The following is a 113,628-nucleotide window of genomic DNA, read 5'->3' as shown; positions in this document are numbered from 1 at the left end:
CCGGTCAGGATAATGTGCTTTTGCACTTCGTAGAATTTTTTGGCGTCGATCGTCGTCAGCGGGTTTTCCTGCGCTTCCACCGTACCCTGCTGCAAGGCGAGATAGACCTCGGCGAAGGCGATCGGCGCGGTGTTGGCACCGCAGGCGCGCGGCATGGCGAGATAGGCCGGCACATCAGGCACGCGGATCTTCAGGCCCTGCATGTCGGCGCATTTCTCGATCGGCCGGTTGGAGGTCGTGTGACGCGTGCCGTAGTAGGTGGTCGCGGTGATGTGATGGCCGGAGGCCTCTTCGAAGCCGGCGGTCAACTCCTTGTATTTGGCGCTCTTGGTGTAAGCGAGCAGGTGATCCGCGTCGCGGAAAGTGAACGGGAAGTAGGTCACGCCGATCGGCGGGTATTCGCGGGCGGCGAAGCTCGATCCGGAGATGATGATGTCGACCGTGCCGAGGGTCAGCCCCTGGTTGATGTCGGCTTCCTTGCCGAGTTGCGAAGCCGGGAAGACGTCGATCGTATAGCGGCCGTCGGTGCGCTTCTTGATCTCCTCTGCCGCCCACACCGACTCGGTGTGGAAGGGTTCGGACGTTTCGTAGACATGGGCCCATTTCAGCGCGGTTTGTGCAGAGGCCGAAGCCATGGGCAGAGCGATTGCGGCGATCGTGCCGAGCAGAACGGCGTATTTCCTCAACATCATATTCCTCCCTGTGAATGGATTGACGGTGCCGACAGGACCCTCCCGGTCGGCTGACTCCTATCCCGCGACCTCCCTGGCCGCGGATTTCTCACCGAAATTGCGTGAGAATCTCAGTTGCGACTGACGCAGATGTTCTTGCATGGCGGCCTTGGCCCGTTCAGGGTCGCGCGCCGCGATCGCGTCGCGCACGGCGCGATGCTCCTCCGCGGCGGCCCGCCAGGACTCCCTGTTCTCGAAATAGCTCGACAGGCGTTCGAAATATGGGTTCATGCGCTGGTCGAAGAGCTCGCCAATGCAGCGCACCAGCACGGCGTTTCCGAGAATGCCCGCCACTATCGTATGGAACTCGCGGTCGAGCGCGATCGTCATCCTGGTCGGGCGAGGTATGTCCTCCATGCGGCGCAGCACGTCGTCCATATGTTCGATGTCGATCGGCCGGGCATGGAGGGCGGCTTCGGCGGCGATCGCGCCTTCGATGAACTCGCGCGCCCGCAACAGCTCGAACGGGCCTTCATCCATTTCTGCCGTCAAAATTTCGGCGCGCGGCGGTTCGGTGACGTAGATGCCCGAGCCGACGCGAATGCGTATGCGCCCCTCGACCTCGAGCGCGATCAGCGCTTCACGGACGGTTGGGCGGGAGATGCCAAGCTGATCGGCCAGCTCGCGCTCGGTCGGCAGCCGATCGCCGACTGCGAACTCACCCGCGTCGATCAGCTGCCTGAGCTGATCGGCGATCTGTCGGTAAAGTCGACGCGGTTCAACGGCCTGGATCGGCATTGTTACCCAGTTCTACTTCAACGGAATCATCTGGCAGATCCCGGATCGGTAAATTGGTCTGACCTATTGATCGAAACCTGCCGCGAAAAAGGCTGAGAGTCAAGTAGCAGAGAACGCCGATGGGAACCCATTCTCCGTGACTTTCTTGCAAACGACGGATCGGCCATGGCTGGACGGCAACTCTTGAACTTCCAGCAGCTGGAAGGATTATCGCGTGGTTTCCGCCGGCGGACAGCCGAATTATTTCACCATCAACGGCCGCGCCTATCCTTCGAGGGACACGATCAGGATGAAAGTCGGCGAAACTCTGAAAGTGCGCTTCATCGGCACCAATGTGCCACTTGTGGCAGCGGATCATGCAGAGGCGACTTCCGGCACCGTAGCATATCTCACCTGCGCAATGAGTATAGACTGAGAGGGGGCGCCAGGGCAGCTAGGGGAGCCGTGTCATCGAGCCAGTGGATAGGCCTGCGGCGACTTCCGATATGCCTCTTCACAACGCGGCGAACAAAACCATGGCCCTTCTGGGGCGGCCCGTCGATAGGATGCATACGGAGCATGCATCTTGCACACTGGATCGATCCAGGCCGGGTCAGGCGAGGGGGCAAGTTCGATCTCGTAAAGAGGGATTTCATCAGCTACCGACCGCAGCGCCACCTCTCCAAGATCCCGCACCAAGATGCCTTTGGCGGCAGCGGCGTCGGCAATGGGTTGAGTCGCAAGCAATTGACCGGGGGACGCAAGCGCAGCAATACGTGCCGCTATGTTGACGGTCGATCCAAACAGATCACCTGCCCTGCGGATGACCGGTCCATGGTTCAGCGCCGACCGGGTGAGCGGAAGGCGCGGTTCTTCCCGGCATGCCTGCAACAGCGTTCCAAGCGCCTGGATCGCTAACTCCGGCTCCGGAAACGAGAGCATCGCTTCATCCCCGATCCACTTGATCGGAGGCTCGTAGCCAGCAAGCGCCTCGCGGACCATGCTCTCGAAAATCTCGAGCACATCGATTGCCGCTGCATCTCCATAAACGTCCGCGATGGCGCTAAAGCCCGCAAGATCGATGAATGCCACCGTAGCCGAAGCGCCGACGGAACTCTGCGTCTGGCTCATATCCCTGTCCATGCGAAGTTATTTAGCGCCTGTAACACGGTTTCGCGAATCTCGGACGCGATCGTCAGAGCTCCAGGGCGTCGGTACGCCACACCGCAGACCTCCCTTCGAGTGAAATTGGAGAAGGCGTTAGCCGCCTGTTTCCTCGGGAACACTTTGGTCTCGCAACGTGTTTTGCCGCGTGGCAAAGGCGAAAGGGAGCGTGAACATGCGCGCAGTCATCATTGGTGCAGGCATCGCCGGACTTGCAGTTGCCAGGGGCCTGCGACTCCTCGGATGGGAGACCGAGATTTACGAGCAGGCGAGCGAACTGAAACCTCTGGGTGCGGGTCTCAGTCTCAGCGCCAATGCGCTTCGTGCCCTTCGTACGCTCGGCCTATATGAAGCGGTTGTGGCCGAGGCGCAGCCAATACACAGACTCGACCTTCTCGACGACAAGGGACAAGTTCTCCAATCCACGGATTTTCAGCGCTTCAGTCAGCTATATGGTCACCTCAGCATGGCCGTGCTGCACCGTGGCGATCTCCACAAGGCCCTTCTTTCGGAACTACCGCGTTCTGTCATCCGCACCGACATGGAATGCGTGGATGCACGGCAGGTTGGTGAGAATATTGCCCTGCGCTTCGCAAATGGGGAGATTGTGGAAAGCGAGCTGGTGCTCGCTTGCAATGGCATTCACTCCGCGGTTCGTAGGGCGCTGTTTCCGCAGTCGCGCGAGCATTTCGCCCGCTACACCTGCTGGCGCGCCATCGCGCCCGGTTTCCCGCAAGGAATGGACCCGACGCGTCTTACCGAAAGCTGGGGGGCCGGAAAACGCATCGGCCTGGCCGCGATCCCCGGCGAAAGGATCTACTGGTTTGCTTGCTGTGGCGCGAATCACCGGGACGACCCCAAGCTGGCTCAGGCCGATCTTGCAGAAGTGCAGGCGATGTTTTCCGGATTTCACCAGCCAGTCCCGGAGGTCCTTGATCGGACACCGGCGGACTCGCTGATCTGGACGGATATACTCGATCTCGATCCAATGCCCTCGTTTACGCACGGAAAGGCGGTTTTGCTTGGCGACGCCGCGCATGCGGTGACGCCCGATCTGGGACAAGGAGCCGGACTTGCGATCGAAGACGCGGCCGTTCTTGCAGCGTTGTTCGGGCGGCTTCCGACCGACCGGGCCATCCGCGAGTATGACAAGCGCCGTCTCAGCAGGGCACATAGGGTCGCGGCTGAATCGCGCCTCTATGCGAAAGTGGCGCAGTGGCAGAACCCGCTTGTCGTCCCGCTACGCAACTTGCTGGTAAAGAGCATACCGGAGCGTTTCATGGACCGGCAGCTCGAGGCGGTTCTCGATATAGATTTCGAGCCTGTCAGGGTCGCCGCCTAGCGCCGGCGATTCCAACGCTCAGCGGCGAGCGAAGAGGCGTCTATCTCGAAACCTCCGTGTAAGCGAAAGCTGCAGCCCCCTGCGGCAAACCTCGGAGACGCGGGCCGTGGCAGCAGAAGGCGGAATCATTTCGCAGAAAGCCACTTGACCTTCCAGTAACTGGAAACCGTAGTAGGTAGCGGAGTTGCCTGTTTAGGAGTGCTCCATGACCAACCATCACCATGATGCCGCCCACGCTGGCGCCTCCCATGGCTCGTGCTGTTCCTCACGCCCGCCGGCTGCTACGTCGGTCGCCGTCACCCGCGACCCTGTGTGCGGCATGACAGTCGATACGGCGGCGGGAAAGCCGTCGGCGACCTTCAACGGCCACAATTATCATTTCTGTTCGGAAGGCTGCCGGACGAAATTCTTGAAGGAGCCGGAAGCCTTTCTGACGGCGACCGATCCGGTTTGCGGCATGAAAGTCGAGCGGGCCACGGCAAAACACTTCGTGCGCCACGAAGGTAAGGGTTTCTACTTCTGCTCGCCTGGTTGCAAGGCCAAGTTCGACGCCGACCCCGGAAAATATCTGAGCGGCCAGCCGGCGCCGGAACCGATGCCGAAGGGCACGCAATATACCTGCCCGATGCATCCCGAGGTCGTCCGCGACAAGCCCGGCGCTTGCCCGATCTGCGGCATGGCGCTGGAGCCGATGGGTGTGCCGACCGGCGACGAAGGTCCCAATCCGGAACTCGTCGACTTCACCCGCCGCTTTTGGGTAAGTGCCGTCCTGTCGATCCCGCTGCTTCTGATCACCATGGGACCGATGCTGGGTCTGCCGTTCCGCGACTGGCTCGGCGAACATCCGGCAGCCTGGGTTGAGTTGGCGCTGGCGACCCCGGTGGTGCTCTGGGCGGCGATCCCCTTCTTCCATCGCGGCTGGGAGTCGATCGTCAACCGCAGTCCGAACATGTGGACGCTGATCTCGATCGGCGTCGGCACGGCCTATGTCTACAGCGTCGTGGCGACGTTGTTCCCGGATATCTTCCCGCACCAGTTCCGCGGCCATGGCGGCACGGTCCCGGTCTATTTCGAGGCAGCCGCGGTGATCGTTGCGCTGGTCTTTCTCGGCCAGGTGCTGGAGTTGAAGGCAAGGGAGCGCACCGGCTCGGCGATCCGCGCGCTTCTCGACTTGGCGCCGAAGACGGCCAGGCGAATTGCGGCGGACGGTTCGGAGGCAGACGTGCCGCTCGATGAAGTCAAGGCCGGCGAGCGGCTCCGCGTGCGCCCCGGCGACAGTGTGCCGGTCGACGGCACGGTGCTCGAAGGCCGCTCCTCGGTCGACGAATCGATGCTGAGCGGCGAACCTGTCCCCGTCGAGAAGACGCAAGGCGACTTTGTGACCGGCGGCACGCTCAACAAGAACGGAACGCTGGTCATGCGCGCCGAAAAGGTCGGCGCCGATACGATGCTGTCGCGCATCGTCGAAATGGTTGCCAAGGCGCAGCGCAGCAGAGCGCCCATCCAGGGACTTGCCGACCGCGTCTCCTATTACTTCGTGCCTACTGTCGTTCTGGTCGCCATCGTCGCCTTCATCGTCTGGGCCATCTATGGGCCTCAGCCGAGCATGGTCTTCGCCATCGTTTCGGCCGTCTCGGTGCTGATCATCGCCTGTCCCTGCGCGCTTGGGTTGGCGACGCCAATGTCGATTATGACCGCCACGGGACGCGGCGCGCAGGCTGGCGTGCTGATCAAGGAGGCCGAAGCGCTGGAGCGCTTCTCCAAGGTCGACACGCTGATCGTCGACAAGACCGGCACGCTGACCGAGGGCAAGCCCAAGTTGACCGACGTCGTCGGGTTCGATGGCTTTGACGAGGCCGAACTTCTCGGCCTTGCCGCCAGCCTCGAGAAGGGTTCGGAGCACCCGCTTGCCGAGGCGATCGTCGATGGCGCGCGGGAGCGCGGCGCGACCGTCGAAGACGCAGCGGATTTCGAGGCCGTCACGGGCAAGGGCGTCACGGGAACGGTCAAGGGCCGCGCCGTTTCGCTCGGCAATCAGGCGCTGATGGACGATCTGGGCATCGGCCTGGAGGTGGCGAAGGAGCGTGCCGACGCGCTGCGTTCCGACGGCAAGACGGTGATGTTCGTCGCGGCCGACGGCAGGCTTGCCGGTTTCGTCGCCGTGGCCGATCCGATCAAGGCGACGACGGTGGAAGCGATCCGCGCCCTGCATGACAGCGGACTCAGGATCATCATGGCGACAGGCGACAACGAGCGCACAGCGAAAGCGGTGGCGGCGAAGCTCGGCATCGACGAGGTGCGCGCCGACATGCTGCCGGAGAGCAAGAAGGCGCTGATCGACGAACTGCATGCGAAGGGCGCGGGCGTCGCGATGGCCGGCGACGGCGTCAACGACGCACCGGCGCTGGCGGCGGCCGATGTCGGCATCGCCATGGGAACCGGCGCCGATGTTGCGGTCGAGAGCGCCGGCATCACGCTGGTCAAGGGCGACCTCAACGGCATCGTCCGGGCGCGGCGGCTGTCGCAGGCGACGATCCGTAACATCAAGCAGAACCTGTTCTTCGCCTTCGTCTACAACGCACTCGGCGTGCCGGTAGCGGCGGGCATCCTCTACCCGATCTTCGGCACGCTGCTGTCACCGATGATCGCGGCAGCAGCAATGAGCCTTTCGTCGGTTTCCGTGATCGGAAACGCGCTGCGACTTCGTTCCTTGAAGCTTTGAGGTCAGACCATGAACATAGGAACTGCCGCAGAAAAGTCCGGCCTGCCGCCAAAGACCATCCGATACTACGAAGACATCGGTCTTCTTAGGCCTGATCGTGCCGACAACGGGTACAGGGATTATTCGACGGCCGACGTGCATCGACTGCGCTTCCTGCAGCGGTCCCGAAGCCTTGGCTTCTCTGTGGAGGAATGCCGACAACTCCTTTCGCTCTACCGCGACAAGGAGCGCGAGAGCGCGGATGTGAAGGCCATAGCGGAAGCCAAGCTCGCCGAAATCGACCGGAAACTTGCGGAACTCGCCGGGCTGCGGGACATGCTTCGGCATCTGGCCGACCATTGCAACGGCGATGACCGACCTGATTGCCCGATCATCGACGGGCTTGCTGGACACGGCACGGTTCAGTGAGGCGCGTCCCCATCATTGCAGCAGTCCTTGTCATCGCCGGGATCGCCGCCGGGACGGCGCTCCCGAAGACAGCCGTCGCCCCAGTCGTCGCCGAGCGCCAAGCGTCGATGAAGGCGATGGCGAGCGCCGCCAAGACCATCTCCGAAATTTTTGCCGGCAAGGTGGCCTACGATGCCGCAGCCTTCAAGGCGGCAACCGAAACCATTCGCCGCCGGTCCGGAAGTGCCATGGTGGACGCATTTCCAGCGGGCTCGCTTGGCGAACCCTCGGCCGCTAAGGCGGATATCGGTCAGTCCCAAGAAGAATTCGCCGCGCTCGCTCGCCATCTCGAAAGCCTGGCTGCGGCGCTGTCAGATGCGGCTGACGATGCGCCCGAAGGCATTACGGAAGCCATGAGGATGAAACCCGGAATGGCAATGGGCAGCAGCCTGCTCGGAAAACGGGCTGGCGCCGCGGCCGATTCCGATCCTTCGAAGATCCCAGCCGAACACGTATTCCATCTGATGCTGCAGAACTGCACGAACTGCCACGCCAAGTTCAGGGAGAAACGGCAGTAGGCAAGGCATCGACTTCACCCGATGCCGGAGGTGACATTGACGACAATCGACAGGAATCCTGCAATGTTCGTACAGCCCGTCGACTACTTCCTCGCAGTCTGGTTCGTTCTGGCGGGCCTGAGCACGGCCTATGTTGCGTGGGACCAGTTCCGCAACAACCCCGAACCCGTGGTGATGAAATGGGGTTTCATCCTGGTCACGCTTTATATGGGGCCGCTGGGGCTGCTGATCTACGTGCTGGCCGACAAGGAGCCTCGGCCAGGCGAACATGAGGCGTTCACCAAACCGCTCTGGAAGCAAGGCGTCGGCTCGACGATCCACTGCGTCGCCGGAGACGCCACCGGGATCATCCTTGCTGCGGCAATCACCGCCGCTCTCGGGCTGCCGATGTGGATCGATCTTGTTGTCGAGTACGTTGCCGGTTTCGCATTCGGCCTGTTCATCTTCCAGTCGCTGTTCATGAAATCGATGATGGGCGGCACCTACTGGGAGAATGTCCGCAAGAGCTTCATGCCGGAATTCATCAGCATGAATTTCATGATGGCGGGCATGGCGCCGATCATGAGCTTCCTGATGATGGGCAGCGACATGCGGGCCATGGAACCGACCGAGCTCCTGTTCTGGGGCGTGATGTCGTTCGGCGTGATCGTTGGATTCGTCACCGCATATCCCGCCAACATATGGATGGTGGCCCGTGGACTGAAGCACGGGCTGATGACCGAACGCGAACCGGAGCTCGACAAGGCAAGGGAAGGCAGGCGCGAGCACGCACATAGCGGCGCGAAAGCCGGGATGGTGGGGCAACACGCTTACGCGCGCCTCGATGAACATGCCAAGCCCAGACATGCCAACCCAGGCGGTAATCCCGGGCCTGGCCATCATGGATCCGGCCATGGCTCCTCCCACGGCGATGGGGGAGGAGGGTTGCGTGGTTCGCATGGCGGTCACAACGGTATGGAACCGGATGCAACTGTGCCGCAACTCGCGGCCTTCGGCGGCGTGTCCGTACTCGCGCTGGCGCTCGGCATGATCGCTCCGGCCAACTGGGTGAACCTCACCCTCAGCGCGCGAGACGTAGGCGGCGCCATCATGCCGCCCGGCATGATCATGGACCGCGACACGCCGGCTGCAGCGATGCTGGACATGGCCGCCGTGCATCCTCGCCTGATCACGGCCAGCCATGGCTTGGAGGTTCGCGGCGACCGGGAACTGGAAGCCAGGATGGAGAACGGGGTAAAGGTGTTCGACCTGGAAACCTCGGTCATCCGCTGGGCGATCCTGGCGGACGTGAAAGTCGACGCCTATGCGATCAACGGCCAGGTTCCCGGCCCACGGCTGCATATCCGGCAAGGCGACCGGGTGCGCATCAACGTCACGAATCGCCTGCCGGAGAGTACGACCATCCATTGGCACGGGTTGATCCTGCCGAACGAAATGGACGGCCCGGCCGAGATCACGCAGGAGCCGATCCCGCCCGGCGGCAGCTACCGATACGAATTTACGGCAGGCCAATCGGGAACCTACTTCTATCACTCGCATGACCATGTCGATCGCCAGCAGGCGCTCGGACTCTACGGTGCACTCATCATCGATCCCGCCAATCCCCAGGACGAGATTGCGGCAGACCACGACTATGTTATCCAGCTTCAGGAATGGCTGATGCGGGAGGGCCTGACTTTTCCGTCGATGCCGATGGACGGCGGGCAGCCGAATTATTTCACCATCAACGGCCGCGCCTATCCGTCGACGGACACGATCAGGATGAAGGTCGGCGAAACTCTGAAGGTGCGCTTCATCGGCACCAATAATGGGTTTATCCACCCTATGCACATCCACGGCGGTCCCTTCGAAGTTGTCGCCCGCGACGGCGAGACCATCCCGGCGTCGGCACGATTCCTTGCCGACACAGTCAACGTCGGACCAGGGCAACGCTACGATGTCGTCTGGCGGGCACGTCGGCCCGGAAAATGGCTGATCCATTGCCATATCGGGCATCATACGACCAACAACAATGTCGAAGATAAGGGCGGTGGCGGACTGATGGTCGTAATCGATGTGCAACCCTGAAGCCCGCTCCGCAAGGCGAAACGTAGATGGATATCCTTGCCATCTACGGCGGCCTGTTTGGTCTTGCCTTCGCTGCGGCGACCATCCTCCCGGCGCAGTCGGAGGCCGCCCTTGCAGGGCTCCTCGCCATGGATTCGTTCTCGCCCGCAATGCTGGTTCTTGTCGCCAGCCTGGGCAACGTCCTGGGTTCTGTGGTGAACTGGGGTCTTGGTCGAGGGATCGAACGCTTCCGGGACAGGCCCTGGTTTCCGCTGCGTCCCGCGACGCTCAACCGCGCCACGAACTGGTATCGCCGTTATGGAAGGTGGTCGCTCCTGTTAAGCTGGATGCCGATCGTCGGCGATCCACTGACCATGGTCGCTGGGGTTTTGCGCGAGCCGCTATGGAGCTTTGTCGTAATCGTCGCCCTCGCGAAGGTTTCGCGTTATCTGGTTGTCGCCGGAGCGGTGCTGGGCCTGATGTAAAACCGAAATTGCGGACATCGCAGCAGGCGTTGCGTTCACTTTTTGGTTGCAATGCAACAAAGCGGCCGCGGCGACCTTGACAAATCAGACGAACAATTGTCGGAAGGGTGCGATGAGGACTCTTGGTCGAACTACGATCCTAGGAAGCATACCGCTCCGAGCAATGCTGGCGGTCGTGTTCCTGGTCATGTCGGCTCTTCAGCCTGGTCTGTTCGCCGCAGCCAATGCCACGGGTTTTCATGCCGGGGCGGATATTCAGGCCGGGGTGGATCTCCAGGCCGAGACACCCGCACACGATATGGGCCATCAAGGCGCAACGGCGGACGACGCGGACACGTCGGAGCATCATCACGGCGACAAGCAATCCTCTGACAAAACCTGCGAAGTCCATTGTGCACCGGCACATGCGGTGCCGGTCGAATGCCCTGACTTGGAGCATGTTGTCTCCCGCTGCTTTGCGTCGGGCGTTGCCGTGACTTTGCCGCTTGGCGAATACGCAGCGCTGATAAGGCCCCCCAAACACATCTGAACTGACGCGCCCTCTTCGGGCGTTCGCGCGCAGCGTCGGGAATCCGTTCCCGCGCGGCCAAACGCATACGTCATGCTTCAGGTCTACAATGAAAATCGCAAGCTCCGCGATGCTCGCATCGCTGTTAGTTACCGGATGTGCGGCGACCACGCCGCCGGACATCCTTCCCACCTTCAATCCGGCCGATCCGGCAATGGGCGTCCGTGATGCGCACTACCATCCGGTCGTCGTCTATAGCCACCGGGAGCCAGTCGACCCGCAGAATTGGCGGCGTCTCAATGAAGAACGCTCCTCTGCGAACCCGGGAGCCGGATCATGAAGTGCCGGCCCCTGACCATAGCTGCGATGGTAACCATCCCGCTGATCGCTGCCGGATGCACGACAAGCGGGGCCCTTGATGGCATCTCAGCCCCCATGGCTGGTTTCACGACAGTCGCGGCACGTGCCGAATCCGTGACCGGCAAGAAAACCGTCTGGGTGCAATCCAGCGAGGAAGCGCGGACGGTTTCAGAGCGCGTGAAAAGCCTCGTCCAGAAGAAAACAATCGGTCCAGACACCGCGGTGCAGGTCGCCTTGCTCAACAACAAGGGCCTGCAGGCCGCCTACACCGAGATCGGCCTGTCGGCGGCCGACATGTGGCAGGAATCGATGCTCGTCAATCCGACGATCTCGATCGGCATGATCGGCGTCGATCCTGTGCGGACGATTGAAGGAGCGGTGGTCAGCAACATCCTTGCGCTGGCGACTCACAAGCGGCGCATCGCAGTCGCGGATGCACGTTTTCGTCAGGCCCAGCTCCGCGCCGCCGAAGAAACGTTACGACTGGCCGCGGACACGCGGCGGGCCTGGATCAACGCCGTCTCGGCCTGGGAGAGCGTTTCCTATCTGAGCAAGGCGCAAGCCGCCGCCGATGCTGCCTCCGAACTCGCTCAAAAACTTGGAGAGACGGGCGCCTTCACAAAGACCGGCCAAGCCCGCGAACACGTCTTCTATGCCGAGATCACCGGGCAGGCGGCGGAGGCGCGGCTCGCCGCCCGCACCGCCAAGGAAGAGCTCACCCGGCTGATGGGTCTATGGGGACCGGACGTCGATTACTCGGTTCCCAACATGCTTCCAGCCTTGCCCAAAGGCGCCAAGGCCAAACGCGCAATCGAGGCGGAGGCGCTAAGAAGTCGCGTCGACCTTGAGATCGCGAAACTAGAGCTGGAAGCGCTGGCGAAATCCTACGGTCTGACCGAGGCGACGCGCTACGTCAGCGATCTGGAGTTACTTTCCGGTGTGGAGGTGGAACGCGAGGAGTCGGAGGAGGGTGCGACGGAAACGAGTGTCTCACCCACTCTCGAGCTCGAGTTCGTCATTCCGATTTTTGACACCGGCGAGGCACGCATGCGCAAGGCCGAGCTTGGTTACATGCAAGCCGCAAATCGGATGGCCGAAAAGGCGGTCAACATCCGGTCGGAGGCCAGATCCGCCTATGACGCCTACCGTTCGACTTACGACATTGCCCGGCACTATCGGAACAATGTCGTGCCGCTGCGAACAAAGATCGAGGCGGAGTCGCTCCTCACCTACAACGGCATGATCACCAACACGTTCGAGCTGCTGGCGGACACACGCGCGAAAATCAGCTCGATCATGCTTTCCCTCAACGCCAAGCGCAATTTCTGGCTGGCCGACGTCGACCTCGGGACCGCCATCCACGGTGGCGGCGCAGGCTCGCCCGGCGGCGGCGACGCACCGGCAGCAGCCGAAGCGGGCGCCGAAGGCCACTGAACCTCAAGGAGAAGAAAATGCTTTCAAGACGTCAGTTGCTTGGCGCGGGAGCCCTGCTCGCCGGCGCCACTGCATGGACCAAAACGTCCGCGATGGGGCTGCCCGACGCTGCAATCATGGAGTCCCCCGACATGCAGCCTCCGATCTTCCCAACGAGCGGACCGGACTACCAGCCGGTCGTGACGCTCAACGGCTGGACCCTTCCGCAGCGCATGAACAACGGCGTGAAGGAGTTCCATCTGGTGGCCGAGCCGGTCGAGCGCGAGATGTCGCCCGGCATGACTGCCTATCTCTGGGGCTACAACGGTCAATCTCCCGGCCCGACCATAGAGGCGGTCGAGGGCGATCGAGTCCGCATCTTCGTAACAAACAAACTGCCGGAGCACACGACGATCCATTGGCACGGCATGATCCTGCCCAACGGCATGGACGGAGTGACCGGTCTAACCCAGCCCGGCATCCCGCCCGGCAAGACCTTCGTCTACGAGTTCGACCTCGTGAAGAGCGGCACATTCATGTACCACCCGCACGCCGACGAAATGGTCCAGATGGCCATGGGCATGATGGGCTTCTTCGTCATTCATCCCAAAGACCCGAAGTTCATGCGCGTGGACCGCGATTTCGTATTCCTGCTGAACGCCTTCGACATCGAACCGGGGTCGTACGTCCCGCGCATCATGGAGATGACGGATTTCAATCTCTGGGCATGGAACAGCCGCGTTTTTCCGGGGATCAGCCATCTTCCAGTGGCGAAAAACGACCGGGTCAGGGTCCGGGTGGGCAACCTGACCATGACCAATCATCCGATCCACATGCATGGCTACGATTTCGAGGTGACCTGCACCGATGGCGGCTGGGTCCGGCCGGAGGCGCGGTGGCCGGAGGTGTCGATCGACATCCCCGTCGGCGCCATGCGGGCATATGAGTTCGAAGCCAAATACGAGGGCGACTGGGCGATTCATTGCCATAAGTCGCACCACACAATGAACGCCATGGGCCACGACGTGCCCACGTTTATCGGCGTCGACAACTCGAAGGTCACCGACAAAATCCGCCGGGTCCAGCCCGAATACATGGCCATGGGTGACCGCGGCATGGCCGACATGGGCGAGATGGAGATGCCGCTTCCCGACAACACGATCCCGATGATGACCGGCTGGGGCCAATTCGGCGCCATCGAGATGGGCGGCATGTTCTCGGTGGTGAAGGTTCGCGAGGGTCTCGCCTCGAGCGATTACGCCGATCCGGGCTGGTACCAGCATCCGGAGGGAACCGTGGCTTACGAATGGAAGGGGGATGTCCCCGCTCCGACGAAATCAGGCGACGCAAAAACGATGGCCCCGGCAGCGCACGGCGGTCACGGCAAACAGGGATGAGAACCGAAACCCCTCAACCTCAACCATGAGAGAAAGTGCAGCATGAAATATATAATCGCAGCGACCGTTTTGATGGCGGTCAGTTCGGGAGCAGCTCTTGCCGGTGGAACCCACGCTGGAGGCCATGGCGACAAAGCCGCCACGATGCCGATCGGCAGCCCTGGCGAGGCTGGCAAGGCAAAGCGGACCATCAACATCTCAATGTCGGAGAAGGACGACGGAAAAATGTTGTTCCAGCCGGCCGTGCTCAAGGTGAAGAAGGGCGAGACCGTTCGCCTGGAGTTCGTCAACAAGGGCCAAGTCGACCACGAATTCGTCATGGACGTCCATGACGGGATCATGGAGCACAAGGCGCTGATGGAGAAATTCCCCGAGATGGAGCACGCCGATCCCAATTCGATCCGGCTGGCGCCCGGCGCCAGAGGCGAGATCATCTGGACGTTCGCCAACGCCGGCGAATTCGGCTTCGCCTGCCTGATCCCGGGTCACTACGATTCCGGCATGAAGGGCGATATCACCGTCGCCCACTAACCCCCAAATCGCAAAGGAAGCAGTCATGAAGATATTGATAAGAGCTTTCTCGACCCTCGCGCTCGCGCTCGCCATCGGCGGGAGCGCGCTTGCGCAGGAATACGTGAAGGGCGAAGTCGTCAAGGTCGACGCCAAACAGAAGAAGCTGACGATCAAGCATGAGCCGCTGACCAATCTCGACATGCCCGCGATGACGATGGTGTTCGTCGTCGCGGAGGACGGCATGATCGAGAAGGTCAAAGCGGGTCAAGCAATCGAGTTTGCAGCCGACCGCGTCAACGGGCGCATGACTGTGATAGCGATCAAGTAAATGCACGCCATCCGCCGCGGGCTGTGAGCAACGGCCCGCGGCTTGCTTGCCAGCATTCCACAGACTGCTCGAGAATGAACGTGCTGCCTTACATTCACACCGCCAACGTCAGGCAGCTGTTCATTAATTTGAACGAGATCGCCAGAAAGCTTCGCCGCGACCTGCGTATTCGCTTCATATCCCTTCGAATGGTGGCTGTATTTGCAGCAGTCGCAATCACCCTTATCGGTAGCGCTGGCCGCGACTCGATAATCTACGCAGCCATAGCGGCAATCTACTTAATCGTCGTCACGTTCTTGACGGGAATGTTTCTGGCTTTCCGCTTGACGCGGCCGCTCACCTGCTTCGCGGTGCTGGATGCGATCTTCGTAGCTTGTGTGTTGTACGAGCACATACTCGGTACCCCGATCACCAACGATCATGGCTTGACCACTGCAGGCCTGGTTATCCCGTTTATCCTTCTGAGCCATATCGGGATGAACCTGAGCGGTCGCCTAATCATCATCTTCTCGGCGATAGTCCTGACGGCCTGGGTGACAATGCTTGGCTTGATGGCTTTCCGCCACGAGATTGGCGAGCCTGGGACGTTCCTCGACGCGTTCTTCGACCTTGAGCTCGGTCTGGCATTGAGCTTCGGGTTTGCCGCGATCTCGACCTGCCTTCTGGCGGTGGATCACAGCCAAACCCGCAGAAGGGCACTGAAGATAGATCGGTGGCGGCATAATCTGGCGCGTTTTTTCTCTCCTCTCGTGGTCGCGCACCTGCAGGAGGCGGGTAACGCCCTTGATTTGAAGCGGCGTCCCGCCGCGATCATGTTTGTCGACCTGCGGGACTTTACCAGCTACGCCGAGACGACCCCCGCTTCGCAACTGGCTGGTGTGCTGGCGGAGTATCGGCGATTGGTCGCAGGTACAATATTTGCGTTTGGCGGATCGGTCGACAAGTTCATCGGCGATGGCGTCATGGCGGTGTTTGGCCAGCCGACCGCTGCAGAGGACGACGCCGAGCGAGCTCTGGCCTGCGCGGTGGAACTGATTGCGCTCTTGAACGAATGGAAGCCGCTTAGCGACCCCGATGGGTCGGTCTTTCAGGTAGGCATAGGCCTTCACTACGGGACCATCATCGGCGGGGTGCTCGAGAGCGGTTACCATGACGAATTCACTGTCATCGGCGACGCTGTCAACGTCGCGGAGCGACTGGAATCGCTGACCAAGGAGCTCGGCGCTTCGCTCGTCGTCTCTTCGGCGCTGTTGACCCAGACGCAAAAAGGCACCCTGACAGGGCCCTGGATATGGAAGAACGCGGTTGCGCTGAGCGGCCGCCGATTCCCGATAGACCTGGCCTATCTTCCTCGTGAAAAGTATCTTGCCTCGACCGATGCAGGCGCCGTCCGGATATCCGGAAATCGGCAATGGCGCGGCGAGAAACCTTCGGGCACGGCAGCATCCGTCCGGCAACCTGAGTCACCAAGTTGACGGCGGGCCTGAACGGAACCGCGCCCTGGCTGGCGCTGATTCATCGAAGGTTTCACGACGAAGGTACAGCGCAGAACGCTGTCCAGAGATCTTGCTTCCAATCCCTGCGTTGCGGGTCGCGCAGGGCAGCACCTACCGGGTACTTGCGCGTGCCAATGCTGACATAGGCCGGTGCCGCGCACCGTATCCGTGCATGGTGGCTTCCGCGATCCACATATTTGATCGCACCTTTCGCGTCGGTCTCGACCAGACCGATAGCCACCTCAAAGTCATACTCTTTCTCATGAAAGACAGTATCGTTCACGACGCTAAGCTGGACCGACGTCGCATCAGGAAAATGAGCAGTGTAGAAGATCAGTTGCTCCGCCGCCGTCAAGGGCGTAGCCGCCAACACGCCGGCAACAAATGCAATGGCGCGCATTTCGTCCTCCCGAGGACTGAGGAGAAGACTATCATCTCTTGCATCGATATTCGAATCGAATTTATGTTCCTGGTCGCGGGCCATGCGACGCCGATTGCTTGCGCGTCATATGCTGTCAGGCCGTGCAGGCGACGCGTGTGCATGGTTTCACAAGAAGGTCACAAATCCCGGAAACACTATCGCGCGGTGGCTTCCTGTGCCAAAATGTGATCGATGACGAATTCGTTCGGTTTCGGAAGGGTGCTCTTGCTGCTGGCCGTATTCGGGCTGGCCTTTGCACCTTTGGGAGCTTCGTCTTCGAACTCTGCTGTCGCCGGGCCGACATTGTCCATCATGCAGGACGACATGCCTTGCTGCCCGGACGGCAAGCCAATGGTGCCGGAGTGCGCCAAGGATTGCCCGTTGGCCGTTTTGTGCGTGTCGGGGTTGGTCAGCGCCTCCATTGCCGGAACGCTCTCCTTCCTTCTCCTTGCGCCGGTCGGAGACGACTTCCTGAACCGCCGAGACCTGATCCGACCCTCGCTTATCGGGGAACCGCCCCCGAGACCACCCAAAGCCTGACTGGCAAATAGGCGCGTTTAGCGCCGGGACCCGTGCGAACAATGCCGCACGGACCGTTCGCATGGCGTTTGTCATGCTCACGCCGTGCGCAGGCGCGGGACACTGTCAGTCGGAAACATCGATCATGAAGTCGAAACTCGTATTTCGCACCGCGATGCTTGCGCTTGCATCCGTCATTGTCGCTTCCCAAGCGGCCAAAGCAGCGCAAGAGGACTACGAATTCCAGCTCGTTGAGAACGAGATCAAGGAAGGGGGCGGCGCCGTCGTCGCCGTCAGGCTCCTCGACAAGAGGACAGGCTCTCCGGTGAACAACGCTGTCGTATTCGCCACCAGAATGGACATGGCTCCGGACGGAATGGAGACGATGACCGCGCCGGTCGAGGCGCTGCCGCCCGAAGAACTCGGCATCTATCGCTTCAAAACTAACCTCATCATGGCGGGAGGCTGGCGCTTCTCGATCGCTGCGAAGGTCCAGGGCGAGAGCGAAACGGTCGAGCGCCGCCTGGAATTCAAGGCCGTCCAATGAATAAGCTCGGCTCATTCCTGACCCTCGCCGTATCGGCGGCCGGGGCGGGCGCCGGCGGATACTCGGCCGGACAACAAGATCTGTCCGTCTCGGACGTCGTGCAAATGATTGAGACGACCATCCGGCGCCCGCTCGACGCGGGACCGAAGCCGACGACTGCCGATCCGACTCCCTCTGGTCCCGTCATCTACTACCGCCATCCCGACGGAGATCCCGCCTATTCGTCGACGCCAAAGAGCACCGAAGATGGCCGGGATTTCGTCGCGGTCCTGGCGAGCGAAGACGTTAGCTTCGAGGTTCGACCCGAGATGAAAGCAGGCGGCGAAGCGGTGGCGCCGAGCGACCGGAAGATCCTTTACTACCGAAACCCTATGGGACTGCCAGACACCTCGCAGACACCCAAGAAAGACTCCATGGGAATGGACTACATCCCCGTCTTAGACGGCGAGGCGGATGACGGGTCGATCGTCAAGGTATCGGCAGGGAAGCTGCAACGCACAGGCGTGAAGACAGCGCTTGCCACCAAAGGCGCGATTGTGCGCCCGGTCCGTGTTCCCGGCACAGTCATGCTGGACGAACGCCGCGTGAGCGTCGTGTCGATCCGCACCGAGGCGTTCCTCGAGGAGGTGGCGGCCATCACCACAGGAGATGTAGTCGAGCAGGGTCAGCCGCTCGTGCGCTTTTATGCCAAAGAAATCGCCGCAGCCGGGGCGCTCTACGCTGCTGACCTGAAAAGCGGTGGCGGACGCAAAGCCGCCACCGGAAGTTTCCAACGCCTCGAAAATCTCGCCGTCCCGGTCGAGGCGATCGAGGAAATCGAGAAGACGAAGAAAGTGCCGATATCGGTCACGCTGACGGCCCCCCGAAGCGGCGTCGTCCTCGAACGGATGGCCGTCGACGGGATGATGGCCAACCCAGGAGAAACGCTGTTCCGGATTGCCGATGTGTCCGTCGTTTGGGTAGTGGCGGACGTGCCGGAATACGAGTTGAGCTCGGTTCGGGTCGGGGACAAGGCAGCTGTGCGCATTCGCAGCCTGCCGGGCAAGGTGTTCGAGGGCACGGTTAGCCTGATCTATCCCGAAATCCAGGGCCAGACGCGCACCGCGCGGCTGCGCATCGAGCTGCCCAATCCCGATCGGCTGCTAATGGCGAACATGTATGCCGAGGTCGAGGTCGCCACCGGCGCGACCGAGCCGGTCGTGACGGTTCCTGACGGTGCCGTCATCGACACGGGCGCGCGCCAGATCGTGATCGTCGACAAGGGTGACGGCCGCTTTGAGCCGCGCGACGTGAAGATCGGCCTGCGCGGCGAACGCATGACCGAAATCATGGAGGGCATTGTCGAGGGCGAACGCATCGTCGTCTCGGCGAACTTCCTGATCGATGCCGAAAGCAATTTGAAAGCAGCCCTCAGCGCTCTGACGCCTGCGGAGGCGCAGCCGTGATCGCGAATCTCATCGCCTGGTCGGCCCGCAATCTTGTTCTTGTCTTCTTTGGCACGACGCTCGCAGCTGCCGCAGGGATTTATGCGGTCCGGACCTTGCCGCTCGACGCCATACCGGATCTCTCCGACGTCCAGGTCATCGTCTTCACCGATCATCCGGGCCAAGCTCCGCAGGTGGTCGAAGATCAAGTCACCTATCCGCTGACGACCTCAATGCTCACCGTTCCAAGATCCAAGGTGGTCAGGGGCTTCTCCTTCTTCGGTGTGTCCTTCGTCTACGTGATCTTCGAAGACGGCACCGATCCCTATTGGGCGCGAAGCCGAGTGCTCGAATATCTGAACGCGGCCGCCAGCCGTCTGCCCGATGGCGTCTCCCCGGCGCTCGGACCGGACGCGACGGGCGTCGGCTGGGTTTACCAATACGCCGTCGTTGCCAAGGAATTGTCGCTCGCGGAACTCCGCTCCCTGCAGGACTGGGTCGTGCGCTTCGCAGTCTCGAAGGCGGACGGCGTGTCCGAGGTCGCGAGCGTCGGCGGCTTCGTCAAGCAATACTCGATCGTGGTCGATCCGGCGCGAATGCGGGCCCAGGGTGTGACGCTTTCGGAGATCGGCGAAGCGGTCCGCACCAGCAATATGGACACGGGCGGGCGCACGGTTGAGATTTCCGAGTTCGAGTTCATGGTGCGTGGACGTGGCTACCTGAAGAGTGTGTCCGACATCGAAAGCATCGTGTTGAAGTCGGTCAGCGGCGTACCGCTGCGATTGGGTGACGTCGCCAAGATCGAGATCGTGCCTGACGAACGGCGCGGCATCGCCGAGCTCAACGGCGAGGGCGAGGTTGCGAGCGGCATCGTGCTGCAGCGGGTCGGCGCCAATGCGCTGACCGTCATCGAGAACGCCAAGGAGAGCCTGGCCGAGATCGAAAAGAGCCTTCCAGGCGGGGCCGAGATAATGCCGGTCTACGATCGGTCGGAACTCATCGACGCTGCGATCGAGACTTTGAAGTCGACGCTGGTGGAAGAGAGCATTGTGGTCGCCCTCGTCACCATCGTCTTTCTGCTTCATGTGAGAAGCGCATTGGTCGCCATCATCATGTTGCCCGTCTGCATCCTGATGGCCTTTGCCGCTATGAAGCTGCTTGGTCTCGGCTCCAACATCATGAGCCTGGGCGGCATCGCGATCGCCATCGGCGCGATGATCGACGCGGCGATCGTCATGATCGAGAACGCCCACAAGCACCTGGAACGCGCGCCTCCGGGCAAGCCCCGCATCGAGGTGTTGATCAAGGCTGCAGCCGAGGTAGGCCCAGCGCTGTTCTTCAGCCTTCTCATCATCACCGTCTCGTTTCTGCCGATCTTCACGCTAGAAAGCCAGGAAGGCCGTCTGTTCGGTCCGCTCGCCTTCACCAAGACCTTCGCCATGGCGGCGGCCGCGCTGCTCTCGGTGACGCTGGTGCCGGCCCTGATGGTGATGCTCGTGCGCGGCCGCATCGTGCCAGAGCACAGAAATCCGCTCAACAGGCTGCTTATCGGGCTCTACCGGCCGATCATCGCCGGCGTGCTGAGGGCAAAGACGTTCACGATCCTGCTCGCGATTGCCGCCCTTGCTGTGACCGTCTGGCCGGCGCGCCAGCTCGGCAGCGAGTTCATGCCGAGTCTCGACGAAGGAACGCTGATGTACATGCCGACGACGCTGCCGGGCCTGTCCGTCACGAAAGCCGCCGAACTGATGCAGATGCAGGATCGGATCATCAAGTCATTCCCTGAGGTAGAGTCTGTCTTCGGCAAGGCGGGCCGGGCACAGACCGCGACCGACCCCGCGCCGACCGAGATGTTCGAAACGATAATCAACCTGAAACCGAAGTCGGAATGGCGGCCCGGAGTCACATCGGAAGGTCTGAAAACCGAGATGGACGCCGCGCTGCAGTTTCCAGGTGTTTCAAATGCCTGGACCATGCCGATCCGCGCCCGCATCGACATGCTGTCGACGGGCATACGCACGCCCGTTGGGGTCAAGGTCTACGGCACCGATCTCGCTCAAATGGAAAATGTCGCGCGCCAGATCGAGGCGGTACTGAGGGCCGTGCCCGGCACGTCCAGCGCCTATGCCGAGCGGGTGATCGGAGGTTACTATCTCGATATCGTTCCCGACCGGACCGCCCTCGGCCGCTATGGGCTGTCGGTCGGTGACGTGCAGGATGTGATCTCCATGGCGCTCGGCGCAAAGGTCATCACGTCAACTGTCGAGGGCCGTGAACGTTATGGCGTTGCGATCCGCTATCCACGCGCCCTCAGAAGCGATCCCGGCGCGATCGCCCGCGATGTGCAGATCGCGCTGCCTGGCGGCGGCTTCGTGCCCCTCGGGGAAGTCGCCAAGGTCGAACTCACGCGCGGCGCGACCTCGATCCGCACCGAGAACGGACAACTTGCAGTCTACATCTTCGTCGACATCGCCGGCCGTGATCTCGGCGGCTATGTTGGCGAGGCGCAACAGGCAGTCGCCGCAGAAGTAAAACTGCCGCCAGGTTATTTGGTCGCCTGGAGCGGGCAGTTCGAATATCTCGAACGTGCCCAGGCGCGGCTGAAGATCGTCGTCCCGCTAACGCTCGCGCTCATCTTCCTGCTGCTCTACCTCAACTTCCGCGCGCTGACCGAGACGCTGATCGTCATGCTGTCGCTGCCATTCGCAATCGTCGGCGGCATTTGGATGATGTGGTGGCTGGGCTTCAACATGTCGGTCGCGGTCGCGGTGGGCTTCATTGCGCTCGCTGGTGTGGCCGCCGAAACTGGGGTCATCATGCTGATCTACCTCGACAACGCGTGGAGCGAAGCGAGGGCCAGATGTGCGGCCGAGAAGCGGAGTTTGACTAGGATCGATCTCAACGAGGCGATCATGGTCGGTGCAGTGGAACGGGTGCGCCCGAAGATGATGACCGTCGTCGCCATCATGGCGGGCCTCCTGCCGATCCTGTGGAGCACGGGAACCGGATCGGAGGTCATGCAGCGCATCGCCGTCCCCATGATCGGCGGCATGATTTCTTCGACGATCCTGACGCTCGTCGTGATTCCCGCCGTCTACGGCATAGTCAAGGGCTGGCGGTTGCAGATCCGGAGTGCGGTCGAGGAGCCAAGAGCAGACTTTCGGGTGAAGTTGGCCGCGGAATAAGGGCGAAAAATGATGGATCAGATGATGTCGGGCGGAATGTGGGGAATGGGCTTGGCAGGCTTCATCCTCCTCGTCCTTGTCGCGCTGGCAATCGCCGTCTTGGTCAAGTTCGTGTTCTTCAGATGACATTCGCAGTAGCGAGGGCGCGCGGTCTGAACCGGGCGCCCTCTGATGAGATCTACGCCGCCATTTTCCGGCAACTCTCTGCACAGCGACGGCAGGTCTCTACGCATTCCTGCATGTCACCGAGACGCTCGCAGTCATCCGCACATTTGTTGCAGATCTCCGCGCATTCGCCGCAGGTATGCTTGTGGTGCTCGGAACCGATGAGCATGAAATGCGCCGACGTCCGGCAGATCTCGGCGCACGCCATCATCAACGTGAAGTGTTGTTTTTCGGTGTGTTGACCGCCCAGTTCCAGGCAGTGGCCCATCGCGGTCGAAAGGCACACGGAATAGCAGCGCAGGCATTCGTCGATGCAGCTTTTCATTTCGGGGCTAAGGTGATGCATGGGGGTGTCCTTTTTTCGATTCGAGGAGCGCGCTACAGGCGCCTCCTAACGATCACTTTGCGTTGGTTCTCAAGCCACTGCTTGAACTCGGCGATTTGGGAAATTGATGGTCGTGGTCCAGCGCGTTGGCGCTCCAGACAGAAGCAAACCGACAGCGAAGCAGATGAAAAAAGCTGCCTTCGCCCGCCGAAGTATCCGCAAGAGTGCAATGCATGACATGCTGCGTAACGGAAGCGCGAAAACTTTGTTCCGATGCGGCGGGCGCGGGTGTCGACGGAGCGGCTGCTTCTAACGCTGCGGAGCCGTCGACCCCTCATGCTGCTTCCGCCACCCGTACGGGGTCAGGCCCCGCGGCTTGTATAGCGACAGCGCCGCAGGCACGAGCAACACGAGCAGCCCTCCCGCGGCGTGGATCACAGGTGATATCCTCAGTTCCCGAAGATCAACGCTGGAAAACGTCGTCTCTGCTGCGATGTCTGACAGATAGCCAATCAGATTCAGCTGAAGCAGCAGGACGACGGTGACAAGAATATTCAGCAGAAGCTTCGCCACGACCCAGTAGTGCCGGAACAGGCCCCAATTGGTGCCCAGCGACACGACAAGCCCGGTGACCAATGAGGCGAGAACCAACGGGACGATGACATACCAGGCGGTCAACTCCATCGCGAGATAGGCTGCGCGCACCATCTGCGAATCCTTGGCTGCCAGGCCGGCGACGGCGAGAGCCAGGAAGCCTGCGACTGCGCCGAGCGTGCCGACAGAGGACGTGACATGCGCAGTGAGGGCTAACTTGCGAACGCCGGGTGCCATAATCATCGTTGTTGCACGCCGGTTTCTGTAACGCCGGAGGACGGCATGTGCCGGCCGGGACCGTGGGGCCCGCCGATACCGGTGAAGACCACAGCGACAACCAGCAGGACCAGAATGATCGCGACGATCCCCGACACTTTCACCCAGCGCGGTGCGCCGGGGTAGGGGGGCAGGTCGGCCATGTCCGTTCCTCTATCGTCTGTATCGACATATAATGGCGCTCGATTTTATCGAGACGCAATGTCTATATCAAGCCACGATGTCTCTTATCTCGACAAAGCTGCCACGTCAGGTATGTTGGGGTGATGCCGAAGCTATGGAATGAAACCATCGATGCGCACCGTCGGGCGGTGCGCGATGCGACCCTCGATGCCACCGCGGCGCTGGTGGCCAAGCATGGACTGCTGTCGGTGACGATGTCACAGATCGCCGAGGAGACGGGAATCGGTCGTGCGACGCTGTACAAGTACTACCCCGACGTTGAAGCGATCCTCGTCGCCTGGCATGAACGTCAGGTCGCCGGCCACCTCGAACATCTGATTGCCATCCGGGATGAGGCTGGCACCGCTGGCGAGAAGCTCAAAGCTGTGCTCGAGGCCTACGCGTTCATTTCTCACGAGCACCACAGCACCGAACTCGCGGCGCGCCTGCATCGAGGCGAGCACGTCGCCCAGGCGCAGCAGCAGCTCAGCAATTTCATCCGGGACCTGCTCGCTGAGGGTGCAAAGACCGGCGGCTTCCGGGATGATGTCGCGCCCGGCGAGCTTGCAATCTTTTGCCTCCACGCTCTCGCAGCGGCCAGCAGCCTGCCATCCAAAGCAGCGGTCCGCCGGCTCGTTGCGGTCACTCTGGCCGGGTTGCGGCCTCTATGCGCCAGCCACAGGTGAACGTGGAGCCGTCATCACATTGCCTCACGCCACGCGCTCCATGCTGACCATACGCACGAGGAATTGCGTAGGAGTTAGCTAATGCAGGATCTGGGCCAGAAATAGCTTGCTGCGCTCGTGGTGCGGGCTCGAGAAGAACTCGGCCGGTGTGTTGATCTCGACGATTTCACCCTGGTCCATGAAGACGACACGGTCGGCCACCTGTCGGGCGAAGCCCATCTCGTGGCTAACACACAACATGGTCATGCCCTCTTCGGCCAGCGAAACCATGGTGTCGAGCACTTCCTTGACCATTTCAGGGTCGAGCGCCGAGGTGGGCTCGTCGAACAGCATGATCTTCGGGCTCATGCAAAGCGAGCGCGCCATGGCCACCCGCTGCTGCTGGCCGCCTGAAAGCTGCCCGGGATATTTGTGCGCCTGATCCGGGATTTTCACGCGATCGAGATAGTGCATGGCGACCTGCTCGGCTTCCTTGCGGCGCATATTGCGCACCCAGATCGGCGCCAGCGTCAGGTTTTCCAAAATGGTCAGGTGCGGGAACAGATTGAAGTGCTGGAACACCATGCCGACATCGCGGCGGATTTCATCGATCTTGTTCAGGTCGCCGGTCAGTTCAATACCGTCCACGACGATGCGGCCCTGCTGGTGCTCTTCCAGTCTGTTGATGCAGCGGATCATGGTGGATTTGCCTGAACCAGACGGTCCGCAGATCACCAGTTTTTCACCGCGCTGGATGGTGAGATTTATATTTTTCAAGACGTGGAGGCCCCGTACCACTTGTTCACGCCGACCATCTCGACGGCGGTGGGATCGTTTGTCATGGGCAGGGATGGAACGTGCCGGATGGCAGATACGGAAGTCGACATTGCAGCATTCCTAGTGAGCGGCCGGGCCCCGCCGCTCCAGGAAATCGGCGAAGCGGGCGAAGGAGAAGGACAGCGCAAAGAAGATCGCGCCAATGAAGAGAAAGGTCTCGGCGGCCGGCGACGGCCATTCGGGGTCGGCCAGTGCAGCCTTGCCTGAACTGATCAGGTCGAACAGCCCGATGACCAGGACAAGGCTCGTATTTTTGATCATAACGATGATGGTGTTGGCGAGCGCAGGGATCACCACCCGGATGGCTTGGGGCAGGATGACGAGACGTTGTGTGCGCCAAAAGGGCAGGCCGAGCGACGCTGCTGCCTCATACTGCCCGTTCGGGATGGCCTGCAGGCCGCCGCGGATCACTTCGGCGAGATAGGCAGCCGCGAAGATGGTGAGCGCGACAAGCGCGCGCACGAATTTGTCGGGCAGCAGCGCCTCGGGCAGGAACAGCGGCATCATGATCGACGCCACGAACAGGATGGACAGCAATGGCAGTCCACGCACGGATTCGATCAGCACCACCGCGCCGACCCGGACGGCCGGCAGCGTCGAGCGCCTAGCCAGCGCGAGCAGGATGCCGACCGGAAAGGCGATGCCGATGGCGACGACGGTCAAAATCAGCGTCACCGGCAGGCCGCCCCAGGATGAAGTCGGCACTTCGGCCAGTCCGAAGCCTCCCCCCATCAGCCAGAAGATCAAAGCGAACGCCGCCACCCAGAGCGCCAGCAGTCGTGACGTCCAGCTCGCCGGACGCACTGACCAGCCGAGCAGCGCCAGAATGAGCAGGCAAACAATGGCTGGGCGCCAGCGTTCGTCGAACGGATAGATGCCGAACAGAAGTTGACCGGATTTGGCATAAATGAAGCTCCAGCAGGCTCCAGTGGCCGCTCGGCAGGCATTCGGGTCGGGGTCGAAGAGCACCGCATCGATCACCAGCCAGCGCAGCATGGGCGGCACGGTGACGAACAGCAGCGCGGCGAACAGCAGCGTGAGCGCGGCGTTGAGCGGTGTGCCGAACAACAGCTTGGCTAGGCGCCGCAGGCCGGCGAACCGGAAATGGTCCGGCGTTGCCTCGGAGGACATGGGAAGAGACATGGCCATGGTCACCGCTCCACGATGGCGATGCGGCGGTTGTACCAGTTGGCCGCGCTCGACAGGGTAAGATTGAGGGCGAGATAGGCGCCGAGGATGATGAAGACGCCTTCGATCGAGTGGCTGGATTTGCTGATGATGGTATTCATCACCGCGAGGAAGTCCGGGTAGCCGACGGCGATCGCCAGCGTCGAATTCTTGACGACATTGATGTACTGGCTGTTGAGCGGCGGGACGATCACCCGCAGCATCTGCGGGATGACAACCAGCCGCAGGATCTTGCCACGTGACAGGCCGAGAGAATGGCCGGCGTCCCACTGGCCACGACCGACCGACAAAACACCGCCGCGTACGATCTCGGCCACGAAACCGGTGGTGTAGATCGTGAGGCCGATGAGGATGGTGCTGAGCTCGGGCGTCAGTTCACCGCCGCCCTGGAAGTTCGAACCCGTGAAGACCGGGAAATCGACGGCGAAGCGAATATCGGCGAGCCACAGTCCCACGACGCCGGCAGCCAGGATCGCCGGCACAACCAAGGGCGGCAAGCGACCACTCCGGGCGAGACCGTAGCTGAGCGCGGCGAGCGTCAGGGCGAACAGGATGATCAGCGCGCCTGTCAGGCCGATGTCGATGCTGATGGCCGGCACGACGAAGCCGCGCATGGATGCGTAGACACCGGGCAGCGGATTCAGTGCTTCGCCGACCGGCGGCAGCACCTTCCACCACAACGAATAGAGGAAAATCAAAAGGACGATCGGCGGTGAGTTGCGGGCTATTTCAACCCAGACCCGGCAGGTACCCGCTGCCAGGGGATTGCTGCTCAGCCGGGTGATGCCGACGACGAGGCCAAGGGCGGAGGAGAAGAAGATGACAAGAGCGGAAATGAAGACCGTGTTGGCCAGCCCGACAACGATCGCCCAATAGTAGGGATCGCGCGATTTATAGGTGAGGATGGCCTCGGAAATGATGATCCTGGACGGCATCGTCAGGAAATCGAAGCCAATCGGGATACCGCGCGCCCTTAGATTGGCGAAGGTGGTCGAGACCAGCAGCGCAGCGAAAGCGATGACGGTCGTCACCAACACACCTTGAATGATGATCGATCTGGTCTTGGCTTCGCTTAGCATACCGGCCTCGGTTCATCAGTTGAAGGGAGGGGCGCGCGCTCGGCACGCCCCGACCAAGGCTCAATCCCATGGGAAGGGATAGTTGAGACCGCCGTCTTTCCACAGCGCATTCATGCCGCGTTCGACCTTGAGCGTGCTGTCCTTGCCCAGGTTCCGGTCCCAGATTTCGGCATAATTGCCCATCTGCTTGATGACGTTGTAGGCCCATTTGTCGTCCAGCCCGAGCGGCGCGCCAAAGCCGGGCTCTTCGCCAAGCACCCGTTTGATCTCCGGATTGCCCGCAGCGAGCTTTTCATCGACGTTCTGCGCGGTGATGCCGTTCGCTTCGGCCCAGAACAGGGCGTTCATTGTCCAGCGCACCACGTCGAAGAGCTGGTCGTCGCCGCGCGCGACAGCCACGCCATTGGGTTCAGCGGCGTGGCCGACCTTGAGGATGTCGTAGTCGTCCGGATTCTTGGCCACCGAGGCACGCTGGCCTGCCGCGGCGGTGCCGTCGGTTACGTAGGAGTCGCAACGACCACCGAAGAAAGCGTCGCGCGCCTGAATGGTCGAGTCGTAGTAGACCATCTTCATGGAAATCCCAAATTCGTCCTCGGTTTCCTCAATGGCCTTTTCGGTCAGGGAGCCGCCGCCCTGCAGGCAGACGGTCTTGCCGTCGAGCAGTTTCGGCTCAGTGATGTTGTCGGCCTTGCGCACCAGCACACCGTCCGTGTCGTAGAGGTTGATCCAGACGAAACGGACAACCGTATCCCGGGTAAATGTGATGGTGGATGTGCGCGACAGGATGTCGATCTCACCCGTCTGCAGTGCCGGGAAACGTTGGCCGGCGTTGAGCGGAACGTAGCGGATTTTGTCCTTGTCGCCGAGGATGGCGACCGCGAAAGTGCGGCAGATGTCGGAATCGAAACCGCGATAATAACCTTTCTCATCCGGTCGGGAGAGGCCCGGAACGCCCTGGCTAGCGCCGCAGCTGACATAACCGCGTTCCTTGATCTTGTTGACAACGGCCTGTGCCGCCACGTCACTGATGCCGGAAACCACGCCGGCTAGCCCGATTGCCACACTGGCGAGCCACTTTAAACTTCTGCGTTTCATCTTCATTCCCCTTGTTGTTGAGGTTCTTGTTATTCGGCAGCCTTGGCACCGGCCAAGGCAGCTCCGTTCCGCCGGGCTTCGGCAAAAAGGTCGAATGCTTGGGAAAGATCGGCCAGCAGGTCGTCCAATGCCTCGAGGCCGATCGACAGGCGCCAGACGGGACCTGGCTTCAGCCAGTCGAGGCTTGCCCGGTTTTTTCGCGGATCGCTAACGGCGATCAAAGAATGCACGCCACCCCAGCTCGCGCCGAGCCTGAACAGGCGCATGCGACCGAGAACCTTTGATTGGAGCGAGGCCAGTTCCGGCCGCAGTACGAAGGAAAACATACCTGCCGAACCGGCAAAGTCGCGTTTCCAGGCGGCGTGGCCGGGATGGTCCGGTAGGCTCGGGTGAAGGAGCTGGGCGATTTCGGTCCGCACCGACAGCCACTCCAAGATGCTGCGGGCTGTGGCGTCGGCGTGTCGCATGCGCACCGGCATGGTCATCAAGCCGCGCTCGCATAGCGCGCAGTCCTCTGGCGAAACGCCATAGCCGAGAAATCGCGCCGTATCCTTGAGGCGCCGGAAAAGAGGCTCATCACGCACGGCGAGCGAACCCATCAGCAGATCGCCATGGCCGCCGGCATGTTTGGAAAGCGCCTGCATAGAGATGTCGACGTTGTGGTCGAGCGGCTTGAACAGCAGGTGCGAGGCCCAGGTATTGTCCGCCGCCACCAATGCGCCTGCCTTGTGAGCTACTGCCACGATGGCCGGCACGTCCTGCACCTCCAAGGTGGACGAGCCCGGCGATTCCACCCACACCAGCCGTGTCGTGTCGTCAAGCAGCGCAGCTATTCCAGCGTCGAGCCGGGAATCGTAGGAAACGGCGTGGATGCCGAGCGGCCCCAGAAAACGGGCCATCAGGTCGCGCGCCGGACCGTACAGTGTTTCAGGCATAAGCACCCGGTCGCCGCCACGGCAGGTGGCCATGGTCGCCAGCACGATGGCGGCCATGCCGGACGGGACGACAAGCGCGCGCGTCGCGTGCTCCAGCATGGCGATATGATCTTCCAACTGACGGCTGGTCGGCGTGCCGTAGAGCCCGTAGCTGAAGCCGTCATACAGACGCTCGACGCGACGTTCGAAGGATTCCAGATCGTCGAAGACGACGGTCGACGCACGCTCGACAGGCATCGCGAGCGACTGGAACGGCTCTTGCGAACGCTTGGGAGGATGGACATGGGAGGTGTCGTCGCGCTGGGTCATAGGCAACCATAGCCATCTCGCCCATTGCTATCTATGACCGCAACGATAAAGTTCATCCGTTTTTGATATGGCTTATCCATGAACCTGCACGACGTCGATGTCTTCAACGCAATCATGATCACGCGCGGCGCTGGCGCTGCCGCAACGCTGCTCGACACCTCGCAGCCAGCGATCAGCCGCTCGCTCGCGAAGTTGGAGGCCGAACTCGGCTTCAAGTTGTTCGACCGCATCCGCGGCAGGCTGGTACCCACGCGCGAAGGCGAACTTTTCCATGCCGAAGTGAAGGCTAATCTGGTCGGTCTCGACCGGCTGAAGCTGCGAGCGGCCCAGATCAAGGAAGTGGGCACGGGGACGATCCGTGTCGCCAGCCTGTCGGCACTGGGGCACGGGCTGGTGCCGCGCGCCATCGTGGCCTTTTCGCGCAAGCATCCGCAGGTGCGCATCAGCTATCAGGTGCGCACCTCCAATGTGGTGCGCGATCTGGTGGCATCAGGCAGTTTCGACATCGGGCTCGCCGCTGACGAGGTGGACACGAGCGGTGTGCTCCACAGCGTCTTCAACACGCCGCGCGCGGTTTGCGTGATGCCAAAGAACCATCGACTGGCGGTGAAAGCGGTGATCACGTCGACCGATCTGGCCGACGAGGCGTTCCTGGCATTGTCGCCGGAGGACACGGTGCGGGTTGCGATGGACAAGGTCTTCGCGGCGCATGGCGTGCGCCCGCGCATCCTGATCGAGACCCCCTACGGCCTAACGATCGCCATTCTTGCTGCAAAAGGGATGGGAATCGGCCTGGTCAATCCGTCCGTTATCGCCGACCGCATGATCGCTGGCATTGTCGCAAGACCCTTCGAGCCGGCGGTTCATTTCCGAGCGCTGATCCTGCGACCGCCAGACGGCATCAACTCGGTTCTGACTACCGATTTCACGGCGGAGCTCTATGCCGCGCGCAATATGCTGTCGCCCAAAGAGTAGGCAAGGAAGCACGGTCCATAGGCGAGGCGGGCAATACCTGTCCCGCGTAAAGTAGTGCCCTTCTATCCACGGCCCTTTGCAGCATTCCAGACAGGATCGACATCACCGCTCAGGGAACGGGACCGAGAGGAGACTTTGTCACCGCCTCCTGACCTGTGAGAGGCTGTTTCGGTCAATTCTTCCGGTTCTCGAACTGGAGGGTTGCGGGGACTCGGTCGTTGGCCAAATCTCTGAATGGCTCGTTTCGGCGCAATGGCGCCGGGTGCATGTCTTTTCACGATGTTGCCGCCGACTCTACGATGAGAGCTTTGCAGGCCTAGGCGAGGGGAGAGTGCTACGCTAGCTTACCACTGACTTCGATCGGAATCTCTGCTGTTTGTACTATTCCAGCAGAACGAATCGGATCGATGCGTGGGGAAAAATCGCACGTCGGCGCGCAATATCGCGCCCTGGCGTAAAAGGCGGTGGCTCCCCGGGCCGAACGAAACTGCGAACTATGTGCTGCCGATTCCCCTCGAAACTACGCCACAGCCCACGATCAGGATTCGGAAGCGTGATCGCGATCGCGCCGAGCGGATCCGGCTTGCCGGTGGTCCGAAGCCGAAATTGAGGGAACGCGCCGTCCGGCTCGCTCTTGAGAATCTGGACGGGCCAGGGCCGCGGACATCGTCGCAGGCCCGCTGGCGACAGCGAAGAATCTACTGGAAGTCCCCTTTGCGCCCCTAAGCGGGCATTGGACATCACCCTTGCGCACGGCGCAGATTGCCGGGACGCCACCCTAGGCATTCAATCCCCGGTCGAGCGCGCGCTCTGAACGCTCGGTTTGTTCGAGCGCCTCGTCCATCGCTGAGGTCACCCGACTGATGTGACCCTCATAGCTGATATCGAGCTCGAAGCGCGCGAAGCGAGCGCCGCACAACTGGGAAGCAGGTGATCCCGCAACAGCAGGGCGAGCATGCAGGTCTCCGGAGCGATGGAAGGCTGGCCTGCTCGGGCGGAAACGCTTCGCTTCCGGAAGGAACCGCAGCTGATGCGGCCCCGTGAACGGATGGGCGATGCAGCGCAATGATTTGCGCATTTTTACAATCGCTTCCCCGCCGCGCCCTCTAGCCTCATCTCATCACAACACGCCTGAGTTGAGAGATGAACCGCCGTCTCTACTCAGTGGCTTCACCAGCAACTCCACCTTCTCACAGGAGACCTCTGCCATGACCAAACCGACAGCTTTCGAAATTGCTATACCCGAGGCCCAGCTTGCCGACCTGAGATATCGGCTCTAACACACGCGCTGGCCGGATGAGCCGACCGATGCGGGCTGGGCCATGGGAACCAATCTCGACTATATGAAGCGGCTGACCGATTACTGGATCAATGACTACGATTGGCGGCGGGCAGAGGCGGGCTTGAACGCGCTTGCCAAATTTCAAGGTCAGCATCGACGGGATCGAGCTGCATTTCGTCCACCAGCCCTCGAAGAAACCGGATGCGACTCCGCTCCTGCTGCTGCTTGGCTGGCCGGACTCGTTCTATCGCTACCACCGGGTGATCGAGCCGCTGTCCGAGGACTTTCATGTCATTGTCCCCTCCATTCCCGGCAGCGGCTTTTCCGGCAAGACCGCCCTCCCGATGGACACGGTCGCCGATCTGTTCGCGCGTCTGATGACCGAGACGCTCGGTTATGGAAAATTCATCGCTGCGGGCGGCGACGGCGGATCCATCATCTCGATGTCACTGGCCCAGCGTCACATCCGGAGGTGCTGCTCGGCTATCACGTGACCGATGTCGGCTATCCGGACCAGAATACCGATTTCGCCGCCCTGACTCCGCCTGAACAAGCTTAGCCGGCGCCATCCGGCAATGGTTCTTTACCCACGGCGCGTTCAATCTGATGCACGCGACCAAGCCACAAAGCCTGGCGTTCGCGATGAACGACTCGCCGGTGGGCATCGCGGCCTAGATTATGAGTTTCATGGCCGGAATGGGCGTCGGTGACGAGGCGGATGCGCGGTTTGGCCGTGACGACCTGCTCCCCAATATCATGATCTATTGGCTAACCGAGACGGCGCCCTCATCTTTCCGGGTCTATAACCAGAATGCGATGCAGCCGCCGACCATCAAGGGCAAGAACACCAACGTTCCGGTTGCCGTGGCCAGCGAAGCGCCCATCCCCGGTGGCGTGCGCCTTCCGCGTGAATGGGCGGACCGCCAGACATCGGTTCCACGACATGGAGAACGCGGAGCATTTCGCGGCCTGGGAGGATTCTAGCTTCTTTGTCGGCGACATCCGCCAGTTCGCGGCGCTCCTGTAGGGCTGATCGCGGTAGCAGGCCTGAACTCCATGGGCGCGTCAACGGGCGCATCACGGTCACCGATATCAGGTGATCCACGACTAGCGCCGCGGGTTGCAAATCAACCCGCGGCCGCCGTCCGATCAGGCAAAAACGCGCTTCATGACGAGGGGGCCGCGCAGAATGTTATCCAGAGATTCTCTTTCCAATCGTCAGGTGCGGAACGGCTTAGAGGCATCTCTATAGGATATCTTCGCGCGCCCACGCTCACCATACGCCGGATAATTGCAGCGAACGCGTGCACGATGCTTGCCGGTATCTTCATACCTGATGGCGCCGTTCGCGTCTGTTTCGACTAAGCCAATAGCGACGTCGAAGTCATAGTCCCCATCTCGCGAGACGCTGTTGTTCAGGATGCTGAGCTGGACCGAGGTGGCATCTGGAAAACTGGCAGTGTAAAAGATCAGTTGCTCCGCCGCCGTCGAGGGCGTAGCCACCAACACGCCGGCAAATAATGCAATGGCGCGCATTTCCTCCTCCTGGGGAGGCGAGACCATTGCCTCTCGCGTCGACATTCGATTCACTGTTCCAGGCAGTCGGCCGAGGCACTCAGATGCGTTTTGCGTTGCATGTCTTCTTCCTTTCATTATCTTGAGTCAGGACCATCAATGGCAAATCCTCCGCGCCGACCGACAAATCCAATGGCTGCCGCCGAAGCCGCGTTCAAGCCTGCCAAGAAGCCGGCCGCACCGGCTCGCGAATCCGCAGCTGCTCCAAATGTCAGAGAGCTTGTTTCAATCAGGATTGATCGAGCTGTCCTGGATTATTTCCAGGGCGACGGACCGGGCTGGCAGGACCGTATTAACGACGCTTTGCGGGCCATGGTCGAGAAGCGGATCGTCGCCGAGGACGACCGTCCGGACGACATCACCTGAGCATCGCAGAGCCGCCGGGCGGAGCTGGCGGCGGCCCACGAAAGGCGCTCTGCCCGAAGCAAAATGAGCACCGGGCGATATCCCCCGGCATTTAGGACGGGATCAGTGAAACGCCGGTGGTTGCCACTATGGCGACTGCTCAGCGGCTTATTCGTTCCGGAGAGCCCTCTCTGGGAATTTGAGCTTCCACGTCTCGATCAGAAACAGGCTTACGGCCCTAGCGCTGTGGATCGCAAGCCGTGCGATCCTCGCGTCGACCCGCTTAAACCCGCGTTCGCGACCATGTGCGTCGCCGCCGTGGGTTCGCAGCGCACCGATCGACTGCACCGCGGTTATCAGACCAGACAGCGTATTGCGCACATCCTCGGCGATTGCATCAGGTAACCCTTCTTTGGTCGGTGATAGTCCCAGCGGTTCCCGCACGGCGCGATAGAGGCCAGAGATATCTTGCTTCGCCGGCAGATCAAGATTGCTCTCAATCAGTATCGATCGACACACGCTCTCGACGACCGAGCATGCCGCCGTAACCGCATCCTCGGGATCGCGCTCGGCGCTATCCAAGGCGCGTTGGAGATCGCGCTGGACCGTATCGAGGTCGAGGGCCTGAATAGCCGCTGAGAAAGCGCTCACGATTGGGGGCATGTCGCCCCAAATTGACGAGACGTACGTGCATGCCATCACGTTCAAGCCGCAGATCGTCGAAGGCAAGCCGCGCATTGAGATAGTCCATTGCTTCGGCATGCCAGTCGTCGTGACCAACATAATCTCGAGGATCGGCTCCCTTGATTAAGAGCTTCTCGTATAGGTCATCAGCATCGGGAAACATGCCAGCCGACATCAGTGCGCGGACGGTCTCCGAAACGCGCGACGTGCCTTCGAGCTCGTAGTGCAGCCCATAGTTCTTGAGGAGAGTCTTCAGCTTCCAGCCTTGGCGGACTACTACTACATGGCCGACATTGCCATGCTACGATCGAAAGCCGTCCGTCTGCTAGCAGCCGCAAGGCCGTCCTCGGAAAGGCGCCCCATTCCGCCAGCAGAGGCCAACATTCCCTTCATCCAAGAGCGGATGTTGGAGCATCCATCTTCCTGGCTCGTCGATCGGCCGCGAAATAGCGGCACCAGCCGCACCAGCCTACCCAGACATGACCGGCCACGAGGTGGTCGCCGGCGCCTTGACGAAGATTGCAAATAGTTCGCGCTGAGAGGATATGCGCATCTTGGCATAGATATTCTTGCGGTGGATGCGGACCGTCCCGGCTGAGATGCCCAGCAGGTTGGCGATCGACTCGGAGGAGTGACCTTCAAGAACGAGGCCGACGACCTGCAGTTCTCGTGGGGTCAGCGGCGGCATGCCGCGTGCCTCCAATGCATCCTGCACGGTGCGCCGCATCACTGCCTTGTCGTCTTCGACCGGCGTCGCGGTCTTGAGCCTTTCGTCGGTGCGCCAGTGCATCTCAACGATGCGCCGGACCAAGGGCTCGACGATACGCAGCGTGCGCAGGTCGTGCGCGGTGAAATTCTGGCGGCTGGGCGCGCGCATCAGCGACGTCGCTACGATCCACCCGTCCTTGCCGGGGGAGAAAAAGGCGATCTCGTCGACCGGTCCGGTCTGCACATAATAGGACTTGTAGTATTCGCTCTTGTAGAACTGGTCGGGCGCAAGGTCGGACAGCCGGTAAACTCCCGACCGCGTGCCGTTCGCCGTCGCCTTATAGAACGGATCGAGTAGGTAAGGCCCGATCTCGTATTCCCGAACGTGGATGTCGAACTGCTTCGGGGCGAAGGTGTGGTGCACGCACAGCGGCTTGCCCGGGCCGCTATAGGCGAAACTCACCGTGTAGTCGAATGGTGCGAGACGATGGATGGTTTTGGCGAATGCGTCGGGGAACTGGTGCGATCCCACCTGCGCGAGAAGTTCGCCAAGGGCGTCAAACCATTCGGGATGCGACAGCAGGCGCCTGCCTGACGCTGCTGCAGAGGCTTCGTCCCTCACCGTCGCTCCTATCCCCAAATGCATATGCGTTTTGGATTACACTGTAAGGGAAATATCCCATGATCGGCATGCTCTTATAGGCTTTGTCTAGTTTGTGGAATATGCCTTCTTCGTACCAAGAAGCTACGCAGGCAGGCGTCGATAGCATATACTGACACCCTGAGGCCTTGCGGACCTGAGGCCTCGCGGACAAGTCGGGCGATTCCGCGCGCAGTGGTGGAGGACTTGAATGGCGGATCGCCGCCAACACGCCATAGATCTCACGGGCGGCCCGGGCACGGCCCGATCCCCCGGCGGACCAGCATTCAAGCCCAGCCAAGTTGGACAGCACCGCAACGACAATTAACCAAAGGGGAATCTCGATGTTTGGAGACAGTTCACGCCTACGCATGCTGATAACGGCACCGGCGCTCGCGGCATTCGCGACGCTCGGCATTGCCGGACAGGCCGGTGCCTGGACGCTGGAGGAAGCGGCGGCGCCGTACAAGGGAACCACGATCCGCACTATTGGCGAGGCGCTGCCGCCGCTCGAGGCGATGAAGAAGCTGGCGCCCGAGTTCGAGAAGCGCACCGGCATCACGGTCGAGATCGAGATGTATGAGGCGTCCGAGACCGCCAGCAAGGTGATGCTCGACCTCAACTCAAAGCGCGGCCGCTACGACTTCATCCTCCAGCAGCACCGCAATGTCGGCAAGTTTGTCACCAACGGCCATGTCGAGCCGATCGAGCAGTTTATGACCTCGGCGACGCTGCGCGACCCCGAGTTCAAGCCGGAGGAACAGTTGTACCAGGGTCTCTGGAAGGAAATCTCTTGGTACGGGGGCAAGGCCTATGGCTTCCCGTTCACCGCGCTCACAATGTACGCTTGGTATCGGTCCGATCTCCTGACCGACACCAAGGAGATGGACGGCTTTAAGGCCAAGTACGGCTACGACCTCGGCCCGGCGCAGGACTGGAAGCAGTATCGCGACATCGCCGAATGGTTCAACCGCCCTGACCAGGGTCTCTACGGCACCGCACTGCAGGGCAAGCGCCACGAAGCGCTGTGGTACGAGTGGCTGAACTTCCTCTACTCCTTCGGCGGCGACATGCTGGAGGTGAAGTCGGGCTCCGAATGCGGCCCGGTCATCGTCAACAGCCCCCAGGCCATTGCCGCGACCGAATACTACAAGAGCCTGATGGCCTTCTCGCCACCGGACACGCTCAACTACTTCTGGGACGACGTCATGGCGTTGATGCAGCAGGGCAAGGTCGCCGAGCTCATCATGTGGAACGACGCGACCTACGCCGTCGCCGTCGATGAGAATGTGTCGACGGTCGTCGGCAAGATGGGTTTCGACATCGTGCCGCAGGGTGAAGGCGGCAAGGTCGCTCAGGTGGAGGGCTGGTCATACCTCATTCCAACGGCGTCCAAGAACAAGGAGGCCGCATACCTCTTCATCCAGTGGATGCTGGAGTACGAACAACAGCTCAACCAGCATCTGAATGGCGGCGCTTCCGCAAGGCCAGATGTTTATGCATCCGCCGAGGTGCAGAAGCTGCCGTATGCCAAGGCATCGATGGCGTCCAATGAGGTGGCCAAGCCGAAGCCTACGATCCCGCAGGCGAGCGAGATGACCGACATCCTAGTGCGCGAATTGTCCTCCTATCTCGCCGGCGAGAAGGAAGCAAAGGCGGCGCTCGATGAGTCGGCCAAGGAGATCTCGGCGCTGCTCGGGGCCTGCGCACCGATGAAATATCCGGTGCAGTGAGGGCTGCTATCCTAATCCCGTGGGGACAACCCCCGGGAGAACGCCGGGCATATCATGACCAAAGGCACTCGACCTTCGCGCGGACAGTTCCTGCTCGACCGCGGCGCATCTATGCCCCTGATCCTGCCGGCGGCGCTGCTCGTCCTCGTCTTCCTCGTGGGGCTTTTTATTACATGGTCTACACGGCGATGACCGACTTGAGTTTCGCCAATCCGGACCAGAAGGGCGTATTCATCGGCTTCGACAATTTTCGCAGGCTGGTGCGTGAGGATGCAATCTTCTGGGGCTCCTTCTGGCGTACTATCCGCTTCGTCCTGGTCGCGGTGTCGATGGAGTTCCTGCTCGGCTTCGCGCTGGCATGGCTGATCTGGCGCTACATCGAGCGGCAGCGCCTGCTGACGACGCTGCTGCTGGTGCCGATGATGCTAGCTCCTGTCGCTGTCGGGCTGATCTGGCGCCTGCTGCTGCAGGGCGACTTCGGCATGGCGACGCACTATCTGCGGGCCGTTGGCCTGCTGTCGCAATCCAGCGCCGTCTTCTCGTCGCCCAGCCTCGTCATGCCCACCATCATCGCCATCGACGTCTGGCAGTGGACGCCTTTCGTGACGCTGATCATCCTGGCCGGGCTGATGAGCTTGCCGCGCTCGCCCTTCGAGGCAGCGACAATGGACGGTGCCGGGCCGTGGCGGCAGTTCACCGACATCCTGTTGCCGCTGATGCGCCCGATCATCGCGCTGGTGCTTCTGCTGCGCGGCATCGACGCCTTCAAAGAGTTCGACAAGGTCTTCATCATGACCGGCGGCGGCCCCGGTACCGTCTCGGAACTGCTCTCGATCTACGCCTACCGCGTCAACTTCAAGACCTGGAATCTCGGCTACGGCGCCGCGGTCTCGTTCATGGTCTACCTCGTCGTGCTGATCATGTGCTCGGTCTTTTACAAGGCCGTGTACTGGAAGTCGGCGGACCAAGGGGCTAGGCCATGAGCAAATCCTGGAAGATCCTCGCGATCGGAATCCTCGCCTGCGTCCTGGTGCTTGCGCTCACGCCGTACGTCTGGATCTTGCTGACGTCCTTCAAGGGCCGCCTCGATATCCTCTCGACGCAGCCGACCTGGTTCTTCATGCCGACCTTCGCCAATTATCCGGCGGTTTTCATCGATAAGGAATATCTCCCCCTCGTCTTCAATTCGCTGGTCATCTCTCTGGGATCGACTGCGCTGTCGATCCTGATCGGCGCGCCTGCCGCCTATGTGTTCGCGCGCACGGATTTCGCCGGCAAGGAAGACCTGTTTTTCTTCTTCCTGACGACGCGCATGGCGCCGCCGATCGCGATCGCGGTGCCGCTCTTCCTGTTCTTCACGACAATCGGCCTGACCGACACGATCTACGCCGTGGTGATTGCCCATACGAGCTTCAATCTGTCGCTGGTCGTCTGGATGATGCGCGGCTTCTTCGCCGAGATACCGAAGGAGATCGACGAGGCGGCGATGATGGACGGGCGCTCGAAGCTCGGAGCATTCGTGCGCGTCATCGTGCCGCTGGCCGCGCCCGGACTCGCGGCAACGGCGGTGCTCTGCTTCATCATGTCGTGGAACGAGTTCCTCTACGCCTTCATCCTCGTGGCGTTCGAGGGGCGGCCGCTGACGGTCGGCATTCCCGGCCTGATCACGCCACACGGCACCCTGTGGGGGCAAGTCGCCGCGGTGGCAGTGGTCGCCACCCTGCCGATCATCGTCTTCACATTTCTCGTCCAGAGGCACCTCGTGCGCGGCCTGACCTTCGGCGCGGTGAAGGGCTAAGGACCAGCGGAGCATCCAATGGCAGTCTCGTTCAAGGAAGTGACGAAGCGGTTTGCGGACGGCACCGTCGCGCTCGATCGGCTCGATCTCGACTTCGATCTCGGCGCATTCATCGTGCTGCTTGGGCCCTCGGGCTCTGGCAAAACAACTGCGTGCCGCCTGCTCGCCGGGCTGGAGCAGCCGTCGAGCGGCCGCATCGAGATCGAAGGTAGGGACGTGACCAACGTGCCGCCGCGCTTCCGCGGCATCGGCATGGTGTTCCAGAACTACGCACTCTACAGCCACAAGACCGTCTTCGAGAACATCGCCTATCCCCTGCGTATCCGCAAAGTGGCCGCCGCGGAAATCGAGCGTTCGGTGAAGGACATGGCCCGAGCTTCTGCGCATCGCCCACTATCTGCAGCGCAAGCCGGCGCAGCTCTCCGGCGGCCAGGCGCAACGTGTCGCCGTAGCGCGCGCGCTGGTCTGGCAACCGGCGATCTGCCTCATGGACGAACCGCTTTCCAACTTGGACGCGCTGCTGCGCCTGCATATGCGCACCGAGCTCAACCGCCTGCATCGCAAGCTCGACAAAACCTTCGTCTTCGTCACGCACGACCAGGAGGAGGCGATGACACTGGCGACGCGCATCGCCGTGCTGAAGGAGGGCCGGCTGGTGCAGTTCGACGAGCCGAAGACGATCTACCGCCGGCCCGCCAACCGCTTCGTCGCCGAGTTCATGGGCCGCCCGGCGATGAACACGATCGACGGAGTGGTCAAAGGCGGCATATTCAAGGCTGGCGCGGTGGCTTGCTCGGTCGATCGCCCCGACGGGCCGGTCACGCTCGGCATCCGGCCGGAGCAGATCGAATTCATGGCGTCGAATGCACCGGCAGCCATGACGCTCACCGTGGACGTGAAAGAAGCGATCGAACCCGACACGCTGCTGATCTTCCAAAATGCGGGCGGGCAGGCAATCACGCTGCGGACGCAGACGAATTGCGATGCGATCGAGCCGGGACAGCCGGTGAGCGTCTCCTTCCCGAAGCAGGCGCTGCACTATTTCGACGCTGCCACGGGAAAGAGGGTCGAGTGACCGCCGCCAGCTTTGTCCCGCTCATCCTGGCAGCGATCGTCTGGCTCGGCTTCTGGCGCGTCAACCGCATGAAGCGCTGGTTCACGATCGGCGAGGTGATCTTTTGGGACGTGATCGTGCTAATCCTCATCCAGCTTGTGTGGCTGCGATGGTTCTGAGCGCTCGACATATGGGAGGGACGCAATGACTTCGCCCCCGCGCTGGCGCCGCTTCGACGAATGGGACACGCGGCCGCTGCGGCACGACCGCTTTGCCGCGGAGGATCCGGAAGCGGGCTTTGCCACCTTTCACAGCCCGTGGGACCCCGCGCCGTCGGCGCGAGTCGACAACGGACGCGTGGTCGAGATCGACGGTAAGCCGGAAGCCGACTTCGACATCCTCGATTCCTTCATCGCCGCACATCATCTCGATCTCGACGTGATCGACGAGGCGATGGCGATGGATTCGGGCGAAGTCGCCCGCATGCTGGTCGACATCAACGTGCCGCGCGAAAGGCTCGAGCGGCTGGCTCGCGGCATGACGCCGGCGAAGCTGGCTTCCGTCGTGTCGCACTTGTCGTCACTGGAGATCACCTTCGCCTATTCCAAAATGCGGCAGCGCCGCACGCCGGGAAACCAGGCGCACGTCACCAACGCTAAGGATGATCCTCTGCAGCTTGCAGCAGACGCCGCCGTTGCCGTGGCGCTCGGCTTCGACGAGATCGAGACGACGATGCGCGTTGCGTCGAACTCCTGGGCCAACGCCGTCGCCTGCGCCGTCGGCGCGTCGGTTGGGCGTGGCGGCGTGCTGTTCCAGTGCTCGATCGAGGAAGCGGAAGAGCTGCGCATCGGCATGGCTGGCTTCACTTCCTATGCCGAGACGATATCGGTTTATGGCACGGAAGCTGCGTTCGTCGATGGCGACGACACACCCTGGTCCAAGGCTTTCCTCACCGCCGCCTACGCCTCGCGCGGCATCAAGGCACGCTGCACGTCTGGCGCATCCTCCGAGCTGCTGATGGGTTTTCACGAACATCAGTCCGTTCTCTACCTGGAAGCCCGTTGCCTCTGCCTGCAGCGCGCCATGGGCGTACAGGGAACGCAGAACGGCGGCATCGACGGCGCGCCGTTGACCGTCTCGATGGCGGGGGGCATGCGCGAGCTCATGGCCGAAAACCTCATCGCCGTCTGGCTCGGCCTTGAATGCGCCTCCGGCAACGACACCCGCGTCAGCGAGTCCGAGATCCGGGTTGGCGCCAAGATCACGCCCTTCCTCATGGCCGGCTCCGACCTGTTGTGTTCCGGCATGGGATCGATCCGCAAATACGACAATGCGTTCAACCCATCCCTGTTCAACGGCGAGGACGTCGAGGACTTCCTCGCTCTGCAGCGTGACCTCGAGGCGGATGGCGGGCTGACGCCCATAGAGGAGAGCAATATCCGCGAGCTCCGCATGCAAGCGATCAAGGCGCTGGCCGCCGTCTTCCAGGAGCTTGGCCTCGCCGAAGTGCCGGAAGCCTGGATGCTCTCCGTCGCCGCCGCCTCGGGCTCGCTCGATACCGAAACCTTCTCGACAGGCGAGGTCACGCGCATCAGCGAAGCCATTCGCGATCGCGGACTAACGGCGGTGGATGTGATGCGGGCGCTGCACAAACGGGGCTTCGGGCGCGAGGCCGAGAACCTATTGCTGATGCTTCGCCAGCGCATCTCCGGCGACTATCTGCAGACGTCGGCCATCCTGCGCGACGGCAAGGTCATCAGCGCGCTCAACGATCCCAACGACTACCGGGGGCCGGGCAGCGGATATCGGATGTCCGAAGCTAGATGGGAAGCGGTCCGAGGCGTGCGCGATGTTCAGACACGCGAGAAGGTGCTGGAGAGCGAGCGTCGCGTCGACCCGACCTCGGAGCCATGGCTGATTCCAGGCGGCGAGGCCGGCAAAGGCACGGATCCGCGCGAGGTGGTGATTGGCCTCAGCCCCGCATTCGGCAACGAGCTCACGCAAACGACAGCCGGCCACGACTTGATCGACGTGGTGCTGGCCCTGACCGATGGTGTGAGCGAGGGCGGCGGCGTGCCGCGCCTCGTCCGCATCCGACATACCGCCGACACGTCCTTCCTCGGCCTCACCGCGGCGCGCCTCTCCGGCTCGGGTTATGCCATCGGCATCCAGGCCAAGGGCACCGCAGTCATCCACCGCGCCGACCGGCTGCCGCACATGAACATCGAACTGTTCTCGAATGCACCGATCACGACGCTCGACCACTACCGCGCAATGGGCCGCAACGCCGCGCTCCACGCGCTGGGGCTCGCGCCGGAACCCGTCATCGTGCCGACCGAAGGTCAGGCCCTTGGCGCCCGCTACCATGTGCGCGTCGCCATGCTCTACGCGATAGAGACCGGGCTGGTAGTGCCGGATGCCCCGCCGCTCGATGTCGCGTTTGCAATCGGACAAGGAGGGCTTCGTCCGTGACGTCCCCTCTCGACCTCTATCCCATCTCCGAGAACGCGCCCGATCAGGCGGTGTCGGCGTCGGGCATGCCGCTTGCCGATTTGACGCTCGACGCAGTGATTTCGGAACGGATCGGTGCCGAAGACATCCGGATTTCGGCCGACGTGCTCAGACTTCAGGCATCGATCGCCCGCGATGCGGGCCGCGACCGGCTTGCGCTCAATCTCGAACGCGCCGCCGACCTCGTCTCCGTCCCGCAAGACCTCATTCTGGACACCTATGAAATGTTGCGGCCGGGCCGAATTCCCGAAGCCCATCTGCTCAAAGAGCGCGCCGAGCTGCTGCGTCGCGAATACGGCGCGCACACCATCGCGGCGCTGATCGACGAAGCGGTCGCCGTTTACGAGCGCCGCAATCTGTTTCGCCGCCGGTACTAGGGGAAAATCGAATGATACTTCAGGGGCGGATCGCCATCGTCACCGGTGCCGGCTCCGGCATCGGTCAGGCCGGATCGGAGGCCATGGCGCGCGAGGGCGCGACGGTCATCGTCACTGACCGCGATCTCGATGCCGCGCGTGGCACGGTCGACTCCATCGCCGCCGCCGGCGGGCGCGGCGAGGCCATCCGAGTCGACGTCACCGACGATGCAGCCGTCGTCGGCGTCATCCAGGACGTGGCCGATCGACATGGGCGCATCGACATCTTGCACAATCATGCCGGTGTGCAGGTCGCGGGCAGCGTCGAGGAGATCGACGGCGCCGGTTTCGATCACTCTTGGGCGGTTAACGTGCATGCCCAGTTCGTCGCCTGCCAAGCAGTCCTACCGGTCATGAAGAGACAGCGCGGCGGCGTCATCCTCAATACGTCGTCGAACTCCGGCGTCTTCCTCGACAGAGCGATGACCGCCTACATCACCAGCAAGGCCGCATCGATCACCATGACCCGCCAGATCGCACTGGATGTCGCGCGTTACGGCATCCGCATCAATTCGCTCTGCCCCGGCTGGGTCGATACGCCGTTCAACGATCCCTACACGGACCAACTCGGCGGCCGCAAAGCGCTGGAGCACGCGATCGCCAACATCGTCCCGATGGGCCGCTTCGCAACGACCGACGAGATCGCCGAGGTCATTCTGTTCATGGTGTCCGATAAGTCGTCCTACATGACCGGCCATGCACTGGTCGCTGACGGAGGCGAGTCTCTCGCGGGTGGGACGAACTCGGGCCAATCTATCACCCGTTGAGCCTATGCAGCGGGCCTGGCGCGATCGCGGGACGGCTTTCGGTCAAGCCGGCAAGGATCGCAGTCCGGTCGGAGGGCTGGTCTCAGGCACCGGCGCCGGGGCAAGCTGCCTGGCCATGTCGATGAGCGGCAGCCTGATGACCGCGCGAAGGCCGTTGCTCCGGTTTTCCAGCACGATGTCGCCGCCGTGGTGGCGGGCGATGGCGCGGGCAATTGACAGGCCGAGCCCGACGCCGCCGGTCTCCCGGTTGCGCGACTGCTCCAGGCGGAAGAAGGGCGCGAACACCTGTTCCATGTCGGCTTGCGGAATGCCGGGCCCGGCGTCCTCGACCACGATGTCCAGGCTGTCGGTGCGCCTGACCAGGCTCACCTTGGCCTGCTCGCCATAGCGGACGGCATTTTCGACGAGGTTGCGGATCGCCCGGCGCAGCGAGTCCGGCCGGCAGCGGTACAGCACCTTTGGCCCGTCACTGACGGTGACGTTTTGGCCCAGCTCCTCGAGGTCGTCGCAGAGGCTGCCGACCAGCGCCGAAAGATCGACGGTTCGCGTCTCCTCCACCGCGGCGTCCTCGCGCGCGAAGGCGAGCGCCGCTTCCGTCATCGTCTGGATTTCCTCGATGGTCTTCAGCATCTTTTCCTGAAGATCGTGATCCTGGACGAACTCGGCGCGCAGCCGGAGCGAGGTCAGCGGCGTGCGCAGGTCGTGGCTGATCGCCGCCAGCATGCGCGTGCGGTCCTCGACGAAGCGCTGCAGGCGCTCCTGCATGCGGTTGAACGCCTCGGCGGTCTGGCGGATGTCGTCCGGCCCTGATTCCGGCAGCCGCGGCACGGCCTCGCCGCGGCCGAACAGTTCAGCGGCATTGGCGAGCCGTCGCAGCGGACGCGCGATTGCCTGCGCCCCGAAAATCGCTATGGCGGACAGGATGAGCGCGGTGAGCGCCAGCGATATCGCCGATTGCGCGGTCCAGAAGGCGCTCGGCATCACCTTGGCGTAGGCGGCATTCAGCCAGGTGCTGTCGTCAAGGCGGACGGAAAGCCCCATGCCGTTTGGGGCGCCGTCCAGATAAAGAAACTTGGCCGGTCGCGTGAACGGGCTGCCACTGCCGGACAGGTCCAGCATGCGCGGCGGCACCGAAGGGTCGGCGGCAGCGACCGCATTCGAGGCCTGCCCGTTCATATAGGCTGCATATTTGGCGGCAATGCCGGGCAGCGGCTTGGCGAGTTGCGTCAGCGCCTCCTGTTGCCAGGCGAGGGGATTGCTCGGCCCGTCGTGCGATGTCCAGAAGCGCGTATAGGCCGTGCCGCTGACGGTGAGGATGTCGGGTCGAAGCGAGGGCGGCGTCGTGTCCAGCAAAATGGCAAGCGAGGACGTGCGGCTGACGAACTCGCCCTTGGCCGCTGCGTGCAGGGCTTGTCCGCGCTCGTCCCATGAGATCAGGAAGGTGATCGCCTGCGACAGGGCGAGCGCAAGCAGCACCAGCATGAGGAAGCGGGCCGCCAAGCTGCGTCTCCATAACAGCATCATGCCTGGGCCACCTCGGCGGTGAAGCAGTAGCCGCCGCCCCAGTGCGTCTTGATCAGCATCGGATTCTTCGGGTCCGCCTCGATCTTCTTGCGCAGCCGGCTCACCTGGTTGTCGACGGCCCGGTCGAAACCGTCGGCCGAGCGCCCGACGGTGAGGTCGAGCAACTGATCCCGGCTGAGCACGATCCCGACATGCTCGATAAAAGCGGTGAGAAGGCGGAATTCGGCCGTGCTGAGCGCGACCGCCACGCCGTCGAGCCCGACCAGTTCGCGGCGGCCGACATTCAGGGTCCAGCGGTCGAAGCGCAGCGCGTTCGACTTGAGCCGACCACGCTGCGGCGGCAGGCTGTGAACGCGCCTGAGCACCGCCTTGATCCGCGCCAGCAATTCCCGCGGATTGAACGGCTTCGTCAGGTAGTCGTCTGCCCCGATCTCGAGGCCAACGATCCGGTCGACCTCCTCGGCCATGGCGGTAAGGAAGATGATCGGAACGTCGACCGTTCCGCGCACGTGCCGGCAGGCGGCAATGCCGTCCTCGCCAGGCATCATGACGTCGAGGACGATAAGATCGGGCAGGCTGCGGTCGAGCAGCCGCTTGAGCGCGGCCGTGCTGTCGGCGACGCTGACGCGATAACCCTGCTGCGTGAGGTATTTCCCCACGAGATCGCGGATGTCCCTGTGGTCGTCGACGACCGCGATGTGCTGCGCCACTTCCATGCAATGCTCCCAAGGTCGCCGCTGAATAGTCGGTCAGTATCGACGATATCTAGTTTGCGTCTACACGGATGATCACCTTCCGCGCCATGGCGGCAATCTCGCCCGACATCAACAAAGCGTGAGAAGTGTAACGAAATGTATCAGAGCGCTGCGCCCGCGACAACTTGCGATGAACTGCGGTGTTCGGGACAAGGTTCTGCGACAGCTCCCGCCTAACCTGGCCTCGTCGCTAGCCGGGACGTCCGGTCTTTGTCGCCAGGGGCGGCATCCAGACTCGGTCCTCGCCAGCCTTTGATCGAAAGGATTGCACAATGGCCAGATTGATCATCAACGGCACGCCACGTGACATCGAGGTCGATCCGGACACGCCGCTGCTGTGGGTGATCCGCGAGCAGATCGGGCTTACCGGAACGAAGTACGGTTGCGGCGTTGCCGCCTGCGGCGCCTGCACCATCCATATAGACGGCGTCGCCACGCGCTCCTGCGTGCTTCCGGTGAGCGCGGTCGAGCCCGACCAGCAAATCACCACCATCGAGGGGCTTTCGCCGGACAGCTCGCATCCGGTCCAGCAGGCCTGGCTGGCGCTCGACGTACCGCAATGCGGCTACTGCCAGGCCGGCATGATCATGGCTGCGGCGGGTCTGCTCATGCAGAACCCGAACCCCGCGGACGAGGACATCAACGCCGAGATCACCAACATCTGCCGCTGCGGCACCTACAACCGGGTGCGCGCCGCGATCAAGCTGGCCGCCAAAGCCGGCGAAGCCACGCAACGCGGTTGAGGAGAACAGTTATGAACGCCACAATTTCCCTCTCCCGCCGCAGCTTCATCATCGGCGTGGCCGCCACGGCCGGCGGCTTGTCCCTCGGATTCAACGTACCGTTCATCAAGCCGGCACGCGCCGAGGGCAGCGAGGCGGCGCCGGAGATCAATGCCTGGGTGGTGATCAGGCCCGACGATACCGTAGTCATCCGCATTGCCCGCTCCGAGATGGGGCAGGGGACGCTGACCGGCCTGGCGCAACTCGTCGCCGAGGAGCTGAACTGCGACTGGTCCAAGGTCACGACGGAATATCCGTCGCCGACCCAGAACCTGGCGCGCGACCGCGTGTGGGGCAATTTCTCTACCGGCGGCAGCCGCGGCATCCGCGAGTCGCACGAGTATGTGCGCATTGGCGGCGCCGTTGCGCGCGAGATGCTGATCGCCGCCGCGGCCGCCGAATGGGGCGTCCCGGCCAGCGAATGCACCGCAAGGATGGGCATGGTCACGCATGCAGCATCGGATCGCGCCACCTTTTATGGACAGCTGGCTGCCGCCGCCGCGCGAATGACGCCGCCCGCCAATGTCACGCTCAAGGACCCGAAGGATTGGACCATAGCCGGCAAGCCGCTGCCGCGGCTCGACACGGCCGACAAGCTTAACGGCAGCCAGGTCTACGGCGCCGATCTCAAGCTGCCGAACATGCTCAACGCGGCGATCCGGGCCTGCCCGTATTTCGGCGGCAAGGTGGAGAGTTTCGACGCGGCGGCGGTGGCGGGCATGCCGGGCGTGCGCACTGTCGTTCAGGTCGACGAGACCGCCGTTGCGGTTGTCGCCGACACCTGGTGGCGGGCGAAGACCGCTCTCGATGCCTTGCCGATCGTCTGGGACGAAGGCCCCAACAGGCAGGTCACCAGCGCCTCGATCGCGGCGATGCTCGAAGAGGGGCTCGCCGCAAATGACGCCTTCATCGGCGCCAGGCAAGGTGACGCCGGTGCTGCCCTGTCCGCCGCCGGCCGGACGGTCACGGCGACCTACGCCTTCCCCTACCAGAACCACGCGACCATGGAGCCGATGAACGCGACGGCGCTCTACACGCCGGAGCGCTGCGAGGTGTGGGTGCCGACCCAGAATGGCGAGGCTAGCCTTGCGGCAGCGGCCGAGGCCGCCGGCCTGCCGGTGCAGCAATGCGAGGTGCACAAGATCCATCTCGGCGGCGGCTTCGGCCGACGCGGCAACTTCCAGGACTATGTGCGCCAGGCGGTCAGCATTGCCAAGCAGGTGCCGGGAACGCCGGTAAAGCTCATGTGGTCGCGCGAAGAGGATATGCTGCACGGCGCCTATCACCCGACCACCCGATGCCGGCTGACGGGCGCGCTCGACGCGGACGGCAATTTGACCGCTCTGCACATGCGCATATCCGGCCAGTCGATCCTTGCCGCGGTGCGGCCGCAGGGCATGCAGAACGGCATGGACCCGGTGGTCTTCCAGGGCCTCGTCCTCAGCGGCACCGAAGGCACGCTGGGCTATACGGTGGACAATCTGCTTGTCGACCATGCCATGCGCAACCCGCCGATCCCGCCAGGTTTTTGGCGCGGCGTCAACCTCAACCAGAACGCGCTTTACGTCGAGTGTTTCATGGACGAACTCGCCCATGCGGCCGGCGTCGACCCGCTCGCCTTCCGCCGCAAGCTGATGGCCAAACATCCAAAACATCTCGCGGTGCTGGAGGCGGTTGCCGAACGGATCGGCTGGGACACCCCGCCCGCGGCCGGCATTCACCGCGGCCTGGCGCAGATCATGGGTTTCGGCAGTTATGTGGCGGCGGCAGCGGAGGTTTCGGTGACTGATGGGCAGCTCAGGATCCATCGCATCGTGGCGGCCACCGACCCGGGTCATGTCGTCAACCCCGCCCAAGTCGAGCGGCAGGTCGAGGGCTCCTTCGTCTATGGCCTTTCCGCCTGCATCTACGGCGAATGCACGGTCAATGGCGGCCGCATGGAGCAGGAAAACTTCGACAGCTACGAGGTCCTGCGCATGGCCGAAATGCCTGATGTAGAGACGATCATCCTGCCGTCCGGTGGCTTCTGGGGCGGCGTCGGCGAGCCGACCATCGCGGTCGCCGCGCCGGCCGTCCTCAATGCGATCTTCGCCGCCACCGGAAAACGCATCCGCACGCTGCCGCTGAAGAACCATGACCTCGCCTGATATGAGGCGCGCGAAGAACAGGCCTGGCGGACGGGCGCTCGCGCCTGTCCTGCTTGCGGTGCCTGTCCTGCTTGCGGCGCTTGCGGCCAGCGCGCCGGCATGGGCCGACGCGGCGCCTGGTGCTACGGCATGCACCGGCTGTCACGGGCCGGCGGCACTCGGCTCAGCCATCCCTTCGCTCGACGGCGACGCGGCAGACGACATCGTCGCCCAGATGCAAGCCTTCCGTTCCGGTGAGCGCAAGGCAACGGTCATGGACCGCATCGCCAGGGGATTTACCGAGGCGGAGACGCGCGCCATCGCCGAATGGCTCGCCAAGCCGGAGGCCGTACGCCATGCCCAGCCGTAGAGCCCTGATCGGCGGCGTGGCGGCTAGCGTCGCCGCGGCCGTCCTTGCCGCGCCGCAGCTGCGCGCACAGACGCAGCCCGGCGTGGTCATTGTCGGCGGCGGCTTTGCCGGAGCAAGCTGCGCCCGCGCGCTGAAACGGCTGGATCGCGATCTTGCCGTGACGCTGATCGAGCCAGAGCCCGCCTATCTGGCCTGCCCGTTCAGCAATGCCGTGATTGCCGGGCTGCGTGGCATCGAGGCGCAGACTTTCAGCTATGACCAGTTCGGCGACATCGCGCTGATCCGCAAGCGGGCTGTCGCCGTCGATGCCCAGCGCTGGCGTGTTCGCCTGGAGGTGGCACGGACATCGACTACGACAGGCTGGTGCTGGCGCCCGGCATCGACCTGCGCTTCGACGCCTTGCCGGGCTACGACGAGGCGGCGGCGGCGATCATGCCGCATGCGTGGAAGGCTGGCGCGCAGACGCTGCTGCTGCGCGACCAGCTCGCGGCGATGCCGGACGGTGGGGTCGTCATCCTCGCCGCGCCAGCCAATCCGTTTCGCTGCCCGCCCGGTCCCTACGAGCGGGCAAGCCTGATCGCGCATTATCTCAAGACCAGCAAACCCAGATCCAAACTGATCATCCTCGACGCCAAGGACGCCTTTTCGAAGCAGCGGCTGTTCGAAGCGGCCTGGCAAGAACTCTATCCCGGCTTGATCGAATGGGTGCCGCTGTCGTCGGGGGGCAGGGTGACGGAAGTCGGCCCGGCGACAAGGACGCTGGTGACCGAGTTCGGCAATCACACTGCCGATGTCGCCAACGTGATCCCGCCGCAGCGTGCGGGTGCGATTGCGCAGTCGGCCGGCGTTGCCGACCAGACGGGCTGGTGCCCGATCGACCCGGTCACCTTCGAGTCCCGCCTGCAGCCGGCGATCCACGTCATCGGCGACGCGGCGATCGGCGGGGCGATGCCGAAATCCGCCTTCAGCGCCAACGCCCAGGCAAAAGCTTGCGCCGCGGCGGTCGCCGCCCTGGTCAGGGAGCGGCAGCCGGCGCAGCCGAAGCTCATCAACACCTGCTACAGCCTGGTTGCGCCCGGTTACGGCATTTCGATCGCCGGCGTCTACCAGCCACGTGACGGGCTGCTTGCCGAGGTGGAGGGTACGGGCGGCACCAGCCCGCTCGAAGCGCCGCTTTCCGTCCGCGAACTGGAAGCGGCCTATGCGCAGGACTGGTTCCGAACGATCACCAGTGAAGTGTTCGCATGATGAGGGTGGCTTTTCTGGCTCTGATGGGATTGCAGCTTGCGGCCTCCCCCGGTGCCGGCGAGGAGACGGGGTCTTATGTCGTGACCGGCGATGCGATCATGCAACCTCTGATTGTCGACAAGGGTGATCCGACGCGCGGCGCCGCGCTGATCGCGGACCGGCAGCGCAGCCTCTGCACGCTCTGCCACAGCGGGCCGTTTCCCGACGCGCATCTGCACGGCACGTTGGCGCCCGACCTGACCGGCGTCGGGGCAAGACTTTCGGAAGGCCAGATCCGGCTGCGCGTCGTCGACATGAAGCGGCTGGTGCCGAACACGATCATGCCTTCCTACTATCGGGTCGCGGATGAGCAGGGCGGGCGCGTCGCCACCGTCGGGCGCAGCAAGCCGATCCTGGGCGGCGCCGATATCGAGGATATCGTCGCCTATCTCACGACGCTGAAGGGGTGATCATGCACCAAGACCCGCTTCGAGTTTACGCTGGCCCGGGAGTTTACGCAGGCATGGTCGGACGGCGGCAGTTTCTTCGGGCCGGCATGACCGGCCTGCTGGCGATCAGCCTGCCGCGCTGGGCCGTTGCCCGTCCGAGCCTCGAGGAAGCGATCCGGACCTTCACCGGGGGCGCCAACGTTCTCGATGGCCGCGTCCGGCTCGACCTGCCGCCTCTGGTAGAGAACGGCAACGCGGTCGGGATCACAGTCGTCGCCGAGATCCCGATGACCGAAGACGACCATGTCCGGCGCATCGCGGTCTTCAACGAGAAAAACCCGGAGGCGAATGTCGCGGTTTTCCACCTCGGGGCGCGCTCCGGCCGCGCCATGGTCTCGACGCGGATCCGGCTCGCGACCTCGCAGGTCGTTGTCGCGGTCGCTGAGATGAGCGACGGCAGCTTCTGGTCGAGCCGGGCGAGCGCCATCGTCACGCTGGCCGCCTGTATCGAGGACCTTTCATAATGGCGCGCGCGCTCGTCAATGTGCCGAAAGTGGCTAGGCAGGGCGAAGTCGTCGAGATCAAGGCGATGATCGCCCATCCCATGGAAACCGGCTATCGTATCGGCCCGAACGGCTCCAACATCCCCCGCGACATCATCCGCCGTTTCACCTGCACCTACAATGGCGAGGAGGTGTTTTCGGCCGATCTCTTTCCAGCGGTATCGGCCAATCCGTTCATTGCCTTCACGCTCGTTGCCACGACGAGCGGCACGATCGACTTCACCTGGACCGACGATGCCGGGAAGACCCAAACGGCGTCGGCGACGATCACGGTGAGCTGATGCGCGCCCTCGGGGGCCTGGTGGGGATTATCGCGGCGGTCGTCTGCGGCATTGCCATCGCCGCCGGCATCGAAGACGTCGAGAAGCGCTCCGGCTTCGACTTCATGACGCCGCAGACGCAGGCGCTGCAGGCCGACGACATGAGCAATCCCGGCATGCTGTGGGTGCTGCAGGGCGAACAGCTCTGGCAACAGGCGCAGGGCAGGGCGGATGTCGCCTGCTCCGGCTGCCATGACGATGCCCGCCAGACGATGCGCGGCGTTGCCGCGCGCTACCCGGCCTTTGACGCGGCGACCGGCCGGCCGATCGACCTTGCCGGGCGCATCAACTCCTGTCGAGCGGAGCGGCAGCAGGCCGAGCCGCTGGCGCCGGAGTCCGACGCTTTGCTCGCCCTGACGGCCTATGTGACGCATCAGTCGCGCGGCATGCCAATCACACCGGCGACCGACGCCCGGCTCGCGCCGTTTCGCGACAACGGCCGGCGTCTGTTCCAGAGCCGCATCGGACAGCTCGAGCTTTCCTGCGCCTCCTGCCATGACGACAATTGGGGCAAACGGCTTGGCGGCAGTGTCATCCCGCAGGCGCATCCGACCGGCTATCCGCTCTACCGCCTGGAATGGCAGACGGTCGGTTCGCTGCAGCGGCGCCTGCGCAACTGCATGATCGGGGTCAGAGCCGAGCCCTTCGAATTCGGCGCAGCCGAACTCGTCGACCTGGAGCTCCATCTGACGGAGCGGGCCCGCGGCCTTCTGGTCGAGACGCCGGCCGTGCGGCCGTGATGCCGGGCTGTGGCCGTCGTTTCCTGCCTAGAACAAAGCGGCTATCACCGCGATCAGGGCGACTGCAAGCGCGACAAGGCTTGGAACCATCACCGCAACGCCGGACACAGTCGCCAGCCCCGCTATCCAGTCAAATTTTCTGTCGGCAGTTTCGCCCATTGTCGCTTCCCTTAGAGATCAACGCCTGTTCGGTGATGGCTGTTCCATATCCGGCAGCGGGGTGTCGGCCGCCTCGTTGAGAAGCACCCGCTCCGCTGCTCCGTCCAGGTCCTCGAGCTGGCCGCTTTTCATCGACCAGAGGAAGGCGAGAAGCCCAACCAGGCCCATGCCGAGTGCTACGGGGACCAGCCAGGCGAGCAGGCTCATGCAGCCTCCGCGAGATGAGTGGACGTCACGCCACCTTGTATTCCTTGCGGATCTCGGCTCGGACCCGAAAGACGAAGCGCATTGGCAACCACCAGGATGGATGATGTGGACATCGCCACCGCCGCGACCAGCGGCGTAACGTGGCCTGTAACCGCGAGCGGGAGGGCCAGCGCATTGTAAAGGATGGAGAGCCCAATGTTCTGGGTGACGAGCTGCCTGGCCTTGCGGGCAATGGTGATCGCTTTCGGAACGCTGTCCAGGCTGGAGCCCAGGAACACGAGATCGGCCGCGTTGCGCCCGACGTCCGCGGCCGAGGAGGGCGCCATCGACACGTGAGCCGTTCCCAATGCGGGCGCGTCGTTGAGGCCGTCACCGACCATCAGCACCTTGCGTCCCTGCGCGCGCAGGACTTCCAACCGCGCGACTTTGTCGCGAGGAAGCATCCCGGCAGTGGCTGCTGCTACGCCGAGCATGCCTGCCACCTTCCTTACCTCCGTTTCCACGTCTCCGGACAGGATCTCGACGCCGAGGCCGAAACTGCGCAGGCGCTTTGTAGCGGCGGCGGCTCCGAGACGGAGGCTGTCGGAAATCCGGAACGCGCCGAGGACGCGGCCGTCAGCCGACAACCAGGCTTCGGCCGAGGCGGAACCGGCAGTGGAGCGGGCGTCGACCCAAGATTGGCGGCCGAGCCTGTAAACGCGGCCGCCGACCGTGCCTTCGATGCCGTTTCCGGGCTCCTCCCGAATCTGCTCGACGGCAGCCTGCCCGGCCGGATGCAGCGCCGCCACCGCTCGCGAGGCAGGATGCCGAGAGAACCGGGCAAGCGCGGAGGCCGCTTCGATCTCGTCGTCCGGCACCGTGAAAGACGCCACTTTTGTCAGGCCTGAGGTGAGCGTACCCGTCTTGTCCAGTGCGACGTGATCGACTTCGGCCAGCCGTTCCAAAGCCGCGCCGTCCTTGAGGGTCACGCCGAGAGCGAAGAGACGCCGCGCAGCGACGGCCTGGACCATCGGCACGGCCAGGCCCAACGCGCATGGGCAGGTGATGATGAGGACGGCGATCGCCACCGTCAGTGATCGGTGCAGGTCTCCAGTGGTGATCATCCACCCTGCAAAGGTGGCGAAGGCAAGCAGATGGACCACCGGCGAATAAAGCGAGGCGGCCCGGTCGGCGATGCGCCGATAACGGGCGCGGCCGCCTTCGGCAGCCTCCATCAACCGCATCATGTCAGCAAGGAAGGACTCTTTCTGAGGTCGGTCGACACGCAACGTCAGCGGCCCGTCGAGGTTGAGCGATCCCGACAGCACGCTGGCCCCCGGTCGGACCGACTCCGGGGCGGACTCGCCGGTCACAACCGACAGGTCGAGCGAGGCGTTTCCGGAAATTACGGTGCCATCGGCCGGCACGCGCTCTCCCGCGAGAACAAGGACAGTCTCGCCGCTGCGGATAGCGGATACGTCGCGATATTCGCGTTCGCCATCAGGCGTGAGCACCGTGGCGCCTCGCGGCATCATCCGCGCGAGCGACCTGACCGCTTCGCGAGCGCGTCCGCGCATCGCCTGGTCCACAGCGCGTCCAGCCAGCAGGAAGAACAGCAAGGATGTCACCGCATCGAAGTAAGCATGGGCTCCGCCCGTCACCGTATCGTATGCGCTGAGGCCGAATGCGAGCAGCACGCCGACGCTGATCGGCACGTCCATGTTCGTCCGGCCGCCGCGCAGGGCGCTCCACGCGGAAGCGAAGAAAATCCGGCCCGAATAGGCCAGCGTCGGCAACGCGAGGGCCGTGGAGATCAGGTGGAATGCGTGCCTCGTGCCGGCGTCCGCTCCCGACCAGACCGAGACGGAAAGAAGCATGATATTCATGGCGGCGAAGCCGGCAACGGCCGTGGCGCGCAGCAAGCGGCCCATCTCCGGATCGCCGTCTCCGTTCTCAGGCTCGGCGAGTGTTGCTTCGTAACCGGCTTTTCGAAGCGTTTCGATCATCGGCGGCACGGCGCCGTCCCGCCGCCACTTCACTACGACACGTTTTGCGGTCAGGTTCACCCGCGCGGAAACGATGCCATCGACTTGGCTGAGCAAGCCTTCGATCGCGCCGATGCAGCCTGCGCAATGCACCTGAGGGACGGAAAAGTCCGTCTGAATCGTACTATCGCCGAGATCTCGGCTCGCAAAGACCACCTCTTGCGGGACGATCTCGCGCCGCCCGGGCCCAATCATCAGGGCCGCCTCGGATCCCGGCGCGCAGCAACTCATCGATCAGGCCTCCGGCCGGGCCACTGCCCGGTAGGCGTGCCATGTCGCGTGTCCGAGCAGCGGGAAGATGACGATCATGCCGATAAGGCCAGTGGCGACGCAGATGCCGAAAAGCACGAGCACCATGGCACCCCAGGCGATCATCGGCGGCAGGTTGTTCCACACCAGTTTCATGCTCGTGGCCATCGCGGTCAGAGCATCGACGCGCCGGTCAAGCAGCATAGGAACGGCAAACACGCTGATCGAAAACGCGAAGGATGCGAACAGACCGCCGATCGCCGTTCCTATGATCAACATCGCCCATCCCGATGGCGTGCCAATCAGTATCCCGATCACATTGTCGAGGCCCGGAAACGCCGTCACGCCAAAAAACAGCGCCCACAGGAGAACCGCCGCCCGCATCCAGAGCAGCATCAGGAGACAGAGAAGCAGGCCCGTGAAGAAGATCTGCTCGCCCGCTCTCGGTCGCACATGAAGCATCGAAGCAAGCCCGATTTCGCGGCCTTCGCCGATCGCGCGGCTCTTCTCGTAAAGCCCGATCGCCAGGAACGGTGCGACGATCAGGAAGCCGGCAAGCGATGGGAACAGGATATAGTCGCGACCGAACTCGACGAGGGTCCACACGAACGCCAAAGAAAGCACGAAAACGCCGACACCGTAAGCGAGGCTGGAGGCGGGGCGGGTCCAGAAATCGCGCCAGCCCTCAGCGAGCCAACGCAATCCTTCCAGGACCGGAAGGTGGCGTTGAAGCTTGGGATCCCGGGTCTCACCGATGCCGGATGTCTCGCTCAGCAGCCAGTAGGATTCGTCGGCCTCGCCCATGACTTTCTCCTTCAGCAGGCTGGCTTGGCGGCGCGATAACCGCCGCCGTCGCTGGTATCCTTCACGTGCGCCACGCAGTCCGGCTGCGATTGGAACGCCACGTAGACAAGATGCGCGTTGGCGCCGGCGAAGAGCAGCAGCCCCGCCGGGACGAGCAACCAGAGGATCCATCCGCCGGGAAGGCGAGTGCTTCTGCGGGGGGTCATGGCTGGCGCGTCCCCAGGTCATGGACAAAAAGCGCAAGTGTCCGAATTTCCGCGGTGGTCAGCCGCTCGTCCCAGGTCGGCATGTGGCCTTGCCGGCCTCCGTGGACGGAAGCGATGATGGTGTCCATGCTTCCGCCGTAGATCCAGTAAGCGTCGGTCAGGTTCGGCGCTCCGACCTCGCGATTGCCTTGCGCGTTCTCGCCATGACAGGCCGCGCATGTCGTCACGAAGACTTCCTTGCCGGCGTTGATGCGGCCGAGGTTCTGCGGTGTCGAGGTGTCGGGATTTGTCAGCGAGTAGACATAGGCGGCAACGTCGCGCACCTGGTTCCGGTCGAGCATGTCGTCGCGGCCGAAAGCAGGCATCTGCCCGACACGGCTTTCGGGATGGGCGGTGTTGATGCCGACGCGCATCGTCTGCTCGATCAATTGGGGACCGCCGCCCCACAGCCAGTCGTCGTCCGTGAGGTCGGGATAGTTCGCGCCGCCCTTGCCATCGCGTCCGTGGCAGGCGGCGCAGTTGTCGCCGAACAGCTGCTGCCCGGTGTGACGGACGGTCTGCATCAGAGCTTCGTCCGCCATGATGGCGTCGTAAGGTTCGGATTCGAGCCGGGCCGTCCAGGCGGCGCGCTCGCGCTGGCCTTCCATCACCCGGGCTTCAACCGTCGTCCGCTGATCAACGCCCAGAAGCCCTTTCGTGTAGGTCGTCCCCAACGGCCATGCCGGCACAAGGAACCACCATGCGAGCGCCCAGATATGCGTGACGATCAGGAACATCAGGACCCCGCGCGGGACCGGCGTGTCCAATTCCTTGATGCCATTCCACTCGTGGCCAGTCGTTTCGCGGCCGGTAGCGGGATCGCGTTCGCTTACTTCCATGGCTTGTCGTCCCGATCGAGGATGCTGGTCTTGGCCCTGTCGAACCGTTTCCGGTTGGACGGCCAGAAGGCGTAGACAACGACACAGAGGAAGAAGCCCATCAGGTAGAAAAGGCCCCAGCTCTTGGACAGGGCAACGAGCGTGTCGTGGTCGAAATCCATCATCGGTCCTCCCGTCAGCTTTCCGGGTCCGGCTTCTTTTCCGGCGCCGCCGTATCCTCGTACGCGGCTCCCGTCAGCCTGCCCAGCACCTGCAGGTAGGCCACCAGCGCGTCCATCTCGGTGACGTGTGTGGTGACGCCGTCGAATGCGCTCACCTGGGTTTTGTCACCATACCGCTCAGTCACCCCGCTTGAGAAATCAGTGTCGGGGGTCGCCTGCCCGTAGGCGTCGCGGGCAGCGTTTTCCACCATCGCCTCGGTATAGGGTACGCCGAGTGCCCGCTGGGCCGCCAGATGCTGCGGCAGGTCGTCCGTCTTCAGCGTCGTGCGGGCAAGCCAGGTATAGGCGGGCATGTTCGATTCCGGCACGACATCGCGTGGATTCGTCAGATGTGCGACATGCCAGAAATCCGAATATTTTCCCCCAACACGCGCAAGGTCGGGTCCGGTCCGCTTCGACCCCCAGAGCATCGGCCGGTCGTATTGGGATTCCACGGCGAGCGAATACGGACCGTAGCGCTCGACCTCGTCGCGCAGGGTGCGGATCATCTGACTGTGACAGGCGTAACAGCCTTCACGGACATAGATGTTGCGGCCCGCGAGCTCCAGCGGGGTGTAAACCCGCATGTCGGGCGCCTGCTCGACGGTTTCGTCGATGGTGAACAGGGGAGCAATCTCGACGATGCCGCCAACGCTGGCCGCAGCTATTATTCCAAGTACGAAGAGGATCGCGGACCGCTCGATCTTGCGGTGGAAAAGTTCAGGCATCCGTCATTCTCCCGGTACTGCGGCGGGGATGACGGGTGCGTCTGTCTCACGGGCTGCCGCGAGCGGCACCATACGGACCGTCATCCAGATGTTGTAGCAGCCGACCAGTGCGCCCAGCAGGAACAGCAGTCCGCCGATGGCGCGGGCAATATAGTATGGATACATTGCCACCAGTGAATCGACGAACGAATAGGCGAGAGCGCCTTCCTCGGTATAGGTTCGCCACATCAGACCCTGGATGATGCCGGAATTCCACATCGCGAAGACGTAGATCAGCGTTCCGGCGATCGCGAGCCAGAAATGGACCTCGACGAGCGCGGCCGAATACATCCGCTCGCGCTTCCAGAGCGCCGGGACGAGCGTGTAGACGGAGCCGAAGGTGATGAGCGCGACCCATCCCAACGCTCCGGCATGGACGTGGCCGACTGTCCAGTCAGTGTAGTGCGAGAGAGAGTTCACCGGTCTGATCGCCATGAACGAGCCCTCGAAGGTGGAGAGCCCATAGAAGACTGCCGCGGCCATCATGAATCGCAGGGTCGCATCGTCACGGACCCGGTGCCAGGCGCCGTTGAGGGTCAGCAGCGCGTTACCCGCGGATGCCCACGAAGGCACGAGAAGCATCACGGAAAAGGTCATGCCGAGCGTTTGCACCCAGTGGGGGAGCGCGGTGTAGTGCAGGTGGTGGGAACCCGCCCACATGTAGAAGAAGGTGATGCCCCAGAAGCTCAGGATCGAGAGACGGTAGGAGAAGATCGGTCGCTGCGCCCGGACCGGCAGGTAGTAGTAGAGCATGCCGAGAAAACCTGCGGTGAGGAAGAACGCAACCGCGTTGTGGCCGTACCACCACTGGACCATCGCGTCCTGCACGCCCGGCCAGATCGTGTAGCTCTTGGCGTGCCCCCAGGACACCGGCAGCGCGAGGTTGTTGACGATGTGCAGGATGGCCACGACCAGGATAAAGGCCATGAAGTACCAGTTGGCGACGTAGATGTGCGGCTCTTTCCGACGCGCGATCGTGGCGATGTAAAGAATGAAGTAGGTCACCCAGACGATCACCAGCCACAAGTCGGCGTACCACTCGGCTTCCGCGTACTCCTTCGACTGGGTGGTACCGAGCAGATATCCGGAAATGGCCAGAACACAGAACAGGTTGAAGCCGAGAAGCACGAACCAAGGGCTTATCTGGCCGGCTAGCCGCGCGCGAGACGTGCGCTGCACGACGTGGAAGGATGTGGCAATGAGTGCGTTGCCGCCGAACCCGAAGATGACGCCGGACGTATGCGTTGGCCGCAGCCGCCCGAAGCTGGACCAGGCCGCATCGAAGGCGAGGTCTGGCCAGGCGAGCTGCGCGGCCACCCACACGCCCATGAACATGCCGAAGACAGCCCAGGCCATCGACAGCACGATCCCGACCTTGATGGGATCGTCGTAATAGGAGACTGCTCGGTCTTCGGTCGGTTCGGCGCCGTAGAACGACGACATGAGGAGGTAGATTACGACGCCCGCGAAAAGCATGACGATGACGCCGTGCACCCCGAGAGTGTCCGAGCGTCCGAGGGCGGCCATGGCGAGTCCCGCGAGCGCTACTGCCACCGCGATGAGCAAGGCGTACTGCCGTTCAGAGGATTTGAGGTTCGATATCATGCATTCCCTCCAGGTACGGCATTCGCTCAGGCAACTTCCCCAGAAACTCTGTGCATTTCAAACAACTCCACCAGTTCGGATCTGTTTGCGGCTATGTCAGCCAGAGTATAGCCATCGAAGACAGCGAGAAACGCCTGCAGCGCCTTGACGACGACGCCCTCGAGCCGGCAGGCAGGGGATATGACGCACAAGCCGCCATCCCTGCGCATACACTCCGTCAGAGCGAAGTCGTCTTCCATGTGCCGCACGACCTCACCCAAGTTGATGTCCTCCGGCCGCCGGGCGAGCGCTATGCCGCCGGTGCGCCCCCGAGCCGTGGTGAGGTAACCCAGTCGCCCGAGCCTGAAAGCCACTTTCAGGAGGTGATTGCGTGATATCCCGTATGCCGCGGCCACGTCGGTTACTCGGCACGGTCTTTCCCGGTGGACCGCCAGGTAGATCAGCATCCTGAGCGCATAGTCCGTCTGAAAGGTGAGACGCATCCCGCAGATTCCTGGTTCTCATCGCAGAAAGAACCCACCCTAGCAGGCTGTCAGCTAGACGAAAATGCGACGTCAGCGCGAGCATGCCCGCCCACGCTACGAAAGCGTCGTCTCGGCGGGAAAAGCCTGCCCTTCCGCGTTTATCATCCCGCCGCCCCCGCGGACGGGCGATCAAGCCGGAAAAACATGGCGACCTTCAGGCTCCGCGCGATCCTTTCGGCGCGGTCGACGAACACTTCGGCTACCTCAGGCGGGCATCGCTCTTCGACGGTTTTGCGGAAATGACCGAGCCATATGTCGAAATCCTCCTCGCGCACCTGCTTCAGCTTAAGGTGCGCAGGCACGGGGCGGCCGCTGTACGCGCCATTCTTCAGAATGACCGAACACCAGAAGTCGGTCATCTTCTCCAGATGCGGTTCCCAGTCGCCGTGGATTTCCGCAGCGAAGATGGGTCCGAGGCGAGTATCCGACCTGACGCGGACGTAGAAATCGCGGACAAGCGCGGCAATGAACCCGCGGTCGACCAACGGGTGGGACAGCGGCATTTCCGCCTGCGGGCGGGCGCGATCGTAAACAGCAGAATTCATCGCAGCACACAAAGTGGTATCGTGTCTGCTACTTTTAGGTGCCTGACTTCCGCACGGCAAGCGCGCAATTCGTCCCAGCCCGCTCGTTCCGCCATTTGTTTGCGCCTGCGCAAAGTTCCGGGCGAGGCGGACGGTTTAGATGGCCTTCTTTGGAGACGACTATCGTGAACCAACCTGAAACCATCGATCCCGATATGACGGTCGACGAGATCATGCGGCGATGGCCGGCAACCATAAGGGTGATGATCCGCAACAGAATGCTCTGCATCGGCTGTCCGATCGGAATCTTCCATACGGTCGCCGACGCATGCCACGCCCATCGGGTCGACCTGGAATCCTTCTCCCAGGAACTTCTCGAGGCGATAAGCAGCGATCCGCTTGCGAACGCGCCGTCGGCCTTCCTCGGTGATGGCGTCGCGGCGCTCTGAACCGCATGCGCCGCATGCGGCACGCTGCACCCGGAGAGGCAGTTGGCAAAATAGCGGATCCGTCACCGAGATCATTGGAATTCCAAACGTTTGGCTGATGTCGATTACCGCTCGCGGCTGAATGCGACTTGATCCAGATCAAATTTTGCGCGACGCGACCCGGAATTGGCCAACATTCACCTCGCCCTTTTCGAAGAACTCGGCTTCCGACGAGAATCGACGGTAGGAACTTATCGGAACCCCCGATTGCTCCCCATTCTACAAAGCTCGTATTGAACGCGCCCGTTTATGCCAGCGACGTGACGGCGGCGCTATGCAGCCGGCCCCTTGCGCCTGTTCTCAGACACCAGCATGAGCGCATGCGGGTCAGTCACGGTGACCTTCTGGCGCCCGCTCCTTACAATACCCTGGTCTTCCCAGGCGCTGAGCAGCCTGCTGACCGTATGCAGCGTCGTTCCGGTCATCTCCGCGATGTCCTGACGCGTGATTGGAAAGTCGATCTCGATCCCTTCTGGCGTCTTTCGTCCGGACTGGCTGACGATACGCAGCAACGCGTGGGCGATGCGCTGCTCGACCTGCTGGGTCGACATCTCCATGACCTGCGCCTGGGTTTCCTGGAGGCGGGAACCGATCGTGCGGTAGGCACTGGCCCCGAACGTCGGGAAACGCGATTGCAGTTCTGCCCACGCGGAATTGGGCCAGGCGAGGACGACGCAATCAACCGCCGCGACCGCGGACGCCGGATAGGTCGTCCTGCCCATGGCGATGGCGATGCCGAAGAGTTCACCCTCGGTGATGTATCGAGCGATCACTTGATGCCCTTCGGGCGAGGTGCGGACGACGCGGATATGACCCGACAGGAGCAGGAAGAAGGACGTGGCCTCCTCCTCTTGTCCGAAAACCTCCGAATCCTTGGGAAAGCGGGAGGACCGCGCCCGCGAGAGAATAGCATCGAGGTCTTTGCCGTCGAGGCCGGCAAACGCGGGCAACCCGAAATCAGGGACCTGTCGAGAGGCATTGTCTTCGCTTCCAGTCTGGGGCGCTGTTCCTGTGGGGCGCTGCTCCTGTGGGGCGCCGCTCCTGTTCGATTTCTAGCGGCTATTTGCGCCAGCGCAAACTGCCTGTTGGCGACACGCACTATAAAGCCTTCAACGGCATTGGAGCCGCATACCAGGAAAGGACCAGGAAAATGAAGAAGCTCATCGCAGCGCTGGCGCTAGGCGCGGCCGTCGCGATCGCAGGCGCGGCTGGCGCGGCCGAAATCGAGGTCACGATGCTGAACAAGGGCGAGAAGGGTGCGATGGTGTTCCAACCCGACTTCGTCAGCGCCGCCCCCGGCGATACCATTCGCTTCGTGCCGACCGACAAGGGCCACAACGTGGAAACGATCAAAGGCATGCTCCCGGAAGGCGCCGAGGCCTTCAAGAGCAAGTTCAACGAGGTCTTCACGGTAACGCTCGATAAGGAAGGCGTCTACGGCGTCAAGTGTGCGCCGCACTACGGAATGGGCATGGTCGCCCTGATCGAGGTGGGCCAGCCGGTCAACCTCGACGCAGCGAAGGCCGTCAAGCAGACCGGCAAGGCCAAAGCCGTGTTCGCCGAACTCTTCGGCCAGGCCGTGGCGGCCAGGTAGCGCGGGCCAACAGACGCGAAATGGCGCGGACGGCGGGGGCCGCGTCAAGGAGGCGGAAGTGATGGACCGAGCGGACAGGCAGGCTTGGCGCCAAGGCGCGCCGAACCACGATCCCGCGATCAGGAAGGAAACGTCGCAGCGATATGGCCGCTGCCACCCGGGCCACAGCTTCGCCGAGCTCGTCCGCCGGTCTTCCTTTTCCAAGGAGGACCGGCGGCTCTTGGAAAACTGACTGGGAGCCGGAGGCCGCGCCAAGCCTCGTTGCTGATCCCTTGCGAAGGTGACCATCCGCGAAGCTTCACATCCAGGACGTTGGGCCACCTTCCCAGCGCAGGTTACAAGCGCCACCACCGCCGCACGTGATCCAGAGAGAACCGTTCACGCGGGGGCCGTGACGGACTGCTATTGAGTTGAACGCTTCCCGTTTTGGTTTCGTGGCAGCTGCCGCGCCGGATGACGCTGCCGGATGACGCTGCTTGTCTTGATCTGACAGTGCGTCTGGCGCCAAATCCACTGAGCGGCCGTCAGGAAAGCGTTCGCCCTGCTGGTCGAGTAGCTGCTTGGACGCTCGACGTCGACGCGCATCCGCCGCTCTGCCTCATTTCTCATGGGCCTCCCGCCCGGACATCCGCTCGACATGGATTCGAAAGAAGACGTGCGAAGCATGGTCGACGAGCGGTGCAACGACGGGCTTCAGCGCGCCGGGTTCCCACCAGTTGGCGTGCTGGCTAAGCAGAGACCAGGCCCGGTCGCGCTCTCGTTTGATGTCAATGCGGTCGGGCAACTCCTCGAAGCGGCCTTCGGCGACGACGCTCTTCCAAGAACGGGCCTCACCTTTTTCTTCGACCAGAAGCGCCACTTGAGGGTTGCCCCGCATGGTGTCCAGCTTTCGGCCCGGCATAGTGAAGGAATAGGTGCATCTATCGTCGTAGGCGTAGTAGATTGGCACAAGGTAGGGCTGGTTACCGGACGAGCAGGCGAGCCGCGCGAGCCGGTTCTCAGAAATCAGGGCGGTGCATTGGGCGAGGGATAGTTGTCGAATTATCATGGCGGAACTCCTCATCGAAGTCTCACAATGCGCGCGTCGCACACAATCGTCGTTGTCTCAGATCAATGTCCCTCGTTGACAACTCCCGACCAAACGTCGCTTCGAAGTGTCAATCAGCGTGGCTGCCCGGTAGTGTCTCAGATCGAATTTCTGTTATGGCTGGGAAGCAAATCGCCCGCGACGTCACCAACTGCCGAAAGTCTAAGGGGCGCAACGGGCTGATGGCCCTCTCGCCATCGGTCCTCTTGTCTTGAAGGAGGAGCGCCAGGATGAGCACCGACCGGGATACCGTGCGGGCCTATGATACGGTCGCGGCGGAGTACGCTGCCGAGGCCGCGGCGATGCCAGAATGGGTCGCGACAGAGATCGATGCGTTCGTGACCGAGCTGGGTGGCTCTGGCAGGGTGCTGGAGATCGGAAGCGGTGGCGGGCGAGATGCACTTGAGCTTGAGAAGCGGGGGATCAGCGTCCGGCGCACCGACATTTCGAAGGGCTTCGTCGAACTGCTTCGCGAGAGTGGCTTCGAGGCCGACCTGTTGGACCCGCTGACCGAAGACCTGGCCGACCCGCAGCGTCCCGGCACGCCGTATGACGGGATCTGGGCCTGTGCCTGCCTGATTCACGTCGCGCGCGAGGATTTCGGCACGCTGCTTGCACGGCTTGCCGAGGCGACCCGGCCCGGTGGCCAACTGCACGCCTCGGTTAGAGAGGGCGATGGCGAGAATGTGTCCACACACGGCAGCGCTGCAGCGCCTCGGCGCTACGTCGAGACGTACTGGCGCGAGTCTGCCCTGCGGTCCGCACTCACAGACGCCGGCTGGATCGTCAGCGAGGTACGTCGGTGCATCGGAAAGCCCAATGATCGGTGGCTGAGCGTTCGGGCGAGGCGCGCGTGACACCCACAGAGTTCTAGCCCCGGATGGAGCGGTGTACCGCCACCCGATCATCTGGAAGGCGCGCCGTCGTCCAAGCTCCACATCATTCCGTGCGGGGACCGCGCAGTCCTTTCCAGGCGATCGAATACAGAAGCCGCCGGCAGTTCCTCTCCCTCAAATTCGGGGGGAACTTTCCAGCCGGGATCGACGCCTTCCATGTTCGGCAGCTCGTGGGCTATGCCTTTGTGGCAGTCGATGCAGGTAGCCTCGCCAGACAGGAGGTAGCGTGTGTGGATCGTTGCCGCGCGTTCGGTTTGCTTGGACAAGTCCATCGCCACCGAGGAATGACAGTTGCGGCATTCGAGACTGTCGTTCGCTTTCAGTCGGGCCCATTCGTGCTCAGCCAGTTCACGCCTGTATTCGAGGAACTTCCTGCGGGTGTTGATGGTGCCGAAGATCTTGCCCCAGACCTCTTTGGAAGCCTGCATTTTCCTGGCGATCTTGTCGGTCCATTCGTGCGGGACGTGACAGTCCGGGCACGAGGCCCTCACTCCTGAACGGTTCGAGAAGTGGACGGTGCGCGTGAGCTCCTCGTAAACGTTCGTCTCCATCTCATGGCAGGAGATGCAAAACTGCTCGGTGTTGGTCAGTTCCAGGGCGGTGTTGAACGCACCCCAGAACATCACACCGCCGACAAAGCCGCCGAGCGTCAGGAAGCCCAGGCTGAGCGTCGCGGCGGGCGTCGCCAATATGCGCCAGGCCCACAAGGCGGCGGCCTTGAGCCGTGACCACATGCTACTCATCTCCCGCGTGGCCGACGCCCAGCTTGCTCATGTCGGTGAACGTGTTGCCGACGAGCGGCGCGGTGTCGGCCTGCGGCACATGACAGGCGGTGCAGAAATAGCGTCGGGGTGAGACGTCGGCCAACATCTGGCCCTCGCGGGTGATGTAATGCGTGACGCTGATCATCGGTGCGCCCGACCCTTGCGTGAACTCGCGCTTGTGGCACGACAGGCAGCGGTTCGTGTTGACCGAAAGCTGGTAGCCCTCGATCGAGTGCGGAATAAGGGGCGGTTGGTCGGGATAGGCGCGCATCTTTCTGATATCGTCGACTGTCCACTTGGGCGTCGGATCAGCCGGAAGTTCGTCCATCGGCTGCGCTGCCCCGGTAAGCGGCGGGACGATCTCGGCCGACATTTGCGCCAACGCCGCAGTGCCGACGGCGAACAGGCCTGCGGCGACAAGTGCGACGCGCGCGCGGCGCGTCAGACGGGCATGACCTTGACCGCGCATTTCTTGAAATCCGTCTGTTTGGAGATGGGATCAGTGGCGTCGAGCGTCACCTTGTTGATGAGCTTGCTGGCGTCGAACCAGGGCACGAACACCACGCCGCGCGGCATGCGGTTACGCCCCCGGGTTTCGACCCTGAGCCTGATCTCGCCACGCCGTGAAACGACCCGGACCTCGGCTCCCTGGTTGATGCCGCGCCGTCGCGCGTCGTCGGCGTTCATGAAGCAGACCGCGCCGGGGAACGCCCTGTAGAGCTCCGGCACCCGCATCGTCATCGATCCCGAATGCCAATGCTCGAGGACGCGTCCAGTTACCAGCCAGACGTCGTATTCCTCGTCAGGGGATTCCGCCGGAGGCTCGTAAGGCACGGCGAGGATCACTGCCTTGCCGTCTGGCCTGCCATAGAATTTTACGCCTTCGCCCGGCTTCACATAGGGGTCGAGGCCTTCGCGATAGCGCCACTTCGTCTCCTTGCCGTCGACGACGGGCCAGCGCAGGCCACGCACCTCGTGATAGACGTCGTAAGGCGCGAGATCGTGGCCATGACCGCGGCCGAATTCGGCATACTCCTCGAACAAGCCCTTCTGCAGGTAGAAGCCGAATTCGCGCGATTCCCTGTTTTCATACTCGGCGTCGAGTTCTCCTAATGGGAAGCGGTCGACCATGCCGTTCCTGAACAGCAAGTCGAACAGCGTCTTGCCCTTGTAGTCAGGATTGGCATTCAGGAGGTCGGCCGGCCAGACGTCTTCGGTGGTAAAACGTTTCGAGAATTCGACCAACTGCCAAAGATCGGAACGCGCCTCGCCGGGCGCATCCACGAGTTGGTGCCAGACATGAGTGCGGCGCTCGGCATTGCCGTATGCTCCTTCCTTTTCCACCCACATCGCCGCCGGCAGGATCACGTCCGCCGAGAGCGCGGTAACGGTCGGATAGGCATCGGACACGACAATGAAGTTGTCAGGGTTGCGGTAGCCCGGATAGGTCTCGTTCGAATTGTTCGGTGCGGCCTGAACGTTGTTGTTGACCTGGACCCAGTAGAAGTTGAGCTTGCCGTCCTTCAGCATGCGGTCTTGCTGGACGGCATGGAAGCCGGGCTTCTCCGGCAGGAGGCCGTGCGGCAGACGCCATATCTCCTCGGCGTGCTTTCGGTGCTCGGGGTTGGTCACAACCATGTCGGCGGGGAGGCGGTGGGCGAAGGTGCCGACCTCGCGCGCGGTGCCGCAGGCCGACGGTTGGCCGGTGAGCGAAAACGGGCTGTTGCCAGGCTCCGAGATTTTGCCAGTCAACAGGTGGATATTGTAGACCATCTGGTTGGCCCACACGCCGCGGACGTGCTGGTTGAAGCCCATCGTCCACAGCGACATCACCTTCACGTCGGGGTTGGCATAGAGCTCCGCCAGTTCCTCGAGGAACTCGGGCTCGACGCCAGACAGTTCCGAGACCATCTCGAGCGTGTAGTCCGAGATCATCGTCTTGAACGCGTCGAAGTCGATTGGCTCCGTTTTTCCGGGATCCGCCGCACCCTTGGCAGCCATCTCTACGGGATTGTCCGGCCGCAGCCCGTAGCCGATGTCGGTGGCCCCGCTCATGAACACGGTGTGGTCGCGCACGAACGTTTCGTTGACCCGCCCGGACTGGATGATGTGGTTGGCGATGTAATTCAGGATCGCCAGGTCAGTGCCCGGTTTGAACACAATCGGGATGTCGGCAAGGTCCATCGACCGATGCGTGAAGGTCGACAGCACCGCGCAGCGGACGTGGGGATGGCCGAGCCTGCGGTCCGCCACCCGCGTCCACAGGATCGGGTGCATCTCGGCCATGTTCGAGCCCCACAGCACGAAGGCGTCGGCGTGCTCGAAATCGTCGTAGCAGCCCATCGGCTCGTCCATGCCGAAGGTGCGCATGAAGGCGACGGCGGCGGAGGCCATGCAATGTCGGGCGTTGGGATCGAGATTGTTCGAGCGGAAGCCCGCGCGCATCAGCTTGGTTGCGGCGTAACCCTCGAAGATGGTCCATTGGCCGGAGCCGAACATGCCGACCGCTTCGGGACCTTTCTCCCGCAGTACGGCCTTGCACTTCTGCGCCATGAGGTCGAGGGCTCGTCCCAGGAGACGGGCTCGAACTCGCCGTCCTTGTCGTAGACGCCGCCGCGCTTGCGCATCAGCGGCCTTGTCAGGCGATCCTCGCCATACATGATCTTGGAGAGAAAATAGCCCTTGACGCAGTTGAGGCCGCGGTTGACCTCGGCCTGCATGTCGCCGTGTGTCGCGATAACACGTCCGTCCTTCACGCCGACCATGACGCCGCACCCGGTGCCGCAGAAGCGGCAAGGAGCCTTCGACCACTTGATCTCCAGGGCTTCGACGCCACCGGGAACGGGCTGCGCCGCGGCCGGGAGAACGATCCCGGCCGACGCTGCCGCGAGCGACGCGGCGTGCGCCTTCAGCAGATCGCGACGGTTGATGGATGACGTCATTTGCTTTCGTCCTCCCGTCGCTCGATATGCTCGAAGACCATGTTGGCGGCGATCACGCCGTCCATCATCGAGATAGTGGTCAGGGTCTCGCCGAGCATGCCGCTGCCTGGACCCTCGATCGTGACGACGATCCGGCTGCCTTCGCCGGCGTGAATCTCCACGCCAGGCATTTCCGCCAGTCGCCTGCTCAATTCTTCCCTTCGCGCCGGCAGCACGACGACGACGGCGCTCGAAATATGATGCCGAGCCTGAAATCCACCCTTGAGAAGGGATCTGCGGGTGATAGCAGGATTTTCGCGCATTGCTTCACCCTCCCGGAGGGCCGGGCGGCCCGAACACGATCTGATACATCCAGACCAGGAAGCCGTAGCCACCGACGACGCCGACAGCGACGATGGGCCAGATGCCGAAAGCAAGTGCGAGAAAGGCCAGCAACTCTCGTCGCCTCGTCTTCGAACGCGAAGGTCCGGGGTCGGAAAGGGCCTGGGGGCTGTCCTGGGTCATGACCACTCCATGTGCCTTGGACTTGGCCAGATACTGTGAAGCGTCAGACCGCTGAACAGGCTATCGTCTTAAGTGGCTTTTTTAATACCTTTTTTCTGAGGCTCCAACGTCTCGAACTATGCCGGCCGAAGGCTCGGAGTATCCGCCCATCTCAAGCGCTGGCCCTGCGCCCCCACAGGACAGGCGCATAGCGAATGGCGAACAGCAGGAAGGCGGCACTCCGCAGCGCACCGCCGCAGATCAGTAAGTGCGCGTGCCAGTCTCCTGCCAACGGCGCCGCGACCCGCAGGACAGCTCCCAATGTAACCGCTATGTAGGCTGCGAGAACGGTCCGGTCCGCGACGATCTCCCGTCCAGTGTGGCCGAGGCTGGCGCGGGTCATGACGGCGAGCGTCATCGTGCCGATCGCGCCGGCTGTCAGCGCGTGCAGAGCGGCGCTTTCCGGTAGCCCTGAAAACAGCACGGAGCCACCGAGCAGCAATAGTGCGAAGCCGAGCCAGGCGTAGCCGATATGGAGGATCAGCACGATTGGCTCGCGCGTGGTGTGCTGGCCTTGCCAACGCGCCAGACGTGCGGCCAGAAGCACACCGGAGAGACCGAGCATGCCTCCTGCGGCAGTTGAATCCGGAACGGCCACCCAGGCGGCCGCGCCAGCGGCGGTCGTCGCCAGCGCCGCCTTGTCCGAGGCGCCGAAGCTTGCCGGAAGGCGCGTCCCGCCATTCTTGACAAGCCAGTTCCGGGTGAAACTTGGAACGATGCGGCCACCGACAAGGGCAAGCAGCATAGCGATCGCGCCCAGTGCCAGCCGCACGCCCAAGCCATGCGGAACGAACCCGAGATTGGCCGCGTGGTCCAGTGCGTTGGCCAGCCCGAACAGCGTGATCATGACAGCCACGGGCGCGTTCTTCCAGTTGCGCCCCGCCACCACCTCGCGCCAGACCGCGAAGCCAAGCATGACCGGGAACGAAATATCAACGACGACGGCAGCGACCGGGCCGGGGGCGGCGGCACAAGCTATGCGCCCGGCCAGCCACAGTGTCACCAGGCCCGCGAGGGGCCAGCCGCTCAGCGGCAACCGGCCCGTCCAGTTCGGGATTGCGGTGAGCACGAAGCCGGCCAGGACGGCCTGCAGATAGCCGAACAGCATTTCGTGGGCGTGCCAGTGCAGGCCGGGGAAGGGGCCGGGCAAAGCATGGCCGGAAAAATAGATCCAAAGCCAGGCCGGGATCGCCGCGCCGGCGTGGAGCGCGGCGAGGAAGAAGAACGGCCTGAATCCATACTGGAGGATCGGCGGCATGGAGGACACCCGCCCCCGGCCGTCACGGGAAACGTAGCCGGACTTGCGCAGCGAGCGCAGCACGGACCTGTCGGTTAGCGTGGTAGCACGATGGCGTCTCGCATCCTTCTGGCGTCCGCGAGCCCGCCAGCGCGCTGGACCAGATCGCCTTCCAAGCCGACATAATCTGGCATGCCGTTCGCGGCCTTGGCGCATTGACGTTCGAGCGCTGCGCCGGCTACTCCCTGACGAATGCGTTCGACCAGCGACGGCCGCGTCAGGGATTCGATCGGGAGCGTCGGTCGTCGCGCAGTATCGGTACCCATTGGTGTAGTCTCCTTGGGGCGACGGCGTTTCTTCATTCCTCAATCGCCTTCCTGGCCGCACTCTCTCCAAGCGCCGCGATCTCGGAGATCTCGCGGAATATCTCTGCGATGTCGCTCGCGACGGCCTGCTTGGGCTCGCGAGGCGCCAACTCGAATATCTCATCGAGGAGCGCCAATGCGACGTCGATCGCGTCGCGCATCCGCTTCGCTCCAGCGAAGTTTTTGGCGGGACTCGACGCATGATCCACCGTTCCCGTTCGATCGGACGCGGTGTCGTTGATTTCAGTTGCAACACCGTCACGCCCCACCTCGGCGAGGCGGCGCAGCAACTCCGCGGCAAAGGAATTTTCGCCCCTGTTGGCAAGTTCCAGCAACCGCGACGAGGCTGCCGCAAGCATTCTCGACGCGTCTGATTTCTGTGTCACGATTGGGAACTTTCGCTGGAGAAGAGCGCGCTGATCCAGCATGCAGGCCCGCAAAAGGGCTCATCGCGAACAAGTCGAAATCCCAGATTCTCCGGCGGCGTGCCGACGGCGCATCCGCCACTCCTGCCGTCTCGAACGAAATTGGACATGTAGGCCCGGTGGCGTCCCTCGAGCACGTGTACGCCGCAGTTCTCGACGACGGTCTCGGGCAGGCCGCTCTTGGCCTCTAGCGTGACGCGGCTGTAGCAGCTCGAAGTCCATTCCCAGACGTTGCTGCCGAAATCCTCGACGCCGAGAGTGTTGACGCCGTAGTGGCCGCCGGGCTTCGGCTCTGGATCCGCGGGGCGCCTGGCCGCGGCTTCCTCCTTGTATCGCCGTATCCAGCGCACCGCGGGATTTTGGGGGTCGTCCGCCGTTGCGGAGAAGGATTCGCCACCAAAACGTTCGCCGGCCGCCGCGGCTGCCTCGAGCGCGGTCGGAAGCCGCCAGGATTCGCCAGTGGCCTCAGAATACCAGCGAGCATATGTGTCGGCGTCCGTCCAGTTGACCCCGGTGACCGGAACGTCTGCCTGAGAAGGTCGTGCGTCGGCCGCCATGCAGGCGCCTGCGGCAACGCAGCGATCGTACTCGGCGAGGCTGACCTGCCGCGTCATCATCCGAAAGCCGGCGACCATGATAGGCTTGGCGGGAGCCGCTGCAGGAACACCGCCTGACAGGAATTCGCCCGGTGCCGGAAAGTCCACGATCCTTTCCCCGATCTCGACGGTTGCCGCGACCGGAACTGACCGTTCGTGTTCCAGCGGCGCATGCAATCCGACGGCGAGCGCCGGCACGACCAGCGCGGCGACGGTGCCGAAAGCTGCTTCCAGCATGGCATCGAAATACTCCATGGGAACGTGGCCCGGATCCCCCTTGGTCCGGGCCGCCAGCCTGATCGGTCAGTGAGTCGGGATCGGTCCGGGAGCCTCGACCTGCTTCATCAGGTCGTCGCTCCATTCGCCCTCGACGACGAAGTGGGCCGTCGCTCCGAGTTCGACCGCTTCGATCAGGTTGTGGTTGACGTAGGCGTAGACGCCCGGCTGGAGGAAGGTGTAGAGCGCGGCTCCCGCCGATCCGCCGCAGATGAACCAGGTCTCCAGGTCCTTGGCGGGCGGGTTGGCGAATTTGCCCTCTTCCCAGACGTAGTCGCCATGGCCGCCGATCAGGTGGGGCCGGGTGTCGCGGTTGGCCTGCGAGTGGACGATCAGGACCGTCTCGCCGACCTTTGTCTTCATGGCGTTGTCGCCCGTCAGGGCGCCCTTGGCGCCGTTGAAAACGACATGGGACGGGACGAGACGTTTCATCACCTCCAGCGTGTCTGCGTAGCTGTCGCCGTGGCTCTCGTAGGACTTGAAGTTGCCGTCCTCGTCGCGCGGCACGTAGAAGTCGTTCTCGCCGATGTAGAAGACCTTGTCGTAGGTGAGCGGCTCGCCCTTCTCGTTCTTCAGGCCGTTGCGGGGCAGGATCATGATCGTCCCGCTCATGCCGGACACGACGTGCCACGGGATCATCGGGCCTTCGGGCGCGCAGTGGTAGACGAAGGTTCCGGTTCGGGTTGCCTTGAAACGCAGCTTCACCTGTTCACCGGGATTGATGAGCGTGAGGGCTCCGCCGCCGAGCGCGCCGGTGGCGGCGTGGAAGTCGATGTTGTGGGGCATCGAGTTGCTGCCGGGGTTGACCAGGTTCAACTCGACGTAATCGCCTTCATGGACGACCATCATCGGGCCGGGGATCGAGCCGTTGAAGGTCATGCCCTGCAGCACGGTGCCTTCGTCATCGATAGTGACGGGCTTTTCCTCGATGGTCATCGTGAACTCGACCACCTTCGGACCGCTCTTGGCCACCTGTTCGTGCGCATGCACGAAGGGCGGTGCGACGAGTGTGACCTGCTCGCGCGGCAGCGCGGCGATCTCGGTCTCGTTCGCGAAAGCGGTCATTGAAGGCATCGCGGCCAGCATGGCGGCGGCCGCTGCTCCCATCAGTGCCCGGCGACGCGTGAACATCTCGGTTCTCCTCGTGATCCATCGTTGTCGATGAGCGACTTCTACGCCCGCCATGACAGAGGAGTTTGTCCTGGAACAAACTCCCGATGGATTTTCGGGGGAGCGACCTGAAGGCGTATCTGCGGAGTTTGCTGCAGCGCAAATAGCTGACGGCCAACGCGGCTATGCAGTGGCTCCATAAGCGTGCGGAACAACCCGTCGCGCAACTCGAGTGTCATTCGACCTGGAGAGGTCATTCGACCTGGAGAAGAAAGGAGACAGTCAGATGTACAGGCCTCTTATAGTTGCGGCGGTCGCTGCGATCGTGGCCGGACCGGCCCATGCGCATGTTTCGTTCGAAAACGCCCAGGCTGCCGTCGGCACGACCTACAAGGCGGTTCTAAGGATTCCGCACGGTTGCGACGGCAAGGCCACGGACGAGGTCCGGGTCCGGATCCCGGAAGGCGTTATCGCGGTCAAGCCGATGCCCAAGGCCGGATGGACGATCGAAAAGACGGTGACGGGGTACAAGGCAGAGTACGATCTGCACGGCAAGAAGGTGGCCGAAGGCGTTACCGAGCTATCCTGGAGCGGCGGAAGCGTGGCGGACGACGAGTACGATGATGAGTTCGTCTTCAGGGCGACTCTCGACGCAGGCCTCCCGGCGGGCGAAACCATCTATTTCCCGGTGATCCAGGTCTGCGGCACGGACAGGGCAGAATGGACCCAGGCTCCGGCCGAGGGCCAGACAGCTCATGACCTGGAGCGACCGGCGCCCGGTCTGGAACTGCTTCACGGCGAACACGCGGGGCACTGAAACGCCTGAACGCGGGAAATCTGGGGCCGAGTGGCTCAGGAGTCCGGAACATCACCGGAGGGCACGCAGGGCGTTGAGGATCACCGCTACGTCTATGCCCTCCTGCACGAGTGCGCCAGCCACAGGCGGGAGATAGCCGAGCGCAGCCACAGCCATCCCGACGACGGAGAGGCCGAGGCCGGCGACCACGCTTTGCGTTGCGATTTGGCGGGTCCGATGCGCGACCTCTACCGCGGACGCCAGGCTGTCGATGCGGTCGACGAGAATGACGACTCCGGCGCTTTCCGACGAGGCGGCGGAGCCGCGCGCGCCCAACGCCACGCCCACGTCGGCGCTCGCCAACGCGGGAGCGTCATTCACGCCGTCTCCAGCCATGAGCACGGGAGCGCGCATGCGTTCCCTGGTCACGACTTCGACCTTCTGCGCCGGATCCAGTTCGCCATCCGCCTTGGCTATCCCGAGCCGGGCAGCCACGGCGTCGACCACATCCTGGCGATCGCCGGAGGCGATCACGACGCGGTCGATCCCAGCCTTCTCCAGCGCCCGGAGCATGGCGGGCGCCTCCGGCCTGATCGCGTCAGCCATGGCGATGATCCCGGCCAGGACGCCGTCTACGCCGACGGCCACCACGGCGCTTCCCCAGGGAAGACCTTCCCGCAACCCATGGGGATCGCCCTGCGTGATCGCGTCCCTGACGAAGCGGCTGCCGCCGATAACCAGCCTGCGTCTTTCGACGATCCCTTTGATTCCGGTTCCGGCGACCTCGCTGACGTCCGTCGGCGCAGAGAGCGGGAGCCCCTTCCGGCGTGCGTCCGCCACCAGCGCCGCTGCCGTGACGTGGCCGGACGCCTGGTCGAGCGAGGCGGCGAGCCGCAGGACCTCGTCAGGTAACCAGGTCCCGACGGTGCGTACGTCGACCACCTCGGCTTGGCCGAACGTCAGGGTTCCGGTTTTGTCGAGGATAACCGTCTTGACCTTCGCAAGGGTCTCGAGAGCCCCGCCGTCCTTGACGAGGACGCCGAGCTTGGCGGCGCGCGACATGCCGGAGATGATGGCGACGGGCAGGGCGAGGATGAGCGGGCACGGCGTTGCGACCACCAACACAGCCAGCACTCTGACAGGGTCGCCGGAGATGGCCCAGGCAGTTCCTGCCGCCAAGACCGTCAGCAGCAGGAACCAGACCGCGTAGCGATCCGCCGCACGCACGCTGGGAGGCTTGCCTTCCTGTGCCTTGGTTACAAGCCGGACGATGTTGGCGTAGGTGCTTTCGGCCGCGGGTCTGTCCGCAAGGAGATCGAAGGCATCGCCAGCATTGGTTGCTCCGCTCAGGACTTCGTCACCCAGCAACTTCGTGCGTGGCAGGCTCTCTCCGGTCAAGGCGGACTCGTCCAGGACGGCAGAAGGTGACGCAAGGCTGCCGTCGACGGGGATCACTTCGCCGCGGCGAACGAGGAGCCGGTCGCCTGGAACGATAGCCTGGATGAGGACTTCGTCGAGCCCGTCATTGCCGTACCGCATGGCGCTGTGGGCCACGCGACCGAGTAGGGCGGTCATCTCCCTGCGTGCGCGGCCGGCCGCATAGCCTTCGAGAAACTGGCCACCCGCGTACATCAGCGCGACGACGTTGCCCGCTAGCATCTCGCCGAACGCGAGCGCGGCCGACATCGATAGCGCGGCGACCAGGTCAAGCCCGACTTCGCCGCGCGACAGACTGCGGACGATCTCGACGGCGAGGGCCGCCAGCACCAACGCGGTCGCGACGGCCCACGGCCAGGGATGCCAGCCTGCGCCGGACGCCCATCCAGTAATGCCGACCATGAGTCCGCTGAGCGCCACGCCGAGGAGCACTCCTCTCAACGAGAGAATCGGCCACCGCGCATCAGGCAAGGTAAGCATCCATCATCAGCAGGGCGGTCAATGCGAAAGCAGCACTGGCATCCTCAGGTCCGCCAAGACGCCTTCGGTCGCGCCGCCGAGAACGAAATCCCTGAGCCGTGAGTGACCGTAGCCTCCCATCACCAGCAGATCCGAACCTAGGCCGGCAGAGTGGCGCTGCAGGGTTTCTGCAATCGGGCAGTCCTCCGCGCGCACTGCCGAGAAGGTGGCTTTCAGCCCGGCTTCGCGCAGACTGCCCGCGAGCCGCTCCCCCGCATCTGCCTCGTCGATTGACTTTTCGTCTGTGACGGTGACAACCTTGATCTCCACGGCGCGCTCCAGAACAAACCTGGCGTCTGACACGGCGCGGGCTGCGACGCGCGTGCCATCCCATGCGATCGACACCCGGCTAAAACTGGCGGGCGGCGCCTGATCGGGCAGAAGGATCGTCGGGCGGCCGGAGCTGAAGACAACGGCCTCCGCCAAAGCGCGGATACCGGGGTTGTCGGAGTTCCACCCGACAAGCGCCATGTCGAAATAGCGGGCATGGCGAGCGGCCGCCTCGCCAAGCAGCGCGACCTGCGTCCTCTCCACGGAAGTCGTCAGATTCAGACTTCTGGCTTCTGCCTCAACCCTGGCCGCGGCCAGCAGTTCCGCGCCGTTGCTCGCGCTGAGTTTCTCGGCGTTGCGGATCATTTCCGGCAGATTCATGAGCATGCGGGAGAACGCGTTCGAAACCTCTGGAATGTCAGCTTCTAGCACCAGCGCGTGGAGGTCCGCGCCAAGCAGATCCGTCACCGCCGCAGCATTGGCTACGACTGCCGTCGTGTGGGGTTCCGGATAGGTGAGTAGGGGCACAAGAGCGCGAAGCTTCATTCGATGTAGTCCTTCAGGACAGGAATTTCCTCCATCCCGCTCAGCGTACGACGAGCACTGGAACGGGGCTATGGGCCAGCACTTCCGAGGTCTGGCTGCCCAGCAGCAGGCGCCCGAGGCCGCGCCGGCCGTGCGAGGCCATGACGATCAGGCTGCATTCTTGGGCCTTCGCCGCCTCGACGATGGCTTCCGCTGGCCTCGCGTCGGGCACGTGCAGCACGTCCGCGCTGACGCCGATCCTGGCGGCCGATTCCCGCACCGTCGCCAGGAGTTTCTCCGCAGCCTTCTTCTGCCCCTCTTCATACCCCGAGATATCCCCGGGAAGCGGGACCCAGCCGCCGCCGGCCGCGCTCGCATCGAAGGGGAAAGGCTCGGTGACCGTGATGACGGTCACCTTCGCGTCGAGGCTCTTGGCAAGCGAAAGCCCATGGTCGACGCCCCTCTGCGCGACGTCGGAGCCGTCCGTCGAAATCAGGATGTGCTTGTACATTGCCTTCTTGTCCTCTGTTGCCTGTTCCGCCCAAGGAACGCTCGCGCTTGGCGCGTCCAGTCCACAGACACGCCGGGACGAGGCCTTGGCCTGAACTCTAACTTTGGGCCTTCTTTTCAGCTTGATCGAGATCAAAGCGGCCCAATCTGCGCAGAAGCGTAGGTGTCGCATATCGGCGCGTATAGCAGACCCGAATAACAATACTCGTGTTCAACGCTGGCCGTGAGCCCCTCAAAATCGGGTTCTCCGGATCGATGGGAAGATCAACGCGTTCATACGATCGTTTCGCGACGGGCGTTGCGACTACCGCCTCCACCACGGCACGCCGGACGAGTGCGGGATGGCAGGCTGCGGCGATATCGGTGATGCGCTCGAGTAGAACCGGAGGTGCTCAAGCGGTTGAGCTTGGCCGCCTGCCAGAGGACAGCCGCTTTCGACGAGCCGTTTTATCGCGTTGCTGCCTTGGCAGGCGAGGGTTCAAGAATTACGCTTCTCGCTATCGAGGCGTCTGACGCCGGCCGGGCTTCGTGCTTTTGTCGATTTCGTGAAGCAACGGCGCAGACATGAACCAGCTTGAGGGCGCGAGGGCGCGCCAGATAGACGTCCGCTGATACTCGAAATCAGATCCCCATGTGGCACACCGTGGACCGCGTCAGGAACCGTCTCTCGCGGCCGTTATCGAGTGAGAACATGCCACCGCGTCCGGGCACAGCATCGATGACGAGGTTGGTGTGCTTCCACGCGTCGTATTGCGCCGCGCCGATGTAAAACGGCGCGCCGCCGATCTCGCCGAGCAATACGTCGCTGTCCCCCAGAGCGAAATCACCCTGGGGGTAGCACATTGGCGAGGAACCGTCGCAGCAGCCGCCCGACTGGTGGAACAGCACCGGCCCATGCTCGGCGATGATCTCCGCCAGGAACTCCAGCGCCGCCGGCGTGGCGCTCACCTTGTCGTGCATTCCATCCTCCCTCCGGAAAGCGAAGCGCGGGAACGTCCCGCGCCCCGTGAGGCAGTCCTCAGAAGAAGCCGAGCTTCTTGGGGCTGTAGCTGACCAGCATGTTCTTGGTCTGCTGGTAGTGGTCGAGCATCATCTTGTGGGTCTCGCGGCCGATGCCGGACTGCTTGTAGCCGCCAAACGCCGCGTGCGCCGGGTAGGCGTGGTAGCAGTTGGTCCAGACGCGGCCCGCCTGGATCGCCCGGCCGAAGCGGTAGAGCCGGTTGGCGTCGCGGCTCCAGATGCCGGCGCCGAGGCCGTAGAGCGTGTCGTTGGCGATCGACAAGGCCTCGTCGTCGTCCTTGAAGGTTGTCACCGAAACCACCGGCCCGAAGATCTCCTCCTGGAAGATTCGCATCTTGTTGTGACCCTTGAACACCGTCGGCTTGACGTAATAGCCGCCGGCGAGATCGCCCGGCAGCTCGTTGCGCGCGCCGCCAGTGAGCACTTCGGCGCCTTCCTGCTTGCCTATGTCGATGTAGGACAGGATCTTCTCGAGCTGCTCGGACGAGGCCTGCGCGCCGATCATCGTCGCCGGATCCAGCGGGTCGCCCTGGACGATCGCCTCGACGCGCTTCAGCGCCCGCTCCATGAAGCGGTCGTAGATCTTTTCATGGATCAGCGCCCGGCTCGGGCAGGTACAAACCTCGCCCTGGTTGAGTGCGAACATGACGAAACCCTCGATCGCCTTGTCGAAGAAATCGTCGTCCTCGGCGGTGACGTCCTGGAAGAAGATGTTGGGCGACTTGCCGCCGAGTTCGAGCGTTACCGGGATAAGGTTCTGGCTGGCGTACTGCATGATCAGCCGGCCAGTGGTCGTCTCGCCTGTGAAAGCGATCTTTGCGATCCGGTTGGAGGAGGCGAGGGGCTTGCCTGCCTCGAGGCCGAAGCCGTTGACGATGTTGAGCACGCCCGGCGGCAGCAGGTCGCAGATGAGGTCCGCCCAGAGCATGATCGCCGCCGGGGTCTGCTCTGCGGGTTTCAGAACCACGCAGTTGCCGGCCGCGATCGCGGGGGCCAGTTTCCATACCGCCATGAGCAGCGGGAAGTTCCACGGGATGATCTGGCCGACGACGCCCAACGGTTCGTGGAAGTGATAGGCAACGGTGTCGTGGTCGATCTCGGAGAGGCTGCCCTCCTGGGCGCGGATCGCGCCGGCGAAGTAGCGGAAGTGATCGATGGCCAGCGGCAGGTCGGCGGCGGTCGTCTCACGGATCGGCTTGCCGTTGTCCCAGGTCTCGGCGCGCGCGAGGAGATCGAGGTTCTCCTCCATGCGATCAGCAATGCGATTGAGAATCAAGGCGCGCTCGGCCGGGCTGGTGCGGCCCCATGCGTCCTTGGCCGCATGGGCCGCGTCGAGTGCGGCCTCGATGTCCTTGGAGTCGGAACGGGTGACTTCGCAGAGAAGCTGACCGTTTACCGGCGAGAAGTTCTCGAAATACTTGCCGGAAAGCGGCTCGGTCCATTTGCCGCCAATGAAATTGCCATAACGCTTGTCGAAGGGCGCCTTGACGGAGCGTGAGAATTCAACCTTGTTCATGATATACCTCCCGAAACAACGCCGCGGGATGCGGCGCTTCGGTGGATAGACTTGCCGCATCTGCCCGCTCGCTGTCACGATGGTGAGAACAGTGGACCCGCAGGAGGTGTCGCAGAACTGCGACAGTCATGCCGGGATTCGAAAAGATCAGTGCGATCTATGGAGATCGAGGCGGTTGAGCTTCCGGTGGAGCGTCGCACGGCTGATCCCAAGTGCTGCGGCCGCGGCCGAGATATTTCCATCTGTCCGGGCCAGCACCCGTTGCAGAGCCCCGCGCTCCGCCTCGGCGAGGACTTCGGTGACCTTCCTCGCCCCGCCAAGCAGATCGGCCGCGGGGAGCGGCTTCCGAAGGCTCTTTTGCGTGATCCCCAGCGCTAATCGCGCTAAGCGGGTCGCGCCGACCACAAGGTCGTCCGGATCGACCGCGATCAGCCCGCCCGAACCTTTGTCGGTTATTGGCGCGAGCAGAATGCGCGCCTTCGGGAATGCCATCTTGAAGTTCTCCGCCTCGATGCGTCGTGCGGCGTCGACCACAGCCACCGAAATAAGATTGGCGAAGGCTTCGGTTAGATCTGCCCGGCAGGAAGACACGTCGAGGGCGGCGACTAGGTCTCCTTCGTGATCGTAGATGGGCGCCGTGATGCAGCTCAGCGCAGTGTTGCGCGTGTGAAAATGCTGGTCGCGATGGATCGTCAGCACGCGCTGCTCGACAAGACAGGTGCCGATGCCGTTGGTGCCCTCGCTCTCCTCGTTCCAGACCGAGCCTGTCCACAATCCCCAGTTGTGAAACGTCTCGTCATCCGCAGGTGCACCGCGTCGTTCGATCGGCACGCCCTCTTGGTCGGCGAGAAGCACGCAGCATCCAACACCTCCCACCGCCAGGTAGAGTCTGTCGAGGCTTGATTGGGCAGCTCGGATTAGCGGTTCGATGCGTTGCCTGGCGTCGATAAATTCGGCCTCAGTCAGGTATCGCGGCGGTTTGGGATCGGTTGGATCGAGCTTATGCAAATTGGACGAGCGTCGCCATGAAGCGACCAGCGCCGATTTCGCAGCGGCATCCGAAATGATTGCGGCCTGTATGCGATCGGCATGATGACCGGCTAGAGCCTCGCCCATGCTATCCTCCCAAATCCCGACTCTTTCCTTTCAGTTCCTGGATCAGGCCTTTCAGTTCCTGGATCAGGTACGTGTTACGTCGGGGTTGCGTTGGCAGCGCTATCTCCGCTTCGATCGAACCCTCTGTCAATTGCCCAGAAGAACCAGGCGCCTCCCTTGCGCCAGCGTTATCCGGCAACGGCCGGAGCTCTCTTGACATGGATCAAACCTGCGGACGAGTTTCTGGATCGGCTGCGTCTGCGGCAATATGCGAGCCTTGTGTACGCCACGCTGGCATTCGGCGCCGGAGTGTCCGATATTCACGACAGCGCCATGGACACGAACCGCAAGGACATACACAACTCCGACATTCCTGTGCTTTGCCGGAGCTGCGAGGCCCGGCACAAGGGAATGTGCGGCGTGCTCGATTCTGCCGAGCTTGTTGCGCTTTCGCGCCACACTCGCCTGGCCCGGCATTCTGCCGGAGAGGAACTCGCCGCTGACGGCATGCCCGTCGAGTCCTATGCGAATGTAATGCGGGGCGTGGTCAAGCTGACCAAGGTGCTGGAAGACGGCCGCCAGCAGATCGTCGGACTGCAGTTCGCCCCGGATTTCCTCGGGCGACTTTTCACGCCTGACAGTGCTGTAACTGCCGAAGCTGCGTCCGACGTCGATCTCTGCCGCGTGTCGAAGAGCGGTCTGGAACGGTTGATCGCGGCGAATCCCAAACTGGAGCGTCGGTTAATGGAGCAGACTCTCAGGGAACTCGATGAAGCCCGCGAATGGATGGTCACACTGGGGAGAAAGACAGCTGCCGAGAAGGTCGCCAGCTTCCTTTATCTCATCGCCACGCACCTCGATCCCTCAGCGGACAGCGAACAGAAGGGCCGCAAGTTTATTCTGCCTCTCACGCGCGGTGACGTTGCCGATTTCCTCGGGCTGACGATCGAGACCGTCTCGCGTCAATTGTCCAGGCTCCGCGCGGAGAAAGTCATTGCAATCAGCGCAGTGACCCAGGTCGATGTGCCCGATCTCGAGCGGCTCAGGAAACGTTGTGGCTGAACGGATGGACCAGCGCCAGAAGCGGAACGAGGATTTCCTTTTCGAACGCCACGTGGACGTTCTCGCCTCATGATGAAAAACCAAGGCCTGTTCGGCTCATGAGTTTCGATGACCTCGACCTGAATTTGCTGCGCGTGTTCGACGTCATGATGCGCGAAAGAAGCGTCACGCGTACGGCATGCGAATTGGGAAGAACGCAATCTGCGATCAGCCATTCCTTATCAGGCTGCGGCACCTTTTCGGCGACAGGCTGTTCACGCGCGATGGAGGCGTTATGAGGCCGACCCCGCGGGCGGTCGAGCTTCTGCCTGACATTTCGGCCGGATTGGCAACGATTCGAGCCTCGATTGATCGCCATCAAACTTTCGATCCCGCAACCACTCGGCGGAACTTTCGTGTCGGGCTCACCGACTACCATGCGATGATAATCATACCACGTCTTCTGCGGGAGTTTTCCAGGCAGGCGCCCGGTGCCACGTTGAATATTATTCCAGCGAACGGGCTCGATATCCCGTCCTCTGTTCATCTTCGACAGATCGACTGTGCATTGACTGGAGCAGTGATCAAGGATGACCCAAGCCTTTTGAAGATCGAACTGGGCCAGGATCGTCTCTTCTGCGCAGTTTGGAGCGGCAGCCAAATCGCAAGTTCGGCGATGTCGTTGGAGACATACCTGTCAGCGTCTCACTTGCAGGTTTCCGCCGATGGTGTTTCCAGCGGACTTGCGGATGCCGCGCTCAAGGAGCTTGGTTTGCGGCGGAACGTGGTCGCGACGATATCGAATTATCTGGCACTTCCGTGGGTTTTGCGAGGCACCGAACTTGTTGCTCATTGTGGTGACGGAATCCTCCAAATCCTTGATAAAGCGAGTGAAGTGACTCTCCTTTCGCCGCCCCTGCCGATCCCAAATGTGAGCGCGTGGTTGCTCCTTCATCCGCAGATGGCCACGGACCCAGGGACGATCTGGCTCAAAGAAGTTCTCTCAAACATCTACTCTGAGTCACAGATTAAAAAGAGAGAAATTGTTTCTGAGAGAGAACAGAAGAAATAAACAGGAGACACACGGCTGAAACCATTACGAGTGCAGCCATTGTATGAGCAGTCCTCATAGTCATCATGACGAGAATGAATTTGACCAATAATGAGGCCTGCGCAACCTTGGTGCTCCACAAAAAAATAAGGGGAACCAAGATGCAAGCAATTCTCAAGGGTCTGGTCGGAGCAGCGGTAGGGCTCGTTGTATCCAACGCGTCCGCCGCGACGATCGAAAATGTCAAGAAGAAGGGAGTTCTGACCTGCGGAACCAACTCAGCGACGGCCGGATTTAGCCTTCCAGACAATGAGGGCAAATGGACCGGGTTCGTGGTCGACTATTGTCGCGCTGTTGCAGCAGCGGTTCTGGGCGATGCGCAGAAGGTAAGGTTCATTCCGCTTACGCCGAAGGACCGGTTCACCGCGCTTCAGTCGGGCGAGATCGATATACTCGCACATAACGCAACCTGGACGTCATCCCGCGACACGTCTCTCGGAATACTTTTTGCGGGCACGTATTTCTACGATGGCCAGGGCTTCATGGTCCGCAAAGCGGAGAACATCGGTTCGGCCAAAGATCTGGATCGCGCGTCCATCTGCGTCACTCAGGGCACGACGACCGAGTTGAATCTCGCCGATTACTTCCGCTCGCATTCGATGACATACTCGACCGGCGGGTTTGCCGACGAAGAAGCCGTGGTAAAGGCCTACGACGAAGGTCGCTGCGACGTCCTCTCGGCCGACACGTCCACCTTGAATGCGTCGCGCCAGCGCATGGCGAAGGCCGACGACAGCGTCGTGCTTCCCGAACTTATCTCCAAGGAGCCACTTGGGCCTGCCGTGCGGCAGGGCGATGATCATTGGCTCAACGTGGCCAAATGGGCGCTCCTTGTCATGGTCGCTGCCGAAGAATTGGGAGTAACCTCGCAGAATGTCGATGAAATGAAGTCATCGGACAACCCGAACATTCGCCGGCTGCTTGGAGCGGAGGGCAGCCTCGGAGAGGATCTCGGGCTTGGCGATACCTGGTCCGTGGACGTTATCAAGCAGGTCGGCAACTATGGCGAAGTGTTCGATCGCAATATCGGCAAGGCCTCGCCGCTCAAGATGGAGCGCGGCCTGAACGCTCTTTGGAATCAGGGCGGTCTCCAGTACGCCCCGCCGATCCGCTAGGCCGGGTCGGTCACAAGCCGCCGGCGATTGCGCCGGCGTCTTAAAGCGCGTCGGGGTTGAATGGAGTCATGCGAGACGCTTTAAGTTCTTGTTTATGCATGTCGTTATCGCAAAACCGCTGCGCACTTTTGCGCGACATGCATTAGTTCTGCACCAACACAGGAACAGGGTCATGTCCGATGTGCTGCTCGCCGCGCCCTCGCGCAGGAGCTTGTCCCTGCACGACGCCAAGGTCCGGGGCATCATCTATCAACTTTTGCTAGCGGGCAGCCTGCTGGCATTGGCCGTGGGCATTGCCGTTCAGACTGCGTCGAACATGAGGGCACGCGGGATTCCGCTGTCTTTCGGCTTCTGGAACGAGGCCGCCGGCTTCGACATCAATCAGACGCTGATCCCCTACGACACGCTCTCCACCTACGGCCAAGCGTTCTGGGTGGGTGTGGTCAACACCCTCTATGTGAGCTTGCTTGGGATCGTGTTGGCCACAGTCTTGGGCTTTGTCGTCGGCATTGCCCGTCGGTCACCGAACTGGATCGTTTCAAAGGTCGCGGCTTCGTATGTCGAGATCATACGCAACATCCCGTTATTGCTGCAGCTTTTGTTCTGCTACAATGCAGTCCTGAAAGCGCTGCCTGCGCCGAGGGCGTCGATCGAACTCCCCGGCCGCATCTATCTGAACAATCGCGGTCTCATCATTCCGGAAATCCAGCTCTACGCAGGAGCAGGTACCGTGGGACTCGCGTTCCTGGCGGCCAGCATCTTCTGCGTCGCTTTTTGGTCCTATGCCAGGCGCGCACAGAACCGCACCGGAAAGCAGCTGCCCGTGCTTTGGGTCAGCCTCGCTGCCTTGATCGGACTGCCTCTGATCGTCTTCCTCCTGGTCGGTTCGCCGGTGTCGTTCGTGACGCCAGAGTTGAAAGGGTTCAATTACCGGGGTGGACACCAGCTTTATCCGGAGTTCGCGGCTCTTCTGATCGGTCTGTCCGTCTACACCGCTTCCTTTATCGCGGAAATTGTCCGCAGCGGGATCCAGGCTGTGCCGAAAGGCCAGACCGAAGCCGCCCATGCGCTCGGGCTTGCGCCGGGCAAAACGCTTCGCCTGGTCATTGTTCCGCAGGCACTGCGCATCATCATACCGCCCCTGACCAGCCAGTACCTGAATCTCACGAAGAATTCCTCACTCGCCGTGTTTATCGGCTACCCCGATCTCGTTCAGATTTTCGCGGGAACGGTGCTCAACCAGACTGGCGCCGCCGTCCAGGTGATGGCGATTACGCTGTCGGTCTACCTCGCGATCTCCCTCGTCATGTCGATGACCATGAACGCGTTCAATCAACGTTTCGCGATCGTCGAGAGGTGATGCATGAGCGGCCAGTCCCTGCATCCGCACCTCGTTAGCGCTCCGCCTCTGCCGCCTGTGGCGCCGCCTTGTGGAATCCGGCCGAGCCCGGCGACCTGGATCAGAAAGAACCTGTTCTCGACGCCGTTCTCCGGCGTGCTGACGATCTGCTTCACAGTTCTCGCCGCATGGCTTTTGTATCAGTTCGCGAGTTTTGCAGTCTTGGATGCAGTCTGGGCCGGCGGACAGGAAGAATGCCGCGCCAACCCTGAGGGCGCGTGTTGGCCGTTCATCGTGGAGAAATTCGACTATCTCCGTTACGGGGCATATCCGATTTCCGAGCGCTGGCGGGTGGACCTGACGCTGGCGATCGGCGCCGTGCTGATCGCCTGGCTGCTGTGGAAACGGGCGCCGCGGCGCAACGTGGCGGCGTTGCTGTTCTTTGCTGCCTACCCGGTCGTCGCCTTCGCGTTGTTGCGCGGTGTCGCGTCGCTCGATCTGCCGGTCATCGATACCGTCTTGTGGGGAGGTCTGCTTATCACGCTGCTCATGTCGATCGTGGGCATCGTCTTCTCGCTGCCGCTCGGTGTGCTTCTCGCGCTTGGCCGACGATCGGAGCTTCCCTTCGTCAGGGCAGTGTGTGTGATCTTCATCGAGGTCGTCAGGGGCGTGCCGTTCATCACGGTGCTGTTCATGGCGAATTTCATGATGCCGCTCTTCGTCCCCGACTATCTGACGCCCGATCGGCTGCTGCGTCCGCTGATTGCGATAGCGCTGTTCTCGTCCGCCTACATGGCCGAGGTGGTGCGCGCCGGCCTTCAAGCGATCCCCAAGGGGCAATATGAGGCGGCAAAGGCGCTCGGCGTCAGCTACTTCACCATGATCCGTCTGATCATCCTGCCGCAGGCGCTCACTATCGTTATCCCAGGCATCGTCTCTACCTTCATCGGGCTGTTCAAGGACACGACGCTAGTAGCGATCGTCGGCATTGCGGACTTCCTGAGAGCCGTCGAAACGGCGCGAGTCGACCCGAACTGGGCTGGGCCGACGATCTCTTCGACCGGCTATCTCTTCGCCGGGCTGGTCTACTGGATCTTCTGCTTCGGAATGTCCCGGTACTCGCACTCGATGGAGCGCGCGTTGGCGCGCGGCCACAAGAGCTAGGAAGCGGAATATGCGACAGGCAGTTTCAGCAGCGAGGCACGTGGCGCAAATCCTCAAATAGCCCGCCAAAAGTTCGAGCAGCCGCGAGCGGCGAAAACCACACCGGAAACCAAGCAATGGCTTGTGCAGATGCATCGCAACCGACGGTTGCGGAAAGAAATGTTGGAATGATCGACTTCGACAGGATCTATGATCGCCACCAGTTTGGGTCAGTCAAATGGGCCAATCAGTGGGACGAATTCTCGCCTCGGGTCGAGGGCGAAGATCTGCTTTCGCTGTGGACCGCGGACATGGATTTTCGCGCGCCTGAAACCGTCGTCGCGCGGCTGCGGGAAGCGGCGGACCATGGAATCTATGGCTATACCCGCCGCGACCCCCGTCACTACGAGATTGTGCAATCATGGTTCGCGCGTCGGCACGGCTGGTCGCCGGCACTGGAATCGCTGCTGCCGGCGCCTGCGATCATGCCGTCGGTAGCCGCGATGCTTCGGACCTTCACGAAGCCCGGGGACGGGGTGATTGTGCAGTCTCCCATTTACTCGCCCTATTTCGAAGTGATTCAGGGGAACGGCAGGAAGCTGCTGGTCAACAGGCTAAGGTTGCAGGATAACCGATATGAACTCGACCTGGAGAACTTCGCGAAACTGGCAGCCGGCGCCAAGGCCTTCCTGTTGTGTAATCCGCACAATCCAGCTGGAAAGGTGTGGACGCGCCAGGAACTGACGGCGCTGAACGATATCTGCGAGCGCTACGGCATCCTTGTCATATCTGATGACATCCATTGCGATATCAGATTGTCGGATCGCCCGCACATCGTCTTCTCGTCCCTCTCGGAGGATGCCGCGGAAAAGTCATTCATCTGCACGGCTCCAACGAAGACCTTCAATCTGGCCGGCGTGCCCTCCGCAACCGTGTCGGTGGCCAACAAGCAGCGGCGCGAGGCGCTTCTGGCCACCATGCAGGCATCGTTCATGGTCAATGCCAACTTCTTTGGACGGCTGGCGCTAGAGGTCGCCTACAGCACCGGCGCGCCGTGGCTGGATCAGCTGACGCGCTACATCGGCGGTAATGTCGATTTCGTCCTCAAGTTCGCCGAGGATCGCCTGCCGGGCATCACACCGATGCGGCCGGACGCTTCCTTCCTGGTGTGGCTGGATGCGCGCGGGCTCGATCGGAAGGTCGGAGGCGTTCAACGGTTTTTCGTCGACCGAGCCGGAGTCAATTTGTACGACGGGCGCGTCTATGGACCCGGCGGTGAAGGCTTCATTCGCCTCAATGTCGGTTGCCCTCGTCCGCTGTTGCGGAGAGGGCTCGAACGCATGTCCAGGGCGCTGGAGTCCTTGTGAGAGCGTTGACGGGACCGGAGCGGCCCTGCGGCATCGGCGACAGCGTGCTTGCATTCAGCTCCAGGCGTGGCTGGCCAATCCATAGACCCAGGGCCCGTTGCTTTCGCGGTTCAGAAAGCGGCGGCCTTTGGACATCGTCGTCACGGTCTCGGCAATGCCGAGGCCGCTCTGCTGCAGAAACTCGGCAAACACGCCATCCTTCTCGCGCGTATCGACGCGGGCGAATCGACCTGCCAGCTTCTTCAGATGGACGGCTGTGAGGTGGACCGCGTCCTGGTCGTTTCGGGCTATTGTGGGACCAATCACATGGCCGCGCCCGAACTCGCGACACATGGAATAGCCAACGACCTCGCCGCCGCGACTCAAAGTGGCGATCGAGGCATCCTCCGAGAGCAACGCAAGCAGCCTTGCACGGTTGGTCCCGAATGCGCGCGCGTCCAGTTCGGTGATCTCGCGAAGTCCGCCGCTGGGCAGATCACTTAATTCACCATCCGGAGCTGGCATTGGCGGGAGTTTTTGTGGGATCTCGCCCTGGCGCATGTAGACGATCGCCTCGTTCGTGAAGCCGAGCGACACATACAGAGGATAGGCGGCATGGGTGGCATTCAGGGCCAGATTGCGATCCCCGCACTGCTCGAGGACCTGGTCCATGAGCCATCGGCCGCCTCCCTGCGCCTGTGCGCGAGGCGTCGTGATCACCAGGCCGATGGTGGCAAAATCGTCCCCTTGGGGAAACCACATCGCGCTTCCGAAGACGCGCCCAATTCCGTCAACGGCGACGATGCCGTGGCCGGCGCGGCGCAACAAATCCCAGTCCTTGGGGCGATGCGGCCAGCGGACCGAAATCGATAGTGCATGCAGCAGATCAACATCGACATCATTGATGTCTCGCGCGACCAGTTCAAAGGATTTCAGGCGTACTGATCTCTGCATCTCAGTCGATCCGCTCCTTCAACGAATGTCTTTCAACGAATGCCCAGGGCACGCGGTGTTAAATCCTGGCGCCGATAGCCATGTTTGCGACAGGCCTCATTTGCAGCAGCATTACAGGGGAACGCCAGCAGGTTTCGCTGGTTCGAGGCGTTTTTTCGCAATCTTCAGCCAAAGCACGACGCGATTCGGCAGGGAACACTGCTGCTCAGGGATAGGCTGGTCGCAACCTACAGTGTGCAAGCAGAGCGGACAGCCATGAACGTGGAAGAAATCCTCGCGACCCTGATTGCGTTTCCCTCAGTTGTGGGCACGCCAAACGGTGAGATCGTCGATTGGATCCGCGACTACTGTCAGGCAGCCGGAGCCGCGGTGACGGTTCTGCCCGGTCCCGAGGGCGACCGGTCCAACCTGTTCGTCACGGTCGGCCCGCGTGCCGGTCGGGGCTACGTCATCTCCGGACATATGGATGTCGTGCCGGCCGGCGAGCCGGAATGGAGCTCCGATCCGTTCGTCCTGCGTCGCGAGGGCGGCAGGCTTTACGGCCGCGGCACCACCGACATGAAGGGCTTTCTCGCCTGCGCATTGGCCGCGCTGCCAGGACTTGCGGCAATGAACCTGCGGCGGCCAGTCCATCTCGCATTCTCCTACGACGAAGAGGCGGGGTGCCGTGGTGTGCCGCATCTCCTGGCTGCGTTGCCGAGCCTGTGCGAGAGGCCGCTTGGCGCAATTGTCGGCGAGCCCAGCCGGATGCAACCTGTGCGTGCGCACAAGGGAAAGGCCGCGGCGCGGCTCGAGGTGATCGGGCGATCCGGCCATTCGTCACGCCCCGATCTCGGACTCAATGCCGTGCACGCCATGGCCGGCGTCATCTCGCACGCAGTGGCCTACGGCCAATCGCTCACGGGCGGCCCGCTCGATCAAAATTTCGAGCCCCCATACTCTTCCTTGCAGGTGGGTGTCATCGCCGGTGGACAGGCGGTCAACATCATCGCTGGCCACTGCACAGCCGATATCGAGGTGCGTGCCGTGCCGGGCGTTTCCCCAGCATCCCTGCTTGAGCCGGTCAAAGCCCGGCTTTTCGATCTGCGCGACAGCGGCTTCGAGGTGGCCTGGCACGAATTGAGTTCCTATCCCGCCCTTGCGCCGGCGGATGGGAGCAAGCTAGCGGCAGTCCTGACAGAGCTGACGGGGCAGGAGCCGCTCACGGCGGTCAGTTACGGCACTGAGGCCGGGCTTTATCAGCAGGCCGGTATCGATGCGATCATTTGCGGCCCTGGCGAAATTTCCCGCGCGCATCGTCCCAATGAATACATCGAGATCGGTGAACTTGCTGCCTGCCAGAGCATGATCGACGATCTCGGCGCGCGTCTCGCGGCCTGAGGGAAGGGCGGGTTCCATGGCATTTCTTTTCAACTCCGATGCGGCGCGTGCTGCGGTGTTCCGCGAGATTTTTGCGCGCGAACTCCCGGATCTGGAATTCTTCCATTCCGGCGAGGAGATGGAGCCGGACAAGGTGCGCTATCTCATCACCTGGACGGTGCCGGACGACATCTCGCGCTACCGCAATCTGGAAGTGCTGTTTTCGATCGGCGCGGGCGTCGACCAGTTCAAGCAGGACGTCGTGCCAAGCCATGTGAAGCTTGTGCGCATGGTCGAGGACGGCATCATCCGCATGATGCAGGAATACGTCGCGCTTGGCGTGTTGGCGCTCCACCGGGAGATGCCCGCCTATCTCGATCAGCAGAAAAGGGGCCTCTGGCAGCCGATTGCCGCTCGACAGGCGGCCGAGCGCCGGGTCGGCTTTCTTGGTCTTGGCATGCTGGCGCAGGCGGCTATCGAGCGCCTGAAGCCATTCCAGTTTCCGCTTGCCGGGTGGAGCCGCAGCGAAAAGCGGATAGAGGGAGTCACCTGTTTTCAAGGCGCCGATCAGTTGCCCCGCTTTCTGAAGCAGACGGATATTCTCGTCTGCCTGCTACCGCTGACGCAGGAAACCAGCGGCATTCTCGATGCAAAACTCTTCTCCTTGCTGCCAGCAGGGGCGCGCCTGCTGCATGTCGGCAGGGGTCCGCAACTCGACCAGGCCGCGCTGATCGACGCGCTCGACAGAGGCCACGTATCCGCGGCGATGCTTGATGTCACTGATCCGGAACCGCTCCCGGAAGACCATCCGCTGTGGTCGCATCCGAAGGTGATGATAACACCGCACATTGCCTCGGTGACACAACCACATACGGCGGCGCAAGCCGCCGTCGACAACGTCCGGCGCCACCGCGCCGGCGAAGAACTGATCGGCCTCATCGATCGGACACTCGGCTACTAACCAGGAAACCCAACATGTCACTGCTGACCACGATTGACACAAATCCAGCCTTCACGCCGAAGGAGGCATTGCCGCTGCCTGAGCGGCTCATTTCCGGCACTCCATCCTTCAAGAGCTGGGCGCAGGATGCCTCGAAAGGTGAGAAGGTTCTGACCGGCGTCTGGGAAGCCACCCCCGGCGAGACGCATTCGATCAAGGGCACCACCTACGAGTTCTGCCATATCCTTTCGGGCCTCATCGAAATCGAGGAGAAGGGCGGCGAGACCAAGACTTACCGCGCCGGCGACAGTTTCGTGATGAAGCCCGGTTTCGTGGGTGTCTGGCGCACGATCGAGACCGTGCGCAAGATCTACGTCTGCGTTTACGACTGAGTTCAGTGCTCAAGGTACGGCCGAGTAGAGCGCGCGGCGGTTCCAGAACAATCGACTATCCAAGTTCGGCCCGACGCGATTCGACGCTGTCGGGCCGCTCATTCTCGACGAAAAATGCGGCGCGCGGTCCGCTATGGTTCCGCTAGTGCGAATGAGGACCTCGATCGATGAAGACCTATGACATAGCGCTCATCCCCGGCGACGGCATCGGCAAGGACGTGACCGGGGCGGCATGGCAGGTGATGCAGGCCGCGGCCAAACGGGGCGGTTTCGCCCTTGATGGCACACGCTTCCCATGGTCGTGCGCCTACTACCTGGAAACCGGCGCAATGATGCCGCCAGACGGCATCGAGACACTCCGAAAATTCGATGCGATCTATCTCGGCGCTGTAGGCTGGCCCGCGGAAGTACCCGACTCAGTATCGCTTCACGGACTGCTGCTGCCGATCCGGAAAGGGTTCACGCAGTACGCCAACATACGGCCGCACAGGCTGTTGCCGGGCGTTCAGGGGCCCCTCCGCTCCGATGGTTTCGACATCCTGTGCATTCGCGAGAATACGGAAGGCGAATATTCCGGCGCCGGCGGGCGCGTGCATTCCGGCACGGCCAATGAGGTCGCGATTGAGACGTCAATCTTCACGCGTGCCGGTGTCGAACGGATCATGCGTTTCGGTTTCGAACAGGCGCGGGCGCGCGGCAAGAAGCTCGCATCCGTGACCAAATCCAACGCCCAAAAGCATTCCATGGTTTTCTGGGATGAGGTCACGCGTGAGGTGGCGAAGGACTATGCCGATATCGAGGTCTCGCACTACCACATCGACGCCATTGCCGCCCGCATGGTGCTGGCGCCGGAAAGCCTCGACGTGATCGTCGCCTCGAACCTGTTTGGCGACATCCTCACCGATATTGGAGCGGCCATTCAGGGCGGGCTGGGTTACGCCGCCTCCGCCAATATCAATCCCGATCGCAGTGCGCCTTCCATGTTCGAACCGGTCCACGGTTCGGCGCCCGACATCGCGCATCTCGGTGTCGCCAATCCGATCGCCGCGGTCTGGTCCGGTGCGATGATGCTCGAGCATCTGGGCGAGGGGCATGCTGCGGCAGAAGTGATGTCGGCAATCGAGTCCATAACCGCGCGGGGCATTGGCACGATCGCAGGCAAGGACCGGACTGAAACAATCACGCAAGCCGTGCTTGCGGCGTTGAGCTGAAAGGGCAGAGGAAAGACCATGAATGCGATAACGAAGATTGGCACGTTTGACGATGCGGACCTGTTCCGCCAGCAGGCGTTGATTGGCGGTGTGTGGCGGGAAGCGGATACAAAGGCCGCCGTCGAGGTCACCAACCCTGCCACCCTGGCCGTTCTTGGCAGCGTTCCCGATATGGGCGGCGACGACACCAGGGCCGCTATCGCTGCTGCGGCCGAGGCATTCAAAAGCTGGAAGAAGACGACCCATGCCGAGCGTGCCGGACTGCTGGAGCGCTGGCACGACCTCATTCGCCAGCACGAACAGGATTTGGCTCTTCTGCTGACGCTGGAACAGGGTAAGCCGCTTGCCGAGGCGTCGGCGGAAATCCGCTACGGCGCATCTTTCGTGAAATGGTTTGCGGAGGAGGCGCGCCGCATCGGTGGCTCGACCATTCCGTCACCCACCGCCGATCGACGCATTCTGGTTCTCAAGGAAGCAGTCGGCGTCTGCGCCATCATCACGCCGTGGAATTTTCCGAATGCGATGATCACGCGCAAGGTGGCGCCCGCGCTTGCCGCCGGCTGCACGGTGGTGATCAAGCCGTCGGAGTTCACACCGTTTTCGGCGCTCGCGCTCGGTGTCCTGGCGGAGCGGGCGGGCATCCCGGCAGGCGTTATCAACATCGTGACCGGCATGCCGGGCGAGATCGGCAAAGAGCTGATGGCCAACGAAACGGTGCGCAAGATCTCGTTCACCGGTTCGACCCGCGTCGGTGCGCTGCTCATGCGTGGCGCGGCCGACAGCATCAAGCGGCTGAGCCTGGAGCTTGGCGGCAACGCGCCCTTTATCGTCTTTGACGACGCCGATCTTGATAACGCAGTTGAAGGGGTGATCGTATCCAAGTTCCGCAACGGCGGTCAGACCTGCGTTTGCGCGAACCGGATTCTCGTGCAGGAAGGCGTTTACGACGCGTTCGCCGAAAAACTGAGTCAGCGCGTCGCGCGGATGAAGGTTGGCGCGGGGACCGACGAGGGCACTGAGATCGGCCCGATGATCAACGCGGCCGCGATCGACAAGATCGAGCGTCACATCGCGGATGCGAAGACGAAAGGCGCGCAGATCCTCGCCCAAAGCGAGGCAGTGCCCTACGGCAGGCAATATGCACGGCCCGTCGTCCTGGGGGAGGCTACCACCGAGATGCTCCTGGCATCGGAAGANTCGCGCGGCAAGATGGACAAATGCACCTTCTGCGCCGCTTTTTCGCTTCGAGACGGAGGAAGACGCCATCACGATCGCGAACGCTACGCCGTTCGGCCTTGCCGCCTACTTCTACACCGACGACCTCAAACGGTCATGGCGTGTCGCCGAGGCGCTGGAGTTCGGCATGGTCGGGCTCAATACCGGCCTGATCTCGACCGAGGTTGCGCCTTTCGGCGGTGTCAAGCAGTCAGGCGTGGGGCGGGAAGGATCGCAGCTCGGCATCGACGAATATCTCGAGGTCAAGACGCTTCATGTTGGCGGGCTTAATTAGAGGCCTTTCGGAGTCGCAACAGCGAACTAAAGTGCGTCGCGTTTTGACCGGCCTCATGCGGCGCGCTTTAGGTTGTTGTTTATGCTGTCGCTATCGCAAAACCGCTGCACACCCTCGGTCAGGCCCAGGGTCAGCCCCGAGGGCCTTCCTTTGCGCGACATGCATTGGAACACAGTCTCCTTTCAGCGGCCGATTTTCAGTGGCAATCGCAAACCTCCGGGATTAGCCGAAGCATCCCTCCACTTCGTCATCCCAGGGTCTGCGCCGCGTCGCTTCGCTCCTTGCTTCGCCCTAGGATGACGAAGTCGTGGTCGTGGTGGCTTATGCCAATCGCCAGCGTTGGAGATTTGGCTGCCCGAGCGTCAGGCAGCGAAGGCCCACCGCTGTATGGATGCCAGGGTCTACGCCGCGTCGCTTCGTTCCTTGCTCCGCCCTTACGATGAGCGAGGGTGGTTCGGTCAATCCCAGAGCCGAGGGCATGCTTTTGCGCGACATGCACCAGCAATGAGAAAGGGGCGGTCGAAACCGCCCCTTTCTCATTTCGATACTTCGAATGCCGCGATGGCCGGAGGCCCGCCAGCCTCAAGCAACTTCCCGAACGGGATCCAGGCCGACGGCGGCGGCCAGCCCGCCGATATCCTTGATCTCGGTATATTCGTAGAAGGGGTTCGCGGGCTCGTGGCCGCGGTTCACCCAGACCTTGCTCTTGATGCCGAGATCGTAGGCGGTCATCAAATCGTAGCGGAAGGAGGACGAGACATGAGTGATGTCCTCGGGGCCGCAGCCGAGCTTGTCGAGCATGTATTCAAAGCCCTTCATCAGCGGCTTATAGGCGCCAACCTCTTCGGCGGTGATGACGGTGTGAAATGGCGCGCCGAGCTTTTCCACATTCGACATGATCAGGCTGTTCATGGAGTTGGACAGGATCACCAGTGGGATTTCCTTGGCCACTCTGGACAGGCCAGCCGGGACGTCGGGGTGCGGACCCCAGGTCGGCACTTCGTCATAGATGCGTTGGGCGTCTTCGGGTTTGAACTGGATACCGATGCGCTTGCAGCTGCGTTCGATGGAATTCTGCACCACCTCGAGGAAGGGTTTCCATGGCCCCAGCACCTCGTCAAGGCGATAGCCTCTAAAAGCCTCCACGAAGCTGGCCATTGCCTCCGGGGAGAGGCGCTCGCCGTAGACGCGCCGCGCCGCGCCGGCCATATCGAAATTGGTGAGCGTGCCGTAGCAGTCGAAGGTGATGTATTTCGGTCTGAACGTCGACATGGCGACAATCCTCCTTGGTTTTTCTCGGCACAGCGTGCCTGTACCACAATCACCATAGTCGGAGATCTGGAAGACTAACGGCCGCATTCGCGGCGACCTGAAGCAGATCGTTTCGTATTGCATCGCCGGTTTGGCAGAGAGTTGCGCCAGCTGTCCTTTCGAGCTTTGGGAGCGGCGCGGCCTGTCGGCCATGCTTCGGCAGAAGATGCGGCGCGAGCGGGGAAGGATAGTGAAAACGCGTCGCGCTTGGCTGCCGGTCGGGAGGAACTGCTGTCTTTGGTGGTCTACCGTTAGCACCTGAAGACGAAGGCCGGAAATTCATCATGACCACACAGCAGATCATCCTTGAAGAGATGACACCGGGGCACCTGGAAGGCGCTGTCGAGTTGTCTCGCCAAGTCAAATGGCCGCATCGCCGCGAGGATTGGGAGTTGGCCCAGTCGGTCAGCCGGGGGATCGTCGCCCTGGAAGAAGAACGCGTGGTGGCGACCATCATGATGACCCCCTACGGCGACGGTGCCGCCGCCATCAACATGGTGATCGTCGATGCGGCCATGCGCGGCCTCGGACTCGGCCGAAAGATGATGGAAGAGGCGCTGGCGAAGGCGGGTGAGCGCACCTGTTGCCTGACGGCGACACGGGAAGGCCTGCCGCTCTATGAGAAGCTGGGCTTCGTCACGACTGGCGAGATCGTGCAGCATCAGGGCGAGGCGTTGGCAGTTTCGGCGCCGGCCCGTGTATCCTGGGCAGAGAGCGGCGATCTTGCCCGCCTCGAGGTGCTGGATCGCGAGGCATTTGGCCATGACCGTTCGGCGCTGATGAAGCGGCTTTTCGAGCGCGCGAAGTTCGCTGTGATTCGCGATGAAGGCGATACCCAGGCCTTTTCCGCCATCCGGCCATTCGGCCGGGGGCTGGTCATCGGGCCGGTGGTGGCGAGGAACGGTGCCGAGGCCAAAGCACTGATCGACTTTCTGCTCGCCCATCATCAGGGCAAGTTCGTCCGTGTCGATACCGACGTCTCAACGGATCTTGCTGAATGGCTCACCGGGCGCGGGCTCGCGCACGTCGGCGGGGGGATCACGATGCGACGCTCCATGGCCACGCACAGCGAAAGCAAGCCGGCGCATCATCGCACATATGCGTTGGTCAGTCAGGCACTTGGTTAAATCAGGCAATCGGTTGAATCGGAGGAAGAAATGCTGGCAAATTCACTGATCGAACTCGATCGCGCGCATCTGGTTCACCCGTTTTCATGCTATCGGAGCCACGAGGAGACGGGCGTGCGGGTGCTCAAATCCGCCAAGGGCGCAACGGTGACCGATGCAAGCGGGAAAACCCTGCTGGACGGATTCGCCGGTCTATGGTGTGTGAACATCGGCTACGGCCAGGAAAGTGTCGTTGAAGCAGCCGCAAAGCAGCTAAGAGAGCTTCCCTATGCGACGGGATATTTCGGGCTGGGATCCGAGCCTGCCATTCGCCTTGCTGCCAGGCTTGCCGAACTGGCGCCCGGCGATTTGAACCACGTCTATTTCACGCTTGGCGGCTCCGATGCAGTCGACAGCACGATCCGCTTCATTCGCTATTACTACCATGCCAAGGGCACGCCGCAGAAGGACCAGTTCATCTCGGTCGAGCATGGCTACCATGGCTCCTCGACGGCAGGGTCAGGCCTGACCGCGATTCCGGCTTTCCATGCGGGTTTCGGCGTGCCTTACGACTGGCAGCACAAGATTCCCTCGCACTACGCCTATCGCAATCCGGTCGGTTCCGACCCGCAGGCGATCATCGATGCATCGGTCGCGGCCCTGCGCGCCAAAATCGCGGAACTCGGCGCGGGCCGCGTTGCGGCCTTCTACGCCGAACCCATCCAGGGTTCGGGCGGTGTCCTCGTTCCACCGACAGGTTGGCTGAAGGCTCTGCACGCCGTGTGCAAGGAACATGACATCCTGTTCGTTGTCGACGAAGTCATCACGGCCTTTGGCCGTACCGGCCCTCTCTTCGCCTGCGAGGAAGACGAGGTCGTGCCGGATCTCATGACCACGGCGAAGGGACTGACCTCGGGCTATGTGCCGATGGGCGCCGTCTTCATCTCGGACCATGTGTACAATACGATCGCAGACGGAGCCGGCAAAGCGCCCGTCGGCCATGGCTATACTTATTCGGCCCATCCCGTGAGCGCGGCGGTCGGGCTCGAATGCCTGCGTCTCTACGAAGACAGCTTGCTCGAGAACGGGCGCAAGGCCGGCAAGCGCCTGATGGAAGGCCTTCGCTCGCTCGCCGACCACCCGCTGGTTGGCGACATTCGCGGCCGTGGCATGCTGGCAGCAATCGAGTTGGTCACCGACAAGGAGCGCAAGACGCCGCTGCCGGCGGCGGCCGATCCGGGGCGCCGCATCTTCGAGCGCGCGTGGGCGAACGGCCTTGTCATCCGCGCCTTCAACAGCGGCATTCTCGGCTTTGCGCCGCCGCTCTGCTGCACCGATGACGATATTGATGGAATCCTCGAACGCACCCGGATGACCCTGGATCAAACCCTCGAGGACCAGGACGTGCGGTCGGCGATGAAGGGATGATCGTCCAGGCTGCCGCCGCGTGCGCGCGGCAGCCTCTTTCTCATCTGTCGAATATCGCGTCGAGAGGCAAATGGGATTTGACGATCGGTGACTTCAGCACGACGAAGCTGAAATATTTGTCGATTCCGATATCCAGTTCGATCATGCGCTCCATGATCGTCTGGTACTCGCTGATGCCCGCTGTGACAAACTTCACAAGATAGTCGTAACCGCCTGAAACCAGGTGGCATTCGATAACAGAATCGACCTTCTGGATTGCGGTGAGAAATCTCGCGAAGTCGTTCTGTTGATGGTGCTTGAGCGTGACTTCGGTGAAGATCGTCAGAGTCTGCCCGAGCTTGGACACATCGATCTGGGCGGAATAGCCGGTGATGAAGCCTTCCGTCTGAAGCTTCTTCACCCGCATCAGGCAAGGGCTCGGTGAAAGGTTCACGAGGTCGGCGAGCTCGACATTCGTGACCCGCCCGTTCTTCTGCAGTTGGGATAAGATCTTGATGTCGATCTTGTCGAGCTTCATTGGAAACCTGTCAAACGTTGGAACCGCGGATCGTCCGGCAGACGGCGTCCGTCACCTCCTGCGTGGTCGCTGTCCCTCCGATGTCCGGCGTCAGCACGCCCTCACGCGTCACCGATTCCACAGCGTTCATCAACCGGGCGGCCGCTGCGCTCTCGCCCAGATGTTCGAGCATCTGGGCAGCGGTCCAGAAGGTGGCGACCGGGTTGGCAATACCCTTGCCGGCGATGTCGAATGCCGAGCCGTGAATTGGCTCGAACATCGAGGGATAGCGCCGCTCGGGATCAATGTTGGCGGTCGGTGCAACGCCGAGACTGCCCGCGAGCGCGCCCGCAAGGTCCGACAATATGTCGGCGTGAAGATTGGTGGCGACGATCGTATCAAGGCTCCGAGGTTTCAACGTCATACGCACTGTCATAGCATCGACCAGCATCTTGTCCCAGGCGACGTCCGGGAATTCCGGCGCCACCTCGGCTGCGATTTCGTCCCACATTACCATGCCGTGACGCTGCGCGTTCGACTTTGTGACAACTGTCAGGAGCTTTCGCGGCCGTGACTGCGCCAGCCGGAATGCATAGCGCATGATGCGAGTGACGCCGACGCGCGTGAAGATCGCGACCTCGGTTCCGACCTCCTCGGGGAGGCCGCGATGGGCTCTGCCGCCGTGGCCCGAATACTCGCCCTCGGAATTCTCCCGCACGATCACCCAATCCAGATCGCCAGGGCCAACGCCCGCCAGCGGCGAAACAATACCGGGCAATATCCTGGTCGGCCGCACGTTCGCGTATTGATCAAAGCCCTGGCAAATCGGCAGCCGGAGGCCCCAGAGGGTGATATCGTCGGGCACATCGGGAGCGCCTACCGCGCCAAAGAAGATAGCGTCGAAGCGCTTCAGTTGCGCCACCCCATCTTCGGGCATCATCCGACCATGCGCCTTGTAGTAGTCTGAGCCCCAGTCGAAGTGCTGGACGCGCAGCTTGAAGTCGCCGCAGCGCCGCTGCAGAGCCTCAAGCGCCTGGAGTCCGGCGGCAATGACCTCTGGGCCGATCCCGTCGGCAGGAATGGCGGCAATCTCATATTCGCGCATCGTCACTTTCCCTTCAGTGCTGGCCGCCTCGCGCCCTCGATCTCGTGTGCGACCTGATGTAGCTTGGCAAACGGTCTTCTCAGAATTCAGCGACCTTGCCCCACGCAGCTGTCTTCAGACGCTCCGGCCTATAGGGACGCGGATCGACGATCGGCTCGCTGCCGGTGATGATATCGGCGATCATATGTCCAGCGCCGGGGCCGATCCCGAAGCCGTGGCCGCTAAATCCCGCGGCGAGAAGAAAGCCCGGAATCCCCTCCACTTCACCAATTGCCGGGACGCCATCGGGCGTGCTGTCGACATAGCCCGCCCAAGCATGAGAAATCGCGACGCGCTGGAACTCGGGCAGCAATTCGCAGGCTCTTTGATAGGTCAGGCGAATCTGCCTCATGTCAGGTGTGGGGTCGAGAACCCGATTCCGTTCCATTGGTGTCACGTCGTCAAGTACCCATCTCCTCAGGCTTTCATGTCCTTGACGCCAGCCCTCGAACGCTCCCGGGGCCAGACTGCGCCAGCGGCGGGCGAACATGGGCACGAACTCGCGGCTGAACCTGAGCTGCTGCGGCGTTGGATCGACTCGCGCCCGCCCGCTGATCGCCAGCGCGTATCCGCCGTTGCTGCGCCGCGTCAACGAGACGCGCGCGGTATGCAGGGCATCCGGCAGGCCTTCTGCTCCCGGCGCTACGGCTAGAATGGACTGACGCACGGCAGCTTGCGGGAAACGGATACCAAGCTGGTTGCAGAAGGAAGAAGCCCACGCGCCTCCGGCCATGACCACGGTCGTTGTGCGGATGGTTCCGGCTTCTGTAACGACGCCGCTGACCCGGCCGGCGCTCAGTTCCAGCCCGCGCGCCGCGCAATTTTGATGCACGGTGCCGCCGGCCGCCATGATGCCGCGCGCGGCAACCGGCACCGCCTTCGATGGATCCGCCGTTCCGTCAGTTGGCGAGAATACGCCGCCTTTCCATTTGCGGCCGGTGGCCTTGCCCCGTTCGGTGGCTTCTTCTGCGCTCAGCACATGCGTCGTGACGCCAACCGTCCTTGCGAAATCGCGCCACTTTGCCCAGCCTGCCAACTCGTTTTCGTCCTGCGAGAGATAGAGCAGGCCGCAGCGGCGGAAGCCGGTGTCCTCGCCGGTCTCCTGCGCCACTTTTTCCCAGAGATCGAGGCTCTTGGTTGCCATCGGCAACTCGCGTGCGTCACGGTTCTGCTGACGGCACCAGCCCCAGTTGCGGCTGGACTGTTCGGCGGCAACGCGCCCCTTCTCCAGCAGGGCAACGCTGATGCCGCGGCGTGCGAGATAATAGGCCGTGAATACGCCGACCACGCCGCCGCCGATGACGACGACGTCCGCCTCGCGAGGCAGGGATGGGCTGGACTCGATGTGAATGAGCGGCGCGGGCATGGATGGGACTCCGTAAATTTGAAGCATCCTAACCTGCGGCCCGCAGAGGCAGGCTGCGGAGTCCATGCCTGGACGGAATTTCCTGCGGTTTGCAGCCCTTGGAACAGGCAATTGTTGCCGAAAAAGCGCTCGCTGGCCCCAACCTCGTAGGGGCAAGCAGGAGTACACTTCATCCAGTCGCGCGATCTGCGGCATGGGCTTTTCGGGACGCGGCGCGCAGTGACGCAAGGCCTGTCGCGCACAAATCAGCGGAAGAAGGACCTGGTTGTCTGATCCCGGTTTTCTGCGCCGGAACGGGAGCAGAGTGAAATGCCGAACCTGACGTTCTTTTCAGAAGTTCCTGCCGCCCGAGGGCCAAATTTCGACGACTATGCGGATACAGAACAGTCAAACTGGCTGAAAGAACGGAGCACCCTTCCTTATAACGGGTAAGCTCCAGAGGACTTCCGATAGGCAGGGCTTACGCCTTCGGAGAGTTCTCCAAGAAAAGGGAACAGTGTCCGGTACACGGACCGAATTTCATCAAGGGAGCCGCCAGGATGAGCAGAATCCGTCTCTCGCAGCCTCAGCGCTCGAAGCGCCGAGATGACCAGACGACGGTCGCTATGGTGAGGCGCTTCTGCTCAAAGCGCGATGATGCGGTCCGCAACAGCGTGGACCCGCTCGGTTCAAACGGGAGATGATCGCAATGGTCGCCACGATCCAGCCTGTAGCCCTCCACGATGTGGCGCTTTCGGTGCGCGACCTCACGGTGAATTTGCCGAAAGGCATGGAGCGGACCCATGCCGTCGAGAACATCTCGTTTGATCTGAAACGCGGCCAGATTCTGTGCGTCATTGGCGAGTCCGGATCCGGCAAGTCGGTCACCGCCAACGCCATCATGGGGCTGCTGCCCAAGGTGATCCGTCTCTCCTCGGGCGCCATCCACCTCGATGGGACGAACATCGTGGGCATGCCGCAGGACAAGCTGCGCAGCCTGCGCGGCCGGGTGGTGTCGATGATCTTCCAGGACCCGCTGTCGGCGCTCAATCCGCTGATGACCGTGGGCGCGCAGATCGACGAGGTCATGGCGGCGCACGGCGTCGGCACTCCGAAATCGCGTCGCGGCCGCGCTGTCGAGTTGCTGACCGAGGTGGGACTGCCGGACCCGCAACTCATGTACCACCAGTATCCGTTCCGCCTCTCCGGCGGGCAGCGGCAGCGGGTGATGATCGCCATGGCGCTGGCGCTTGAACCGACGATCCTGATCGCGGATGAACCGACGACGGCGCTCGACGTGACCACACAGGCACAGATTCTGGAGCTGATCCGCGACATTCAGCGCCGCAAGGGAATGAGCGTCATGTTCATCACTCACGACTTCGGCGTGGTGGCCGAGATCGCAGACAGCGTCGTCGTGATGGAGAAGGGCCACATCGTCGAGCAGGGTAGCGCTCAACAGGTCCTGAAGTCGCCTGGCCATCCCTACACAAGGCGCCTTATCGCAGCCGTCCCGCACCTGACCGGCGAGAACCGCGTTCCTCTGGAGACGGCCGACAAAGCGCCGATCCTGAAGGTCGAAGGCCTGATGAAGACCTACCGAAGCGGCAGTTCCCTGTTCAGCGCGCAGCGCGTCGTGCCCGCGGTCAACGAGGTCTCGTTCGATCTGGCGCCCGGGCGCACGCTGGGCGTTGTGGGCGAAAGCGGTTCCGGCAAATCATCGCTTGGTCGGCTATTGATCAAGCTGCTGGACAGCGACGGCGGCGGGATTCTGTTCGAGGGTCGCGACATCGCCAAGCTTTCCGAAGCCGAATTCCGCCCGCTGCGGCCGCGGGTCCAGATGATCTTCCAGGATCCGTTCGCCTCGCTCAACCCGCGCTCGACGATCGGCCACATCCTCACCGTTGGCCCAGTCGCGCACGGCACGCCCTATGCCCAGGCGCGCGAAGAGGCGAGGGCGCTCCTGGCCCATGTCGGCCTCGATGCCGGCGCCTTTGATCGCTTTCCGCATGAATTTTCCGGTGGCCAGCGCCAGCGCATCGGCATCGCTCGGGCACTGATGTTCAAGCCGAAGCTGCTGATCGCCGATGAGGCGGTGTCGGCGCTGGACGTGTCAATCCAGGCCCAGATCCTGCAGCTGCTCGACCAGATCCAGCGGGAGACCGGCGTGTCGATGATCTTCATCACCCACGACCTGCGCGTCGCCAGCCAGATCTGCGACGAGATCGCGGTGATGCAGAAAGGGCGGATCGTCGAACGGGGACCGCCATCGCAAATCTTCCTCGACCCGCAATCAGCCTACACACGTGAGCTGGTGGCGGCGATTCCTGGAGAGCAGCCGGGAACCACCCGCCCGGTTGCAGCAAACGGATAATAGCCACGGCGGACACCGCCAAAACAAGGGGAATTCCAATGACTGAACGCTCAAACACCAAATCAAACTACTCGCGACGCGATGCACTGCGATTGATGGCGATAGGCGGGGCTGCAGGCCTCATTGCGCCCAATCTGCTGGGCAAACCCGCCTTCGCCCAGAACCCTCCGGCGAGCCCAACCGGCCGCGTCGTGGTTGGACTTTCGCAGGAACCCACCGTCTTCAATCCGTTGATGCCGCATATCGAGGCCGACGAGGCTGTGCATTTCTCGGTGTTCGATGCACTCGTTCGCATGGACCCCAAGGGCGTTCTTCAGCCCAATCTCGCGGTCGAAGTGCCAAGCCAGAAGAACGGCGGCATTTCAGAGGACGGGCTTGTGTGGCGCATTCGCCTGCGTGACGATGTCCGCTGGCACGACGGCAAGCCGTTCACGGCCGAGGACGTGAAATTTACTCTTGAGCTCATCACCAATCCGAAATTCCGCGCGTGGCGCACGGCGGGCCATTCGCTGGTGCGCGATATCAAGGTGGTCTCGCCGACCGAGCTGACCTGGCGGATGGAGGAGGCTTTCGCCCCCTACCAGTCGTTTCTCGCCGAAACCTTCATGGTTCCCAAGCACATCCTCGAGAAAGAGGCCGACCCCAACGCTGCCGCCTTCAATCAGGCGCCTGTCGGCACTGGCGCATTCAAGTGGGCGCAGCGCGTTGCCGGCGATCATATCGAACTCGTCGCGAACGCGGATTATGCCGGGGAGGGCCCTTATCTGGAGCGGCTCGTCTTCAAATACATCCCCGACATGACGGTGCTCTACACCCAGTTCAAAAGCGGCGACATCGATCTTGTCGACCAGGCATTCATAACCGCCGACCACTACGCGGAAGCCAGCACACTATCGGATCGTTTGGTCAAGCTGGAGCCCGGGGCATCGGTCGAGTCGATCTATCTCAATCTTGAGAAGCCGCAATTCAAGGACCCGGCGGTCCGCCAGGCGCTCTACGCGGCAATCGACAGGAAAGCGATCCTCGAAGCACTTTACTACGGGGTCCACAAACCGACCGAGACGTTCATGCCGCAGAATTCCTACTACTACAATCCGAACCTGCCGGCACAGGAGTTCAACCTCGAGCGCGCGGGCCAGATCCTCGACGAGGCCGGCTGGGTACCCGGAGCCGATGGAATACGGGTGAAGGATGGGGTGCGTCTGTCGTTCGCCAACTCCACCACTTCCGGCAACCACCTGCGCGAGCAGACGCAGCAGTTCCTGCAGCAGACATTCGCCGAGATCGGGGTCGAGATGACTATCTCGAACCTGCCGGCCGCCGTCATGTGGGGGGATTTCTGGCTCAAATCGCAGTACGAGTCAGCCATCTCGGGTGTAACCAATGTCATCGCGGGCGACCCCGACGTTTCCAACCGCCTGCACACCAAGGCGATCGTCGCCAAGGGCGGAAAGGGCTCGAACACAGGCCAGTACTCCAACCCGGAGGTTGATGCGCTGCTCGAGAAGGGCGCCCGCACCTTCGATCGGGAACAGCGGCGCGCCATCTATCTGCGCGTGCAGGAAATCGTCCGTCAGGATCTGCCGTTCCTGCCTCTGTTTGCCTACACCAACGTGTTCGGCCGCAAGGAAGGGCTGGAGGGTTTCGAGGCAAATTCCAACACCCGCGTCGCATCCTGGCATGCCGCCGGATGGCATTGGAAGGCCTGACATATATAGACCGCCGCCGCCTCGCGGCGGCGGTCAGTCATCGGCCCTGTCTTGAAAGAGGGGCGCTGTCTTGAAAGAGGAGAGATGAATGCGCGGCTTCCTGCTCAACCGGCTCTCACAGAGCCTCATCCTGCTCCTGATCGTCTCGNCATCGGCTTCCTCGTGCTGAACCTGCTGCCGGGCGGGCCGCTGGCGCAATTCGGGCTCGATCCCGGCATGACGCAGGACGATCTCGAGCGCCTGAAAGAGCAATTGGGGCTGAACCGTCCGCTTTTGGTGCAATATTTCGACTGGGCCTGGCGGCTTCTCCAGGGCGACTGGGGCCACTCCTTCCGCGACGGCACGCCTGTGCTGGCAGTGATTGGCCGGCACGTCCCTGCGACGCTGCTGCTGATGGGGACGTCCACCGCGATTGCGATCGCCATCGGCACCTGGATCGGCATTCGTGGCGCCACGCACCGCTATTCGCTGTTCGACCATATGGCGACGATCGGAGCCATGGTCGCGCTGTCGATCCCGACCTTCTGGTTCGGGCTCGTCGGCATCTACGTCTTCTCCCTGCAGCTGGGCTGGCTGCCTGCAGGCAACATGTACACGATCGGCGACGGTTCGATCCTGAATTACCTGCATCACCTGATCCTGCCTAGCATCGTGCTGTCGCTGGTGCATGTCGCGATCTGGAGCCGCTACATGCGCACGGCGACGCTCGACGCCATCAGCCAGGATTTCGTCAAGACCGCCCGCGCCAAAGGCCTGAGCGAGCGCCGAGTCATCATGAAGCACGTCGTCGGCAATGCGCTCTTGCCGATGATCACACTGGCCGGGGTCCAGCTTCCCAGCATCCTGACCGGCGCGCTGGTGATGAGACAGTGTTTACCTGGCCGGGGATGGGTCGACTGTTCCTGGACAGCCTAGGCTACAGCGACTACCCGGTCGTGATGGGACTGCTGATGTTCTCGGCCATCCTCGTCATCCTGGGCAACCTGATCGCAGACATTGCCGTAGCGATCGTCGACCCGCGCATTCGTCTGGGTTGAGCGCGTAACCTCACACCCAACAGGAGGCACCCGAAATGACCGCTCTCGTCGCAAATGCAGGACCAAGCCGCTGGTGGCGCAGCCGCACCGTGCGTCGTTTCACGAGCCATCATCTGGCGTTGCTGGGGGTGGTGATGATCACCCTTCTGACGCTGGCATGCGTCTTCGGCCCGCATCTCCTACCCTATGATTCCCTCTACATCGATTTGCGCGCCCGCTTTTCACCGCCGCTGACCGGCTACCACTATCTCGGGACCGATCCTTTGGGACGGGACGTGGCGGCGCGACTGTTGATGGCGGGGAGGACCTCACTGCTGGTGGCTTTCTCTGCCATGCTGCTGTCGACGATGATCGGAACCCTCGTCGGCGTGATCGCGGGCTACCGCGGCGGCTGGATCGGCGCAGCGCTGATGCGCACGGTCGACGGCTTCCTGTCATTCCCCTCGATCTTCCTGCTGCTGGCCTTGGCCGCGGCACTGAAGCCGAGCCCGGCCATGGTCACCGTGATCGTCGCCGTCACCAGCTGGATGGAGGTAGCCCGGATCGTCGAGGCCGAGGTGCGGTCATTGCGCGAGCGCGAGTTTGTGCTGGCCGGGCGCATGCTGGGGCTTAGCGGTGCGCATATCATGTTCCGCGAGATCCTGCCCAACGCCATGGGCCCGATCATCGTGGCCGCGACGCTGACAGTCGCGCACGCTATTCTCCTGGAAGCCTATATCAGTTTCCTGGGTTATGGCATTCAGCCGCCGCTGCCCAGCTGGGGCAACATGCTCGAGGGCGCCCAGCAGTACCTGGACAGTGCGCCCTGGCTGGCGATCATTCCCGGGGCCGCCATCACCATCGCCGTGACAAGCTTCAACTTCATCGGCGACGGGTTGCGCGATGCGCTCGACGTGCGGGACGACCGTGTCTGATCTCGCCGGCATGGACCGACCCAGCCTCCTGAAACCGCAACGAGAAGTCCCTCACGTGCACGAGCCAAAAGTCGCCAACAAGAGCACACCCTACTGGTGGGAAGCGGCGCCCGTCATGCCGCTGCCCCCGCAGCCCCTGGCGAGGACAGTCGATGTGGCGATCGTCGGCGCCGGTTATGCCGGGCTTTCGGCCGGGCTTGCGCTGGCGCGCGAGGGGCGCTCGGTTGCAGCTTTTGATGCGATGAATCCGGGCGAGGGGGCCTCGTCGCGCAATGGCGGAATTACCAGCGGGAGCATCCGGCTGGACTACGCCACGATCACCCGGCGCTTCGGCGAAGAAAAAGCCATGGCGATCGAGGCCGAGGGCAAGGTCGCGCGCGAATTCCTTTACGACTTCATCAAGTCGGAAAAGCTCGACTGCGACTTTCAACCGGTTGGCCTGTTCAAGGGCGCCATCGGATATGAACAGTACGAGAAGATGGCCCGCGGCGCCGAGGCGTTGGCAAGGAAACTGGGGATCGAATCCTACGCTGTTCCATATGCAAAGCAGCGCGACTACGTCGGCACCGACTTCTATCGCGGCGGCATGGTCAGGATGGACATCGGCGGGCTGCACCCGGCCAAGTTCCACGCGGAGCTCCTGCGGGTGGCGCTCGCTTCGGGACTGGCGGTGCATTCGAACACGCCCGTGACCTCGATTGAAAGGGATGGCTCGGGGTTCCGCGTCGCCACTTCGGCCGGAACGGTGCAGGCGCGGCAGGTGCTGGTCTGCACAAATGGCTACACCGACGGCGCCAATCCCTTCCTGCGCCGCCGGCTGGTGCCGGTTCGCAGCCGGATCATTGCCACCGAGGAACTCGCGCCTGAGCTGATGGCGCGCCTGATGCCGAAGCGGATGATGATGGGTGAGGGCCGCGAGCTTGGCTTCTATTATCGCCCTTCGCCGGACGGCAGACGCATTCTGCTCGGCGGGCGCGACAGCTCGCGTGCAGGCGATCCGGCAGCCCCGACGCTGCGTTTGCGCAACGGGCTGGGCGAAATTTTCCCAGAACTGGAGAACGTTCGTCTTTCGCATAGCTGGTTCGGCAATGTGGCAATGCACCGTGACATGCTGCCCAGGATCTTCGAGAAGGATGGCGTGGTCTATGCCACCGGATTCTGCGGTTCGGGCGTGGTCTGGGCGCCATGGGTCGGCACACGTGCGGCTCACAAGCTGATGGGGCACGGCGAGCAGGCGCGCACCGCGTTCGACTTTCGGCCGCCCGCGGCCGTCCCGTTCTATCGCGGCAATCCGTGGTTCATCCCGGCCGTTATCAAGGGCTACGCCCTGCAGGACCGTATCGCCTGGTGGCGCGCCAGCCGCTGAAGGCCGAACGGTTGGCGGTCTATCGACCCTTGCCGAACGATAGCGGCAACAAGGAACAGCATCACATGCACTACATCTCCACGCGCGGCAATCCCGAACGCAGGAAGTTTTGCGAGATTCTGCTTGAAGGTCTCGCCCCGGATGGCGGCCTCTATGTGCCTGAGGTCTACCCTCGGCTGGATGATGCCACGCTGGATCGGTGGCGGGGCTTGTCCTACCCGGTGCTCGCCTTTGAAATCCTGTCGCTCTACATCGACGATATTCCGCCCGCTGACCTGAAGGCCATCTGTGCAAAGACCTACAGGCCCGAGGTTTTTGGGACCGCCAGGATCGCGCCGGTGCGAACGCTTGAGAGCGGTCTCCATGTGGCGGAACTGTCGAACGGTCCCACCCTGGCGTTCAAGGACATGGCGATGCAGTTGCTCGGCAATTTGCTCGAGTATGAACTGGCGCGGCGGGGTGTGGAGCTGAATATCCTCGGGGCAACCAGTGGCGACACGGGCAGCGCGGCGGAATATGCCATGCGCGGCAAGAAGGGCATCCGCGTCTTCATGATGTCGCCCCACGGACGCATGAGCGCCTTCCAGCAAGCCCAGATGTTCAGCCTGCAGGACGACAACATTCACAACATTGCCATCGAAGGGGTGTTCGACGATTGCCAGGACATCGTGAAAGCCGTGTCCGGCGATGCTGACTTCAAGAGGCGCCACCGGATCGGCGCCGTCAATTCGATCAACTGGGCCCGGCTGGTCGCTCAGGTGGTGTATTACTTCTCTGCCTATTTTCAGGTGACTGAAGAGAATTCGTCAGAAGTCGACTTCGCCGTTCCCTCGGGCAATTTCGGCAACGTCTGCGCCGGTCATGTCGCGCGCATGATGGGCCTTCCCATATCCCGTCTCGTCATTGCGACCAACGAGAACGACGTGCTCGATGAGTTTCTCCGCACCGGGGTGTATCGCGTGCGGGGCCGGGCGGATACCTATGAAACCTCGAGCCCATCCATGGACATTTCCAAGGCCTCCAATCTCGAGCGTTTCGTGTTCGACTTGCTCGGTCGCGACGCCAGCCGGACGAGATCGCTGTTCGACGATCAACTGCGCGAAAGCGGGTCGTTCGATCTCAGCGGGGATCCCGCCTTCGGGAAGGCGGCGGACCATTTTGGTTTCCGCAGCGGGAAGAGCACCCACGCCGACCGGTTGCAGACGATCCGTGACGCGTGGCACCGCTTCAACGCGGTGATCGATCCACACACTGCAGACGGCGTGAAGGTCGCGCGCGAGCATTCGGTTTCGGATGTGCCGATGATCGTGCTCGAGACGGCCCTGCCGGTCAAGTTTGCGGAGACCATCAGAGAGGCCCTGGGCCGAGAGCCAGTTCCTCCGCAACGGTTCGACGGCATAGAGGGTTTGCCGAGACGGTTCAAACTGCTTTCCGCCGATGCACAGACCGTGAAGACCTACATCGCTGAAACGCTGCAGGCTTGCTGAAAGGCTGCTTCCACGACCGGGACCTCTTTCGCCATGGCCGTATATACCGAGTTGTCACCTAACGAAGTCGCAACTTTCTTTCAGGCTCTGGGCCTGGGACAGCCGAACTCCGTTCGCGGCAGCGCGAGCGGAATTGAGAACACGAACTACTTTGTCGACACGGAGGCAGGCGAATATGTGCTGACCCTGTTCGAGCGGCTCACATTCGAGCAATTGCCCTTCTACCTTCACCTGATGAAGCACCTTGCGGCGCGGCGAATGCCGGTCCCGGATCCGGTTGCCAACGTCAGAGGCGAAATCCTTCACACACTAAAAGGCCGGCCTGCCGTGATCGTCAACAGGCTTCCTGGCGAGAGCGTGACGGCGTCGACAAAGTCGCATTGTCGCTCTGTCGGGGAGATCCTGGCGCGAATGCACGTGACCGGGAGCGATTACCCACGGCGGCAGGCCAATCCGCGCGGCCTCGAATGGTGGAACGAGGTGGTGCCGGTGGTCGGCCGCTGCGTATCTGAGGGACAGCGCTCGCTGCTCACGAGCGAACTGGCCTTTCAGAACCAGATCGCCGTGACCTCCACCTACGAGGAACTCCCAAGCGGGCCGGTGCACGCTGATCTCTTTCGCGACAACGTGTTGTTTGAAGGTGGTCACCTGACCGGCGTCTTCGATTTCTACTTCGCCGGATGCGACACCTTTCTTTTCGATATAGCCGTGTGCCTCAATGACTGGTGCGTCGATAGTGGCACCGGCCGCCAAGACACTAAGCAAGTTGCCGCCTTTCTCGGCGCGTACGAGTCAGTTCGCGCGCTCACTGGACCGGAACGCCTATTGCTTCCTGCGATGCAGCGCGCTGGAGCATTTCGTTTTTGGTTATCGCGTCTCTGGGATCTGTACCAGCCCCGGGAAGCTGCACTTCTCAAAGCACACGATCCAAGCCACTTCGAGCGTATGTTGCGTGTGCACCGGGGAGAAGTCGCATGAGCAAGACCGCGAAGATCACCAATGGAAATGGAAGCACGATGGCACCGACTCTCAAAGACCACGTTGGCGAGCTGCTTTCGCAGATCGAGACGGAGGGCCTGTACAAGCGCGAGCGCGTCATCACCTCGCCCCAGTCGTCCGAGATCGAGGTCGGCGGCCGCAAGCTGCTCAATTTCTGCGCCAACAACTATCTCGGCCTCGCCGACAGCGAAGAGCTGCGCGAAGTGGCGAAGGCCGCGCTCGACCGATACGGCTACGGCATGGCCTCGGTGCGCTTCATCTGCGGCACACAAGAGGAACACAAGCAGCTCGAGGCAAAGATATCGAGCTTCCTCGGTATGGAGGACACAATCCTCTACGGTTCCTGCTTCGACGCCAATGGCGGTCTGTTCGAGACGCTGCTTTCCGAGGAGGACGCGGTCATTTCCGACGCGCTGAACCACGCCTCGATCATCGACGGCGTCAGGCTCTCCAAAGCAAAACGCTTTCGCTATGCCAACAACGACATGGCGGCGCTCGAGGAGGAATTGAAGAAGTCCGAAGGCAGCCGCTTCAAGCTGATCGCCACCGATGGTGTATTTTCCATGGACGGCATCATCGCCAATCTGAAGGGCGTCTGCGATCTCGCCGACAAGTACAATNACCGATGGTGTATTTTCCATGGACGGCATCATCGCCAATCTGAAGGGCGTCTGCGATCTCGCCGACAAGTACAATGCCATGGTGATGGTTGACGACAGCCATGCCGTCGGCTTCGTCGGCGAGCACGGCCGCGGCACGCCGGAATATTGCGGCGTTGAGGGTCGGGTCCATATTCTCACCGGCACGCTCGGCAAGGCGCTGGGGGGTGCCTCGGGTGGCTACACGGCGGCGAGCGGGCCGGTGGTCGAATGGCTGCGCCAACGTTCGAGGCCGTATCTGTTTTCCAACACGCTGATGCCTGCGATCGCCGGGGCCTCGCTGAAGGTGCTGGATATGATCGAGCAGGGCGGCGGCTTGCGTCGCAGGCTCTACGACAACGCCTCGCGCTTCCGCGCCAACATGGAAAAAGCGGGCTTCACGCTGGCCGGAGCCGACCACCCGATCATTCCTGTGATGATCGGCGATGCCGCGCTGGCTTCGCAAATGGCCGACATGCTGCTTGAGCGCGGCATCTACGTGATCGGCTTTTCCTTCCCCGTCGTGCCCAAGGGCCATGCCCGCATCAGGACGCAGATGTCAGCCGCCCATTCGGCCGCCGATATCGACCGGGCGGTGGCTGCGTTCGGTGAGGTGGGCCGCGAACTCGGAGTGATTGGCTGATGTCCAACATGATGCGCGCACTCGTTAAATCTCGCGCCGAGCCGGGCATCTGGATGGAAGAAGTGCCGGTGCCGGAAATCGGCCCGAACGACGTTCTGATCAAGATCAAGAAGNAAGACCGTGCCGGTGCCGATGGTGACCGGCCACGAATTCGTCGGCACAGTCGCCGACTTCGGCGCGGCGGTCACCGAATACAAGATCGGCCAGCGTGTTTCGGGCGAAGGCCACATCGTCTGCGGCCATTGCCGCAATTGCCGGGCGGGCAGGGGGCATCTGTGCCGCAACACCCTCGGCGTCGGCGTCAACCGGCCCGGCGCCTTCGGTGAATATCTGGCGATCCCGCAGCACAACGTCGTGCCGATCCCCGACGATGTGCCCGACGAGATCGCCGCAATCTTCGATCCGCTGGGCAATGCGGTTCACACCGCACTGTCCTTTGATCTGGTCGGCGAGGACGTGCTGGTCACCGGCGCTGGGCCGATCGGCATCATGGCTGCACTGGTGGCGNCCTTTGATCTGGTCGGCGAGGACGTGCTGGTCACCGGCGCTGGGCCGATCGGCATCATGGCTGCACTGGTGGCGCAGTGCGTCGGTGCGCGAAAAGTGGTCATCACCGACATCAACCCGGTGCGGCTGGCGCTGGCGAAAAAACTCGGCGTCCAGCATGTGGTCGACGCGTCGAAGGAAAAGCTGCGCGATATCATGCCGGCGCTCGGCATGACCGAAGGTTTTGACGTCGGCCTCGAAATGTCGGG

At 62.5% G+C, this 113,628-nt stretch carries 109 protein-coding genes and 10 pseudogenes (1 of these 119 only partly in view); 66 read left to right on the top strand and 53 right to left on the bottom strand.

Annotation, left to right across the window (positions count from 1 at the left end; translation table 11 throughout):
* Both X738_RS54595 and X738_RS54590 read right to left on the bottom strand, forming a co-directional pair.
* On the bottom strand, positions 1–689 hold the 5' portion of the coding sequence (locus X738_RS54595; RefSeq protein WP_023798554.1) for a sialic acid TRAP transporter substrate-binding protein SiaP. Its footprint begins 286 nt before the window's first position; the window shows 689 of its 975 coding nt (coding positions 1–689); the start codon lies at positions 687–689; the stop codon falls past the left edge of the window.
* Positions 690–749: 60 nt separating this feature from the next.
* Positions 750–1,469, bottom strand: a complete 720-nt coding sequence (locus X738_RS54590; protein WP_023798553.1) for a FadR/GntR family transcriptional regulator — start codon at positions 1,467–1,469, stop codon at positions 750–752.
* A gap of 214 nt (positions 1,470–1,683) precedes the next feature.
* Between X738_RS54590 and X738_RS84670 the strand changes: the two genes are divergently transcribed.
* Positions 1,684–1,884, top strand: coding sequence for a hypothetical protein (locus X738_RS84670; RefSeq protein WP_023798552.1), 201 nt, complete (start codon positions 1,684–1,686; stop codon positions 1,882–1,884).
* A 32-nt stretch (positions 1,885–1,916) separates the two neighbouring features.
* On the opposite strand, the gene X738_RS54580 is transcribed toward X738_RS84670, so the two are convergent.
* Entirely contained in the window at positions 1,917–2,579 is a 663-nt protein-coding gene (locus tag X738_RS54580) for a hypothetical protein (protein WP_236391751.1), read from the bottom strand.
* 208 nt (positions 2,580–2,787) lie between these two features.
* Here X738_RS54580 and X738_RS54575 point away from each other — a divergent pair, with 208 nt between their 5' ends.
* The 12 genes from X738_RS54575 (at position 2,788) to X738_RS54515 (ending at position 16,166) form a co-directional block, all read left to right on the top strand.
* Positions 2,788–3,954 carry an FAD-dependent monooxygenase gene (locus X738_RS54575; protein ID WP_023798550.1) on the top strand — a complete coding sequence of 389 codons (1,167 nt, stop codon included), beginning with the start codon at positions 2,788–2,790 and terminating at the stop codon, positions 3,952–3,954.
* Positions 3,955–4,159: 205 nt separating this feature from the next.
* Positions 4,160–6,676 carry a heavy metal translocating P-type ATPase gene (locus X738_RS54570; protein WP_023798549.1) on the top strand — a complete coding sequence of 839 codons (2,517 nt, stop codon included), beginning with the start codon at positions 4,160–4,162 and terminating at the stop codon, positions 6,674–6,676.
* Positions 6,677–6,685: 9 nt separating this feature from the next.
* Positions 6,686–7,084: a Cu(I)-responsive transcriptional regulator gene (gene cueR / locus X738_RS54565; protein WP_023798548.1), complete on the top strand. Its 399-nt coding sequence runs from the start codon at positions 6,686–6,688 to the stop codon at positions 7,082–7,084.
* Entirely contained in the window at positions 7,081–7,641 is a 561-nt protein-coding gene (locus X738_RS54560; protein ID WP_023798547.1) for a cytochrome c, read from the top strand. The genes cueR and X738_RS54560 overlap by 4 nt, the downstream gene beginning before the upstream one ends.
* A gap of 63 nt (positions 7,642–7,704) precedes the next feature.
* The gene (locus X738_RS54555) at positions 7,705–9,708 is read left to right on the top strand and encodes a DUF4396 domain-containing protein (RefSeq protein WP_023798546.1); all 2,004 of its coding nucleotides are present in this window, start codon (positions 7,705–7,707) and stop codon (positions 9,706–9,708) included.
* Positions 9,709–9,734: 26 nt separating this feature from the next.
* Positions 9,735–10,172 carry a YqaA family protein gene (locus X738_RS54550; RefSeq protein ID WP_023798545.1) on the top strand — a complete coding sequence of 146 codons (438 nt, stop codon included), beginning with the start codon at positions 9,735–9,737 and terminating at the stop codon, positions 10,170–10,172.
* A 163-nt stretch (positions 10,173–10,335) separates the two neighbouring features.
* Positions 10,336–10,701: a hypothetical protein gene (locus X738_RS54545; RefSeq protein ID WP_023798544.1), complete on the top strand. Its 366-nt coding sequence runs from the start codon at positions 10,336–10,338 to the stop codon at positions 10,699–10,701.
* A 312-nt stretch (positions 10,702–11,013) separates the two neighbouring features.
* Entirely contained in the window at positions 11,014–12,474 is a 1,461-nt protein-coding gene (locus X738_RS54535) for a TolC family protein (RefSeq protein ID WP_084833677.1), read from the top strand.
* A gap of 17 nt (positions 12,475–12,491) precedes the next feature.
* On the top strand, positions 12,492–13,850 hold the full coding sequence (locus X738_RS54530) for a multicopper oxidase family protein (protein WP_023798541.1): 1,359 nt from the start codon (positions 12,492–12,494) through the stop codon (positions 13,848–13,850).
* Between the two features lie 42 nt (positions 13,851–13,892).
* Positions 13,893–14,381: a cupredoxin domain-containing protein gene (locus X738_RS54525; protein ID WP_023798540.1), complete on the top strand. Its 489-nt coding sequence runs from the start codon at positions 13,893–13,895 to the stop codon at positions 14,379–14,381.
* Positions 14,382–14,406: 25 nt separating this feature from the next.
* Complete coding sequence (locus X738_RS54520; protein WP_023798539.1) at positions 14,407–14,691, top strand: copper-binding protein; 285 nt, start codon at positions 14,407–14,409, stop codon at positions 14,689–14,691.
* A gap of 74 nt (positions 14,692–14,765) precedes the next feature.
* Complete coding sequence (locus X738_RS54515) at positions 14,766–16,166, top strand: adenylate/guanylate cyclase domain-containing protein (protein WP_063830532.1); 1,401 nt, start codon at positions 14,766–14,768, stop codon at positions 16,164–16,166.
* 52 nt (positions 16,167–16,218) lie between these two features.
* Here X738_RS54515 and X738_RS54510 read toward each other — a convergent pair whose 3' ends face one another.
* Together X738_RS54510 and X738_RS54505 are read right to left on the bottom strand one after the other, a co-directional pair.
* Positions 16,219–16,671: a hypothetical protein gene (locus X738_RS54510; protein WP_245277634.1), complete on the bottom strand. Its 453-nt coding sequence runs from the start codon at positions 16,669–16,671 to the stop codon at positions 16,219–16,221.
* Positions 16,672–16,763: 92 nt separating this feature from the next.
* Positions 16,764–17,030, bottom strand: coding sequence for a hypothetical protein (locus X738_RS54505; protein WP_023798536.1), 267 nt, complete (start codon positions 17,028–17,030; stop codon positions 16,764–16,766).
* A 242-nt stretch (positions 17,031–17,272) separates the two neighbouring features.
* Here X738_RS54505 and X738_RS54500 point away from each other — a divergent pair, with 242 nt between their 5' ends.
* From X738_RS54500 to X738_RS54490, 3 genes are read left to right on the top strand one after another with little or no spacing between them, the layout of a single operon-like run.
* Positions 17,273–17,674, top strand: coding sequence for a FixH family protein (locus tag X738_RS54500; protein ID WP_023798535.1), 402 nt, complete (start codon positions 17,273–17,275; stop codon positions 17,672–17,674).
* The gene (locus X738_RS54495; protein WP_023798534.1) at positions 17,671–19,119 is read left to right on the top strand and encodes an efflux RND transporter periplasmic adaptor subunit; all 1,449 of its coding nucleotides are present in this window, start codon (positions 17,671–17,673) and stop codon (positions 19,117–19,119) included. The genes X738_RS54500 and X738_RS54495 overlap by 4 nt, the downstream gene beginning before the upstream one ends.
* The gene (locus X738_RS54490; protein ID WP_023798533.1) at positions 19,116–22,283 is read left to right on the top strand and encodes an efflux RND transporter permease subunit; all 3,168 of its coding nucleotides are present in this window, start codon (positions 19,116–19,118) and stop codon (positions 22,281–22,283) included. Before X738_RS54495 ends, X738_RS54490 begins: the two co-directional genes overlap by 4 nt.
* Positions 22,284–22,461: 178 nt before the next feature.
* Here X738_RS54490 and X738_RS54485 read toward each other — a convergent pair whose 3' ends face one another.
* From X738_RS54485 to X738_RS54475, 3 genes are all read right to left on the bottom strand, one after another.
* On the bottom strand, positions 22,462–22,794 hold the full coding sequence (locus tag X738_RS54485) for a four-helix bundle copper-binding protein (protein ID WP_023798531.1): 333 nt from the start codon (positions 22,792–22,794) through the stop codon (positions 22,462–22,464).
* 288 nt (positions 22,795–23,082) lie between these two features.
* The gene (locus X738_RS54480) at positions 23,083–23,604 is read right to left on the bottom strand and encodes a hypothetical protein (protein WP_306454943.1); all 522 of its coding nucleotides are present in this window, start codon (positions 23,602–23,604) and stop codon (positions 23,083–23,085) included.
* 2 nt (positions 23,605–23,606) lie between these two features.
* Complete coding sequence (locus tag X738_RS54475; protein WP_023798529.1) at positions 23,607–23,786, bottom strand: hypothetical protein; 180 nt, start codon at positions 23,784–23,786, stop codon at positions 23,607–23,609.
* A gap of 123 nt (positions 23,787–23,909) precedes the next feature.
* On the opposite strand from X738_RS54475, the gene X738_RS54470 reads away from it, so the two are divergent.
* A complete protein-coding gene (locus tag X738_RS54470; RefSeq protein WP_023798528.1) occupies positions 23,910–24,491 on the top strand; it encodes a TetR/AcrR family transcriptional regulator in 582 nt (193 codons plus the stop codon).
* A 78-nt stretch (positions 24,492–24,569) separates the two neighbouring features.
* On the opposite strand, the pseudogene X738_RS54465 reads toward X738_RS54470, so the two are convergent.
* From X738_RS54465 to X738_RS54445, 5 genes and pseudogenes are all read right to left on the bottom strand, one after another.
* Positions 24,570–25,312, bottom strand: a pseudogene (locus X738_RS54465) (amino acid ABC transporter ATP-binding protein).
* Positions 25,313–25,367: 55 nt separating this feature from the next.
* Complete coding sequence (locus X738_RS54460) at positions 25,368–26,456, bottom strand: amino acid ABC transporter permease (protein ID WP_245277633.1); 1,089 nt, start codon at positions 26,454–26,456, stop codon at positions 25,368–25,370.
* 2 nt (positions 26,457–26,458) lie between these two features.
* Positions 26,459–27,526, bottom strand: coding sequence for an amino acid ABC transporter permease (locus tag X738_RS54455; protein ID WP_245277632.1), 1,068 nt, complete (start codon positions 27,524–27,526; stop codon positions 26,459–26,461).
* 108 nt (positions 27,527–27,634) lie between these two features.
* Positions 27,635–28,669 carry a transporter substrate-binding domain-containing protein gene (locus tag X738_RS54450; RefSeq protein WP_036269618.1) on the bottom strand — a complete coding sequence of 345 codons (1,035 nt, stop codon included), beginning with the start codon at positions 28,667–28,669 and terminating at the stop codon, positions 27,635–27,637.
* 29 nt (positions 28,670–28,698) lie between these two features.
* Positions 28,699–29,913 carry a trans-sulfuration enzyme family protein gene (locus X738_RS54445; protein WP_023798524.1) on the bottom strand — a complete coding sequence of 405 codons (1,215 nt, stop codon included), beginning with the start codon at positions 29,911–29,913 and terminating at the stop codon, positions 28,699–28,701.
* 78 nt (positions 29,914–29,991) lie between these two features.
* Here X738_RS54445 and X738_RS54440 point away from each other — a divergent pair, with 78 nt between their 5' ends.
* A complete protein-coding gene (locus X738_RS54440; protein ID WP_023798523.1) occupies positions 29,992–30,888 on the top strand; it encodes a LysR family transcriptional regulator in 897 nt (298 codons plus the stop codon).
* A 778-nt stretch (positions 30,889–31,666) separates the two neighbouring features.
* Here X738_RS54440 and X738_RS54435 read toward each other — a convergent pair.
* Positions 31,667–31,966, bottom strand: coding sequence for a hypothetical protein (locus X738_RS54435; protein ID WP_023798522.1), 300 nt, complete (start codon positions 31,964–31,966; stop codon positions 31,667–31,669).
* Positions 31,967–32,210: 244 nt separating this feature from the next.
* On the opposite strand from X738_RS54435, the pseudogene X738_RS89025 reads away from it, so the two are divergent.
* From X738_RS89025 to X738_RS85990, 3 genes and pseudogenes are all read left to right on the top strand, one after another.
* Positions 32,211–32,258: pseudogene (locus tag X738_RS89025) on the top strand (hypothetical protein); the annotation flags it as partial.
* 43 nt (positions 32,259–32,301) lie between these two features.
* Positions 32,302–32,664 carry an alpha/beta fold hydrolase gene (locus tag X738_RS85995; protein WP_023798521.1) on the top strand — a complete coding sequence of 121 codons (363 nt, stop codon included), beginning with the start codon at positions 32,302–32,304 and terminating at the stop codon, positions 32,662–32,664.
* 193 nt (positions 32,665–32,857) lie between these two features.
* Positions 32,858–33,154: a hypothetical protein gene (locus tag X738_RS85990; protein ID WP_198032797.1), complete on the top strand. Its 297-nt coding sequence runs from the start codon at positions 32,858–32,860 to the stop codon at positions 33,152–33,154.
* 234 nt (positions 33,155–33,388) lie between these two features.
* On the opposite strand, the gene X738_RS54420 is transcribed toward X738_RS85990, so the two are convergent.
* On the bottom strand, positions 33,389–33,706 hold the full coding sequence (locus X738_RS54420) for a hypothetical protein (RefSeq protein ID WP_245277631.1): 318 nt from the start codon (positions 33,704–33,706) through the stop codon (positions 33,389–33,391).
* Positions 33,707–33,844: 138 nt separating this feature from the next.
* Here X738_RS54420 and X738_RS54415 point away from each other — a divergent pair, with 138 nt between their 5' ends.
* Positions 33,845–34,111 (top strand): BrnA antitoxin family protein, encoded by a 267-nt coding sequence (locus X738_RS54415; RefSeq protein ID WP_023798519.1) that lies wholly within the window; start codon positions 33,845–33,847, stop codon positions 34,109–34,111.
* A 147-nt stretch (positions 34,112–34,258) separates the two neighbouring features.
* Here X738_RS54415 and X738_RS54410 read toward each other — a convergent pair whose 3' ends face one another.
* The gene (locus tag X738_RS54410; RefSeq protein ID WP_198032796.1) at positions 34,259–34,870 is read right to left on the bottom strand and encodes an abortive infection family protein; all 612 of its coding nucleotides are present in this window, start codon (positions 34,868–34,870) and stop codon (positions 34,259–34,261) included.
* Positions 34,871–35,243: 373 nt separating this feature from the next.
* Positions 35,244–36,104, bottom strand: coding sequence for a helix-turn-helix transcriptional regulator (locus X738_RS54405; protein WP_051407774.1), 861 nt, complete (start codon positions 36,102–36,104; stop codon positions 35,244–35,246).
* A gap of 362 nt (positions 36,105–36,466) precedes the next feature.
* Here X738_RS54405 and X738_RS54400 point away from each other — a divergent pair, with 362 nt between their 5' ends.
* The 9 genes and pseudogenes from X738_RS54400 (at position 36,467) to X738_RS54370 (ending at position 44,401) form a co-directional block, all read left to right on the top strand.
* Positions 36,467–37,855, top strand: coding sequence for a sugar ABC transporter substrate-binding protein (locus X738_RS54400; protein WP_084833675.1), 1,389 nt, complete (start codon positions 36,467–36,469; stop codon positions 37,853–37,855).
* Between the two features lie 173 nt (positions 37,856–38,028).
* The gene (locus X738_RS54395) at positions 38,029–38,838 is read left to right on the top strand and encodes a carbohydrate ABC transporter permease (protein WP_023798514.1); all 810 of its coding nucleotides are present in this window, start codon (positions 38,029–38,031) and stop codon (positions 38,836–38,838) included.
* On the top strand, positions 38,835–39,653 hold the full coding sequence (locus X738_RS54390; protein ID WP_023798513.1) for a carbohydrate ABC transporter permease: 819 nt from the start codon (positions 38,835–38,837) through the stop codon (positions 39,651–39,653). Before X738_RS54395 ends, X738_RS54390 begins: the two co-directional genes overlap by 4 nt.
* Before the next feature lie 18 nt (positions 39,654–39,671).
* Positions 39,672–40,013 (top strand): annotated as a pseudogene (locus X738_RS89020) (ATP-binding cassette domain-containing protein); the annotation flags it as partial.
* Between the two features lie 19 nt (positions 40,014–40,032).
* Complete coding sequence (locus X738_RS82475) at positions 40,033–40,728, top strand: ABC transporter ATP-binding protein (protein ID WP_306454945.1); 696 nt, start codon at positions 40,033–40,035, stop codon at positions 40,726–40,728.
* On the top strand, positions 40,725–40,886 hold the full coding sequence (locus X738_RS85980; RefSeq protein WP_023798512.1) for a hypothetical protein: 162 nt from the start codon (positions 40,725–40,727) through the stop codon (positions 40,884–40,886). The genes X738_RS82475 and X738_RS85980 overlap by 4 nt, the downstream gene beginning before the upstream one ends.
* A gap of 25 nt (positions 40,887–40,911) precedes the next feature.
* A complete protein-coding gene (locus tag X738_RS54380) occupies positions 40,912–43,179 on the top strand; it encodes a propanediol/glycerol family dehydratase large subunit (RefSeq protein WP_023798511.1) in 2,268 nt (755 codons plus the stop codon).
* A complete protein-coding gene (locus X738_RS54375) occupies positions 43,176–43,595 on the top strand; it encodes a diol dehydratase small subunit (RefSeq protein WP_023798510.1) in 420 nt (139 codons plus the stop codon). Before X738_RS54380 ends, X738_RS54375 begins: the two co-directional genes overlap by 4 nt.
* Before the next feature lie 11 nt (positions 43,596–43,606).
* Positions 43,607–44,401, top strand: coding sequence for an SDR family NAD(P)-dependent oxidoreductase (locus X738_RS54370; RefSeq protein WP_023798509.1), 795 nt, complete (start codon positions 43,607–43,609; stop codon positions 44,399–44,401).
* Positions 44,402–44,443: 42 nt separating this feature from the next.
* On the opposite strand, the gene X738_RS54365 is transcribed toward X738_RS54370, so the two are convergent.
* Both X738_RS54365 and X738_RS54360 read right to left on the bottom strand, forming a co-directional pair.
* Entirely contained in the window at positions 44,444–45,925 is a 1,482-nt protein-coding gene (locus X738_RS54365) for an ATP-binding protein (protein ID WP_023798508.1), read from the bottom strand.
* Positions 45,922–46,641 (bottom strand): response regulator, encoded by a 720-nt coding sequence (locus X738_RS54360; RefSeq protein ID WP_023798507.1) that lies wholly within the window; start codon positions 46,639–46,641, stop codon positions 45,922–45,924. Before X738_RS54360 ends, X738_RS54365 begins: the two co-directional genes overlap by 4 nt.
* Positions 46,642–46,952: 311 nt before the next feature.
* On the opposite strand from X738_RS54360, the gene X738_RS54355 reads away from it, so the two are divergent.
* From X738_RS54355 to soxA, 8 genes and pseudogenes are all read left to right on the top strand, one after another.
* The gene (locus X738_RS54355; protein ID WP_023798506.1) at positions 46,953–47,423 is read left to right on the top strand and encodes a (2Fe-2S)-binding protein; all 471 of its coding nucleotides are present in this window, start codon (positions 46,953–46,955) and stop codon (positions 47,421–47,423) included.
* 11 nt (positions 47,424–47,434) lie between these two features.
* Positions 47,435–49,609: a xanthine dehydrogenase family protein molybdopterin-binding subunit gene (locus X738_RS54350; protein ID WP_023798505.1), complete on the top strand. Its 2,175-nt coding sequence runs from the start codon at positions 47,435–47,437 to the stop codon at positions 49,607–49,609.
* Positions 49,596–49,958 (top strand): c-type cytochrome, encoded by a 363-nt coding sequence (locus X738_RS0141190; protein ID WP_245277629.1) that lies wholly within the window; start codon positions 49,596–49,598, stop codon positions 49,956–49,958. Before X738_RS54350 ends, X738_RS0141190 begins: the two co-directional genes overlap by 14 nt.
* A pseudogene (locus tag X738_RS54345) lies at positions 49,945–51,206 on the top strand (FAD-dependent oxidoreductase). The gene X738_RS0141190 and the pseudogene X738_RS54345 overlap by 14 nt, the downstream one beginning before the upstream one ends.
* Positions 51,203–51,655: a sulfur oxidation c-type cytochrome SoxX gene (gene soxX / locus X738_RS54340; protein ID WP_023798503.1), complete on the top strand. Its 453-nt coding sequence runs from the start codon at positions 51,203–51,205 to the stop codon at positions 51,653–51,655. The pseudogene X738_RS54345 and the gene soxX overlap by 4 nt, the downstream one beginning before the upstream one ends.
* Before the next feature lie 53 nt (positions 51,656–51,708).
* Complete coding sequence (locus X738_RS54335) at positions 51,709–52,158, top strand: SoxY-related AACIE arm protein (protein WP_023798502.1); 450 nt, start codon at positions 51,709–51,711, stop codon at positions 52,156–52,158.
* On the top strand, positions 52,158–52,478 hold the full coding sequence (soxZ, locus tag X738_RS54330; protein WP_023798501.1) for a thiosulfate oxidation carrier complex protein SoxZ: 321 nt from the start codon (positions 52,158–52,160) through the stop codon (positions 52,476–52,478). The genes X738_RS54335 and soxZ overlap by 1 nt, the downstream gene beginning before the upstream one ends.
* Positions 52,478–53,257 (top strand): sulfur oxidation c-type cytochrome SoxA, encoded by a 780-nt coding sequence (soxA, locus tag X738_RS54325; protein ID WP_023798500.1) that lies wholly within the window; start codon positions 52,478–52,480, stop codon positions 53,255–53,257. Before soxZ ends, soxA begins: the two co-directional genes overlap by 1 nt.
* Positions 53,258–53,284: 27 nt before the next feature.
* Here soxA and X738_RS88330 read toward each other — a convergent pair whose 3' ends face one another.
* From X738_RS88330 to X738_RS54275, 11 genes are all read right to left on the bottom strand, one after another.
* Positions 53,285–53,416 carry a hypothetical protein gene (locus X738_RS88330; RefSeq protein ID WP_023798499.1) on the bottom strand — a complete coding sequence of 44 codons (132 nt, stop codon included), beginning with the start codon at positions 53,414–53,416 and terminating at the stop codon, positions 53,285–53,287.
* A gap of 18 nt (positions 53,417–53,434) precedes the next feature.
* On the bottom strand, positions 53,435–53,623 hold the full coding sequence (gene ccoS, locus X738_RS54320) for a cbb3-type cytochrome oxidase assembly protein CcoS (protein WP_023798498.1): 189 nt from the start codon (positions 53,621–53,623) through the stop codon (positions 53,435–53,437).
* Positions 53,620–55,878: a heavy metal translocating P-type ATPase gene (locus tag X738_RS54315; protein WP_023798497.1), complete on the bottom strand. Its 2,259-nt coding sequence runs from the start codon at positions 55,876–55,878 to the stop codon at positions 53,620–53,622. The genes ccoS and X738_RS54315 overlap by 4 nt, the downstream gene beginning before the upstream one ends.
* 3 nt (positions 55,879–55,881) lie before the next feature.
* Positions 55,882–56,700: a DUF2189 domain-containing protein gene (locus X738_RS54310; protein WP_023798496.1), complete on the bottom strand. Its 819-nt coding sequence runs from the start codon at positions 56,698–56,700 to the stop codon at positions 55,882–55,884.
* Between the two features lie 11 nt (positions 56,701–56,711).
* Positions 56,712–56,858 (bottom strand): hypothetical protein, encoded by a 147-nt coding sequence (locus tag X738_RS54305; RefSeq protein ID WP_306454942.1) that lies wholly within the window; start codon positions 56,856–56,858, stop codon positions 56,712–56,714.
* 44 nt (positions 56,859–56,902) lie between these two features.
* Positions 56,903–57,784 (bottom strand): cytochrome-c oxidase, cbb3-type subunit III, encoded by an 882-nt coding sequence (ccoP, locus tag X738_RS54300; protein ID WP_023798494.1) that lies wholly within the window; start codon positions 57,782–57,784, stop codon positions 56,903–56,905.
* On the bottom strand, positions 57,775–57,945 hold the full coding sequence (locus tag X738_RS54295) for a CcoQ/FixQ family Cbb3-type cytochrome c oxidase assembly chaperone (protein ID WP_023798493.1): 171 nt from the start codon (positions 57,943–57,945) through the stop codon (positions 57,775–57,777). Before X738_RS54295 ends, ccoP begins: the two co-directional genes overlap by 10 nt.
* Before the next feature lie 14 nt (positions 57,946–57,959).
* Positions 57,960–58,712: a cytochrome-c oxidase, cbb3-type subunit II gene (gene ccoO, locus X738_RS54290; RefSeq protein WP_023798492.1), complete on the bottom strand. Its 753-nt coding sequence runs from the start codon at positions 58,710–58,712 to the stop codon at positions 57,960–57,962.
* 3 nt (positions 58,713–58,715) lie between these two features.
* Positions 58,716–60,356 (bottom strand): cytochrome-c oxidase, cbb3-type subunit I, encoded by a 1,641-nt coding sequence (gene ccoN, locus X738_RS54285; protein ID WP_023798491.1) that lies wholly within the window; start codon positions 60,354–60,356, stop codon positions 58,716–58,718.
* 26 nt (positions 60,357–60,382) lie between these two features.
* Entirely contained in the window at positions 60,383–60,838 is a 456-nt protein-coding gene (locus tag X738_RS54280) for an Rrf2 family transcriptional regulator (RefSeq protein ID WP_023798490.1), read from the bottom strand.
* Positions 60,839–60,981: 143 nt separating this feature from the next.
* Positions 60,982–61,425 (bottom strand): group III truncated hemoglobin, encoded by a 444-nt coding sequence (locus X738_RS54275; RefSeq protein ID WP_023798489.1) that lies wholly within the window; start codon positions 61,423–61,425, stop codon positions 60,982–60,984.
* A 164-nt stretch (positions 61,426–61,589) separates the two neighbouring features.
* Here X738_RS54275 and X738_RS54270 point away from each other — a divergent pair, with 164 nt between their 5' ends.
* Entirely contained in the window at positions 61,590–61,853 is a 264-nt protein-coding gene (locus tag X738_RS54270) for a DUF1858 domain-containing protein (RefSeq protein WP_023798488.1), read from the top strand.
* A 311-nt stretch (positions 61,854–62,164) separates the two neighbouring features.
* Here X738_RS54270 and X738_RS54265 read toward each other — a convergent pair.
* Positions 62,165–62,871: pseudogene (locus tag X738_RS54265) on the bottom strand (Crp/Fnr family transcriptional regulator).
* 171 nt (positions 62,872–63,042) lie between these two features.
* On the opposite strand from X738_RS54265, the gene X738_RS54260 reads away from it, so the two are divergent.
* Positions 63,043–63,486 carry a pseudoazurin gene (locus X738_RS54260; protein ID WP_023798487.1) on the top strand — a complete coding sequence of 148 codons (444 nt, stop codon included), beginning with the start codon at positions 63,043–63,045 and terminating at the stop codon, positions 63,484–63,486.
* Between the two features lie 598 nt (positions 63,487–64,084).
* Here the strand turns inward: X738_RS54260 and X738_RS54255 are convergent.
* Complete coding sequence (locus X738_RS54255) at positions 64,085–64,534, bottom strand: pyridoxamine 5'-phosphate oxidase family protein (protein WP_023798485.1); 450 nt, start codon at positions 64,532–64,534, stop codon at positions 64,085–64,087.
* 269 nt (positions 64,535–64,803) lie between these two features.
* Here X738_RS54255 and X738_RS54250 point away from each other — a divergent pair, with 269 nt between their 5' ends.
* Positions 64,804–65,430 (top strand): class I SAM-dependent methyltransferase, encoded by a 627-nt coding sequence (locus X738_RS54250; protein ID WP_023798484.1) that lies wholly within the window; start codon positions 64,804–64,806, stop codon positions 65,428–65,430.
* Between the two features lie 47 nt (positions 65,431–65,477).
* On the opposite strand, the gene X738_RS54245 is transcribed toward X738_RS54250, so the two are convergent.
* From X738_RS54245 to nirK, 10 genes and pseudogenes are all read right to left on the bottom strand, one after another.
* Entirely contained in the window at positions 65,478–66,203 is a 726-nt protein-coding gene (locus X738_RS54245; RefSeq protein ID WP_023798483.1) for a NapC/NirT family cytochrome c, read from the bottom strand.
* Position 66,204: 1 nt separating this feature from the next.
* Positions 66,205–66,702, bottom strand: a complete 498-nt coding sequence (locus X738_RS54240; protein WP_023798482.1) for a nitrate reductase cytochrome c-type subunit — start codon at positions 66,700–66,702, stop codon at positions 66,205–66,207.
* A pseudogene (napA, locus tag X738_RS54235) lies at positions 66,675–69,175 on the bottom strand (periplasmic nitrate reductase subunit alpha). The gene X738_RS54240 and the pseudogene napA overlap by 28 nt, the downstream one beginning before the upstream one ends.
* Positions 69,172–69,477 carry a chaperone NapD gene (locus tag X738_RS0141170; protein ID WP_023798481.1) on the bottom strand — a complete coding sequence of 102 codons (306 nt, stop codon included), beginning with the start codon at positions 69,475–69,477 and terminating at the stop codon, positions 69,172–69,174. Before X738_RS0141170 ends, napA begins: the two are co-directional and overlap by 4 nt.
* 4 nt (positions 69,478–69,481) lie before the next feature.
* Positions 69,482–69,679 carry a periplasmic nitrate reductase, NapE protein gene (gene napE / locus X738_RS54230; RefSeq protein WP_023798480.1) on the bottom strand — a complete coding sequence of 66 codons (198 nt, stop codon included), beginning with the start codon at positions 69,677–69,679 and terminating at the stop codon, positions 69,482–69,484.
* A gap of 151 nt (positions 69,680–69,830) precedes the next feature.
* Entirely contained in the window at positions 69,831–71,039 is a 1,209-nt protein-coding gene (locus X738_RS54225) for an NnrS family protein (RefSeq protein ID WP_245277626.1), read from the bottom strand.
* Positions 71,040–71,050: 11 nt separating this feature from the next.
* Entirely contained in the window at positions 71,051–71,281 is a 231-nt protein-coding gene (locus X738_RS86900; RefSeq protein ID WP_023798478.1) for a hypothetical protein, read from the bottom strand.
* Between the two features lie 32 nt (positions 71,282–71,313).
* Complete coding sequence (locus X738_RS54215) at positions 71,314–71,655, bottom strand: hypothetical protein (protein WP_156942573.1); 342 nt, start codon at positions 71,653–71,655, stop codon at positions 71,314–71,316.
* Positions 71,656–71,702: 47 nt separating this feature from the next.
* Complete coding sequence (locus X738_RS54210; RefSeq protein WP_023798476.1) at positions 71,703–72,596, bottom strand: SUMF1/EgtB/PvdO family nonheme iron enzyme; 894 nt, start codon at positions 72,594–72,596, stop codon at positions 71,703–71,705.
* A 48-nt stretch (positions 72,597–72,644) separates the two neighbouring features.
* The gene (gene nirK / locus X738_RS54205; RefSeq protein WP_023798475.1) at positions 72,645–73,748 is read right to left on the bottom strand and encodes a copper-containing nitrite reductase; all 1,104 of its coding nucleotides are present in this window, start codon (positions 73,746–73,748) and stop codon (positions 72,645–72,647) included.
* Between the two features lie 265 nt (positions 73,749–74,013).
* Here nirK and X738_RS54200 point away from each other — a divergent pair, with 265 nt between their 5' ends.
* Positions 74,014–74,544, top strand: coding sequence for a YcnI family protein (locus X738_RS54200; protein WP_023798474.1), 531 nt, complete (start codon positions 74,014–74,016; stop codon positions 74,542–74,544).
* A 51-nt stretch (positions 74,545–74,595) separates the two neighbouring features.
* On the opposite strand, the gene X738_RS54195 is transcribed toward X738_RS54200, so the two are convergent.
* The 6 genes from X738_RS54195 to X738_RS54170 all read right to left on the bottom strand — a co-directional run bounded on the left by X738_RS54195 (position 74,596) and on the right by X738_RS54170 (position 81,436).
* Positions 74,596–76,380: a heavy metal translocating P-type ATPase gene (locus tag X738_RS54195; protein ID WP_245277625.1), complete on the bottom strand. Its 1,785-nt coding sequence runs from the start codon at positions 76,378–76,380 to the stop codon at positions 74,596–74,598.
* Between the two features lie 78 nt (positions 76,381–76,458).
* On the bottom strand, positions 76,459–77,295 hold the full coding sequence (locus tag X738_RS54190) for a universal stress protein (RefSeq protein ID WP_023798472.1): 837 nt from the start codon (positions 77,293–77,295) through the stop codon (positions 76,459–76,461).
* Between the two features lie 40 nt (positions 77,296–77,335).
* Positions 77,336–77,785, bottom strand: coding sequence for a universal stress protein (locus tag X738_RS54185; RefSeq protein WP_023798471.1), 450 nt, complete (start codon positions 77,783–77,785; stop codon positions 77,336–77,338).
* Positions 77,786–78,405: 620 nt separating this feature from the next.
* A complete protein-coding gene (locus X738_RS54180) occupies positions 78,406–78,744 on the bottom strand; it encodes a DUF779 domain-containing protein (protein ID WP_023798470.1) in 339 nt (112 codons plus the stop codon).
* A 58-nt stretch (positions 78,745–78,802) separates the two neighbouring features.
* Positions 78,803–80,320, bottom strand: coding sequence for an aldehyde dehydrogenase (gene adh, locus X738_RS54175; RefSeq protein WP_023798469.1), 1,518 nt, complete (start codon positions 80,318–80,320; stop codon positions 78,803–78,805).
* A 147-nt stretch (positions 80,321–80,467) separates the two neighbouring features.
* Positions 80,468–81,436 carry a GAF domain-containing protein gene (locus X738_RS54170; protein ID WP_023798468.1) on the bottom strand — a complete coding sequence of 323 codons (969 nt, stop codon included), beginning with the start codon at positions 81,434–81,436 and terminating at the stop codon, positions 80,468–80,470.
* Positions 81,437–81,628: 192 nt separating this feature from the next.
* Here X738_RS54170 and X738_RS54165 point away from each other — a divergent pair, with 192 nt between their 5' ends.
* The 7 genes from X738_RS54165 (at position 81,629) to X738_RS54140 (ending at position 88,531) form a co-directional block, all read left to right on the top strand.
* On the top strand, positions 81,629–82,477 hold the full coding sequence (locus X738_RS54165; RefSeq protein ID WP_373420403.1) for a Crp/Fnr family transcriptional regulator: 849 nt from the start codon (positions 81,629–81,631) through the stop codon (positions 82,475–82,477).
* Between the two features lie 98 nt (positions 82,478–82,575).
* Positions 82,576–82,755: a LysR family transcriptional regulator gene (locus X738_RS85975; protein ID WP_198032795.1), complete on the top strand. Its 180-nt coding sequence runs from the start codon at positions 82,576–82,578 to the stop codon at positions 82,753–82,755.
* Complete coding sequence (locus X738_RS54160; protein ID WP_198032794.1) at positions 82,752–83,528, top strand: LysR substrate-binding domain-containing protein; 777 nt, start codon at positions 82,752–82,754, stop codon at positions 83,526–83,528. Before X738_RS85975 ends, X738_RS54160 begins: the two co-directional genes overlap by 4 nt.
* A 140-nt stretch (positions 83,529–83,668) precedes the next feature.
* Positions 83,669–84,682: an amino acid ABC transporter substrate-binding protein gene (locus X738_RS54155; RefSeq protein ID WP_023798466.1), complete on the top strand. Its 1,014-nt coding sequence runs from the start codon at positions 83,669–83,671 to the stop codon at positions 84,680–84,682.
* A 172-nt stretch (positions 84,683–84,854) separates the two neighbouring features.
* On the top strand, positions 84,855–86,042 hold the full coding sequence (locus tag X738_RS54150; RefSeq protein WP_023798465.1) for an amino acid ABC transporter permease: 1,188 nt from the start codon (positions 84,855–84,857) through the stop codon (positions 86,040–86,042).
* A 3-nt stretch (positions 86,043–86,045) separates the two neighbouring features.
* A complete protein-coding gene (locus X738_RS54145; RefSeq protein ID WP_023798464.1) occupies positions 86,046–87,185 on the top strand; it encodes an amino acid ABC transporter permease in 1,140 nt (379 codons plus the stop codon).
* A gap of 167 nt (positions 87,186–87,352) precedes the next feature.
* Entirely contained in the window at positions 87,353–88,531 is a 1,179-nt protein-coding gene (locus X738_RS54140) for a MalY/PatB family protein (RefSeq protein ID WP_023798463.1), read from the top strand.
* A gap of 54 nt (positions 88,532–88,585) precedes the next feature.
* On the opposite strand, the gene X738_RS54135 is transcribed toward X738_RS54140, so the two are convergent.
* Positions 88,586–89,464, bottom strand: a complete 879-nt coding sequence (locus X738_RS54135) for a GNAT family N-acetyltransferase (protein ID WP_023798462.1) — start codon at positions 89,462–89,464, stop codon at positions 88,586–88,588.
* Between the two features lie 255 nt (positions 89,465–89,719).
* Here X738_RS54135 and argE point away from each other — a divergent pair, with 255 nt between their 5' ends.
* The 5 genes and pseudogenes from argE to X738_RS54110 all read left to right on the top strand — a co-directional run bounded on the left by argE (position 89,720) and on the right by X738_RS54110 (position 94,876).
* Positions 89,720–90,844, top strand: coding sequence for an acetylornithine deacetylase (argE, locus tag X738_RS54130; protein WP_023798461.1), 1,125 nt, complete (start codon positions 89,720–89,722; stop codon positions 90,842–90,844).
* A 16-nt stretch (positions 90,845–90,860) separates the two neighbouring features.
* The gene (locus tag X738_RS54125; RefSeq protein ID WP_023798460.1) at positions 90,861–91,784 is read left to right on the top strand and encodes a 2-hydroxyacid dehydrogenase; all 924 of its coding nucleotides are present in this window, start codon (positions 90,861–90,863) and stop codon (positions 91,782–91,784) included.
* A gap of 14 nt (positions 91,785–91,798) precedes the next feature.
* A complete protein-coding gene (locus tag X738_RS54120) occupies positions 91,799–92,155 on the top strand; it encodes a cupin domain-containing protein (protein ID WP_023798459.1) in 357 nt (118 codons plus the stop codon).
* 167 nt (positions 92,156–92,322) lie between these two features.
* The gene (locus X738_RS54115) at positions 92,323–93,366 is read left to right on the top strand and encodes a tartrate dehydrogenase (protein ID WP_023798458.1); all 1,044 of its coding nucleotides are present in this window, start codon (positions 92,323–92,325) and stop codon (positions 93,364–93,366) included.
* Positions 93,367–93,384: 18 nt separating this feature from the next.
* Positions 93,385–94,876: pseudogene (locus X738_RS54110) on the top strand (NAD-dependent succinate-semialdehyde dehydrogenase).
* Positions 94,877–95,458: 582 nt separating this feature from the next.
* On the opposite strand, the gene X738_RS54105 reads toward X738_RS54110, so the two are convergent.
* Positions 95,459–96,148: a haloacid dehalogenase type II gene (locus tag X738_RS54105; protein ID WP_023798457.1), complete on the bottom strand. Its 690-nt coding sequence runs from the start codon at positions 96,146–96,148 to the stop codon at positions 95,459–95,461.
* Positions 96,149–96,471: 323 nt separating this feature from the next.
* Between X738_RS54105 and X738_RS54100 the strand changes: the two genes are divergently transcribed.
* Entirely contained in the window at positions 96,472–97,314 is an 843-nt protein-coding gene (locus X738_RS54100) for a GNAT family N-acetyltransferase (RefSeq protein ID WP_023798456.1), read from the top strand.
* A gap of 30 nt (positions 97,315–97,344) precedes the next feature.
* Positions 97,345–98,721 carry an aspartate aminotransferase family protein gene (locus X738_RS54095; protein WP_023798455.1) on the top strand — a complete coding sequence of 459 codons (1,377 nt, stop codon included), beginning with the start codon at positions 97,345–97,347 and terminating at the stop codon, positions 98,719–98,721.
* A gap of 40 nt (positions 98,722–98,761) precedes the next feature.
* Here X738_RS54095 and X738_RS54090 read toward each other — a convergent pair whose 3' ends face one another.
* The 3 genes from X738_RS54090 to X738_RS54080 form a co-directional block, all read right to left on the bottom strand.
* A complete protein-coding gene (locus X738_RS54090; protein ID WP_023798454.1) occupies positions 98,762–99,238 on the bottom strand; it encodes an Lrp/AsnC family transcriptional regulator in 477 nt (158 codons plus the stop codon).
* 10 nt (positions 99,239–99,248) lie between these two features.
* Positions 99,249–100,322, bottom strand: a complete 1,074-nt coding sequence (locus X738_RS54085; RefSeq protein WP_023798453.1) for a tartrate dehydrogenase — start codon at positions 100,320–100,322, stop codon at positions 99,249–99,251.
* A 79-nt stretch (positions 100,323–100,401) separates the two neighbouring features.
* Positions 100,402–101,727 carry an NAD(P)/FAD-dependent oxidoreductase gene (locus tag X738_RS54080; protein WP_023798452.1) on the bottom strand — a complete coding sequence of 442 codons (1,326 nt, stop codon included), beginning with the start codon at positions 101,725–101,727 and terminating at the stop codon, positions 100,402–100,404.
* Between the two features lie 688 nt (positions 101,728–102,415).
* Between X738_RS54080 and X738_RS54075 the strand changes: the two genes are divergently transcribed.
* The 9 genes and pseudogenes from X738_RS54075 to X738_RS54035 all read left to right on the top strand — a co-directional run.
* The gene (locus tag X738_RS54075; protein WP_023798451.1) at positions 102,416–104,080 is read left to right on the top strand and encodes an ABC transporter ATP-binding protein; all 1,665 of its coding nucleotides are present in this window, start codon (positions 102,416–102,418) and stop codon (positions 104,078–104,080) included.
* Positions 104,081–104,118: 38 nt separating this feature from the next.
* On the top strand, positions 104,119–105,789 hold the full coding sequence (locus X738_RS54070; protein WP_023798450.1) for a peptide ABC transporter substrate-binding protein: 1,671 nt from the start codon (positions 104,119–104,121) through the stop codon (positions 105,787–105,789).
* Positions 105,790–105,877: 88 nt separating this feature from the next.
* Positions 105,878–106,826: pseudogene (locus X738_RS54065) on the top strand (ABC transporter permease).
* Between the two features lie 35 nt (positions 106,827–106,861).
* Complete coding sequence (locus tag X738_RS54060) at positions 106,862–107,740, top strand: ABC transporter permease (RefSeq protein WP_023798449.1); 879 nt, start codon at positions 106,862–106,864, stop codon at positions 107,738–107,740.
* Between the two features lie 115 nt (positions 107,741–107,855).
* Entirely contained in the window at positions 107,856–109,106 is a 1,251-nt protein-coding gene (locus tag X738_RS54055; RefSeq protein WP_373420407.1) for an NAD(P)/FAD-dependent oxidoreductase, read from the top strand.
* A complete protein-coding gene (gene thrC, locus X738_RS54050) occupies positions 109,088–110,593 on the top strand; it encodes a threonine synthase (protein ID WP_245277624.1) in 1,506 nt (501 codons plus the stop codon). The genes X738_RS54055 and thrC overlap by 19 nt, the downstream gene beginning before the upstream one ends.
* 33 nt (positions 110,594–110,626) lie before the next feature.
* Positions 110,627–111,571 (top strand): homoserine kinase, encoded by a 945-nt coding sequence (locus tag X738_RS54045; RefSeq protein WP_023798446.1) that lies wholly within the window; start codon positions 110,627–110,629, stop codon positions 111,569–111,571.
* Between the two features lie 38 nt (positions 111,572–111,609).
* Positions 111,610–112,873: pseudogene (locus X738_RS54040) on the top strand (PLP-dependent aspartate aminotransferase family protein).
* A pseudogene (locus X738_RS54035) lies at positions 112,873–113,628 on the top strand (alcohol dehydrogenase catalytic domain-containing protein); the annotation flags it as partial. The pseudogenes X738_RS54040 and X738_RS54035, both read left to right, overlap by 1 nt.

The sequence above is a fragment of the Mesorhizobium sp. L48C026A00 genome, from assembly GCF_000502375.1.
In the GTDB taxonomy this organism is placed as follows: domain Bacteria; phylum Pseudomonadota; class Alphaproteobacteria; order Rhizobiales; family Rhizobiaceae; genus Mesorhizobium; species Mesorhizobium muleiense.
This window is presented reverse-complemented; position numbering and strand designations above follow the sequence as displayed.

Coding starts and splice junctions, on each gene's coding strand:
- X738_RS54060 (WP_023798449.1), top strand. CDS start 106,862: ATGACCGCTCTCGTCGCAAATGCAGGACCAAGCCGCTGGTGGCGCAGC.
- X738_RS54080 (WP_023798452.1), bottom strand. CDS start 101,727: ATGCCCGCGCCGCTCATTCACATCGAGTCCAGCCCATCCCTGCCTCGC.
- X738_RS54045 (WP_023798446.1), top strand. CDS start 110,627: ATGGCCGTATATACCGAGTTGTCACCTAACGAAGTCGCAACTTTCTTT.
- X738_RS54400 (WP_084833675.1), top strand. CDS start 36,467: ATGTTTGGAGACAGTTCACGCCTACGCATGCTGATAACGGCACCGGCG.
- X738_RS54190 (WP_023798472.1), bottom strand. CDS start 77,295: ATGAAGCTTCGCGCTCTTGTGCCCCTACTCACCTATCCGGAACCCCAC.
- X738_RS54510 (WP_245277634.1), bottom strand. CDS start 16,671: ATGGCCCGCGACCAGGAACATAAATTCGATTCGAATATCGATGCAAGA.
- X738_RS54525 (WP_023798540.1), top strand. CDS start 13,893: ATGAAATATATAATCGCAGCGACCGTTTTGATGGCGGTCAGTTCGGGA.
- X738_RS54085 (WP_023798453.1), bottom strand. CDS start 100,322: ATGCGCGAATATGAGATTGCCGCCATTCCTGCCGACGGGATCGGCCCA.
- ccoP (WP_023798494.1), bottom strand. CDS start 57,784: ATGGAAGTAAGCGAACGCGATCCCGCTACCGGCCGCGAAACGACTGGC.
- X738_RS54485 (WP_023798531.1), bottom strand. CDS start 22,794: ATGCATCACCTTAGCCCCGAAATGAAAAGCTGCATCGACGAATGCCTG.
- X738_RS54280 (WP_023798490.1), bottom strand. CDS start 60,838: ATGCGTCTCACCTTTCAGACGGACTATGCGCTCAGGATGCTGATCTAC.
- X738_RS54460 (WP_245277633.1), bottom strand. CDS start 26,456: ATGGCCATGTCTCTTCCCATGTCCTCCGAGGCAACGCCGGACCATTTC.
- X738_RS54295 (WP_023798493.1), bottom strand. CDS start 57,945: ATGGATTTCGACCACGACACGCTCGTTGCCCTGTCCAAGAGCTGGGGC.
- X738_RS54550 (WP_023798545.1), top strand. CDS start 9,735: ATGGATATCCTTGCCATCTACGGCGGCCTGTTTGGTCTTGCCTTCGCT.
- X738_RS54310 (WP_023798496.1), bottom strand. CDS start 56,700: ATGGGCGAGGCCGACGAATCCTACTGGCTGCTGAGCGAGACATCCGGC.
- X738_RS54545 (WP_023798544.1), top strand. CDS start 10,336: ATGCTGGCGGTCGTGTTCCTGGTCATGTCGGCTCTTCAGCCTGGTCTG.
- X738_RS54100 (WP_023798456.1), top strand. CDS start 96,472: ATGACCACACAGCAGATCATCCTTGAAGAGATGACACCGGGGCACCTG.
- X738_RS54500 (WP_023798535.1), top strand. CDS start 17,273: ATGAAGTCGAAACTCGTATTTCGCACCGCGATGCTTGCGCTTGCATCC.
- X738_RS54475 (WP_023798529.1), bottom strand. CDS start 23,786: ATGGCCGACCTGCCCCCCTACCCCGGCGCACCGCGCTGGGTGAAAGTG.
- X738_RS54240 (WP_023798482.1), bottom strand. CDS start 66,702: ATGCGCGGTCAAGGTCATGCCCGTCTGACGCGCCGCGCGCGCGTCGCA.
- X738_RS54420 (WP_245277631.1), bottom strand. CDS start 33,706: ATGCGCGCCATTGCATTATTTGCCGGCGTGTTGGTGGCTACGCCCTCG.
- X738_RS54260 (WP_023798487.1), top strand. CDS start 63,043: ATGAAGAAGCTCATCGCAGCGCTGGCGCTAGGCGCGGCCGTCGCGATC.
- X738_RS0141170 (WP_023798481.1), bottom strand. CDS start 69,477: ATGCGCGAAAATCCTGCTATCACCCGCAGATCCCTTCTCAAGGGTGGA.
- X738_RS88330 (WP_023798499.1), bottom strand. CDS start 53,416: ATGGGCGAAACTGCCGACAGAAAATTTGACTGGATAGCGGGGCTGGCG.
- X738_RS54450 (WP_036269618.1), bottom strand. CDS start 28,669: ATGAAACGCAGAAGTTTAAAGTGGCTCGCCAGTGTGGCAATCGGGCTA.
- X738_RS54210 (WP_023798476.1), bottom strand. CDS start 72,596: ATGGAGTATTTCGATGCCATGCTGGAAGCAGCTTTCGGCACCGTCGCC.
- X738_RS54090 (WP_023798454.1), bottom strand. CDS start 99,238: ATGAAGCTCGACAAGATCGACATCAAGATCTTATCCCAACTGCAGAAG.
- X738_RS54095 (WP_023798455.1), top strand. CDS start 97,345: ATGCTGGCAAATTCACTGATCGAACTCGATCGCGCGCATCTGGTTCAC.
- X738_RS54370 (WP_023798509.1), top strand. CDS start 43,607: ATGATACTTCAGGGGCGGATCGCCATCGTCACCGGTGCCGGCTCCGGC.
- X738_RS54070 (WP_023798450.1), top strand. CDS start 104,119: ATGACTGAACGCTCAAACACCAAATCAAACTACTCGCGACGCGATGCA.
- X738_RS85975 (WP_198032795.1), top strand. CDS start 82,576: ATGAGTTTCGATGACCTCGACCTGAATTTGCTGCGCGTGTTCGACGTC.
- X738_RS54435 (WP_023798522.1), bottom strand. CDS start 31,966: ATGCGCAAATCATTGCGCTGCATCGCCCATCCGTTCACGGGGCCGCAT.
- X738_RS54470 (WP_023798528.1), top strand. CDS start 23,910: ATGCCGAAGCTATGGAATGAAACCATCGATGCGCACCGTCGGGCGGTG.
- X738_RS0141190 (WP_245277629.1), top strand. CDS start 49,596: ATGACCTCGCCTGATATGAGGCGCGCGAAGAACAGGCCTGGCGGACGG.
- X738_RS54105 (WP_023798457.1), bottom strand. CDS start 96,148: ATGTCGACGTTCAGACCGAAATACATCACCTTCGACTGCTACGGCACG.
- X738_RS54520 (WP_023798539.1), top strand. CDS start 14,407: ATGAAGATATTGATAAGAGCTTTCTCGACCCTCGCGCTCGCGCTCGCC.
- X738_RS54365 (WP_023798508.1), bottom strand. CDS start 45,925: ATGATGCTGTTATGGAGACGCAGCTTGGCGGCCCGCTTCCTCATGCTG.
- soxZ (WP_023798501.1), top strand. CDS start 52,158: ATGGCGCGCGCGCTCGTCAATGTGCCGAAAGTGGCTAGGCAGGGCGAA.
- X738_RS54580 (WP_236391751.1), bottom strand. CDS start 2,579: ATGAGCCAGACGCAGAGTTCCGTCGGCGCTTCGGCTACGGTGGCATTC.
- argE (WP_023798461.1), top strand. CDS start 89,720: ATGAACGTGGAAGAAATCCTCGCGACCCTGATTGCGTTTCCCTCAGTT.
- X738_RS54555 (WP_023798546.1), top strand. CDS start 7,705: ATGTTCGTACAGCCCGTCGACTACTTCCTCGCAGTCTGGTTCGTTCTG.
- X738_RS54170 (WP_023798468.1), bottom strand. CDS start 81,436: ATGGGCGAGGCTCTAGCCGGTCATCATGCCGATCGCATACAGGCCGCA.
- X738_RS54355 (WP_023798506.1), top strand. CDS start 46,953: ATGGCCAGATTGATCATCAACGGCACGCCACGTGACATCGAGGTCGAT.
- X738_RS54350 (WP_023798505.1), top strand. CDS start 47,435: ATGAACGCCACAATTTCCCTCTCCCGCCGCAGCTTCATCATCGGCGTG.
- X738_RS54140 (WP_023798463.1), top strand. CDS start 87,353: ATGATCGACTTCGACAGGATCTATGATCGCCACCAGTTTGGGTCAGTC.
- X738_RS54575 (WP_023798550.1), top strand. CDS start 2,788: ATGCGCGCAGTCATCATTGGTGCAGGCATCGCCGGACTTGCAGTTGCC.
- nirK (WP_023798475.1), bottom strand. CDS start 73,748: ATGTTCACGCGTCGCCGGGCACTGATGGGAGCAGCGGCCGCCGCCATG.
- cueR (WP_023798548.1), top strand. CDS start 6,686: ATGAACATAGGAACTGCCGCAGAAAAGTCCGGCCTGCCGCCAAAGACC.
- X738_RS86900 (WP_023798478.1), bottom strand. CDS start 71,281: ATGGGTACCGATACTGCGCGACGACCGACGCTCCCGATCGAATCCCTG.
- X738_RS54495 (WP_023798534.1), top strand. CDS start 17,671: ATGAATAAGCTCGGCTCATTCCTGACCCTCGCCGTATCGGCGGCCGGG.
- X738_RS85990 (WP_198032797.1), top strand. CDS start 32,858: ATGGCCGGAATGGGCGTCGGTGACGAGGCGGATGCGCGGTTTGGCCGT.
- X738_RS54390 (WP_023798513.1), top strand. CDS start 38,835: ATGAGCAAATCCTGGAAGATCCTCGCGATCGGAATCCTCGCCTGCGTC.
- X738_RS54200 (WP_023798474.1), top strand. CDS start 74,014: ATGTACAGGCCTCTTATAGTTGCGGCGGTCGCTGCGATCGTGGCCGGA.
- X738_RS54155 (WP_023798466.1), top strand. CDS start 83,669: ATGCAAGCAATTCTCAAGGGTCTGGTCGGAGCAGCGGTAGGGCTCGTT.
- X738_RS54120 (WP_023798459.1), top strand. CDS start 91,799: ATGTCACTGCTGACCACGATTGACACAAATCCAGCCTTCACGCCGAAG.
- X738_RS54380 (WP_023798511.1), top strand. CDS start 40,912: ATGACTTCGCCCCCGCGCTGGCGCCGCTTCGACGAATGGGACACGCGG.
- X738_RS54445 (WP_023798524.1), bottom strand. CDS start 29,913: ATGACCCAGCGCGACGACACCTCCCATGTCCATCCTCCCAAGCGTTCG.
- X738_RS54125 (WP_023798460.1), top strand. CDS start 90,861: ATGGCATTTCTTTTCAACTCCGATGCGGCGCGTGCTGCGGTGTTCCGC.
- X738_RS54480 (WP_306454943.1), bottom strand. CDS start 23,604: ATGGCACCCGGCGTTCGCAAGTTAGCCCTCACTGCGCATGTCACGTCC.
- soxX (WP_023798503.1), top strand. CDS start 51,203: ATGATGAGGGTGGCTTTTCTGGCTCTGATGGGATTGCAGCTTGCGGCC.
- soxA (WP_023798500.1), top strand. CDS start 52,478: ATGCGCGCCCTCGGGGGCCTGGTGGGGATTATCGCGGCGGTCGTCTGC.
- X738_RS54440 (WP_023798523.1), top strand. CDS start 29,992: ATGAACCTGCACGACGTCGATGTCTTCAACGCAATCATGATCACGCGC.
- X738_RS54255 (WP_023798485.1), bottom strand. CDS start 64,534: ATGATAATTCGACAACTATCCCTCGCCCAATGCACCGCCCTGATTTCT.
- X738_RS54185 (WP_023798471.1), bottom strand. CDS start 77,785: ATGTACAAGCACATCCTGATTTCGACGGACGGCTCCGACGTCGCGCAG.
- X738_RS54160 (WP_198032794.1), top strand. CDS start 82,752: ATGAGGCCGACCCCGCGGGCGGTCGAGCTTCTGCCTGACATTTCGGCC.
- X738_RS54250 (WP_023798484.1), top strand. CDS start 64,804: ATGAGCACCGACCGGGATACCGTGCGGGCCTATGATACGGTCGCGGCG.
- X738_RS54055 (WP_373420407.1), top strand. CDS start 107,856: ATGCCGCTGCCCCCGCAGCCCCTGGCGAGGACAGTCGATGTGGCGATC.
- X738_RS54335 (WP_023798502.1), top strand. CDS start 51,709: ATGGTCGGACGGCGGCAGTTTCTTCGGGCCGGCATGACCGGCCTGCTG.
- napE (WP_023798480.1), bottom strand. CDS start 69,679: ATGACCCAGGACAGCCCCCAGGCCCTTTCCGACCCCGGACCTTCGCGT.
- ccoO (WP_023798492.1), bottom strand. CDS start 58,712: ATGCCTGAACTTTTCCACCGCAAGATCGAGCGGTCCGCGATCCTCTTC.
- X738_RS54275 (WP_023798489.1), bottom strand. CDS start 61,425: ATGAATTCTGCTGTTTACGATCGCGCCCGCCCGCAGGCGGAAATGCCG.
- X738_RS54145 (WP_023798464.1), top strand. CDS start 86,046: ATGAGCGGCCAGTCCCTGCATCCGCACCTCGTTAGCGCTCCGCCTCTG.
- X738_RS54135 (WP_023798462.1), bottom strand. CDS start 89,464: ATGCAGAGATCAGTACGCCTGAAATCCTTTGAACTGGTCGCGCGAGAC.
- X738_RS54115 (WP_023798458.1), top strand. CDS start 92,323: ATGAAGACCTATGACATAGCGCTCATCCCCGGCGACGGCATCGGCAAG.
- X738_RS54515 (WP_063830532.1), top strand. CDS start 14,766: ATGAACGTGCTGCCTTACATTCACACCGCCAACGTCAGGCAGCTGTTC.
- ccoS (WP_023798498.1), bottom strand. CDS start 53,623: ATGAGCCTGCTCGCCTGGCTGGTCCCCGTAGCACTCGGCATGGGCCTG.
- X738_RS54360 (WP_023798507.1), bottom strand. CDS start 46,641: ATGGAAGTGGCGCAGCACATCGCGGTCGTCGACGACCACAGGGACATC.
- X738_RS54245 (WP_023798483.1), bottom strand. CDS start 66,203: ATGTGGTCACGGCTCAAGGCCGCCGCCTTGTGGGCCTGGCGCATATTG.
- ccoN (WP_023798491.1), bottom strand. CDS start 60,356: ATGATATCGAACCTCAAATCCTCTGAACGGCAGTACGCCTTGCTCATC.
- X738_RS54590 (WP_023798553.1), bottom strand. CDS start 1,469: ATGCCGATCCAGGCCGTTGAACCGCGTCGACTTTACCGACAGATCGCC.
- X738_RS54570 (WP_023798549.1), top strand. CDS start 4,160: ATGACCAACCATCACCATGATGCCGCCCACGCTGGCGCCTCCCATGGC.
- X738_RS54415 (WP_023798519.1), top strand. CDS start 33,845: ATGGCAAATCCTCCGCGCCGACCGACAAATCCAATGGCTGCCGCCGAA.
- X738_RS54395 (WP_023798514.1), top strand. CDS start 38,029: ATGGTCTACACGGCGATGACCGACTTGAGTTTCGCCAATCCGGACCAG.
- X738_RS54180 (WP_023798470.1), bottom strand. CDS start 78,744: ATGCACGACAAGGTGAGCGCCACGCCGGCGGCGCTGGAGTTCCTGGCG.
- X738_RS54315 (WP_023798497.1), bottom strand. CDS start 55,878: ATGAGTTGCTGCGCGCCGGGATCCGAGGCGGCCCTGATGATTGGGCCC.
- X738_RS54075 (WP_023798451.1), top strand. CDS start 102,416: ATGGTCGCCACGATCCAGCCTGTAGCCCTCCACGATGTGGCGCTTTCG.
- X738_RS54505 (WP_023798536.1), bottom strand. CDS start 17,030: ATGGAGGCGCTGACCAACCCCGACACGCACAAAACGGCCAACGGGCAA.
- X738_RS54150 (WP_023798465.1), top strand. CDS start 84,855: ATGTCCGATGTGCTGCTCGCCGCGCCCTCGCGCAGGAGCTTGTCCCTG.
- adh (WP_023798469.1), bottom strand. CDS start 80,320: ATGAACAAGGTTGAATTCTCACGCTCCGTCAAGGCGCCCTTCGACAAG.
- X738_RS54530 (WP_023798541.1), top strand. CDS start 12,492: ATGCTTTCAAGACGTCAGTTGCTTGGCGCGGGAGCCCTGCTCGCCGGC.